Raw genomic sequence first — 110448 nt, forward strand, 5'->3', positions numbered from 1 at the left:
TGGATCGCGGCTTCTATATAGCTGTTGCACATGTTGTTGCCATCGCCGACCCAGGCCACGGTCTTGCCCTGGATCGAGCCGCGGTGTTCGAGGAACGTCTGCATGTCGGCCAGCAACTGGCAGGGGTGCAAGTCATCGGACAGACCATTGATCACCGGTACGCGCGAGTGCGCCGCAAACTCAGTCAGCGTGCTGTGGGCGAAGGTACGGATCATCACCGCATCAAGCATGCTCGACATGACGATGGCGCAGTCGCCGATCGGTTCGCCACGGCCCAGCTGGGTGTCGCGGGGCGACAGGAAGATTGCCTGGCCGCCGAGCTGGATCATGCCGGCTTCGAAAGAAATACGGGTGCGGGTCGATGACTTCTCGAAGATCATCCCCAGCACACGGTTTTTCAGGGGCTCGAACAGTACGCCGCGATTACGCAGGTCCTTGAGCTCCACGCCTCGACGGATCACGCCGAGCAACTCGTCGGGCGTGAAATCCATCAGGGAGAGAAAGTGCCTTGCGCTCATGATTGACTACCTTTTGTCACTGATCGCAGATGCTCAAAGCCTTGTTTCATGAAAAAACGGGCGAGACCTGCGGCAAAAGCCGCACGGGGCGACGAAATAGGGGAAGGCGCGATCTTATAAGGAAATGTCGCGTCTTACCAATAGGGCTACAGTTTTAGGGGATTTCAGCGAGGTCATAGCAGGTTGGCGAAGACATGTATGAAGCCGGTTTCCTGACAGCAGCCACCCATTTGTACACCGGCCTTGCGCAGCTTGGCAATCAAACCGGGGCGTTATTGAATGATTTGGCCGGCCTGTTCCTGGGCGTGAATATTTCCTAATGCCAGGGCCTGGGTTATAAATGAACCTCAGACGCAGGAGCCCCGAAATGGATTCGAAAGAGCAACAACTGATGGAACTACTGGGGCTGACAGCGCGCTCCCTGACTCACCTGACCGCCTCGGTGACGTCCATGTCATTCGAGTTGCTGCGCAGCGATGACGAGGTGACCAAGGCTGCAGGTCGACGCATGATCGATCGCATGGCCACCATCAGCAGCGGGCTCGACGAGCATTGGCGATTGATCGGAGAGTTGACGGGCGTGCCCATTGCTCACGAGCAAGTGGAAACCATCGAGGAAATCCAGTTGCTGGCGCCGCCTTCCGAGCAGCCTTGAGCTCACTGCATCGGCGGGCCTGATGCACGGCAATTCACAGGACGAACGTCGCTGGCGCAGGGGGGGATCACGCGCCATAGTTTTGTTCCCGCGGCCGAAAACGCCCGTTACGAATAAAATAGAGGCTGGCCATGACCAAGACTCTCCACCACCGTGCGTGCCATCTGTGCGAAGCCATCTGTGGCTTGACCCTTGAAACCACCGAGACCGAAGGCCAGGGCCTGGCGATCACCTCGATCAAGGGCGATCCACTGGACAGCTTCAGTCGCGGCCACATCTGCCCCAAGGCGGTAGCGCTGCAGGATATTCAGAACGATCCGGATCGCCTGCGCCAGCCCATGCGGCGGGTCGGTAGCGAGTGGCAGCCTATTGCCTGGGACGATGCCTTCGCGCTGGTGGCCGAACGTCTGGCGGGCATCCAGGAACGCCACGGTCAGAACGCGGTAGCGGTCTACCAGGGCAATCCCAGCGTGCATAACTATGGGCTGATGACCCACAGCAACTATTTTTTGGGCCTGCTGAAGACGCGCAGCCGGTTTTCGGCGACTTCGGTGGACCAACTGCCTCACCACCTGACCAGCCACCTGATGTACGGTCACGGTCTGTTGTTGCCAATACCGGACATCGATCACACCGACTTCATGTTGATCCTGGGCGGCAACCCGCTGGCCTCCAATGGCAGCATCATGACCGTGCCGGACGTGGAAAAACGCCTCAAGGCGATCCAGGCCCGTGGCGGTAAAGTGGTGGTGGTCGATCCGCGTCGCAGCGAAACGGCGGCTATTGCCGACCAGCATGTGTTCGTGCGCCCGGGTGGCGATGCCGCTTTGCTGTCTGGTGTGCTCAATACCCTGTTCAGCGAGGGCTTGACCCGTGACAGTCACCTGCCGGTGGATGGCCTGGAAGACGTGCGCCAGGCCGTCGCGACCTTCACGGCTGAAGCGATGAGCCCGCTCTGTGCTGTGCCAGCTACGCAGATTCGGCAGTTGGCCCGGGACTTCGCTGCCGCGCCTTCAGCGGTCTGTTATGGGCGGATGGGCGTCTCGACCCAGGCGTTCGGCACGCTGTGCCACTGGCTGATTCAGCTGATCAACCTGGTGACCGGCAATCTTGACCGGGTCGGTGGGGCCCTGTGTACCGAGCCTGCGGTGGACCTGGTTGCGACCACCTCGGGAGGGCATTTCAATCGCTGGCAAAGCCGGGTGTCCGGGCGTCCCGAGTACGCGGGCGAGTTGCCGGTTTCGGCTCTGGCCGAGGAAATGCTCACCGAGGGCGAAGGCCAGATTCGTGCGCTGGTCACCGTGGCGGGCAACCCGGTGCTGTCCACTCCCAACGGACGGCAACTGGAGCAGGCGCTGGACGGGTTGGAGTTCATGGTCAGCGTCGATCTGTACATCAACGAAACCACGCGCTACGCCGACCTGATCCTGCCATCCACCTCGGCCCTGGAAAACGACCATTACGACACCACGTTCAACCTGTTCGCGGTGCGCAACGTGACCCGTTTCAACCGAGCGATCCTGCCCAAGCCCGAAGGGGCGCTGCACGACTGGGAAATTTTCGTCGGTCTGGCCAAGGCTTTCGCTGCCAGAACCGGCAAGGAACTCAAACCGACCATGCCGCCGGCGCAAATGATCGATTTCGGCCTTCGTGCCGGCGCCTATGGCGACGCCTCGCCGCATAAGCTGTCCCTGGCGACCTTGTTCGACCATCCCCATGGCATCGACCTGGGCGCCCTCAAGCCCAACCTGGCGCCACGCTTGAAAACCGAAAACCAGCGAGTGCAGGCTGCACCGGCGGTCATTCTTGCCGACCTCACGCGCTTTGCCGGGTTGCAGGCACCACAGGCGGATGAGTTGCTGATGATTGGCCGACGTCATGTGCGCAGCAATAACTCCTGGATGCACAATTTCCACCGCCTGGTGAAGGGCAAGCCGCGTCATCAATTGCTGATGCACCCGGAGGATCTGAGCAGTCGCGGGTTGAGCGACGGGCAGCGGGTGAAAGTCAGTTCGCGGGTGGGTATGCTTGAAGTCGAGGTGCAGGGTAGCCTGGACATGATGAAAGGCGTGGTCAGCCTGCCCCACGGTTGGGGCCATGCCCGGCCGGGCGTGCAGATGACCATTGCCAGCGCCCAGCCCGGTTCGAGCGCCAATGACCTGACCGATGACTGTCAGCTGGATGAGTTGTCTGGCAATGCAGCGCTCAATGGGGTTCCGGTGAAGGTGGTGGCTGCGTGAATTTGTCTCTCGGGGAGACCGAGCAGCGTGCTCGGCTTTCCGTTACAATGCGCCACCGTGTCGACAACTGAAGTCGCAAAGTTTAAGCCGAGGTGCTCCGTGGATATCATCGAAACGATTAAAGACCAGATTGCCAACAACACCATCCTGCTTTACATGAAAGGCTCGCCGAATGCGCCACAGTGCGGCTTCTCGGCCAAGGCTGCTCAGGCTGTGATGGCGTGTGGCGAGAAGTTTGCCTACGTGGACATCCTGCAGAACCCGGAAATCCGCGCCAACCTGCCCAAGTACGCCAACTGGCCAACTTTCCCGCAACTGTGGGTGGCCGGTGAGCTGATCGGCGGTAGCGATATCATGACCGAGATGGCGGCCGACGGCTCTTTGCAGGCCACGATCAAGGCTGCTGCCGAAAAAGCGGCTGCGAACAAGACAGAAGCCTGATTCACGGACAAACAATGTGGGAGCGAGCCTGCTCGCGATGAGGGCGTGTCAGTCAACGTGTTGTGACTGATAGACCGCTATCGCGAGCAGGCTCGCTCCCACAAAGGTTTTGCGCTGTGGCCTGGAAATCCAGGCAATAAAAAGCCCCGCCTCTGGAAAGAGGGCGGGGCTTTTTATTGGCTTGCTTTTGGGGAAGTTACTCTTCGCCCATCTGCGATTGCAGGTAGTTCTCAAGACCCACTTTGTCGATCAGGCCCAGTTGGGTTTCCAGCCAGTCGATGTGTTCTTCCTCGGACTCGAGGATGTCTTCAAGCAGTTCGCGGCTGCCGAAGTCGCCAACGCTCTCGCAATGGGCGATGGCGACTTTCAGGTCGGCGTGGCCGGCACGCTCGATCGTCAGATCGCACTTGAGCATTTCCTGAGTGTGTTCGCCGATGTGCAGCTTGCCCAGGTCCTGGACGTTCGGTAGACCTTCGAGGAACAGGATGCGCTTGATCAGCTTGTCCGCGTGTTTCATCTCGTCGATGGACTCGTGGTACTCGTGCTTGCCCAGCTTGTTCAGGCCCCAATCCTCATACATGCGCGCATGCAGGAAGTATTGGTTGATCGCGACCAGCTCATTGGCGAGGATCTTGTTGAGATGCTGGATGACTGTAACGTCGCCTTTCATGGTGAGGGCCTGCCCTGTAATAGCTGTGTATAGGGCTGAGTTTGAGCCGCACACTGACGAGTGTCAAACCTAAGTTATTGAATAATAAATGAAAATTAATCGGAATAAGAATGTTTGTGTTCCGCGTCTAGAGGCTAAGCGCTTGATTTAAAGGCATAAAAAAACCGGACATTGAGCCCGGTTCTTCAAGAAGCTGGATTTAAGCGGCAGTAAATTCTACCGGATAGGGAATCGAGGCCTGGGCCGTTTGCATTTTGGCAAGGGTTTCGCGAACCACTTCCTTGGCCAGGCACGCACATTTGCCGCATTGGCTGGCTACGCCGGTGGCCTGGCGGACTTCGCGGTAGCTGCAGCAGCCTTCATAGATCGCTTCGCGGATTTGTCCGTCGGTGACGCCAGTGCAGAGGCAAACATACATAAGTAAGAACCGTCGCTGGTTGTGACTCAATTGAGACGGATCTTAATGTTAACGAGAATGATTGTCAAAGTGGTTTCTGAAACCCTTGGGCCAGAGCTGACGAACGGTTTTTTATCCAGGGCCAATGAGGGGGCATGCCAAGGGAAAGGATTTTTGGACTCGCCGAAAAACCGTTGAAGACAGTCCAAATTCGCGGTGTATGATGATCGGCCCTTGCAAGCGGGTTCGTGTCACAGGGCTGTCGCCTGAGGGTGGCAGGCTGGCCCGGACCTTGTTTTCACGTTATTCACCAGGAGATATCCAATGAGCGTACTCGTAGGCAAACAAGCCCCTGACTTCACCGTCCCGGCCGTGCTCGGCAACGGCGAAATCGTCGACAGCTTCACCCTGTCCTCGGCCATCAAAGGCAAATACGGCCTGGTGTTCTTCTACCCGCTGGACTTCACCTTCGTCTGCCCATCCGAGCTGATCGCGCTGGATCACCGCATGGACGACTTCAAGGCCCGCAACGTTGAAGTGGTTGCCGTTTCGATCGACTCGCACTTCACCCACAACGCCTGGCGCAACACCCCGATCAACAATGGCGGCATCGGCCAGGTGAAATACACCATGGCTGCCGACATGAAGCACGAAATCGCCAAGGCCTATGACGTTGAGTCCGAAGGCGGCGTGGCCTTCCGTGGCGCGTTCCTGATCGACGACAAGGGCGTTGTCCGTTCGCAGATCATCAACGACCTGCCACTGGGCCGTAACATGGAAGAGCTGATCCGTCTGGTCGACGCGCTGCAATTCCACGAAGAGCACGGCGAAGTGTGCCCAGCCAACTGGAAAAAAGGCGACAAGGGCATGACCGCATCCCCTGAAGGCGTTGCCGCCTACCTGGGCGAGCACAGCGACAAGCTGTAAGCGCAACAGGCACAAAAAAAACCGGCCCTCGATGGGCCGGTTTTTTATGGGGAAGGATTTATCCCAATTGTTGAAAAACACCAGAAACAGCTGTGAGAGCAAAGCTTGCTCGCGATACAGGCGCCTCGGTATCTCTGGGACACCGTGTCGTTTTCATCGCGGGCAAGCCTTGCTCCCACCGTCCTGATGCTTACTCAGCACATCAGTCGTCGAAATCCTGCCAGCCACCCATTTCTTTCCAGCGATTGACGATGCCGCAGAACAGCTCGGCCGTCTTCTCGGTGTCGTAGCGGGCCGAGTGGGCTTCACGGCCATCAAAGTCGATATCGGCTGCCTGGCAGGCCTTGGCCAACACGGTCTGGCCGTATGCCAGGCCGGCAAGCGTCGCGGTGTCGAAGCTGGAAAACGGATGGAACGGGTTGCGCTTCATGTCCAGGCGCGCCACCGCCGCATTGAGAAAGCCCAGGTCGAAGCTGCTGTTGTGGCCGACCAGGATCGCCCGTTTGCAGCCGTTGGCCTTCAAAGCCTTGCGCACGCCTCGGAAAATGTCCGTCAGGGCCGTCTCTTCACTCACCGCCATGCGCAATGGGTGATCAAGCTTGATCCCGGTGAACTCCAGGGCTGCCGCCTCGATGTTGGCGCCTTCGAACGGTTCGACGCGGAAGAAATAGGTGTGATCAGGGAACACAAAACCTTTTTCGTCCATGCCAATGGTGGTCGCAGCGATTTCCAGCAGCGCATCGGTGGCGGAGTTGAAACCGCCGGTTTCTACGTCGACCACGACCGGCAGGTAGCCCCGGAAGCGGGCTGCCATGGGGTGACGGGCAGCGCCCGAACCACCGTTGCCGTCCAGCTCGTCGTCGAAATGATCTTCACTCACACACTTTCCTCCAGCAGGCGCCAGCGCAGTTTTTCACCGGCGCGCAGCGGGATAACAGTCAGCTCGCCAAAAGGCAGGCTGGCGGGGGCGGTCCACTCGTCGCGAACCAGGGTAATACGATCGGTGTTCACCGGCAGGCCATAGAAGCGCGGGCCGTGGAGGCTGGCGAAGCCTTCGAGTTTGTCCAGCGCATTGCGCTGCTCGAACGCCTCGGCATACATCTCGATGGCGGCATAGGCGGTGTAGCAGCCAGCGCAACCGCAGGCCGCTTCCTTGGCGTGCCGGGCATGGGGCGCCGAGTCCGTGCCGAGGAAGAACTTGGCGCTGCCGCTGGTGGCAGCGTCGAGCAAGGCTTCTTGATGGGTGTTGCGCTTGAGGATCGGCAGGCAATAGAAGTGCGGACGGATCCCGCCCACCAGCATATGGTTGCGGTTGTACAGCAGGTGATGCGCGGTAATGGTCGCGCCAACGTTCGCCGGGGCTTCGTTGACGAACTGCACGGCATCACCGGTGGTGATGTGTTCGAACACCACCTTGAGCGTCGGGAAGCGTTCCACGACGCGACGCATGTGCTCATCGATGAAGATTTTTTCGCGGTCGAACACGTCGACGTCGCCACGAGTGATTTCACCGTGGATCAGCAACGGCATCCCGACTTCGGCCATGGCCTCCAGCGCCGGGAATATCTTGTCGATGCTGGTGACGCCGGAGTCCGAGTTGGTGGTGGCGCCGGCGGGGTACAGCTTGGCGGCATGGACGAAGCCGCTGGCCTTGGCCTCGCGTATTTCTTCGGGCTGCGTACGGTCGGTGAGGTAAAGCACCATCAGCGGTTCGAAACGGCTGCCGGCCGGGCGTGCGGCCAGGATTCGCTGGCGATAGCCGTCGGCCTCGATGGCGTTGCGCACTGGCGGAACCAGGTTCGGCATGATGATTGCGCGCCCGAAGGTGCGCGCGACATCGGCGACGGTATGGGTCAACACAGCACCATCGCGAAGATGAATATGCCAGTCGTCGGGACGCAGCAGGGTCAGGCGGTCGGACATTGGGGGGCTTCCAGGCGGGTCAAACTCTGGGGAATGCTACCGGAAAAGACCGATTCAGGCACCCGCTATCAAGTTCTGGCGCAAGTTACCGATAGCTCCTACAGGTGTGCCACGAATCCGTAAGGCGCCCCGGACAGGCGTCATACTCTCAACGTGTGTCGATCTTTGTATAAAAGCCATTGGAGCCGCCCGTGCGCCAGCGTTATTTAGCCTTGCTCAGTGTGTTTGCCAGCCTTCCCGCCATGGCGCTCACTTTCCAGACCCGTCTGGAGAGCATTGAGTGGACGGTCGAAGGCGACAAGTTCGAGTGCCGGCTGAGTCAGCCGGTCACCGATTTCGGCAGCGGCGAATTCGTGCGCCGGGCCGGCGAGCAGGCGATCTTCCGGCTCAAGTCCCATAACCCGATGCTCGGTGGTGGTTCGGCCATCCTGCTGGCGGCCGCCGCGCCTTGGCAGCCGGGACGGGGCGACATCAACCTGGGCTCGGTCAGGCTCGGCAGCGGCGATGTGCTCTTCAACAGCTCTCAGGTCCAGGCGGGCCGCTTGATCAGCGGGCTGATGGAAGGGCGCAGCCCAGTGGTACGGCGTAACACGGGGGACGGGCGGGTTTCGGAAGTCCGGCTGCTGCCCGTGCGCTTCAACAAGGCCTTCAGTGATTACCAGGGCTGCGTGGCAAAACTGTTGCCGAAGAATTTCGAGCAGGTGAAGCAATCCCAGATCGGCTTTCCCGGCGAAGGCGTTGAGCTCGATGCCCGGGCCAAGGCTCAGTTGCAGGTGATGATCGACTTCATCAAAGCCGACCCGACCGTCAACCATGTCGAACTCGACGGTCACTCCGACAATAGCGGCAATCGATTGACCAATCGTGAGCTGTCTCGTCGCCGTGCCCTGGCGGTCCAGGACTTCTTCAAGGCCAACGGCTTTCAAGAGTCGCAGATCACCGTGCGGTTCCACGGCGAACGTTACCCCCTGGTGCCCAACACCAGTGCCGCCAATCGCGCCAAGAACCGCCGTGTGGCCGTGCGCCTGGAGCGTGTGGCGGTGCCTGAAGCGCCGGCACCGCAGGCTACACCCGCCGCGCCCCCTGCCAAGGCTCCGACGCCGACCGCGACACCGGCCCAGCCCACTGCAGCCACCGCCGCGCGGACATCCTGACCCGTGAGGATCGTCGCGCGCTCGACATAATCTGTCGCTTCGTCGTCATAAGCTGTCGCGCCCCTGTAAATTATCCGCGCTGGACGTTAAACTTCCCGGCTTTCCGTACAACCCGTGGAGTGATGGCATGGCGGACGTAAACAAGGTCGTTCTGGCGTATTCCGGCGGCCTGGACACTTCGGTGATCCTCAAGTGGCTGCAGGACACTTATAACTGTGAAGTGGTGACCTTCACCGCTGACCTGGGGCAGGGCGAAGAAGTCGAGCCTGCACGCGCCAAGGCTCAGGCCATGGGCGTCAAAGAGATCTACATCGATGACCTGCGCGAAGAGTTCGTCCGTGACTTCGTGTTCCCGATGTTCCGCGCCAACACTGTTTACGAAGGCGAGTACCTGCTGGGTACCTCCATCGCCCGTCCGTTGATCGCCAAGCGCCTGATCGAAATCGCCAACGAAACCGGTGCCGACGCCATTTCCCACGGTGCCACCGGCAAGGGCAACGATCAGGTGCGTTTCGAACTCGGTGCCTATGCCCTCAAGCCCGGCGTGAAAGTCATCGCGCCGTGGCGCGAGTGGGACTTGCTGTCCCGTGAAAAGCTGATGGACTACGCCGAGAAGCACGCCATCCCGATCGAACGCCACGGTAAGAAGAAATCCCCGTACTCGATGGATGCCAACCTGCTGCACATCTCCTATGAAGGCGGCGTGCTGGAAGACACCTGGACCGAGCACGAAGAAGACATGTGGCGCTGGACCGTCTCCCCGGAGAAGGCTCCTGACACCCCGCAATACCTGGAGCTGACCTATCGCAACGGCGATATCGTCGCGCTGGACGGCGTGGAAATGAGCCCGGCCACCGTGCTGGCGACCCTGAACCGTATCGGTGGCGAACACGGCATCGGTCGTCTGGACATCGTCGAGAACCGTTATGTCGGCATGAAGTCCCGCGGCTGCTACGAGACCCCGGGCGGCACCATCATGCTGCGTGCTCACCGCGCGATCGAGTCGATCACCCTGGACCGCGAAGTGGCTCACCTCAAAGACGAGTTGATGCCCAAGTACGCCAGCCTGATCTACACCGGTTACTGGTGGAGTCCGGAGCGCCTGATGCTGCAACAGATGATCGATGCCTCCCAGGTCAACGTGAATGGCGTCGTGCGCCTGAAACTGTACAAGGGCAATGTCATCGTCACTGGGCGCAAGTCTGACGACTCCCTGTTCGATGCCAACATCGCGACTTTCGAAGAGGACGGCGGCGCTTACAACCAGGCCGACGCTGCTGGCTTCATCAAGCTCAACGCCCTGCGCATGCGCATCGCGGCGAACAAGGGTCGCAAGCTGTTCTGATCCTGGCTCCATGAAAACGGCCTGCCATGTGCAGGCCGTTTTTTTTGGGGGACCCTTTCCCCTGTGCTGCTCGTTCGTTGTGGCGCTGTTTTGCGCGTTTGGATCGATCGGCCTCGGCCAGGCCTTCCGGTGCCCGGGGGATAACCAAAATGAACAGTCGTCGCTGTTTTTTCTGTGGATGAACAGTGATCAGCCATCCTTTGCCCTTGGGCGCCCGGCGGGAAAACCGTGCGCGCCGACAGCTCGAATCATCCATGATTTTCATGAAGTGTTTGCTCTTGCGAAAATCCGAGGGCGAATATAACGAGCGATAGTTAAAGTTCAGGGTGATAAAAAAAAGAAATAATAGATAGAACGGAAAGCTGATCAGAAACCAAAGATAGTATTCACGGTCCTGATCGTCGAGGAAAGGCAGGGAGATGGCTGCCGAAGTCTCGGACAAAGTTGCGAATATAGCGATTAGCGTCATGGGGTTGGTGATGATTTTCGAAGGTTTGTTCATGGTGGATGCTCATAACATATTCAGGCTCGGTGATTGCATTAGGAAGGTGTGAGTAATTGATGAGTTCGCGGTTAAGGCATTGATCGTGGTGTTTCCTCATGAATAGGATTGAATAAATTTCGCTTATTCCTTATGTGAATTCAATTTTATTTAAATAAAACCTTTGTGGTTGTGTTGGTAAATAATTCAGTTACTTTTTATGAGGCGAGTGTTTTTTTGCTATTGGGGGACGGGGTGGATGCAGAAAAAAGCGCTTGTTTAGAGGGGCGCGGATCCCCTGATGCATCCATTTGCCTCTGTAAACAAATTTATGGCGCATTATTTCCAAGGGGATTTGTAGGATTTTTCTGTATCGCTTGTAGGTTGCGTCTCTCGGTGCGAGCGGTCAGGGGGGGCGGCATGCCAAGGTAGAATTGACTAGGCTATTGTGCGTGCTCTAAAAATTCGAACAGCGAAGTTGGATTTGCCCATGAATAAAGTGCTGATCGTGGATGATCATCCCGTCATTCGTCTTGCTGTACGTTTGCTAATGGAGCGTCATGGATATGAAGTTATTGCCGAAACCGATAATGGCGTCGATGCGTTGCAACTTTCCCGTGAACTTATGCCTGATATCGTTATTCTGGATATCGGCATTCCGAAACTGGATGGACTGGAGGTCATCGCACGCCTGACCGCCAACCCTTCACCTTTGAAAGTTCTGGTGCTGACTTCCCAGGCACCTGGGCATTTTTCGATGCGCTGCATGCAGACGGGGGCAGCCGGTTATGTGTGCAAGCAGCAGGACCTCACCGAGTTACTCAGTGCAATCAAGGCGGTGCTGTCGGGGTACAGTTATTTCCCCAATCAGGCGCTGCATACGGTGCGTTCGAGTCTGGGTAACGCAAGCGAGTCCGATATGGTCGATCGACTGTCCGGGCGAGAGATGATGGTCTTGCAGCAACTGGCTCGCGGAAAGACCAACAAGGAAATTGCCGATGGGATGTTCTTGAGCAACAAGACCGTCAGTACATACAAGACACGCTTGTTGTTGAAGCTCAATGCCCGCTCGCTGGTTGATCTGATCGAACTGGCGCAGCGTAACGGGTTAGTGTGAGTTTTTCCGGCCGCGCGTACTCAGTAAAAAGCCTCCATTCGGGAGGCTTTTACGTGTCAGAGGTCAAAGTCGTAATCGGCCAGTTGTTTCTGCAAGCGGCGCTCTTCCAGCAGATTATCAATCGTGCGACGTTTGCTCAGATTGGTTTTCGCTGTTTCGACGACCACAGGTTCCACATCGTCGGCCTCAACGGCGATGAAATCGTCTTCTACATCCAGTTGTTCTTTGTCAGCACTCATGGGATCGACTCCAGGCTTAAACTGCCATTGGCGCTCCTTATATCGATAAACCACGGGCGGGTAAAAAAGATTTTTTCAATCGACAAATCAATAAAAGCAATAGCGCCTCAATCGTCGGAGGTCTTGTGCTTGTATTCGCATAAGTCCTCGATCCGGCAGCTGCCACAGCGGGGCTTGCGCGCCAGGCAGACGTAACGTCCGTGAAGGATGAGCCAGTGATGGGAATCGAGTAGAAATTCCTTGGGTACGAATTTCATCAGCTTTTTCTCCACCTCCACCACGTTTTTGCCCGGCGCCAGCCCGGTGCGGTTGCTGACGCGGAAAATGTGAGTGTCGACGGCCATGGTCAGTTGGCGAAATGCGGTGTTGAGCACCACATTGGCGGTTTTGCGACCGACCCCTGGAAGCGCTTCCAGCGCTTCGCGAGTCTGTGGGACTTCGCCGTTGTGGCGCTCGATCAGCAGGCGGCATGTCTCGATCACGTTTTTTGCCTTGCTGTTGAACAGGCCGATGGTCTTGATGTACTCGGACAGCCCTTCGACGCCCAGCGCGTGAATCGCCTGCGGCGTGTTGGCCACCGGGAACAGCTTGGCCGTGGCCTTGTTGACGCCGACGTCGGTGGATTGGGCCGACAGAATTACCGCGATCAACAGTTCGAACGGCGAGCTGTAGGCCAGTTCGGTCTTCGGTTCCGGGTTGTCTTCGTGCAAGCGACGGAATATTTCCAGGCGTTTTGCGGCGTTCATGGGCGCGGCGTTTCCTCGATCGTTGAAGGGGGGCTGGCGCCCGTCCAGGCCTGGTGCGCTGCCAGCAACAGACCGAGCAGAATAAACCCGCCAGGGGCGAGCAAGGCCAGTGATATTGCGTTGCCAATCAGCTCGCGCAGGGCGCCCAAGCCGATCATCAGCAGGCCGAACACGCCTGCCAGCCTGAGATGTTCGGGCAGGCGTGAGCCGACGAAGATGTCGTCATGCTCCAGCGCCACGCAGCTCAAAGCGATCCAGCCAATGTAAAGGCTCAGCGGCTGATACATTTCCAGCATCCAGGCCTGCGCCATCAGGCCTGCGCAAGCCGTCAGGGTGGCGGCCAGCACAATGGAGGCGAGCAGTCGCTGAGGCGCTGTCAGGTGGGACCGTACCAGCCCCATGGCCAAGCCATGGCCGGCACTGATCAGTACCCAGGCCAGCCATAAGCCCAGCGCGTTTGCCAGCGAATCGCTGGCGCCGACCAAGGGCACGAGCAGCAGGCCGCGGGTCAGGAGCAATGGCTTATTCATCAATGATCACTCCGGTCAGTTGAGCCTGATGCTCGTCGAAGTAACGCAGTGCATCGTGAACAGCCTGCAGGACCGATCGGGAGGTGACGGTCGCGCCAGCCAGTTGATCGAACTGCCCCTGATCCTTTTTCAACGCCCAGCCGCTGTCGGTGGGCGCCTGGAGCGACTTACCGTTGAAGGATTGCAGCCAGGGATTTGGCCAGTCAGCGATGGCCGCACCCAGGCCGGGCGTTTCCGACTGGCGCAGGGTTTTCACGCCCAGCAACCGCCCTTGCGGGTCGATAGCGACCAGCAATTGGATGCTGCCTTCATAGCCCAGTACCTGACTGCGTAACAACACTGCGTTGGGCAGGCCGGCACGAGTCGCCAGGTATCCGCCCAGCAGCGTGCTATGGGCCAAGGTCACGGGGGCCGTTACGACAGGTTGTGCCAATGGCTGATTGTCGTATCGGTCGGTCGGCAGCACGTCGAGCAAGGTTCGGTTCGCAAGGTCTTGTTGCTGACCCTTGATGCGCCCTGCGGTGCTGAGCTGAGTCAGGTAAGTGGCCCCAATGCCGAGACCGATCAGCAAAGCCAGGATGGCAACGCCACGGTAGTTTTTCATAGGGGCTGCGACCTGTGTCGCGCCTCGGCGAAGCGCTCCAGTGCGGGCACGCCGAGGTTCATCAGCAGCACCGCAAACGCCACGCCGTCCGGGTAACCACCCCAAGTCCGGATCAAGTAAGTCAGCAGTCCCACGCCTGCGCCAAACAGCAGGCGAGCGAGGGGCGCTTTGGCGCCCGAGACCGGTTCGGTCACGATAAAAAACGCACCGAGCAGGGTCGCACCCGTGAGCAGATGAAACAACGGCGAGCCATTGGAGTCGGAGCCCGATCCGTTCCAGCACAACAAGCTGATGATGAACAGGCCGGCGAGCATGCCCACCGGCGCGTGCCAGCTGAACACCCGTTGGTGCAGCAGGAACAGTCCTCCGGCCAGAAACGCCAGGTTGACCCACTCGACGCCGCGCCCACCCCAGCGTCCGAACGCCGGGTTGGCGGCGAACAGCTCATCGATGGTCAGGCTTTTGTTGATTCGCAGGCTGTCCAAAGCCGTTGCTGCTGCCCATCCATCAGGCCCAGGGTGAACCGCGAACACCTGTTGCAGGCCGTCGGACAGGCTCATGCCGTGAAGTGCCGGCCATTGATTGAGTTGCTGGGGAAACGCGATCAGCACCAGGGCGTAGCCGAGCATCGCCGGGTTGAACGGGTTATTGCCGACGCCGCCCCACAGGTGCTTGCCGAACAGCAAGGCGCAAGCTGTGGCTGTGACGGTCAGCCACCAGGGGCAATACGCTGGCAAGGCCAGCGCCAACAGCGTGGCGCTTACCAGCGCGCTGCCATCGTTGAGTGCCGGTTTGAGCGGCCGGCGCCGTAAGCGCAGCGCCAGTGCTTCGACGGCCAGTGCGCTAAGGCCCGCCAGCAACAGGTTGAACACCACGCCCCAGCCATAAAACCACGTCAACGCCAGAATGCCGGGCAGTGTCGCCAGTAGCACCCGCAGCATCGCCTGCCGCAGCCGTTCGTCCATGGGCTCAGGGAGCGACATGAGCATCCACCTGGCGTTCGGCGTCTTTCACCGCTTGCTCCAGGGGCTCTATTTGTTCATCCGACGCCCCTGCGGCCCTGGCCTTGCTGAGTTCGGCGCGACGCATGGCCAATTGGATCTTGGCCCGTTTCAGCTCGGCACTTTGAGTGGGGGCGGGGGTTGAAACAGTGGGCTGGACCGTCCCTTCCAATTGCGTCAAGGTTTGTTGCGCCGCTTCGAACTGGCGCTGTAGCACGATCAATTGCGACTGTTGTTCGAAGGTCGGCGGGTGGCCGAATGCTTTCAAGGATTTGTTCAACTGCGCCCGGCTCATGGCCAGGTCGACCTTGGCTTTTTTCAAGGCCGCATCGGCGTTGGCGGCTTTTTGCGCCCGTACCCGCTCCAGTGCCGCTTGCACGGGGTCGACGGACTGGGTTTGGGGCTGTGAGGCGCGCTGTGTACGGGCCAGACGCTCGGCGAGACGCTGCTCCTCTTCGCGGCGCAGACGTGCGTTGCGCTGTTCGAAGCGCCGCCGGGCATGGTCGCGCTTGGCGGTGCGCGCTTGCTGCTCTTCGACGCTGAAGGCCAAGCCACCGACCACCGGCACCACGGTTGCCGTGGGCAATGGGTGCATTTCGATGCAGTCGACCGGGCAGGGCGCCACGCATAGATCGCAGCCTGTGCATTCGTCGACCAGGACGGTGTGCATCAACTTCGCCGCACCGACAATCGCGTCTACCGGGCAGGCCTGGATGCACTTGGTGCAGCCGATGCATTCGGCTTCGCGAATAAAGGCGATCTGCGCCGGGGCTGAACCACGGCTGGTATCGAGCTCAAGCACAGGCACTTTCATCAGCTCGGCCAAGGCGGCGATGGTTTCACGGCCACCGGGCGGACACTTGTTGATCGGTTCGCCCTGGGCGATGCCTTCGGCGTAGGGCTTGCACCCGGGGTGGCCGCACTTGCCGCATTGGGTCTGCGGCAGCAGGGCGTCGATACGTTGAATCAGACTCATGCTTTGACCAGCCCGCGCAATCCAAGAAATGCCACCGCCATGAGCCCTGCGCCGATCAACTGGATCGGCAGACCACGAAAGGGTCTGGGGATATCGTTATCGAAGGTGCGCTGACGCAAATCATCGAACAGGCTCAACACCAGCCAGAAACCCAGGCCGGCGCCCAGGCTCGCGGCGACGGTGAGGCCCAGGCCGTGGTCATTCCGGCTGTTGATCAGCGTGATGCCCAGTATGCCGGCATTGCCCAGCAGCAGTGGCCACAAACCATCGAACGGCAGCGTCGGCAGCCAGCGCCCCAGCCAGTGCAGCAACGGTGCAATCAGCAACACACTCAAGGACAGCCATGCCAACAGGCGCAGCGAGGTCAGATTGGCCGGAACCAGCAGCCAGCGATCGATCAGATAACCCAAGGTGCCGACCATCAGCATCAGGCATGTCGTCGCCAGGCCCAGGGCGTGGACTTGCCTTCTTCCATTGGCCGCCAGCAGCGGATTGACGCCCAGCGGCCAATGCAACACAAGGTTGTTGATCAGGGCGGCGCTGAACAGTGTAAGAACGATTTCGGTCATGGGCGTGCTGGAACGAGAACCTGTCGTTAGAGGTTAGGCATTATCCGGCACACCGTCAGGGTGGGCCAGATATGAAAATCCCACAGTCGCCTGCCGGCGACTGTGGGATCGGTACCGCGCGTGGTCGCGTTATTTGATCCGCTGACCCGGCTTGGCGCCGCTATCGGGGCTCAGCAGGTAGATTTCTTCACCGCCGGGACCTGCCGCCATCACCATGCCTTCGGAGATGCCGAAACGCATTTTGCGCGGCTTGAGGTTGGCGATCATCATCGTCAGCCGGCCTTCGAGCTTGGCCGGGTCTGGATAGGCGCTCTTGATGCCGGAGAACACGTTGCGCTGCTCATCACCGATGTCCAGCGTCAGGCGCAGTAGCTTGTCGGCGCCTTCCACGGCTTCAGCCTTGACGATCAGGGCTACGCGCAGGTCGATGGCGGCAAAGGCGTCGAAATCGATCTCCGGCGACAACGGGTCCTTGGTCAGCTCGCCATTGCCGGCCGGGGCACCGGTGTCGGTCTGGCTGGCGGCCAGGTCTTCTTTCGAGGCGTCGGTCATGGCTTGCACCTTGGTGGCGTCGATGCGAGTCATCAGCGGCTTGAACTCGTTCAGTTGATGGTTGCTCAGCAGCGTCTGGTGATCGTCCCAGGTCAGCGGTGCGACGTTCAGGAAAGCTTCGGCATCGGCGGCCAGCAACGGCAGCACCGGCTTGAGGAAGATCACCAGTTGGCGGAACAGATTGATACCCAGGGCGCAGATCGCCTGGACTTCGTCCTGCTTGCCTTCCTGTTTGTTCAGTGACCACGGCGCCTTGTCGGCGATCCAGGCATTGGCGCGGTCGGCCAGGGCCATGATCTCGCGCATCGCCCGGGCAAAGTCACGGGCCTCGTAGGCTTCGGCGATGCTCGGGGCCGCCGCCAGAAAGGCCTCGGTCAGCTCCGGCGCGGCGTTACCGGCCACCAGTACACCGGCGTTGCCTTTGTGGATGAAGCCGGCGCAACGGCTGGCGATGTTGACTACCTTGCCCACCAGGTCGGAGTTGACCTTCTGCACGAAGTCTTCAAGGTTCAGGTCCAGGTCGTCCACGCCACGGCCGAGCTTGGCCGCGTAGTAGTAGCGCAGGTATTCCGGCGACAGATGGTCCAGGTAGGTCCGGGCCTTGATGAAGGTGCCGCGGGACTTGGACATTTTCTGTCCGTTGACGGTCAGGTAGCCGTGGACGTTGATACCGGTCGGTTTACGGAAACCGGCGCCTTCGAGCATGGCGGGCCAGAACAGCGCGTGGAAGTTCACGATGTCCTTGCCGATGAAGTGATACACCTCGGCCGTGGAGTCCTTGCCCCAGAACGCGTCGAAGTCCAGCTCCGGCGTGCGGTCGCAAAGGTTCTTGAAGCTCGCCATGTAGCCGATGGGCGCGTCCAGCCATACGTAGAAATACTTGCCGGGCTCGCCGGGGATTTCGAAGCCGAAGTACGGCGCATCGCGGGAAATGTCCCACTCTTGCAGGCCGGAGTCGAGCCATTCGGCGAGCTTATTGGCCACCGCGTCGTGCAACGTGCCGCTGCGGGTCCAGGTTTGCAGCATCTCTTGGAAGTCCGGCAGCTTGAAGAAGAAGTGCTGGGAGTCCTTGAGCACTGGCGTCGCCCCGGAAATCGCCGATTTCGGGTCCTTCAGGTCGGTCGGTGCGTAGGTGGCGCCGCATTTTTCGCAGTTATCGCCGTACTGGTCCTCGGTGCCACATTTCGGGCAAGTGCCTTTGATAAAGCGGTCGGCCAGGAACATTTTCTTTTCCGGGTCGAAATACTGGGTGATCGAACGGGTCGCGATGTGCCCGGCGTCACGCAGCTTCAGGTAGATCTGGCTCGACAGCTCACGGTTTTCTTCGGCGTGAGTGGAGTGGAAGTTGTCGAAGTCCACCAGGAAATCGGCAAAGTCGGCGCTGTGTTCGGCCTGGACGTTGGCGATCAGTTGCTCCGGGGTGATGCCTTCCTTTTCCGCGCGCAGCATGATGGCCGAACCGTGGGCGTCGTCGGCGCAGACATAGATGCACTGGTTGCCGCGATGTTTCTGGAAGCGCGTCCACATATCGGTCTGGATGTATTCCAGCATATGGCCGAGGTGAATCGAACCATTGGCATAGGGCAGGGCGCTGGTGACGAGGATCTTGCGTGGCTCGGACATGGGGCTCGGCTACTTGATGAAACGGAGGTCGGCCACTATAAAGCGCTGGGAAATATATTTCACCCCACTGGCCTGTTTCCGGATGCATTGCTGGGGGCGGTATGGACACAACCTGTGGCGAGGGGATTTGTCCCCGCTGGACTGCGCAGCAGTCCAAAATAGAGCACTCTGACACACTGTAGCAGCAGGTTTTAGGGCCGCTGCGCGCCCCAACGGGGATAAATCCCCTCGCCACAAAGGTGTTCGCGCGACAGCGTGGGGCGTAGGATAGCGGCCTGTTTTTCAAGTCTTGCTATCGGAGTTGCCCATGAGCGCCGTCAATCGCGCAGCGGTGGAAGCCGTTCTTCGCCAGTACACCGACCCTTACCTGAATCAGGACCCGGTCAGCGCCGGATGCGTGCGCACCATCGACATCCAGGGCGATCGCGTCAGCGTCCAGCTGGAAATCGGCTACGCCGCCGATCTGTTCAAGAGCGGGTGGGCGCAAATGCTGCAAATGGCGATCGAGTCCATGGACGGTGTAGCCAGCGCCAAAGTCGACGTCACCAGCGTGATCGCTGCTCACAAGGCCCAGGCGCAGGTGCCGGGGCTGGCGAACGTCAAGAACGTGATCGCTGTGGCCTCGGGCAAGGGCGGCGTGGGTAAGTCCACCACCGCCGCCAACCTGGCCCTGGCCCTGGCCCGTGAAGGCGCGAAGGTCGGGATTCTCGACGCGGACATATACGGCCCGAGTCAGGGCATCATGTTCGGCGTTGCCGAGGGCACCCGGCCGCAGGTCAAGGACCAGAAATGGTTCGTTCCGATCCAGTCCCATGGCGTGGAAGTCATGTCCATGGCCTTCCTGACCGATGACAACACGCCGATGGTCTGGCGCGGGCCGATGGTTTCCGGCGCCTTGCTGCAACTGGTGACGCAGACCGCCTGGGGCGATCTGGATTACCTGGTGATCGACATGCCGCCAGGCACCGGGGATATCCAACTGACCCTGGCGCAGAAAGTCCCGGTGGCCGGTGCGGTGATCGTCACCACGCCGCAGGATCTGGCCCTGCTGGACGCCCGCAAGGGTGTGGAGATGTTCCGCAAAGTGAACATCCCGGTACTGGGTGTGGTGGAAAACATGGCCGTGCACATCTGCTCGAACTGCGGACATGCCGAGCATCTGTTCGGTGAAGGCGGCGGAGAAAAACTGGCGAGCCAGTACGGCGTCGAACTGCTGGCCTCGCTGCCGCTGTCGATGCTGATTCGCGAGCAGGCTGACGGCGGCAAACCCACGGTCATTGCCGAGCCGGACAGCCAGATCGCCATGGTCTATCAGGAACTGGCTCGCCACGTCGGCGCGCGGATCGTGCTGCAAGAGGCTGCGTCACCGGCGATGCCGAACATCACCATGAGCGACGATTGAATAAGCCGTAACACAATCCATTGTGGGAGCGAGCCTGCTCGCGATAGCGGTGTATCAGTCACATCAAAGTTGACTGACCCGGCGCCATCGCGAGCAGGCTCGCTCCCACAGTGGTTGTGTGTCGGTTTTTAGATCCGCAACCCGCCATCCATCTCCAGGATCCGACCGGTGTAATAGTCGTTCTCGAAGATGTACGCCGCCGAATGGGCGATCTCCTCGGGTTTGCCCATGCGCTTGAGCGGGATGCCAGAGGTCATTTTTTCCAGGGCTTCGGGTTTCATGCCCAGGGTCATTTCGGTTTCGATGAAGCCCGGCGCGATGCCGGCGACACGGATGCCGTAGCGTGCCAGTTCCTTGGCCCAGGTCACGGTGGCGGCCGCCACGCCGGCCTTGGCCGCCGAATAGTTGGTCTGGCCGACGTTGCCGGCGCGCGAGATCGACGAAATGTTGATGATCGCGCCGCTGTTCTTCAGCTCGACCATTTTCGCTGCCACTTCGCGGGTACACAGGAAGACACCCGTGAGGTTGACGTCAATCACCGCCTGCCACTGGGCCAGGCTCATTTTGCTCATTTCGCCGTCCTTGACCTTGAGCAGCAAGCCGTCGCGCAGGATCCCGGCGTTGTTGATCAAGCCGTGAATCGCGCCGAAGTCTTCGGCGACCCGGGCGACCATGTCGCTCACTTGCTCCTCATTGGCGACGTTGCACAGATAAGCCCGGGCCTCGACACCCTTGGCCGCGCAGGCGGCAACCGCCTGGTCGAGTTTTTCCTGATTGAGGTCCACCAGGGCGAGCTTGGCGCCTTTGCCGGCGAAATACTCGGCCATGGAGCGGCCCAGACCCTGGCAACCGCCGGTGATAATGATTACTTTGTCGGTGAGTTGCATTGGCATGTCCAGATTGCAGAGCGGTTGGAGGATGTCCTTTTACTGGCCTCTCGATCTGCGACGGCGTAGCCCGGTTGCACACGAGAACTGCCTAAAGGCGCGCTGGTACTTTGCTCCAGTCGCCTGACCGTTTCCAGACGGATTTGATCAAAGGAGTCATAAATTGAGCGTTGAAGCTGCCAAGCATGCACGAGAATTGCTGCTCAAGGAATACCGTGGAGTGCTCTCCACCCATTCCAAATCCATGCCCGGTTTCCCGTTCGGCTCCGTGGTGCCATATTGCCTGGACGACCAAGGCCGTCCACTGATCCTGATCAGCCGTATCGCCCAACACACCCACAACCTGCAAAAAGACCCCAAGTGTTCAATGCTCGTAGGTGAGCGGGGGGCCGAGGATGTGCAGGCCGTAGGGCGCCTGACTTATCTGGCCGAGGCGCGCAAGCTGGAAGACAACCTCGCCATCGACGCCGCCGCTGAGCGTTACTACCGTTATTTCCCGGAGTCGCAGAACTACCACAAGGCCCATGACTTCGATTTCTGGGTGCTCAACCCGGTGCGTCATCGTTACATCGGTGGCTTTGGGGCCATTCACTGGATCGACCAGATCACCCTGGCCAACCCCTTCGCCGGCAAGGCCGAAGCCAGCATGATCGACCACATGAATGCCGACCATGCCAAGGCCATCGCGCATTACGTCGAGCTGGCCGGTCTGCCCGCCACCGAACCTGCGCAACTGGCCGGTATCGACAGCGAAGGCATGCACTTGCGGATCGGTCAGGCCCTTTACTGGCTGGCGTTTCCAGCGCCTTGCAATACGCCGACACAAGTGCGCGAAGCCTTGGTTTATCTGGCTCACGCCGAGCAATGGCCAAAAAATGCTGAGGCTGACGCTTGAATTCACGAAAGGGCGACGTCATTTAGGGTTTGATAGCAAGGCATTCTTGCGTTGAGGAACCTTTTGATGCGCCCTTTTTTGTTGCTCTTTCTGCTGTTCCCGGTGTTGGAGCTGTTCGTATTCGTCAAGGTCAGCGGGGCGATCGGGTTTTTCCCGGCGCTGCTGCTGGTCATTCTCGGCTCGATGCTCGGCGTGTTCGTGCTGCGCATCGCCGGCCTCGCCACGGCTCTGCGTGCCCGTGAAAGCCTGAACCGTGGCGAGCTGCCTGCCCAGACCATGCTCGAAGGCCTGATGCTGGCCTTGGGTGGCGGTTTGTTGATCCTGCCTGGCTTCATCAGCGATGTGCTGGGCCTGGTCATGCTGCTGCCGTTCACCCGTCGGTTGCTGGCCAATAAAATGCGCCAGCGTGCCGAAGAACAGGCGATTCGCCAGCGAGCCTTCGCCGACGACCTTCAGCCCCGTGGCGGGCCGCCTCCACGAGAACCTGTGGGCCGCGAACCGGATGTGATCGAAGGCGAGTTCGAGCACCGCGATACCAAGTAAAACCAGCGACACGGCACCTTCGGGTGCCGTGTTCGTTTTCGGCTTCGTGAAGTAAAAAATTTTCTACCCGACCCTTGAAATCGGCTTGTACGCCCTTATGTATGGGTCACCGCAAGGTTTCCGGTGGCGACACTGGACAGACTTCCGCGGTTCGCTTGACGAACCGCATCCGGCTCCGCCGGCTTTTGTTAAACCCGCCGGGACTACACCGGCCGATGAAAACCAAAATTAGGAGAGATCGACAATGAAGCTTCGTCCTCTGCATGACCGCGTCGTCATCCGTCGCAGCGAAGAAGAGAAGAAAACCGCTGGCGGTATCGTCCTGCCAGGTTCGGCTGCTGAAAAAGCCAACCACGGTGAAGTTCTCGCTGTAGGCCCAGGCAAGGCTCTGGAAAACGGTGAAGTACGTGCGCTGGCCGTGAAAGTGGGTGACAAGGTTGTGTTCGGCCCTTACTCCGGCAGCAACACAGTGAAAGTCGACGGCGAAGACCTGCTGGTGATGAGCGAGAACGAAATCCTCGCTGTCCTGGAAGACTGATTCCCCCGCTCATTTTCCCGTTACTACAAAGTATTTAAGGAATATCGATCATGGCTGCTAAAGAAGTTAAATTCGGCGATTCCGCCCGCAAGAAAATGCTCGCCGGTGTCAACGTCCTGGCTGACGCAGTAAAAGCGACCCTGGGCCCTAAAGGCCGTAACGTGATCATCGAGAAGAGCTTCGGCGCTCCGACCATCACCAAGGACGGCGTTTCCGTAGCCAAGGAAATCGAGCTCAAAGACCGCTTTGAAAACATGGGCGCGCAACTGGTCAAAGACGTTGCCTCCCGTGCCAACGATGATGCTGGTGACGGCACCACCACCGCGACCGTACTGGCTCAATCGATCGTCAACGAAGGCCTCAAGGCTGTCGCTGCCGGCATGAACCCGATGGACCTCAAGCGCGGCATCGACAAGGCGACCATCGCCATCGTCAAAGAGCTTAAAGCCCTGTCCAAGCCATGCGCTGACACCAAGGCTATCGCTCAGGTCGGCACCATCTCGGCCAACTCCGACAACTCCATCGGCGACATCATTGCCGAAGCCATGGAAAAAGTCGGTAAAGAAGGCGTGATCACCGTTGAAGAAGGCTCGGGCCTGGAAAACGAACTGTCGGTTGTTGAAGGCATGCAGTTCGACCGTGGCTACCTGTCGCCGTACTTCGTCAACAAGCCGGACACCATGGTTGCCGAGCTTGAGAGCCCGCTGATCCTGCTGGTCGACAAGAAAATCTCCAACATCCGCGAAATGCTGCCAGTGCTGGAAGCCGTTGCCAAAGCCGGCCGCCCACTGCTGATCGTGGCGGAAGACGTTGAAGGCGAAGCCCTGGCGACTCTGGTTGTGAACAACATGCGCGGTATCGTTAAAGTCGCTGCCGTCAAGGCACCTGGCTTCGGCGACCGTCGCAAGGCCATGCTGCAGGACATCGCCGTACTGACCGGCGGTACCGTTATCTCCGAAGAGATCGGCCTGAGCCTGGAAAGCACCACCCTGGAGCACCTGGGTAACGCCAAGCGCGTAATCCTGTCCAAGGAAAACACCACCGTGATCGACGGTGCTGGCGTCGAGGCTGATATCCAGGCTCGCGTTACTCAGATCCGCGCACAAGTGGCCGACACTTCGTCCGACTACGACCGTGAAAAACTGCAAGAGCGTCTGGCCAAGCTGTCGGGCGGCGTTGCAGTGATCAAGGTTGGCGCCGGTTCCGAAGTTGAAATGAAAGAGAAGAAAGCCCGCGTTGAAGACGCCCTGCACGCAACCCGCGCAGCCGTCGAAGAAGGCGTGGTACCTGGCGGCGGCGTGGCACTGGTTCGTGCCCTGCAGGCCATCAGCGAGCTCAAAGGCGACAACGATGACCAGAACGTGGGCATCCAGTTGCTGCGTCGCGCTGTTGAAGCACCGCTGCGCCAGATCGTTGCCAACTCCGGCGACGAGCCAAGCGTTGTGGTCGACAAGGTCAAGCAGGGTTCGGGTAACTACGGTTACAACGCTGCGACCGGTGAATACGGCGACATGATCGAAATGGGTATCCTGGACCCAGCCAAAGTGACTCGTTCGGCTCTGCAAGCGGCTTCGTCGATTGCCAGCCTGATGATCACCACCGAGGCGATGATCGCTGAAATCAAGGAAGACGCTCCAGCTGGCGGCGGTATGCCAGACATGGGCGGCATGGGTGGCATGGGCGGCATGATGTAAGCCAGCCTTACCCCTTTACTGAAAAACCCCGTCTGCGAAAGCAGGCGGGGTTTTTTAATGCCTCGGGTTTACCCCGCTCATTGAATTTGCACCAATCCCTGTGGGAGCGAGCCTGCTCGCGATAGCGGTGTAACAGTCACCCTCAATGTTGCTGATCCGACGCTATCGCGAGCAGGCTCGCTCCCACATTCAGATTGGTGTTCAAGCATTGACGGGTTGGGTTGTCGCCGGTCTCTTCACTGTAGAGACCGGCCGGTACAGCACGTAGTAATAACACCCCAGGCAAATCAGCCAACAGAACACCGCTGTCCACGCATTGTGGGAAAAGAAATGCGCCCCTTGCATCATGCGGCTCACGGAGAACAGCGTTCCCAGGGAGGCAGCGAATATGAAGGCCAGGCGGGCCAGGCGAGGGCGGCGGTCGCGCAGTACGAAGAACAACGCGAACAGCGTAAACCCGGTGGCAGCGTGACCACCGGGCCAGCATCGGCCGGGTTTGTCAGTTGCCGGGCGTGGGCTCAGCAGTTCGCTGTAGGTTTGCTTGCCTCCGAACTCCTTCAGGCTCCAGGGGCATTGCACTGCCGTTACGGCTTTCATCGGCGTGACGAATGAAGTAGCCAGCGCCAGGGAGAGCACCAGGCAGCCCAGTTCGCGTTTGAACGGTTTGAGTCGGGTGAGGAAGAACGTGCAGATGAACCCGAGAATCGACAGCACAGAAAACGCGATGACCACCTGTTTGGCCCGGTCATGCAGAATGTCTTCCAGAAAAAAACTGTGCCGACCGATGAACCCGTCGACTGGGTCGTAGAACAGCCTGGCCAGATCCATGTCCAGCGTGGTCAGTTCCAGCAGCACCAGGATCACCGCGATTGCAGCGGGCAGGCCCAGGGCGACCCGGAAATTCAACGGCCTGGAGACGGGACGGGTGGTGGTGGAAACCATGGCAGTACCTTTGGTGGAGTGTTCTTGAGCAGCGCGTTGCGCGCAGTCTGGCCCGGGCAGCGTGGGCGAGGCGTGAATGCCGGGTGAAAAACTCGTCAATGTCCGGGCAATCCACGCGCGACCCTTGCGGGAGCGGGCTTGCTCGCTACGACCGCCGATACAACCCTAGCCGTGATTCACACTTGGCCTTAAGCTGCGCGGGCCACGATGACCGTCCACGTGCGCAGAGGAGATGCCCATGCGAATTCTGTTGGTTGAAGACAACCGTGACATCCTGGCCAATCTGGCCGATTACCTGGGGCTCAAAGGCTATACCGTCGATTGTGCCCAGGATGGTTTGTCGGGGTTACACCTGGCCGCGACCGAGCACTATGACCTGATCGTGCTCGACATCATGCTGCCGGGCATCGACGGCTACACCTTGTGCAAGCGCCTGCGCGAGGACGCCCGACGTGATACACCGGTGATCATGCTCACCGCCCGGGATCAACTGGACGATCGCCTGCAAGGGTTCAAGTCCGGCGCCGATGATTATCTGGTCAAACCTTTTGCCTTGTCGGAGCTGGCGGCGCGGATCGAAGCGGTCATGCGTCGGGCCCAGGGCGGCGGGCGGCGCGCTTTGCAGGTCGGTGACCTGAGTTACGACCTCGATACCCTGGAAGTCACCCGCGAAGGCAAACTGCTGAAGCTCAACCCTGTAGGCCTGAAGCTGCTGGCGGTCTTGATGCAGAAAAGCCCCCACGTGCTGCGCCGGGAAATCCTCGAAGAAGCCTTGTGGGGCGATGATTGCCCGGACAGCGACAGTCTGCGCAGCCATGTTCACCAATTACGTCAGGTGATCGACAAACCGTTCGACAAACCGCTGTTGCACACCGTGCATGGCGTGGGTTATCGCCTGGCCGAGGGCCGAGATGGAGTTTAAGCAGAGCCTTGCCCAACGGATCATCATCGCCTTTGCGCTGATGAGCGCGTTGGTCGCCGGTGCATTCGCCATGGGCATCGTGGCGACGGTTCACTTGGTGGAAGAAAGGCTGATTTCCGCCGGGCTTGGGGGGGACCTGCAACGCCTGCTGCTGATGGACAGCGTTTCGGACTGGAGTCATCGTCCGGAACCCGACCAGTTGTTCTATTTCAGTGGCGGCCCGGGTGACTTCGATTTGCCCAAGGATCTGCGTCACCTGGATCGCGGTTTCCACGAGGTCTTTCGCGCGCAATTGTCGTATCACGCCATGGTCGAGATTGTTGACGGTCGACACTACGTGCTACTGCAGGACCAGAGCGATTTCGAAGAGCGCGAACGGGTGCTGTTCGCCGTGGTGCTGGTGGGCTTCGTGCTCAGCCTGGCGCTGGCGGTGTTCCTGGGTTGGGTCCTGGCTCGCCGGGTGATGGCGCCGGTCGTGCGTCTGGCCCGGCAAGTGCGCCATCGCGACCAGCTCCTCGGGCTGGCCCCGCCGCTGGCCCCTGACTATGCCGCCGATGAAGTGGGTGAGCTGGCCGTGGCGTTCGACGCTACGCTGGGGCGACTGCGCCAGGCCCTGACGCGTGAGCGGTTGTTCACCAGCGACGTAAGCCATGAGTTACGCACGCCGTTGATGGTCCTGGCCAGCTCCTGTGAGCTGTTGCTGGAGAACCCGGCCCTGGATCAGCGCGGTCGCAAACAGGTCGAGCGGATCAGTCGGGCCAGTGAAGAAATGCGCGAGCTGGTGCAAACCTTCCTGATGCTCGCCAGGACCCAGCGCGAAGACAGCGGCATGTCGCCCCGGTTGACGCTAGGGCAGGTGGCCGAGGACCTCGTTGGGCTGTGGCGTGCGCCGATCGAAGCCAAGGGCCTGACCCTGATCTTCGAGCCGGGGCAAACCGCCGACATCCCGTATAACGCCACGTTCCTGACCGCCGTCATGGGTAACTTGCTGCGCAACGCCTTGCACTACACCGATCAGGGCTTCATTCGCCTCACGCTGTCCGCGACCGGCTTCGTGGTCGAGGACAGTGGCGTGGGCATTCCCGAAGAAAAACGCGAGGCGATGTTCGAACCGTTCGTGCGAGGTAACGAAAAGCGCGGCGAAGGGCTTGGGTTGGGGCTTTCATTGGTCCAGCGGATTTGCGAGAACCAGGGCTGGACCGTGAGCCTCAGCACCATGGAGCCCAATGGCTGTCATTTTGAGGTTGAATTGCATCCTCGTAGCTGAGCGCTCTGCTCAAGATTGCCTGTTGGAAATATCCTGAAAACCCTCGAGTGCCTGCATGATGAAGTTTTCACAAAGGGATGACTTGGCGTGCACATGTCCATCCCTAACGTGGGAGCCATTACCTCATGGAGGCTCTCGCCAATGTCCAACCCTATCAAGCTCGACTTTTCCGAAAAATATGACGAACAGCACGCTCATCAATACCTGAATAAACATCAGGCTGGCCTGAGTCGGCGTCTTTCCCACCGCCGTGATGAACAACTGGCACGCATGGCGTTGGCGTTGGCAGGTGATCCTGGCCTGGTGCTGGACTTGCCGTGTGGTGCCGGGCGTTTATGGTCTGTTCTGGCCGAAAAACCGAACCGGGTGATCATCGGTGCGGACAATTCCGAAGCCATGCTCAAGACTGCGTTGAACGCTCAACCCGCCGATGTCGTAAAACGGGTACAACCCTTGCACGCTTCTGCGTTCGACATTGCCTTGCCTGATAACGCCGTCGACAGCATTTTTTGCATGCGCCTGCTCCACCACATCGGTGAACCTGCGCATCGACTGGCGATTCTGCGGGAATTCGAACGTGTCACTCGTGATAGCGTGATCGTTTCATTGTGGGTCGATGGAAATTTCAAGGCCTGGAGACGTAAGCGTCTGGAGCACACGCGTGGGCAGAAAGGCTACCAGAATCGATTTGTGTTACCGGCCGCTACAGTCGAGGGTGAATTTCGACAGGCTGGTTTCCGCATTCAGGAACGACTGGACTTCCTGCCGCTCTATGCCATGTGGCGAGTTTATGTATTACGCAAGAGGTAACAGCATGGTTGTGGCAGTAGAGACAACAGCGGTCCCCCGCTGCGGCTTCGAACACTTCTGGAATCAGCAGGGTGAATGGGTGGAACAACCCAATGTGCGTCGTGGTGGTGAAAGCGGAGTGCAGCGGATCAACAACGGCGGCGATCTGCTCTATGCCAAGCGTCAGACAGGGCATATTTACCGTAGCTTGTTGCATCCGTTCGGCCGCCCAACCGTGTTACGTGAGCAAGATGCCCTGCTGGCATTGAGCCGACTCGACGTCAGCGTTCCAAAAGTCATCTTCTGTGGCGCACAGCGGGACCCGATTCACAAGTGGCGTGCGCTGCTGGTGACTCATGCGCTGGACGGTTTCGTGGAGTTGGATCACTGGTATGCCACAGGCGGGCGCGAGCGTCATGGCGAAGCGGGACATGACCGAATTCTCCAGGCATTGGCAGAGAACCTGGCTCGCATGCATAAGGGGCGTTGGCAGCATGGCTGCCTCTATACCAAGCATGTATTTGTGCGCGTGACTGGAGAGGGTGAGTCCGCTCGAGCCGAAGTGGCCCTGCTGGATTTGGAAAAGTCCCGTCAACGCCTGACTTCCCGGACCGCAGCGTCCCATGACATGAAGCAACTGCGACGCCATTCGTCGTTCAGCGATTCAGAATGGGAAAAACTCGTCTACTTTTACAAAGCGGCGTTTGGCAGCGCTATCAAAGGTTTATAGCGATGAAATTAGAAATTGCTAGAGGTTTGTTTCTCGTAGGAGCCCTGGCAGTTACCTCTATGGCGGTGGCGGTATGGGAGCAGCCCCGTTCGCAGATCCTCAGTGCTTCCCACCCGGACGCGCACTGCCCTTTGCCACGTGTGGCCAAGGCCAGCGAGGCGATCCGGCCGGATGACGATCTGTTGCTGTTCATGTTCAGTCTTTCCCAAGGCATGAGGCCCCAGAGTTGATGGACAGGAAGCCAAAATAAAGGCCTCGCGTATGCGAGGCCTTTATTTTTTGGATCGCAGCCTTCGACAGCACCTACAGGGCCAGTGGTCGCACGTTAGGGTTTGTCCGGCTTGGCCAGCAACGTATACACGCAGGGCAATACGAACAGTGTGAACAGCGTGCCAATCGACATCCCGGTGGCGATCACCAAGCCGATGTCGAAGCGGCTCACCGCCCCGGCCCCGGTAGCGAGGATCAATGGCACCATGCCAAATACCGTCGCCGCGGTGGTCATCAGTACGGGACGCAAGCGAATCGATGCGGCTTGCTCCACGGCCTCCCGTGGGGTTAGCCCCTGTTCCCTGCGCAGCTGGTTGGTGAACTCAACGATCAGGATCCCGTGCTTGCTGATCAGGCCGATCAGCGTCACCAGTCCTACCTGGGTGTAAATGTTCATGCTCGACCAGCCGAGGAACAGCGGAATCAAGGCGCCGCAAATCGACAGCGGTACCGTCACCAGAATCACCAGCGGGTCCCGGAAGCTTTCGAACTGGGCGGCCAACACCAGGAAGATGATCGCCAGCGCCAGGGCAAAGGTGACCCACAGCGCGCTACCTTCCTGGACGAACTGTCGCGAAGCCCCTGCGTAGTCGAAAGCGAACCCTACCGGAGCCTCTTCTTGGGCAATCTGGCGGACCGTCTCGATGGCCTCGCCCATACTCACGATGGGAAAACCCGAGATCGTCACCGCGTTGAGTTGCTGGAACTGATTCAACTGCCGTGGTCGCGCCCGATCGCTGACTTTGATCAGCGTCGACAGCGGCAGCAATTCACCCTGGGTATTTTTTACGTAGTAGTTGTTCAACCAGTCCGGATTGTCCCGGAACGGCCGTTCGACCTGGGCGATGACCTTGTAGCTGCGCCCTTCGATGGTAAAACGGTTGATCTCGGCTTCACCCAACAGGGTGGCGAGTGTGCCGCCCAGGTCTTGCATCGAGACGCCCATCTGGGCGGCCTTGGCACGATCGATGTCCACGACGACTTCGGGTTTGTCGAAAGCCAGGTCAACGTCCATGAACGCGAACTTGCCGGATTCCAGTGCGCGCTTTTTGACCCGCTCGGCAATCTGCAACAGCGTTGCGTAGTCCTTGGGCGAGTTGATGACGAACGCAAATGGCAAGCCTTCGCCGGTGCCAGGCAGGGAGGGCAGGTTGAAACCGAATATTTGCAGGCCGGGGATGTTCTCCAGCTTGGCCTGGACTTCAGGCAGGATTTCCATCTGGGTGCGGCTGCGTTCGTTCCAGGGTTTGAGCAGGAAGCCGCCGATGCCCGATTGCACGCCGTTGTATCCGTTGATCTGGAACGAGGAGTAGTACTCCGGGAACTCCTTGAAGATGGTGATGAAATGATCGGTGTAGGTGTTCAGGTAGTCGAGGTTGGTCGGCTGCGGGGCATTAGCCATCATGAAGATGATGCCCTGGTCTTCATCGGGGGCCAGCTCGGACTTGGTGAACATGATCAGCACCGGAATCAGCAGCAGCACGATCACCGCGAACACCAGCACCACAGGCCGGGTATTGAGCATGCCGTGAAGCATGCGCTGGTAGCGGTTTTTAAGACGTTCGAAAACCACGTCCAGTCTATGCGCCAGTCCCGAGGGGTTCTCTTCGTGACGCAACAGCAAGGCGCACATCATGGGCGAGAGGGTCAGTGCGACGATCCCGGAAATGACCACCGCGCCGGCGAGCGTCAGCGCGAACTCCTTGAACAGCGCCCCCGTGAGCCCCTCCAACAGACCGATCGGCGCGTACACCGCCGCCAGCGTGATGGTCATCGAGATCACCGGCATAGCGATCTCCCGGGCACCTTCAATTGCAGCGTCGAATGGGCTTTTGCCTTCCTCGATGTGCCGGTGGATGTTTTCCACCACCACGATCGCGTCGTCCACCACCAGACCAATTGCCAGCACCATGGCGAGCAGGGTCAGCAGATTCATCGAGTAGCCCATCAACTGCATGAAGAACATCACGCCAATCATCGACAGTGGGATGGTCACCACCGGGATGGCCACCGAACGCAGGGCGCCCAAGAACAGGAACACCACGACGATGACAATCAGCACCGCCTCGAAGAGGGTTTTGACCACCTCGTCGATGGAAGCCTGGATGAACAGGGTGGCGTCGTAGGCGATCTCGGCCTTGAGGTTGGCCGGCAGTTGGGCCTCCAGATCCGGCATGATCCTGCGCACTTCCTTGATCACGTCCAGCGGGTTCGCGCCGGGGGTGGCCTTGATGCCGATGTACACCGAGGGCGTGCCACCGAAGGAACTGATGGTGTCGTAGTTCTCGGCGCCCATCTCCACCCGGGCCACATCGCGCAACAGCACGCGGCTGTCGCCATCGGTCTTGAGCGGAATCGCCGCGAAGGCCTCGGCGGACTTGAGTTCGGTGTTGGCGTTGATACTGGTGACTACGTATTCGCCTTTCACCTCACCAGCGGCCGAGAGGAAGTTGTACTGGCGCACGGCATCGGTCACGTCGGCGGCGGTGAGGCCGAAACCGGCAAGCTTGACTGGATCCAGCCACAGGCGCATGGCGAAGACCTGGTTGCCGAGGATCTCCGCTTCGGCCATGCCCGGCAATGTCGCCAGCTTGGGCTGGACCACCCGTGACAGGTAGTCGGTGATCTGCGGGTTGTTCAGTTCCTTACTGAAAAAACTGATGTACATCAGTGCCGAGGCATCGGCGGCCTCGCGGCTGAGCACCGGGTCTTCAGCATCTTGGGGTAGCTGGTTTTTGACTTCGTTGGCCTTGGCCAGCAGCTCGGTAAAAAGTCGGTCGCTGTTGGAGCCGATGCGGGCGTAGACCGATATCACCGAGAAATTCTGACGGCTGACCGAGGTCATGTAGTCGATGCCCTCGGCGCTGGCCAGACTCTGTTGCATCGGCTGGGTGATATAGCCCTGGATGGTCTCGGCGTTGGCCCCGGGGTAGGCGGTGGTCACCGTGATCAGGGCGTTCTCCATCTGCGGGTACTGGCGCAGGGGCAGCTTGCTCCAGGCCTGGAAACCCAGTAGCACGATCAACAGGCTGACCACGGTGGCGAGCACCGGACGGCGGATGAACGGATCAGTAAAAGCCATGAGGGTTCCTTGATCAGTCCGCAGGGGGCGGGCTGTTCTGTTCGGTCAGGGTCTTGTCGTCGCTGATGGCGATGGGCGTGCCGTTATCCAGTTTGATCTGGCCGGCGATCACGACCTGTTCGCCGCTCTGCACGCCTTTGGAAACCAGCACGAGCCCGTCGCGTCGCTCACCGGTTTCGACGAATCGCCGTTCGGCGATGAGGATCGGCTGGCCCTTGTCATCTTTCTCGACGGTGCCGTCGTCGGCTTTCTTCTGCGTCACGACGTACATGGAGTTGCCGTAGAGGGTGTAGGTCACGGCGCTTTCCGGCACGACGATGGCGTTGGCCTTGTCCGGCAAGATCACCTGCAGGCTGGCGAACATGCCGGGCAACAGCCTGCCGTCGGGGTTGCCCAGGGTAGCGCGTACCAGCACGTTGCGAGTGCTGTCTTCGATCTTGGGGTTGATCGCGCTGATGGCGCCGACGAAGGTCTGGCCGGGATAGGCCGAGACACTGACGTTGACTGCCTGGCCGACCGCGAGCTTGGGTACCGCTTGCTCGGGGAGGTAGAAATCCACATAAAGGCTGCTCAGGTCCTGCAGGGTGGCGATCACCGTGCCGCTGGCCAGATAGTCGCCGACATCCACCTGGCGAATGCCGATGGTGCCGCTGAACGGCGCAACGATGTGTTTCTTGGCCAGCGAAGCCTTGAGCTGGTTGACTGTGGCCTGGTTCTTTTTCAACTGCGCCGCGAGCCGGTCGAATTCGCCCTTGGAGATCGCCTGGCTGCCCACCAGTTGCCGACCCCGGCCAAAATCCAGTTGCGACAGGTTAAGGTCGGCCACGGCGGTTTCCAGCAGCGCGCTTTCGACGTCACTGTCCAGTTGCACCAGTGGCTGGCCGGCCTTGACCTTTTGCCCCGACTGGAACTGCACCTTCTGCACCGTCCCGGCAATTTCCAGGCTCAGGTCTACGCCTTGCAGTGCGGTGAGGCTGCCGACGGTGGGCAGGCGGGTTTGCCAAGGCTGCTCGACAGCCGTGGCCACGGCGACGCTGACCGGCGGTTTGGGGGCAGAAAACATCTGGATCTGCTGGTAAACGGAGAAACCCTTGTAGCCGGCCAGTAGCAATACCACCAGCAGGACAACACCCAACATGATCAGCATGCGGCGTCGCAGCATGTTCCACTTCCTTGGAAATAAGCCGAGAGAAAATACAGACAGGCGGGCACATTACTCCGAGTACGCGACCGATTCAAAACGATGTTCATCGGTAATGTGTAAGGATTTTTCCTGAAGGCCCGCCGCCCGCTTGTCAGATCAAATGCAAATGGTTGTCCCAGAGCCCTGCGGGCAGATCCAGTGGTTTTGCAACCAGTTGTGCCTGCCGGCAATCGTAAAAGCGGCAACGGCCCTGACCCGATGTCACGACGAAACCGTCGGCCACCGCACCCACACCGGCGCAGTCTGGCAGAGGCGCATCCAGGCGTACTTCGCCGCTGTCCAGGTCCCAGATAAAAAAGCGGTTGCCACGGGGCGCTGTCAGGGCCACCAGGCGCAGGTCGCTGTGTACGGCAACGCTGGCGGTGTAATGACCCATGGCCTGCAATTGATGCTCGGCCACCGGGAATGCCTGGAACGGCTGGCCCGGACGCTTGATTGCCAACAGCTCGGAGGATTCGTGGGCATCGCCCATGAATTGCTGGCCGCAAACGATGGTGCCGTCGCTGGCGATGCCCATGTGGCGCACGCTGTTCATCGATTGGGCGAGGGTTTCCTTGCTCAGCAGTGTGCCATCGCGCTGCATCAGCACCAGGCTCGGCTCCATGGCATTGAGGTTCATCTCGACGCGGCTTTCGGCCTCGGTGCGGATGCCGCCGTTGGCGACCACCAGCGTTTCGCCGTCGGGCATCCACGACACTTGATGAGGGCCGATGCCGTGAGTCGACAGTTCGCCGCTGTGCACCAACCGTTCGCCTTCAAAACGGTACACGCCTAGCAGGCCGCGGCCTGGATCGGTCGTGTCGTTCTCGGTGGCGTACAGCCATTCGCCGCTTTTATGAATCACCGCGTGCCCATAGAAATGCCGGTTCGGCAACGAGGTGAGGGTCTGCAGCAGCGAACCGTCGCGCAGGTCGATCAGGTAGCTTTCGGTGCCTGGGCGACGAGCGACGAACAGCGCAATCGGTTTTGTCGGATGGTCAATGATGTCGTGGCAGCGCTGCTTGACCTGGGTGGCGAACACCCGGCTGCCGTCCAGTCGATAGCCCACGGCGTAGTGCTTGCCGTCGCTATCGTCCCGTGCCGAAAGCAGGAGCGGATGCTTGTCCTGTTGCTTGAACAGCGTCCAGCCGCCCAGGGTAACGGCGCCGAGCAGCAGGCTGCCCAGTGCCAGAGCCTGACGTCGAAACATGATCAGTCACCGTCGTTGGCATTGAAGCCCAATTGAATGCCCAGCGCCTTGGCCAATTCGCCTTCGTGCAGGCGATGGACAACGTTGAGGCTGTCGTACAGTTCGTTGAGTTGCTGGCGTCCGGCGTCGTCAGCGAGCATTTCGACCAGCGAGCGCTGGCTGTCGGCGAACAGTTTCAACGAGGTGTCGTAGGCCGCGTCGATCTTGTCGGCCAAGGGTTTCTGCTCGCTTGGCAACAGGCTGCGCAGGCCCTTGTTGTCCACGCCGACCCAGACGGTCCTGGCCGCGCTCAGACTGGCTTGCAGGCCTTGCAGCGACGACTGGCTGCGCCAGGCATCGGCCTGGAACGGTTGTGGTACGCCCTTGCTCTGGCGGCCCATCGGCGTGCCAAGTTTCTTCTTCAAGGTGTCCAGGGCAGTGACCTGGACCCGCAGCAAATCGGCGATCGCTTCGTGGGAATCAGCGTAGCGCTCGTTCGGAAACTTGCTCATCTGGGCGAGCATGCCGTCGTTGGTATTCCAGCGCGACAGGATATCTTCGGCCAATTGCTTCTGACGTTCGCCAATGGCGATCAGCAGCGGGCAGTACTTGGCTTTTTGCGCGCTGTCGGCCATGTCGATCCTGGCGTCGAACAGCAGGTACTCATAGGCGGAGAGGCCTTGGACCACAACGCTGGACTTGGCCAGACCGGCAACGTCGATCTGCGGCTGGTTATTGACCAGTTGCTCGACCTGACGGCCCACCAGGTTTTTCTTGTCCGGCCAGAACTGCACCTGCCAGGCGCGATTGCCCTCGGCCAACGGGCCGATCAGCAGTGGTTGCAACTCGGCCCAGGCTTTTTGTGCCTTGAGAAAGTCGGCGCGGGCGGTCTCCAGGTTTTCCTTGCCCTGGCAGAAGGCCAGGGCGCTGGTTGCCAGTTGCCGGTCAGCCTCGACCCAGCGGCTGTAGGTGGGCAGGATCACTTGCTTGGCGATGGCCGCTGAGGTGACCGCTTGCGGATCCTGGGGCGAGCATGCGCCGAGGACGATGGCGGCGAGGCTGGTAAACAACAGCTTGGGACGGAACATGTCGGGCTCCCGTTTTTCGGAGAATGCGATTAAAGGGAATTCAGGAACGCCAGCAACGCAGCGCGTTGCTCGGCATTGAACGCTAGAACTTGTCGCTGCGCCGCTTGCGCTTCGCCGCCATGCCATAGCACGGCTTCGAGCAGGTTGCGCGCGCGACCGTCGTGCAAGAACTGGGTGTGACCACCGACGGCTTCGGTCAGACCGATGCCCCACAGCGGTGGGGTCCGCCAGTCGCGGCCGCTGGCCTTGAATTCGCTGCGGTTGTCGGCCAGGCCTTCGCCCATGTCGTGCAACAGCAGATCGGTGTAGGGGCGAATGACCTGATTCGCCAGTTCCGGTTCGGCAGCGTTGGCGGACGTGGTGTACTTCGGGGTGTGGCACGACTGGCAGCCGGCCTGGAAAAACAGATTCTTGCCGGCCAGCACCTGAGGCGAGTTCACATCGCGACGGGCCGGTACGGCGAGGTTGCGGCTGTAGAACAGCACCAGGCGCAGAATGTTGTCGCTGACTTCCGGCTCGCCATCGGCGCCGTTGCCGTTCGGGGCGCGCTTGCAGTCGACCTGGGCCTGGGTGCAATCGTCGAAGGGGCGCAGGCTTGTCGTCAGGCCCATGTCACCGGAGAAGGCGTGGACGTTCTGCTGATTGAGGTTCGGCTGGCCGGCCTTCCAGCCGAAACGCCCCAATACGGTCTTGTGCTGGACATCGTCCCAGACCTGGTTCGGCCGGCCGACGATACCGTTGTTCTCCCGTGCCTGGGCTTGGGCATTGGCCAGGATAGCTTCATCGGGAATGGCTTCGAGCAGCCCCAGGCCGATCATCGGCGGTGCGACGCGGGCCGAAAAGCGTGTGTCGGGGTGCATCGGGCCATAGCCCAGTTGGGTGATCTGCAGTTGCGGCTTGCGCAGTTCTACGACGGTGCCGTCGTCGAAGCGCACCGGGACTGGCGTGTAATCGACCCGCACCTTGCCTTCGGGGACAACGCCGGGCACGGACATGTCCTGCAATTGCCCGCCATAGGTCGGCTCCGGCACCACCCCCAGTTGTTCAATGACCTTGGCGTAGGCCGGGGCATCGGGAATCGACAGGCGCACCAGCATCGACACCGCGCTGGCCGCGTCCGGTGCCGGCGGATGGCCGCGACCGTCCTTGACGTGACAGTTCTGGCAGGCGTTGGTATTGAACAATGGCCCCAGACCGTCCCGTGCGGTGGTGGTCGAGGGCGCGATCACCCAGGGGCTGCGGAAAAAACTGTTGCCCACGGCGAAGTCCACGCGTCGCGAAGGTGGCAGGTTGGCCGAGGGCAGGGAAAAGGCGTTCTGATCACTCTTGCGTACCGTCGCAGCGCCACCGGACCGGGCTTCGCCGGGTTCGGCCTGGGTAAAACGCGGGGCGTCATCGCAGGCACTCAGGCCCAGGGCCATGAACAGAGCGCATAAGCGAAGAGGCAACGACGGCATCGGACTTCCTGGAAGAGGAGTGAAACGAGGGCGCAAAGTCTAACAGGGCGGGGCGGTTTGAATAAGAGGGATTATCGTTTGGTTTTTGAGCATCACTTTATCCAGATTACCTGGCTGCTTTTCTAAGGCTTGGCTCCAGCGTCCAGTCGTTTTCTCCCGCCGTTCGTCGGCAATCTGCTCTGACCTGTCAATCCTGACAGTAGCCGATCTTCCTTGGCTGGAGTTTGATGGCCCAACGCCGAAAAGCCACGCTACCCTCACTCGCCAGGAAAACATGATGGATACCGAATCGTCTGTCTTGAACCATCCGTTCGAACTATTCCCTGTTTACATCCCGGGATGGAAGACGCCGGTGCTTCCGGAAGGCCTTGCGCACGGCGGCATCCCACAAAGCATTTATGACGGTCGGCCCGAGGGATTGCAATGCGTGATCTATGCATGGACCGAGCTCAAGAGCGGCTCCTGGACAATGGCGGTCCTTGATCGAGTTGACTTGTATGTCAATGGCGAGCTCTCGGGGGCAGGCTTTACCGTCCAGCCGGGAGAGGAAAGTAAGGAGTACTTTCTCCTGGACCTTCCCCAGGGAAAACTGAGAGAAGGGGTCAACAGGCTGCATTACACAATAACCCGTCTCAGCGAAAATCCCGGTATTTCCAATGATTTGAATGTGCTGTACCACTTGCGGGCCCCCGGTGAGCCGGCACCTCAGGGCCTGGATCTGGTGATCCCGCCGGATGTGCTCGGTGATGGGGTCAGCGCCGAGCGGGCGGCGCAGGGTGTGGCGTTTGGTTTTACCTATTCCTATCCGCGAGATTACGACAGCATCAGATTTTTAGTGGGCAATGTGACCGTTCCTGTTGACGGATTTGATGCCGCCAGACCGGTGACGCATACCCTGTTTACCGACACATTCAGACAGGCAGGGGACAACCCCAATACAGCGCTCCAGTTCACGGTGACTGACCAGTTGGGCAACTCCAACCGGTCGTTGATCAAGTACTTGGATATCCATTTGGACCGCGTGCTGATTGCTCCTACTCTTATCCATGTAAAAAATTCCGCCGGTGAGGAGGTTCCCGACAAAGGCGAAACAACCAGCACCACCTTGGTGCTGTCGGGTGAGGCAAGCCATGGCAAGGAGATCGAGGTCTACGATGGCAGCGGTGCTGGTGCCGTCCCCAAGGGCACAGCAACTGCCGATGCGACAACCGGCCTATGGACCAAAGAAATTACCGTCGACGTCGGCGCTCGCCGCCTGTATGCAAAGTCGCTCTACCACCCTACGAACGTCTATTCGAACGTACGTATCCTGACTGTGATACCTGAACCCCTAAGCATCGATACCAGCGACGCGATTCTCGACCAGTTAATGTTTAGAGCCGATAAGTTTCCTGAACGTCCACCAGTAGGGGCGTTCGTAGAGCGGATACCGTCGGGAGGTGTGCCTCCCTATATCTATACTTCCAGCGACCCAGAGGTGGCAGAGCTTTTTTCATCATCGCAACCACGGGTTGTATCGAAGCACTCAGGGACCGCTACGATAACCGTCCGAGATCAAATGGGTGCAAGCGTGTCTTACCAAGTCATTACTTCCAAGGTTTGGCTGCTGTTTGACTTAGGTAAAGACAATGAGTGGCAGACGTATTGGAATTGCTGGGGGGCTGCGTGGAACGCCGGGGGGACGATCCCTGACCTGGTGACTTGGGGAGCGCTTCGAACCATCCATGACGGCGACCCAGGTTTGGGGGACTTGCGTGCATGGTCTGCGGACCAGGGTCCCGGTGAAAGGACTGTGTATACAATCAACCCCACAACAGGAGTCCGAGAGCTACTGTCCCAGGATAGCGACTATGCAAGGGGATGGATGATCAAAGAGGTATGACCTTCCCTTGGCATGGATGCGACGAGACTGGCGACGCTGTTCATTTCAGGTCTGGGGCCTGTGGCAAGGGAGCTTGCTCCCGCTGGGCTGCGTAGCAGCCCTAATAAAGCAGTGAGCTCAATCCTCCTGGCCGAGTTGGCTGGTTTTGGGGGCCGCTTCGCAGCCCAACGGGGATAAATCCCCTCGCCACAGAGCCAAGTTCACTGCGCGACAGCGCAGCGTCGAAGACGCGGCGGGCACTCTCTTGCCACAAGTTAATGTTTGATTTTAGGGTTGCACCACGGCCCCCGGTACCAATGGCAGTTCCAGCGTCGCGATAAATCCGCCATCGGAATGGTTGGCCAGCACCAGCGCGCCGCCATGACGCTCGGCGGCGCGGCGGGCGATGGCCAGGCCCAGGCCATGACCTGCAGTGGTCTGGCCGGGGGCGCGGTAGAACGGTTCGCCCAACTGGCCCAGGTGTTCGGCCTCCACCCCCGGTCCGTGATCGCGCACGCTGACCATGATCCGCTCTCCTTGGCGCAGCGCGCGGACTTCGATCGGTTGACCGACCGGATTGAAGCGCTGGGCGTTGCGCAGCAGGTTATCCAGGGCCCGTTCAATCATGGTCGGCCAACCTTTGAGGGTCAGGTTCGGTTCAACGTCCAATTGCACGCTTTGTTCTGGAGAGGCCAGCTGTGTGTCTTTTTGCAGGGTAACCAGCAGATCGTTGAGGTCCACCTCTTCAGCGCTGGCGTTGTCGGCATCGACCCGGGCCAACACCAGGATTTCGCTGATCAGCGCTTCCAGACGATCACATTCGCGGGTCAGGCGCGGCCAGAGTTTTTCACGCTCCTCGGGGCTGGCTCGTTCAGCCAATGCCAGGGCAATGCGCAGCCGGGCCAGGGGCGAGCGCAGTTCGTGGGATACATCCCGCAGTAATTGGCGCTGGCTGGCGATCAGGCTTTGCAGGCGCGCGCCCATGCGATTGAAATCGGTGGCCAGCACACCAAATTCATCCCGGCGATTGGCCAGTTTGGCGAGGCTGTTTTGCTGGTAGGTGGTCTGCCCCAAATCATGCACTGCACCGCGCAGGCGGCTCAACGGACGGGTAATGGACAGGGTCACCAACAGGCTGAACAACGTCAGCACCACCAACGCGATCCCCAGCGCACTCAGAGGCCAGAGCAGGCTGCCGCGGTGCCAGGCATCCAGTTCGGGGTGGGGTATGCGGTAGATGAACAGGTAAGTGTCGCCGGTTTTGGCGCTGGTGAACTCGTCGGTCAAGCGCCGCCAGGGCAGGCGTCGGTCGTTGTTGTTCTGTCGCGCCTCGAAGGCCTGCGCCCGACGCGGGAAAGTGCCGCGTACCACCGGGTCACCGCTCTCGTTAAGCACCTGGACGTTGATGTGATACTGATGCTTGCGCTGTTGCAGGATCTGTTCGGCGGCGTCTTCGCCCTGGCTTTCGAAGGTTTGCGTCCACTCTTCGGCCAGGGTGTTGAGGCCCGGATGGCGGCTGAGGATCCAGGCGTCCTGGTTCAGCATGTGGCCCAGCAGAATCGAAAGCCCTGCAACCAGGGCGATGGCCAGCCAGAAACTGGCCAGGATGCGCCAAAACAGTGAACGCACGATCAATCCTCGAAAACAAAGAAAGCCCAACGGCGATTGGCCGTTGGGCTGGGGTGCTTCAGCGCATTATTGCGCCTTTTGCGGTTGTTGCGCTTTCCAGGCCTTGAACTCGGCCCACTCGGCCCGACGCTCGGCCTGTTTCTTCTGAATGGCGTCAAACTCTTTTTGCTGCTCTGGCTTCAACAACCCACGGATCTGAGCGTCGACTTTTTCGTGCCGGGCGGCCATTTCATCTTTCATGGCTTTCTGATCGGCTGGCGACAGTTTGGCCAGGTACTTTTCTACCAGTTCGCGGCGCTCGTGGCGCTGTTCGCCCATGATCTTGCGGATCTGCTGGCGTTGTTCGCGGCTCAGGTCCAATTGGCTGTACGGACCTTTGTCGTGCATCTGGCCGCCATGACGCGGGCCATCCATCGGGCCCATTGGTCCCATCGGGCCGGCGCCTTCAGGCATGGCCATCGCGACGGTAGGCAGGGCAGCAGCGAACATCAGAGCGATGAGGGTCTTGCGCATGGTGTATCTCCTTGTCTCGTTCCCGGTCAGTTCCGGATGAGTTCAGGTTACGCAGATCAAGGTCAGCGGCGGTCAGGGGTGGGTAAAGCTTGGGTAAAGACGTTTTGGCGCAGGCCTGACAAATCTGCAGGACCGAGCACAAAGCCCTGTGGGAGCAAGGCTTGCCCGCCATGAAGATAACGCGGTCTCTAAAGGAACCGAGGCGCCTGCATCGCGAGCGATGCTTTGCGCCCACAGCCCAGCGGCGCAGCGCTTAAAGGCTGTAGTAATAACCCCGGCTACGCAGAGCCACGATGCGTGGGCGACCGTCGGCGTGCGGGCCGATTTTCTTGCGCAGGTTGCTTACGTGCATATCGAGGCTACGGTCGTACAGGGTCAGCTTGCGTCCCAGGGCGATCTGCGCCAGTTCCTGCTTGTCCAGTGGCTCGCCCGGCTGCTTGAGCAGCGCTTCGAGCAGACGGCTTTCGGAAACAGTGAGGGTCTGCTCCTGCTCATCGATGCTGACCACGCCACGCACCGGGCTGAAGGTCAGGTCGCCCAGTTCGATCTGGCTGGACACCGCCGTCGGATGACTGCGGCGCAAGACCGCGCGCAGGCGGGCGGTCAGTTCCCGTGGATCGCAGGGTTTTGCCAGGTAATCGTCGGCCCCCAGTTCCAGGCCCAGGATGCGATCCAGCGGTTCGCCACGGGCCGAGAGCATCAGCACCGGCAGCTCCGGATGATCGTTGCGCAACTGCTTGAGCAGTTCCAGGCCGCTGCCGTCGGGCAGCATCACATCCAGCACCACCGCCGCCGGGGCGGTTTCGGCCAAGGCCTTGCGGGCGCTATGGCCATCGTGACAGGCCCGGACCAGAAAACCTTCCTGACCCAGCCAACTGCCGAGGAGCTCACACAGCTCCTGGTCATCATCAATCAGTAACAGCTCGCTCATGACTCACTCAATTTAGCCATTGCCGACGTTGTCTACGTCCACCGCTGGCAAAGATACCGCAGAGCAGGGCCAATAGCGCTACCCCGGCACCAATGACGAACCACTGCTGCTGATCGGTCAGCAGGCGTGGCAGGGGGCTGGCCTGGGCTTCCTTGAGTTGCAGCTTCAGACGCTGGTTCTCCTGGCGCAATCGACTCACCAGCGCGCTCTCGCGTTCGCTGTTGGCGTTTTGCAGTTGCTGGGTCAGTTCCTCGCGCATGCGTTCGCTGTTTTTCAAGCGTTGCTGCAATTCGGTGATCTGACTGCCTGCGCTCAAGGACAAGGGCGTCGAATGACTGCCGTCGGTGCTTTCTTCCCCATGGGCGGGAGCCCCGATCACCAACATGACCCCTAACAGGCACAGCGGACCTTTGCGCATTGCAACTCCTGAATTCCAATCGAGATTAGACAGGTTGTCGGCAGGTAAACGAGAACAATGAGCGATTGAGCGCAATGAGCCGCGAAGGCTCATCACGCATCGGGTTGTTAAGGCAGGACTTGCTTGAACGGCTTGACCACGACATTGGCGTAGACACCGGCGGCCACGAACGGATCGGCTTCGGCCCAGGCTTGCGCCGCGGCCAGGGAATCGAACTCGGCGACGATCAGGCTGCCGGAGAAACCCGCCGCGCCGGGGTCGTTGCTGTCCACCGCCGGGTGCGGGCCCGCCAGCACGATTCGGCCTTGGGCCTTGAGCTGTTGCAGACGCTCAAGGTGTTCAGGGCGGGCGGCCAGGCGTTTTTCCAGGGAATTGGCGACGTCGGTGGCAATGATTGCGTAGAGCATGTCAGTCCTCGGTTTTTGGCGTGGTGGTATCGGCATCGTGCAGATGACGGGACAGGTAGATGCCCTGGCCAATCAGGAACAGCAGCGTCATGCCCAGGCTGCCGAAGACCTTGAAGTCGACCCAGTAGCTCTGGAAGGTGAACGCGACGAACAGGTTGGCGGCGCCGCAGAACAGGAAAAAGCCGATCCAGGCGATGTTGAGCCGGGTCCAGATGACGTCCGGCAGGTTCAAGGCGTGGCCCATGATGCGCTTGATCAGCAGGCGATCGCCGACGAAGTGACTGCCGATGAACGCCAGGGCGAACAGCCAGTTGACCACCGGGGCTTTCCACTTAAGGAAAGTTTCGCTGTGGAAGGCCAGGGTCAGGCTGCCGAAGACGAGGCAGGCGATCAGGGTCAGCCACTGGCTTTTCTCCAGCTTGCGTTGGGCCACGAACAGGGCGCCATAGACCACCAGCGAACTGATGATCAGCATCGCGGTGGCGCTGTAGATACCGCCTACAGTCAAGGAGTGACCGGCAATGTCGACGGTCCGTGGGTCAAGTTTGTAGACGATGAAAAACAGCAGAAGCGGGATGAAGTCGATGAATTGTTTCACAGTGGCAGCCAGAAGCAGGATGTGGCGGCATAATAACAAACATCCTTGGCCGCGATAGGGCCAGCTGATTTGAGGTAACAAACTCTCGTGAATGTTGATTTGCACTGCCATAGCACGGCCTCCGATGGCGCCCTGGCGCCTGCGGTTCTGGTGGCGCGGGCGTTCGAGCACGGCGTGCGAGTCCTGGCCCTGACCGATCACGACACCCTCGAAGGCCTCGACGAGGCCCGTAGCGCGGCGACGACGCTGGGCATGCAACTGGTCAACGGGGTCGAGTTGTCCTGCACCTGGGGCGGCGCGACTATTCACGTGCTGGGTTACGGTTTTGATGTAAATGCGCCGTCACTGGTCCAGGCCATTGCGCAACTGCACGACGGCCGCTGGCTACGTTCCGAGGAGATCAGCCGCAAGCTTGCGCTAAAGGGCATGCCTGGTGCGCTTGAGGGCGCCCGGCAGATCCAGCAGGAACTGGGCGACAGTGGCAACGCCCCGGCCCGTCCGCACTTCGCGGACTGGATGGTGCGCGAAGGTTTCGTCAAGGACCGCGCCGAAGCGTTTCGCAAATGGCTGGGGGCCGGCAAGCTCGGGGACGTCAAGCAACACTGGCCGACCCTGGAAGAGACCGTCCAAACCCTGCGATCCGCCGGAGCCTGGGTCAGTCTGGCGCATCCGTGGCACTATGATTTCACCCGCAGCAAGCGCCGTCGCCTGGTGGCCGACTATATTCAAGCAGGGGGCCACGCCATCGAGGTGGTCAATGGCCATCAGCCTGCCGAGCAGGTCGGCAGCCTGGCGATTCTGGCCCGTGAGTTCGGCCTGCTGGTGACCGCCGGCAGTGATTTTCATGGCCCTGGAGGCTGGTCCGAGATAGGCGAATATCGCCCGTTGCCGGAAGATCTGCCACCACTATGGTGTAGATTCAAACATGATCCCGTTACCGCCACCGTCTGAACAGGTAGAACACGTGAGTCAATTTTTCCAGATTCATCCGGAAAACCCGCAAGCGCGCCTGATCAAACAGGCGGTGGAAATCATTCGGGGTGGTGGTGTGGTGGTCTATCCCACCGATTCTTCCTACGCCATCGGCTGTCAGATCGGCGACAAGAACGCTGTAGAGCGGGTAAGACGCCTGCGTCAGCTGGATGACAAGCACAACTTTGCGCTGATCTGCAGCGACCTGTCGCAGTTGGGCCTGTTCGCCAAGATCGACACCGGCACCTTCCGCCTGCTCAAAGCCCACCTCCCTGGGCCTTACACCTTTATTCTCAACGCCACCCGGGAAGTCCCGCGGCTGTTGCTGCACCCGAAAAAACGCACCATCGGCCTGCGGGTGCCCAGCCACCCCATTGCCCTGGCGTTGCTGGCCGAGCTGGGTGAACCGCTGATGAGCGTGACCTTGATCATGCCCGGCGAGACGGAGCCGATGAATGACCCTTACGAGATGCGCCAATTGCTCGAGCATCAGGTCGACCTGATCATCGACGGCGGTTTCGGCGGGATGAAGGCGTCCACGGTGATCAACCTGGCCGATGGCGAGCCGCAAGTGGTGCGTATCGGTTGCGGCGATCCAGCCCCGTTCCTGGTCGAGGCCTGAGTGTCCGCAGTGGAAACCGCCGTTGAGAGCGCCGACAGCCAGGCCGGCGCTCAGCAAGAGCTGCCGTTCGCCATGGTCTATGGCCAGGCGGTCATGGAAATGCCCCTGGACCTGTACATTCCGCCGGATGCGCTGGAGGTATTCCTTGAAGCCTTCGAAGGCCCGCTGGACCTGCTGCTGTACCTGATCCGCAAACAGAACATCAACATCCTCGACATCCCCGTGGCGGAAATCACCCGCCAGTACATGGGCTACGTCGAGTTGATGCAGTCGGTGCGCCTGGAACTGGCGGCCGAATACCTGGTGATGGCGGCCATGCTCGCCGAGATCAAGTCGCGAATGCTGCTGCCACGCTCGGCAGAGATCGAGGAGGAGGAAGACGATCCGCGCGCCGAACTGATCCGCCGCCTGCAGGAATACGAACGCTTCAAGGTGGCGGCCGAAGGCATCGATGGCTTGAGCCGGGTCGGGCGCGATGTGGTGGTGCCCAAGCTCGATGCACCCGAGGCGCGAGCACGTAAATTGCTCCCGGATGTCAGCCTAGAAGAGTTGCTGATGTCCATGGCCGAGGTGCTGCGCCGGGGCGACATGTTTGAAAGTCACCAGGTCAGCCGCGAAGCCCTGTCCACCCGCGAGCGCATGAGCGATGTGCTGGAGCGGCTCAAGGGCGGCGGCTTTGTGCCCTTCGTCGAGCTGTTCACCGCCGAGGAAGGGCGGCTGGGCGTGGTGGTGACGTTTATGGCGGTCCTGGAATTGGTCAAGGAATCCTTGGTCGAGCTGGTGCAGAATGAGCCGTTCGCAGCGATCCACGTGCGGGCACGAGCCGAATAACGAGCAAATCAATGAATCTGACTGAACCCCGCGAGCTGGCGCCGTTGCTTGAAGCTTTCCTGTTGGCCTCGGGAAAACCGCAATCGATGGAGCGCTTGTTCGAACTTTTCGAAGAAGGCGAGCGGCCCGAGCCGGCCGTGTTCAAGAAAGCCCTGGCGCTGCTGGGTAAGTCCTGCGAGGGGCGGGCGTTCGAACTCAAGGAAGTGGCTTCCGGCTACCGCCTGCAAATCCGCGAGAAGTTTTCGCCCTGGGTCGGGCGTCTGTGGGAAGAGCGTCCTCAGCGCTATTCCCGCGCCATGCTCGAAACCATGGCATTGATCGCTTATCGCCAACCGATCACTCGGGGTGAAATCGAAGATGTGCGGGGCGTGGCGGTCAACAGCCACATCGTCAAGACGCTGCTTGAGCGCGAGTGGATCCGGGTCGTCGGTTATCGCGACGTGCCGGGTAAACCGGCGATGTTTGCCACCACCAAGGCTTTTCTCGATCACTTCAACCTCAAGAACCTCGACGACCTGCCGCCGCTGGCCGAACTGCGGGAGCTGGAACCCGAGCCGATGCTGGAATTCGACGACGCCCCGGTGCCCCAAAGCTTGCAAGAGCTGGCCGACGCCAGCGCCGAGCCGGAGGAACCCAAGGAAGAAACCAGTTTCCATTCGTTGTTGCTGGAACTGGACACCATGGAGGAGGGGCTCAAGACCGATTTCGACGATCTGCTGCGTGAGGGGCCGGGGCCTGAAGGCGAAATGGATGAACCCGCGCAACCGGGCAGCGAAGTTGAACTTCAGGTCGAACCTGATCCCGAACCAGAAGAAGACATTCTTGGCGTAGCCGCGGCCCGGGAAAAACTGCTGGCCGCCGTGGCCGCGCTCGAACCACGCGAACCCGAGCCTGAGCTCAGCGATGAAGAAGCCGAAGCCCGCGCCCTGGCCGAAGCGATTGAAAACGAACGACGCCAGTTCGACGATTGATCACGGCTGACACAGCGCCGCCCCATTGTGGGAGCGAGCCTGCTCGCGATGGCGGTCTGTCAGCCAACATCATTTTTGAAGGTGAAATCGCTATCGCGAGCAGGCTCGCTCCCACATTAAGTCATGCGGTGCACCATGAGTTCCACCAAAGACCCCTGCATCAGCCTCTGCAAGTTCGACGACGACATCTGCATCGGCTGTGGCCGCAGTAAGCGCGAGATCAAGGCCTGGAAGAAACTCGACAAGGATGACAAGCGCACGGTGTTGGCCGAAGCGGCCCTGCGCCTGATCAAACTGGGCGCCACCGGTCGGCGGAAAAAGCGCTGAAGGTTCGTCGATCAGCTAGTCTCTGATGCGCAAATGCCTTAACGAGCGTATGATTCGCGACCCTTTGGCGATCCCTTCGTCATAGACCCGTTTTCAAAGTGTCAGGCCACGCCTGACCCGACCACACCGGGAGGTGCCCAGAATGAAAGACCAAGACCAGAACGACAGCCAGGAAATCGGCCCAGCAGGCGAGAAACTGCAAAAAGTCCTCGCCCGTATCGGCGTCGGCTCGCGCCGCGACGTGGAAACCTGGATCACCCAGGGCCGGATCAAGGTCAACGGCAAAGATGCCACCTTGGGCCTGCGTGTCGACATGCACGACGCCATCACCATCGATGGCAAGGTGATCAAGCGCGAAGAGGCCGCCGAAACGGTGCGCCGCGTGATCATGTACAACAAACCCGACGGCGAGATCTGCACCCGTGACGACCCGGAAGGCCGTCCGACCGTGTTCGACAAAATGCCGCGTCCGAAAGAAGGCCGCTGGATCAACATCGGTCGCCTGGACATCAACACCACCGGTTTGCTGATGTTCACCACCGACGGTGAGCTGGCCAACCGCTTGATGCACCCGTCCTACGAGATGGACCGCGAATACGCCGTGCGTGTACGTGGTGAAGTCGACGACGAAATGATCGAGCGCCTGAAGGCCGGCGTTGTGCTGGAAGATGGCCCGGCGCGTTTCACCGACATCAAGCAGGCTCCGGGCGGCGAAGGCTTCAACCATTGGTACCACTGCGTGGTGATGGAAGGCCGCAACCGTGAAGTACGGCGCCTGTGGGAATCCCAGGGGCTGGTGGTCAGCCGCCTCAAGCGCGTGCGTTTCGGTCCGGTGTTCCTCAACTCCGACCTGCCGATGGGCCGCTGGCGCGAAATGAGCCAGTACGAGGTCGACATCCTGGCCGCCGAAGTCGGCCTCAAGCCGGTAGCGATGCCGCAGATGACCGCCAAGAGCAAGGACAAGCTGGAGCGCATGCAGCGTAAATCCTCGCGTCCGATGGGCAAGACCGAGCGCGTGCGTACGCTGCGTCCTGCCGCTGATGGCCCGGCCGCAGGTCCGCGTCCGTCCCGCGAGCCGCAGATCGAAGGCGAACGCCCGGCCCGCAAGCCTGCGCCACGTCAGGACGGCGAACGCGGCCCGCGCACGCCACGTCCGGCCAACGGTCGTACCGAGCGCGGCGAAGGTCGCGGTGCTCCGGCCGGTCGTGGTACGCCGGTGGCGGATCGCCCGGCCGACACCAAGCGTCCGGCCAAACCCGCAGCGAAAAAGCGCCCGGGCATCGTCCTGGTCGACCGCGACACGCCATCGGGCAAACGTCGCGGTGCCCCAGCGGGTTCGGGGCAGCGTCCGGGGTTTGGGCGTCGTAAGCCGGAGTGAGGCAGTTGTGAGGTTCTAGCTGCAAGTCGCAAGAAAAAACGCCAACCGTTGGGTTGGCGTTTTTTTTGTCTGGCTTTAGTGATGCAGTGCTGGTGAGTCCGTCATCGCGAGCAGGCTCGCTCCCACACTGGGACGGTGTCGACCACAAATTGTCTATTCACCAAAGATCAACTGTGGGAGCGAGCCTGCTCGCGATGGGGCCAGCAGCCCCATTACCATCCCAAGGTCGCCCGCCTTTTCTTGCCGCTTGAAGCTTGCCGCTTGAAGCTGCCCCTAAAGCACAAACCGCCCATCAAACATCGGCTCGTTATCCAACGCCAACACACCGCTCTCGAAAATCAGATCCAGATGATGGCTGCCCTTGGCCCCGCCACCCAGCCCCAGGTGCAGGCCGCAATGGCGCTCCTCGAAACCGGCATTGCGGGCATAGAGGCTCTTGACCCCTTCGTTGGTGCCGATGCCCAGTTCCTCGATGCGCCGGTTGGACGGGTTGGCGTCCAGGTATTTATTGAAGTCGTGTTCCAGGCCCGGCACATCGCTGGCGATTTTCTGAATGGTGGAGTCTTCGATCCACAACTCCAGCGGCGATTGCAGTACGCCGTATTTGCGGGCGAACGGGATGGTGCTCAGGAAAGTGCCGACGAACTTCACCTGACCGTTAATGGTGTCGCTGTGGGTAGCGATTTCGCCGGGTGCCAGGTCGTAGTTGCCAACACCGTTGATGTCGGTCCATTTCTTGACGCTGTTGAGGGCCGTATCGAAATACGAACCGTGGTCATCCTGAAAACTCAACGTCGTTGCTTGGGACATGCGCCGGATCAGGTGACTGTTGAGCCCGGCGATGCGCTGAGGAATCACGCTGAAGGTGTCGTAGAAATAATCGCCGTAGTCCTTGAACAGCAGCGATTTCTTCCAGTTGTCCGCCATCACGCCTTGCAGCGCGCGAACAAAGTCCGGGCCGTCGGGGCGTGGGTTGGGCAGGGTGGAAGAGTCGTAGAAGAAAATGTACAGATCGCTGTCGGCAATCGCCTTGGACAGTCGCTCCGTGGATTCAAGGTCCAGGCGCATGGTGCTGAACCGGAAGGGTGAACCGCTGCCAGCCTGTTCGGCAATGGCCCCGGTCAGTGCTTCGTAGTCGGCGGTATGGCCGAGCAACACCTTGGCTGGCTGGATGCCGGCCAGGGCGGGATGATGTTCAAGGTAGTAAAGGAAATGTGAGATGGCTCGTTGCGTGTCCATGCTTATTCTTCCCTGACAGTGGTGTTTGGCTTCCCTGAAATCTGCAAAGTGGCGGAGCCGACCGGCCGGATCGCCTCCGCCGGGCGATGCTTACAGAGGCCACATCGCCGTGCCGAACGGAACAACGGCGTCGGCTTGCATCATTTCAACTGCGGCTTCGTGGGTCGGAGCTTCAAACCATTCGTCCAGTTGCAGTTCGGTTTCCAAGTCTTTGTCCAGTGCTTGCATAGTGAATCTCCTAGATGACTTTTACGGAAAATTGCGAAGTCGATTCCGCGATGGAGAACTGACCGGAAGCGGCTGCGCAAAACCTGCCGGCACGACGCCTTGGCAAGTCGCTGAAAACCTAGTCGAGGGTTTTTTGGAATGCAAAAAAATAATTTATTTTTTTTCGTTTGAACTTTTTATTCCATTTTTACCGAAGAAATTAGTTATTCAAAAACAGTTGGCTGTGTAGTTTTTTGCTTAGGTAGCTAGCTACCGTCAATTTGCAGTCAGCTTACAGAAAATTCCCACACGGAAAGTTTGCGTTACGGTTTGTAAAGAAATGCTGACGATTTTTGCCTATCAAATCGGTCTATACCGGCGTTTGGCTGCGCTGTAAGAAAAAGCTGCCGAGGAGGTCGGTTTGACGGGGGTTCCGACACTTCGCAGCGCTTGTTTCAAACCGGCGGGACGGGTCAGATGCGCGGCAGACCTGAAGTACGGGGTGCGCAGGTGTCTGGTCGCAGTGGGGGAGCGGTGTACAATGCGCCGCGTTTTACTGTGACCCTTCGCGTACCCACGCATTTTCAAGGTTATCCGCCTTGTTCACTCCGCCACGCCACGAGCGTGTCGGGTTCGATTTCGTCACAGATAAAAACAAATAGGTGACGCATGACCGTTGTAGAAAATACGCATTCAGGCGAGCTGAAACGCGGCCTGAAAAATCGACACATTCAACTGATCGCCCTCGGCGGCGCGATCGGTACAGGCCTGTTCCTCGGCTCGGCGGGGGTGCTGAAGTCAGCCGGCCCGTCGATGATCCTCGGTTACGCCATTTGCGGCTTCATTGCCTTCATGATCATGCGCCAGTTGGGCGAGATGATTGTCGAAGAGCCAGTGGCCGGCTCCTTCAGTCACTTTGCCCACAAGTATTGGGGCGGTTTCGCCGGCTTCCTGTCGGGCTGGAACTGCTGGATTCTCTACATCCTGGTGGGCATGTCGGAACTGACCGCGGTCGGCAAGTACATCCACTACTGGGCGCCGGACATCCCGACCTGGGCTTCGGCGGCAGCATTCTTCGTCCTGATCAACGTCATCAACCTGGCCAACGTCAAAGTCTTTGGCGAGGCCGAGTTCTGGTTCGCGATCATCAAGGTCGTGGCAATTGTCGGCATGATTGCCCTGGGCAGCTATCTGCTGGTCAGCGGTCACGGTGGCCCACAAGCTTCGGTGACCAACCTTTGGGCCCACGGTGGATTCTTCCCCAACGGCGTGAGCGGTCTGGTGATGGCGATGGCGATCATCATGTTCTCCTTCGGTGGCCTGGAAATGCTCGGCTTCACCGCTGCCGAGGCGGACAAACCGAAAACCGTGATCCCCAAGGCCATCAACCAGGTGATCTACCGCATCCTGATTTTCTACATCGGTGCCCTGGTGGTGCTGTTGTCCCTGACCCCATGGGACAGCCTGCTGAACACTCTCAATGCCTCCGGCGATGCCTACAGCGGCAGCCCGTTCGTGCAGGTGTTCTCGATGCTGGGTAGTAATACGGCGGCGCACATCCTCAACTTCGTAGTGCTGACCGCCGCGCTGTCGGTGTACAACAGCGGCACCTACTGCAACAGCCGCATGCTGCTGGGCATGGCCGAACAGGGCGATGCGCCCAAGGCCCTGGCCAAGATCGACAAGCGTGGCGTGCCGGTGCGTTCGATCCTGGCTTCTGCTGCGGTCACGCTGGTGGCGGTGCTGCTTAACTACCTGATCCCGCAGCATGCGCTGGAGTTGTTGATGTCGCTGGTGGTCGCGACCCTGGTGATCAACTGGGCGATGATCAGCTATTCGCACTTCAAGTTCCGTCAGCACATGAACCAGACCCGCCAGACACCGCTGTTCAAGGCGCTGTGGTATCCGTACGGCAACTATGTCTGCCTGGCGTTCGTGGTGTTCATTCTTGGGGTAATGCTGCTGATTCCCGGCATCCAGATATCGGTCTACGCGATTCCGGTGTGGGTGGTGTTCATGTGGGTGTGCTACCTGATCAAGAACAAGCGCAGTGCCCGGCAGGACATGGCTGTGGCCGCTGCCGCCAAGTAAGCGTCCTTGAAATACAACAAACCCGGCACTTGGCCGGGTTTGTTGTATTCAGACTCATGCTGATCCCTGTGGGAGCGAGCCTGCTCGCGATGGCGCCAGCACATTCAGCATTGATGCAAGCTGACCCACCGCTATCGCGAGCAGGCTCGCTCCCACAAGGGTTGGTCGCTGTCTTGGGGATTCGCGGTATTCTGTGGGTCCTGATACCGGACTTCTTTTTCCATGCTGGCAATTTCCAACACTGTGCACATCCCGGACGCCGAGATCGAACTGACGGCCATCCGAGCCCAAGGCGCCGGCGGGCAGAACGTCAACAAGGTGTCCAGCGCCGTGCACTTGCGCTTCGACATTGCGGCCTCGTCCTTGCCCGATTTCTACAAGGAGCGGTTGCTGGCGCTGCGCGACAGTCGCATCACCAGCGACGGCGTGTTGATCATCAAGGCCCAGCAATACCGCACCCAGGAACAGAACCGGGCCGATGCCCTGGAACGCCTGACCGAACTGATCCTTAACGCCACCAAGGTCGAAAAGAAGCGCCGTCCGACCAAACCGACCCTGGGCTCGAAGAAACGTCGCCTGGAATCCAAGACCAAGCGCGGTTCGATCAAAGCCGGGCGCGGCAAGGTGGACTTCTAGTTTTTCTCCCGCTCCTGGCGATACTTCGGCGCCTGGCGGTACAGGTAGAGACTCAGCAACAACCCGCCCAAGGCCGCCAGCGCGGCGAACAAAAAGATCGAAGCAAAACCGAAACCTGCGGCAATCGCACCGGCCAACGGCCCGGTAATCCCCAGGGACAAGTCAATAAACAACGAATAGGCGCCCACCGCCGCGCCACGGCTGGAGGCGGGTACCAGGTTGACCGCTTCCACCCCCAGCGCCGGGAACACCAGGGAAAAACCGAAGCCGCTCAATGCCGCGCCGGCCAAGGCCCAATGCGCATCCGGCGCCAGCCAGAGCAACAACAAACCGAGGGTTTCCACCGACAGGCAGGCAATCGCCACCCGGAAGCCGCCCAGGCGGTTGATCAAATTACCGAACAGCAAGCGCGCGCCGATGAAGCTGGCGCCGAACAGGCTCAGGCACAGCACTGCGTTGTCCCACTGCTGCGTGGCGTAATACAGGGTGATGAACGTGGCGATGGTGCCAAAACCGATGGAGCCCAGGGCCAGGCCGCAGCCATGGGGCAGGACGCGTCCGAGAACATGCATGAAAGGCAGCCGTTCGCCAGTGACAATGGGCGCCGCCGTTTTCGGCCAGGCCAGCGCCAGCCCCAGCAACGCCAGCAAAATAATGCTGACGCCCATGCTCCACAGCCCCAGGGATTTCACCAGCCACACCCCCAACGGCGCGCCAATCGCCAGCGCGCCGTAGCTGGCGATACCGTTCCAGGAAATCACCTTGGCGGTATTCGCCGCGCCGACCCGGCCGATGCCCCAGCCAATCGATCCCGAGCCTACCAGGCTTTCGGCGCTGCCCAGCACCAGGCGGCCGATCAGCAGGCTGATCAGGCTCAGCGTCGGTAGGTTTGACGTCCAGGCAGACGCCAGCATGAACACACCGCTCAGCCCGCAACCGGCGAGGCCGAACATGACCGCGCGCTTGCTCCCCAGGTTGTCGATGATCCGTCCGGCATAAGGACGACTGAGGAGGGTGGCCAGGTACTGGACGCTGATTACCAACCCGGCGATCACCGCGCCAAAACCCAGTTCGCCGTGGACGAACCCGGGCAACACGGCGAGGGGAATGCCGATATTCAGGTAGCCAATGAAAGTGAACAGAACGATGGAAACGACTTGCAGCGTGACCGCCAAGGGGCGCTGGGTATCTGGCATGGGTAAAGAGTCCACGGAGCAGCAGGATAGATAGGCTGCTTATGATAGCGGTGCCTGCGACCGTGAAGCGTGGAAAAGTAAAACTATTTGCCGGATGGCGCTGGGGTGTCGTCTTGTCCAGCCACCAGGTGCGTGGTGACCAATGCAGCGAGGGCGTTTTCTTCAGTGCCAAATCGTGCCAGCAGGGCGGCTTGTTTCTCTGGGGAAAGGCGCGTCCAGATATCGACCATCTTTTCGGCGGTGCCGATCAGGACGCTGGCTTGGGCTTCGCTGAAGGTAGGGTCATCGGTCATGGGGGGCTCAGGATTCAGGCAGTGTGGAAAGCGCATCTTAGCGCTTTCCACACGGTCTGGTCGTGCGGGTGAATCAGTCTTCGCTGTCGGCCTGGCGGCGTTCAGTGGCTTCTTTGGGCTCGGGTTGCTGGGCGTCTGGTTGCCCCCCGGCTTGTAGCGTGGTCGTCTGCTCAGTTTCGTGCAGGCTAGGGAAGGGGAGATTAGGAATCTCGTGCATATCGCGCTCCTCGCAAAGTCTGTTGGTAGATCTGGTAGATCCGCGCTTTTACAAAGCTTGGGCAGGATACAGCAGAAGAAATGACAAAAAGACTTTTAAGTTCCGTTGCGGCGACAAAAGGGCTTGTCTGGACAGGACATGTCCAATCATCAAACGCCTGCTACCGGTCGTCGCGAAGGCTCAAGAATGCGCACGGCGGGTCGATGGCTTGTACATATCCCGCATTCGGTTGCGACACTGCAAACCACGAACATGGAGGTCGGGACGTGTCGTCCGTGAGCTTGGCTCTTTCTTCTTTTCAAGAGATTTCCCTCCATGTTTCTACAAAAATCCCTGAGAGCGCAGATTCTCGCCTTGCTCAGTGGCAGCCTGCTGGCGATGTTGCTGATTGCCCTGGCGTCTTTCCATTTCCTCTCCAACGGCGTCCAGAACTATCGCAACCTGATCGATGGCCCGTTGCGTGCGTCGCAGTTGATCGATGAGGCCAACCTGCAATTCAAGGTGCAGGTCCAGGAATGGAAAAACGTTCTGCTGCGCGGCAAGCAGCCGGCGGACCTAGCTAAATACTGGAAGCAGTTCGAAGATCGCCAGCATGATGTCCAGGGTATTCTTGGCCAGTTGATCGCCCTTGAAGGGGTTGCGACACCCATCAAGACTCGGATCGAGGGTCTGCGAGACGAACACCGTCAATTGGGTGCGGCCTACCAGAAGGGCCGTGATGCGTTTGTGACGGCGGGCGGCGATGCGGCGGCGGGTGATGCGGCGGTCAAAGGTGTGGACCGCGCGGCCAGCGAGCAAATGAGTGCGCTGGTGGTGGAGTTGCGCAAACTTGCCGGCGAACAATCGGCGCAGATCAGTGCCGGTGCCGATCGCACGATTATGCTGGGCACCGTGATCATGCTGGTTTCCGGCCTGCTGATCGGGCTGTTCAGCCTGTGGCTGGTCAATCGCAACCTGGTGCAGCCGATCCGCAACCTGATCGAATACGTGACCCAACTGAGTCGCGGCCGTTTCGCCGAGCGGGTAGTCAGCAACCGGCAGGACGAATTGGGTGACCTGGCGCTGGCCGCCAATACCCTGCGCGACTTTCTCGCCGAAACCTTCTCGCGTCTGCAGCGCAGTGCCACGGAACTGGACAGTGCCAGCGGCGAGCTTAATGCCATCGCCAGCCTGATGAGCCAAGGCACCAGCGAGCAATTCGAACGCACCGACCAGGTGGCGACGGCGATGAACGAAATGTCCGCCACCGCCCAGGAAGTCGCTCGCCATGCCGCCGACGCGGCACAGGCCGCCGATGACGCCGATCACTCGGCGCAGCAGGGCGAGAAGGTCATGCAAGGGACCATTCATACCATCACCCGCATGCGCGGTGAAATCGCCAACACGGCCACAGTCATCCGCCAGTTGGAAACCGATAGCGGGCGCATTGGCAAGGTGCTGGAAGTGATCCGCGGTATCGCCGAGCAGACCAATCTGTTGGCCCTCAACGCTGCCATCGAAGCGGCCCGGGCTGGCGAGGCTGGACGCGGTTTCGCGGTGGTTGCCGATGAGGTGCGCAGTCTGGCCCAGCGCACCGCCTCGTCCATCATCGAGATCAACCAGATTATCCAGACCGTGCAAACCGGTGCGGTGGACGCAGCCCAGGCCATCGAGAGCGGTCAGTCGCGCAGTGAAGAAAGTGTGGAGCAGGTGACTCAGGCCGGTGTGATGCTCGAACGCATTACCCAGGCCGTGGAAGCGATTCGCGACATGAATCGTCAGATCGCCACTGCCGCAGAAGAGCAGACCTCGGTGGCTGAAGACATCTCGCGCAACCTGACCGAAATCACCTGCATCGCCAGCACTAACCTGGACAATGTACAGCGCACCGAAGCCGCGAGTCGGAACCTGCACGGTTTGTCAGGGCAGTTGAATGAAGTGACGGCGCGGTTGAGTGCCTGACGGTCGACGGTCGTTAGCGGTAGTTGTCGATAGATGCAAAAAAGCCGCGCAACCCTGAGGTTGCGCGGCTCATTTTAGTGACCAATTAACGGTCTTGCTTGTCGCTCAGGACTTTGCCGGTAGTTGCGTCAAAGTCTACATCCCACTCTGTGCCATCGGCCATTCTCAGTTCAACTTCATATTCATAACCGTTGAAGTGGTTATCCAGGTCGGTGTCGGTGATGGTTGCGCCTGGGTGCAACTTCAGGGCTGCTTGGTTCATCTCTTCCAGCGGCTTGATTTTTCCGCTCTTGACCAACTCAGGAATCTGGTCGACTCGAACATCAGCCTGGGCCAGGCCGGCGGTGAGGGTCAGGGCTGCGGCGGTGAACAGGGCAGTCAAAGTTTTCATGTGTTCTTTCCTTGCTGTGATTAAGGGGTGTGTCGTTTAAGTGGGTTCAGATTAACTGTGGCAACTTAATTCACCCTTAATTCAGTAACCGTTGTTCTCCAGCACCTGCGCCACGCTGCCTGTTTCGGGACGCTTCAAGTATTTGAGCAGTTCGCTGGCGCGGTTGGTAAAGATGCCATCCACTCCGGCCTCCAGCACTTTTCTGAAGTCCACCGCTTCATCAACCGTATAAACGTGCACCAACAAACCCTGGTCATGGGTGTATTGGTTCATCCACGGCTGCACCAGATCCGAATAACTCTGGCTGCCGCCTTGAGTCAACGCGGCGGACGGCCCGGTGCCGATAGCGCCTTGTGCCTTGGCGAATTGAACCCATTGTTCAAACTCGGCGTTGTCCTTGGGCTGCTGTTTGGCGTAATAGGCCGCCTTGTCCGTTTCGCCGGACTCGGCAAACGTCACCTTCGACTTGGCCTCGATGTAGCCATCGCCCACCCACAACAGCAGGACTTTTGGCACGTTCGGCATTTCTTTTTGCAGCAGTTCGAGGCTGCTCTTTTCGAAGGTTTGCAACACCACCTTGCCTTTGCCCTGACCTACACCGGTGGCGCGTTTGGCGAGCTTGGAGCCCGACGGGCTCAACCAGCCGCGGTCATGCAGTTTATCCTTCAAGTCGCGCTCGATGCCGGGGAACAGCTTCGGCTCCTTGGTTTCGATGTACAGCCCCGGTTTGTGCAGCGGGTTGCCTTCGGCGATGTTGATGACTTCGTCGAGGGTGAGGATTTTCAGGCCCACGAACGACGGGCGGGCGCGGTCCGGGTAGGCGGTGTTGAACCAACTGCCGGCATCGAGGGTTTTGAGTTCCGCCATGGTGAATTCGTTGGCGGTGCTGTCCTTGCGCTCGGGGAATTTGGTCGCGACATCGGTGGTGCGCAGCAGGCTGTCGTCGTGCAGCACGAACAGTACGCCGTCCTTGCTGCGTTGCAGGTCCAGTTCCAAGTAGTCGGCGCCCAGGTCGCGGGCCAGTTTGTAGGCCGCGGCGGTGGTTTCCGGCGCGTCAAACGAGGCGCCGCGGTGGGCGATCACCGCTGGGTGAGGAATGCCCTGAAGGGCCGCGAGGGACTTGGGGGGCGCGGCTTCGCCGGCCTGTGTCTGGCCGAAGCCAAGCAGCAGGCTCAGCATCAGGGCACTACGGGTGAAGGTGACAGGCATGCTCGAGATCCTTTCGTGGGTTTCGCAAAGACCTATCTTTTAACAACTGAACGTTCCTGGCGCTATCGCTATACCGACATAAAAATGCGCAAAGCAGATTTTTCCCACGCTTTTTCAGGCTGCTTTGCAGTACGCTTGGCCGCACCAGTTTCCCCGGCAGAGGGAAACCCGAAGACAGCATCCACTTGCCCTGCGTGTAAACCATCGATCAGACGTCCTGCGGGACGCATCCATGAGGTTTACCATGCGCACCACTTCGACATTCATCTGCCAGGCCGCCGACCAGCTCAAGGGTTTTGTCGGCCTGAACCGCAAAACCGGCCAGTACATCGTGCGCTTCAGCGAAGATGCCTTTGGCATGGACGTGGCCGACGACGGCATCATCCCCACCTGCGAATTTGTCTGGACTCCGGTGGCAGACGGCACCATGGCCCTGAGTCGCCAGCGCATCCAGTTGCTGCTGGACCAGAACATCGACGACCGGATCAACCTCACCGAACCGTTGCGGGTTTACATGGCCCGTAGCGACCTGCCGGAGATTGTTGCAGTGCGTCAGTTGGTGGAAGGCTAAAGCCACGCCGACTATGAATGGGCTGAAAAAAAACTGTGGGAGAAAGGCTTGCCCGCGATGGCGGCGGCACATTCAGCACTGATGCAAGCTGACCCAGCGCTATCGCGAGCAGGCTCGCTCCCACAAGGGATTTGCGGTGCGCACCGAATCGGTTAGCCCTGAAAAACCACTGTGGGAGAAAGGCTTGCCCGCGATGGCGGCGGCACATTCAGCACTGATGCAAGCTGACCCAGCGCTATCGCGAGCAGGCTCGCTCCCACAAGGGATTTGCGGTGGACACCGAATCGGTTAGCCCTGAAAAACCACTGTGGGAGCAAGGCTTGCCCGCGATGGCGGCGGCACATTCAGCATGGATGCAAGCTGACCCAGCGCTTTCGCGAGCAAGCCCGCTTCCACGAGGGATTTGAAGTGAACACCGAATCGGTTAGCCCTGAAAAACCACTGTGGGAGCAAGGCTTGCCCGCGATGGCGGCGGCACATTCAACACTGATGCAAGCTGATCTGCCGCAATCGCGAGCAGGCTCGCTCCCACAAGGGGTCTGAGGTGGACACCGAATCGGTTAACCCTGAAAAACCACTGTGGGAGCAAGGCTTGCCCGCGATGGCGGCAGCACATTCAACACTGATGCAAGCTGATCTGCCGCAATCGCGAGCAGGCTCGCTCCCACAAGGGATTTGCGGTGAACACCGAATTGGATAGCCCTGAAAAAACACTGTGGGAGCAAGGCTTGCCCGCGATGGCGGCGGCACATTCAGCATGGATGCAAGCTGACCCAGCGCTTTCGCGAGCAAGCCCGCTTCCACAAGGGATTTGAGGTGGACACCGAATCGGGTAGCCCTGAAAAACTAATGTGGGAGCGAGCCTGCTCGCGATGACGGCGGCACATTCAGCATGGATGCAAGCTGGCCCAGCGCTTTCGCGAGCAGGTTTTGTAGGCTGGCATCAGGTTTGGCGCTGGAAGGCATAGTCCCGTTCGACCTTGCACACCCGCGTGTGGCAATGGGCGTACCAGGTCGAGCGACCGCGTTCGCGGATTGCGCGGTGTTCGGGGTGCTGTTTCCAGGCCAGGATCGCCGCTTCGCTGCTCCAGTAGGACACGGTGATGCCCAAGCCGTCTGCGCCACGGGCCGACTCGACGCCGAGGAAGCCCGGCTGCTCTTGAACCAGAGTCAGCATGCGCTCAGCGGCTTGGGCGTAACCCTGGTCCCCCTCAGTGCGCAGGGAGGTGAAAATCACCGCGTAATACGGGGCGCTCATGATGCTGTCCTCCGGCAAGCCTCGACAAACGCACTGACCAGCGGCGGCACACGTCCTTCCAACGCTGCGCGCTCAGGCTGGAACAGGGTCGCGACAAAAAAAGGATGATCAGCCAGCTCCACGGCCCGTAAATCGCCAGCCGAATCCCGGGCCACGGCGTGCAAGCGGTCACTCAGCAAGTCCCGCTCAAACTGTGGATTGACCCCAAAGCTGCACCGATATCCTTCGAAAACCTTAAGGCGACCATAGGCCTTGGCAATCAACGAATCGGCGTCAAGCTCAAGACAGTCGATGGTTTCGATCAGCGCACAGCTTAACGGCGTCAGCAGTGCCCGTTCAGCCTCGGGAGCTGTTTCGCCATGGGCTGCGTCGGCCCAGCCCTTCACATTGCGCGCGTATTCCAGCACGGTATGCTGAAAACCGCCGCAGGTGCCGAGGAAAGGGCGACGCTGTTCGCGGGCAAAACGAATGGCTTGCAGCGCGCCATTTTCGTTTCGGTAAGGGCTGCCGGGCACGCACCAGACCCCGTCGAAACCATTCAGGACGGCGCTGTCGGTGATGAGGTCGGTGCCCAGCCATTGAAATCCAATGTGATGACCGGTTTGCTTGCTGGCCAGTTCGAGTGCGATGGGGATGGCCCGATGGGCCGTTATTTGAGGGTCATAGTCGCCGACCAGGGCGATGTGCAAAGAACGCTGGTTTTCCATGAGAGGCTCGCCGCTTGTTGATTCCTGGTCGCCACTATAGATTGGCGTTCACGCAATCAATATTGGCATTTGCCCAAGTGATCAATGCATCGACGCACTATCGTCTGGACTATCCCGATCTGTCCCTGATCCTGGCGCTGGTCCGTGGCGGTTCGCTGGCCCGAGCCGCGCGCTTGCTGCACGTGGATGTGTCCACGGTCTTCCGCTCGGTACGGCGGCTGGAGGCCGCCCTGGGCCAACCCTTGTTCGAAAAAAGCCGTGCAGGGTATTTGCCCACGAGCCTGGCCCAGGCGCTGGCTGAGCAGGCCGAGCGCGCCGAACAAGCGTTGGAGGCGGCGCGTATCGGGGTGGAGCAGGGCGGTGAGGTCGTCAGCGGCACGGTGCGCCTGACCTGCACTGACTCGGTCCTGCAAGCATTGTTGCTGCCGGCCCTGGCGCGGTTCATGCCTGCTTACCCGGCGCTGTTCCTTGAGCTGAGCACCTCGAACGACTTTGCCAACCTGAGCCGCCGCGACGCCGACATCGCCTTGCGACTGACCCGTACGCCGCCGGAACATCTGGTCGGGCGGCATCTGGGTAATGTGGTTTATCGGGTATGTGCCGACACCCGCTATCTGCGTTCGGTAAATACGGATGATCTGGCCGCCATGACCTGGATCGCGCCGGATGACTTTCTCCCCGATCACCCCACTGTGGCTTGGCGCCGTCAGCATCTTCCTGGCGTGGTGCCGGCCTATCGCTGCAACAGCATGCTTTCGGTCACCGAGTTGGTTCGAGCCGGGCTGGGCGTGGCGGCGTTGCCGGACTTTCTGATCGGCGAAAACAAGGGCCTTACCCCCATTGGCGAACCGCTGGTGGGGTATGACACGGCCCTTTGGCTGCTGACCCGGCCCGACTGTCGCGCCTTGCGCTCAGTGGTGACATTGTTCGATGAACTCAGGTGCAATCTGCGCTTGCACTGACTTTTGTCCAACAGGGCGTTGATGGCTCAATCGAGGAGGATCTCCCGGCGGTATAGTGACTTGAGCCCCAGCCTCAGGCAGAGAACATCATGATGACAGAATCGTCGCAGCCCACTTCCACAGCACCTGTTGATCACTTGCGTTTTCATCGTCCCCACGCGCATTTGGGGCCGACCTTTGGTAATGACCGCTTTGCGCTACGCGCGGAGGCATTCGCGCGTTTTTTCGGGACACCCATGTTCCTGGGGGCGCAGACCTTGATCGTGTTGATCTGGATAAGCCTGAACATGTTGGGTGTGGTTCATTTCGATGCTTACCCGTTCATCTTGCTGAATCTGGCGTTCAGCCTACAGTCGGCCTACGCCGCCCCGCTGATCCTGCTGGCGCAGACACGCCAGGCCGCGCGGGACAAGGCCCAAGCCGAAGCGGATGCTCAACATCGCGAAGCACTGGCCATTGCCAACAGTGAGCGCCAGGCCCAGGCAGCACAGAACACGGCGCAATTGCTCGAGTTGTTGGAGCAGAACACCCGCCTGACGGAAATGACCAAGGCATTGACCGAGCGCATCGACTGCCTGACTACCGAGATGCACGAGAAATTCGTGAGCAAGCCATCGATGCCGTAATCCGTTTCTGCGGTGGTAGCGACACTCAGACCTGATAGCGGGCCAGGAACATGTCGAGGGCCGATTCAACCACCTGAGTCTGTTCATCCTGGGTCAGGCACGGCTGGCCCATGGAAATTTGAGGCCAGAAGGCGAACGTCTTGATCAGCCCGTGCATCTGTTGCGCCGCAAACGCCGGCTCCACGGCTTTCAACCGACCGTCGGCCTGGGCCTGGCGAATCCACACGGTCAAACCTTCTTCGCGCTGACCCATGCGCGCAACCATATCCTGGGCTCGCTCGGGCGAATGAATCGTCGCGGCAATGGCGATGCGCGCCAGATCGAGAAAATTATCGTCTGCCAGCATGTGCAATTTGGCTTGCAGCAGCTTTCGAAGCTGCTCACGCAGGGGCTGCTCCGGGCTGTAGGCCATGTCCTGTTCGGCGGTAATGCTGTTCCACAATCGATTCAGAATTTCCGCAAACAACTCCTCTTTGCTGGGGAAGTGGTTATACACCGTGCGCTTTGACACACCCGCCGTCGCCGCGATCTTGTCCATGCTGGTGATCTCGAAACCGCTGCTACGGAATTCGGCAATCGCGGCCTGGAGGATGGATTCGCGTTTTCGCTCGGTGAGGCGCTGCGGCGGTACGGTCATGGTTAATCATCATCTGGAGAAGGGAAGTTACACTTGGCAGTTTACTTGCTCTCGGGATTGCTGCAATCTACAAACTACACCGAGTAGTGTAGTTTTCAATCAGGCGGCTGAGCGTGCATGCAACGGCCATTAGCGTCCCACAACGGCGAAGCGCAATTGCGACGACGTTCTTGGAGTTTTCGCATCATGACCATTTTTTCTTCGACTGACAGCCCTGCGGTGCTTCCTTCATCCCAGCAGGAGCAAGGAAAGTACCGTAACCACGCCCCTACACCGCGCCAAGGGCTCGGCCAGATGCTACGCATCATGTGGAACATGATCTTCCACAAACCGCGCAACACCCGTCCTGCGGGCACCATCGAGGTACAACCGCTGACGCGCGCCGACCTGCTGGCCGCGCCGAACAACAGTGTTTTCCGCCTCGGTCATTCCACGGTGCTGCTCAAACTGCGAGACAAGTTCTGGCTGACCGACCCGGTTTTTTCCGAGCGCGCTTCCCCCCTGCAATGGGCTGGCCCCAAGCGCTTCCATCAGCCGCCCATCAGCCTGGAACAGCTGCCGCCAATTGAAGCGGTGATTCTTTCCCATGATCACTACGACCATCTCGATCATCAGGCCATCCTCCAACTTGCCGCCAAGACACGGCATTTCCTGGCCCCTCTCGGGGTAGGCGACACCCTGATCAAATGGGGCATCGACGCCAGCAAGGTGCGTCAGCTGGACTGGTGGCAGAGCACCGAAGTGGACGGCATTGAATTCATCGCCACACCCTCCCAGCACTTTTCCGGTCGCGGGCTGTTCGACGGCAACAGCACGTTATGGGCTTCGTGGGTGATGATCGATGGCGCCACCCGAATCTTCTTCAGCGGCGACACGGGCTATTTCGACGGGTTCAAACGCATCGGCCAGCAATACGGCCCATTCGACCTGACGCTGATGGAAACCGGCGCCTACAACGTCGAATGGCCGCACATCCACATGCAACCGGAGCAAACCCTCCAGGCGCATATCGACCTCAAGGGCCGCTGGTTGCTGCCGATCCACAACGGCACGTTCGATTTGTCGATGCATGCCTGGTACGAACCCTTCGATCGCATCCTGGCCCTGGCCTGGGAGCGCAACGTCTGCATTGCCACCCCGCAAATGGGTGAAGCTTTCAGCCTCGCGCAACCGCAACGTGGCCGCGCCTGGTGGCTGGACGTGGAACCCTCGGCTTATCAAGACCAGCCCGATATGGCCTGACCCTCGACGCATCGATCATTCGATCATTGCGTAGTCTGGCCGCCCCATCGGATCCGGCGTGGCGCCTTTGATATTCATGCCGCGCCCAGGCGCAAAGCCCGGGAAGAACACCAGGCCTTCGGCTTCCAGCCGAAAGGCCAGGGCCAGGCGGGTGACATCAAGTAGCTCGCCCCCCGCTTCGAAGCGCCGGATGGCCTGGGTCGAGACTCCAGACTGCCGTGACAATTCCTCGACACTCCAGCCCAGCATGGCTCGAGCCTGCGCGCTGTGGGCAGGGGTGAATTGATAGACAGCGATGCGTTCCAGGGTGGTTTTGATTGCGAGCGAGGCCATGGGAGTTCTCCAAAGCTGTGGATTCAAAAAATACTGTGTTTTTGTACAGTTGCTTTGAATCCTGATCAATCTCATTTTTTTGATCAATGACCGGTGGTCTTTTCCAGCCAGGCACTCGGTGCGTGACCCAGCACCCGGCGAAACATGGTGGAGAACGCTGCGGGGCTGTCGTAGCCCATATCCAGGGCAATACGGGTTACCGAATCGCCTACGACCAATCGAGACAGCGCCGACATCACACAGGCCTGTTGTCGCCATTGGCTGAAACTCAACCCGGTTTCCCGGCTGAACAGCCGATTGAACGAGCGCAGGCTGATAGGCAACTGCGCCACCCATTGCACAGGTGAGACGTGGGCGTTGGGGCGTTTCAGAAACTCCTGGCACAGGCCGAGCAGGCGTGGGTCCTTGGGCAGTGGCAGGTGCAACGGCAAATGAGTGCTGCGCAACAGTTCGTGCAGCAACAGATTGATCAGCGCGCCGTCGCGTCCGGCCTCGTCGTATTCCGGCGCAAGCTCCACGGCTTCCAGCAGCAACTGGCGCATCAGGGGCGACACGCTGATGACTTGGCAACGGGCGTCCATGGCCGTCACCGCGGCCGGTTCGATGTACACGCTGCGCGTGCTGACCCCCAGCATCAGCACCTCATGGGCAACCCCGGGCGGGATCCATACCGCCCGTTGCGGCGGCACCACCCAATTACCGTCTTCGGTGCGGACGTGCATCACACCAGTGGCGCCATACAGCAACTGCGCCCGGCGATGATGGTGCGAGGGCAGTAAATGTCCGTGGGGGTAGTCGGTGCCAATGGCGACGACAGCCCTGGGGATCGCATCCAATAAATCGATCGAAGTGTTGCGCATCGAGGGGCTACTCATCATTGGCGTAAACGCAAACATTATTGGCCTGTTTTCTAGAGCGGGCCAAGCTTCGCTTATCTAACGTGGGGCGCCTCCCATTTCACGGATTCGCCTCGATGTTCTATGTATTGCTTGCGTGCTTCGGCTGCCTGAGTGGCGTAACGGCGGTGTTGTTCGGCTTTGGCGGCGGTTTCGTCGTGGTGCCTTTGATGTATCGCATGCTGATGGCCCATCACTCGGGTGACGCCATCGGTGAATCGGCCATGCACATTGCCGTCGCCACCTCGACCTGCGTCATGATCGTCAACGCCCTGGTCGCCACCGGAAAACACCAGCGTGCCGGTCAACTGATTCGTCATTACCTGTGGCCGTTCGGCGGTTTCATTGCGCTGGGGGCGGTCTTCGGCGCAGCGGCCGCCACTTGGCTCAATGGCGAGATTATCCGCTACGCCTTCATGGCTTACCTGGGCCTGACCATCCTGGACTGCCTGCTGCGGCGAGGTTTTCTGACACGCCCCAGCGATGCCGTCCTACGCCCTTTGGCGCCAATGGAGACCGCATTGGGCGGTACAACCATCGGAATCATCGCCACAATGCTGGGCGTCGGCGGCAGCGTCATGACCGTGCCACTGCTGCGCCGTTGTGGCCTGAGCATGTCCCAGGCCACGTCGATGGCCAATCCACTGAGCGTGCCCGTCGCGTTGGCCGGCACCGTCACCTACATGGCCTTGGCCAGCTTCACCGGGACAGACTTCGGCCCGTGGTTTGTCGGTTACGTAGACTTGCTGGCCTTTGTTGTGCTCACACTCGGCGCGCTACTGGGCATCCGTCTGGCAACACCATGGATCGGGCGGATACCGGATCGGCTGCATGCGCGGGTGTATGTAGGGTTGTTGATGTTTGTGATGGTTGGGATGTGGCTGGGGTAGGGTAGCTATTGACCAGCCAACCCCGGTGCTTCCCGAATAATGAAGTGATCCAGGTTCTCGATATTGGCGCTGAACACCCCGAACGTCTGCTCGGAGTTTTTCTTGCTCGGCACCTGTTTCAGCTCCGGCGTCACGCCATAAAAGAAGCAATACAACGGCGCGTCACTCTCGATGGCGTGCTTGATCTCTTCCAGAAACGCTTTGCGCTTGCGGTAGTTGTCGATCAGCTTCTTGCTCAGGTAAACGTTGACCGAGTAAGGCTTCTTCTTCGCCTCGCCCGGTTGCTTGAACCAGACCTTTGCTTCGAAGTCGATGCGAAAGCTCTGGGTGTAATCCTTGATCTCCTTGATCTTGCCCCAGTAAATCAACCCCTTGTTGTCCAGCAGGTATTCGATCTTCTTGAAGAACGATCCATAGGGCGCCGTGTGCTCGCCAATTTTCAGCGGCATGCGCTTGAGCAGTTCCCTGTCCGCGAAGTTCGACACAAAACACTCCACCGGATGGGCGAAGACGCTGGTCTTGTCCGGCGCTGAATCACGGCTCGGGTGCTCGACATGACTGGCGGCTGAAGGCTCTCGCTCATCGCGCAGAACGTCCGCCACCACCGTCGGGCTGGATGGCTTGCGCACATACTCACGCCGAGTCAGCAATAATTCCGACGGAAAATGCTCCTCCGGACCGTCATCCGTTTCCCCGCCCTCCGTCTCCAGGCCTGATGCCGGAGTCTTCAGGCTGACATAAGGACAACCCTCGATATGCCGCGTGCTGGGGATGTTCTTGAAGTGCGGCGTGCGCACGTAATTCACGTTCTTGGCGTTGAACGTCCCCAACACATTCGCCGCATCAAACGCCACCCGACAGGCATCGTTGGGGCACTGGAACTGTTCCTTCGCGGAATCGAATGCCACTGTCTCGTCGAAATTCAAATCGCGCACGTCATAGATCGACAGCTTGTCGTCGAGGCTGAGGCAGTAGGCGAGGTCGAATTTCATCGGGGCTCGGGTCCAGGAGGGGGAAATGTATTAATAGCGAAGGGCAGGGCCGGTTGCACTCAAAGTTTCAGCACACCACCAAAAACTGTGGGAGCGAGCCTGCTCGCGATGCCCAAAATCCCCCGGCCATCAAGCCTGCCGATAACCTGTGACCTGACACCAACCCGTGGCGAGGGAGCTTGCTCCCGCTGGCTGCGTAGCAGCCCCAATTCCATATCACCAACAAAAAACCGCCGCCTGAACAACGGACAACGGACGACGGCTTCTGATGGAATCTCAAAACCCTCGCAAAATCCGAGAAGCTTTCCGCCACCAATGCGCAACGATTCTGAGTTTTTCGTAGGGCAAAGGTTGCTTGGCTGCCCTGAAGTTAAACGCGATATCGGCTCTTATAGAAAACAAAAAACCCCGTTTTCACGGGGTTTTTATTTAAGCGTGCAGCCTAAGATTTTTCTTTCGAATCAATCCCAGCTAAGCGCCCCACCCGTTTGATACTCAATCACCCGAGTCTCAAAGAAGTTCTTCTCTTTCTTCAAGTCCATGATCTCGCTCATCCAAGGGAACGGGTTCGTCGTCCCTGGATACTCTTCCTTCAGACCAATCTGCGACAGGCGACGGTTAGCGATGAACTTGAGGTAGTCCTCCATCATCGCCGCGTTCATTCCCAATACCCCACGAGGCATGGTGTCGCGCGCGTATTCGATCTCCAACTGAGTCCCTTGCAGGATCATCTGGGTCGCTTCTTCCTTCATCTCGGCATCCCACAAGTGCGGGTTTTCGATTTTGATCTGGTTGATCACGTCGATGCCGAAGTTCAGGTGCATGGATTCGTCGCGCAGGATGTATTGGAACTGCTCGGCGACGCCGGTCATTTTGTTGCGGCGGCCCATGGAGAGGATCTGGGTGAAGCCGCAGTAGAAGAAGATGCCTTCCAGAACGCAGTAGTAGGCGATCAGGTTGCGCAGCAATTCCTTGTCGGTGTCCGGGGTGCCGGTTTCGAACTTCGGATCGGAGATCGAACGGGTGTATTTCAGGCCCCAGGCGGCTTTTTTCGCGACCGATGGGATCTCGTGGTACATGTTGAAGATTTCGCCTTCATCCATGGCCAGCGATTCGATGCAGTACTGGTAGGCGTGGGTGTGGATCGCCTCTTCGAACGCCTGGCGCAGGATGTACTGGCGGCATTCGGGGTTGGTGATCAGGCGGTACACGGCCAGGACCAGGTTGTTGGCAACCAGGGAGTCGGCGGTGGAGAAGAAGCCCAGGTTGCGCATCACGATACGGCGCTCGTCGTCGGTCAGGCCTTCCGGGGTTTTCCAGAGGGCGATGTCGGCGGTCATGTTGACTTCTTGCGGCATCCAGTGGTTTGCGCAGCCGTCCAGGTACTTCTGCCAGGCCCAGTCGTATTTGAATGGCACGAGCTGGTTGAGGTCGGCGCGGCAGTTGATCATGCGCTTTTCATCGACGGCGACACGGGCGGAGGCGCCTTCGAGCTCGGCGAGGCCTTCGGCGACGTCGAGTTTGTCGAGGGCGGCCTTGGCGCGAATGATCGCGGCCGAGTCGCTGGCCGTCACGGCCCGGGCTTCGAGGGCGGCGGCACCGCCGGCGCTGTCGAGGCGGTCCATGTTGGCTTCAGAAGCGTGGCCGGCGTTGGCGCCTTTTACAGCGACTTCGCCGTCTTCTTTGTCGAATTCGTCCCAGCTCAGCATGACGTGTTGTCTCCTGCGTGAGGGCCAGATGCCCGTTGAAGGCCTACTGGCCGCGGTGGATCTTGGAAAATCGTTTGTTGCAGCAGCTGACGCAGGCAATAAACAGAAAAATGTACGGGTCGTTCTGAAGCGGCTGTGAGCGCGAGGAGGCAATGGGCCTCTGCGTGGGCTTCAGGCTGGTTTGACTCCCTGTAAGGGAATATTGCAGGCCCGTTTAAGGCGGCATTATAAGGACTTTTTTGCCTACGTGCTGCGGCGAAATAGCCCACGGAGGAGGTCGCGGGCGGTATATCCGCGTGGGAGCAAGGGTTTACAAGGCTTTGGCCGCTGAAGATTTTTTTTGCATGGGTCGGGTGACGGTATTTTTTGATCAAAAAACGAGCGTTTTTTGAGGTTTTGCACTACATGTTGTGTTTGCAAGGGCTTTTTGATGGTTACAGACACAACCAAGCCCGATCAAAATCGGGCTATGGAAAATGCCATTTATGATCAACCGATATGTGCCGAACCGGTGTGGTCGTAGCCATCTTCAGCGACAGTAGCGGAGCCGGTGCGGTCGTATCCATCCTCGGCAACGGTGGCCGAGCCGGTGCGGTCGTAACCGTCTTCAGCGACAGCAGAGCCGGTGCGGTCATAACCGTCGGCGGCAAAGGTCTGGGCGGCCAGGACGGACAGGGTCAGGGCGAGGATCAGTTTGGTTTTCATGGAGGTTGCTCCTGGTTCGTTTAAGTTGATCAGCCGTTGGAGCAGCCGGTGCCCATGACGCTGTAGCGCAGGATGTGGCGCTGGCCTTTGGAGTCGTCGTATTCCATCTTGGCCGGGACCACTTCGCAGACGTTCGGGATGTCGCTCATGGAGATGACTTTGGCGATGTCCAGGTGGGTGGAGTAGGTGTACTCCTCAATGGCTGGTTTTTGCTGTGCAACGTCGGTCGGGGCCTCATCTGCCATCGCGGTGACGCTAAGGCCAGCGAGGACCAGAACCCATAAAGCTTTCATCTGTTTCACCTTTTTTGAGGTCGAGTGGGGTCACGCAACCTTTTTGGGGCTGCGTGTGGAACAGGTTTTGGGAGTTGGATTAACGGCCTTCGTGGGGGCTGTGTTGCGTTAATCATGTTTGCCGGTTGGCGAGGTGGATTTTAGGGGGTGGGGTTAATCGCAAAAAGACCGGGTTTTGATAAACACTGTTGGTTGATCTGGTAATAATCGTTGCAGAGTCCGGTGGCTGTCTGTGCCATCGATGTTGGATGTGCCGCCGCTATCGCGAGCAGGCTGAACTGGTCAAGTAATTCTGGACACCAGTTAAGGTTTCACGCCGCCAGTTTCTCCATGGCTACCGGCGACCGGTAGTCGTTGTAGCTATGGAGCCTGACGTTGTTGTATCGCATCACATAACGTTGCACATCCACGCGGGCTTCATGCTCCGAGCTGTAGCCATCGTCTGGCACCCACTCTGATTTCAGGCTCCCAAAGAAACGCTCCATCGGGGCGTTGTCCCAGCACTCACCTTTACGACTCATGCTGTGCAGGAGTCCATGCTTGCGCATCTCATTCCTGAATCAATATGAAGCAGGGCCAGACGCGCTGAACGCCTGACCCTGCGGTTGTTGCAGTACCACGAATCACCCTTCAGGTTTTGCGATAGCTGAACAACGGATGACGTGAACGGCCCACCGGCCTGACGAAGAACCTGACATAAAAATCGGCTTCAGAAGCCGCGGCATTTTTCAGGATCGTCAGGCGCGACTCTCATCGTGGCGCGGGGCATGCCCTGGATCGACGCCGGATAGATTTAAGCAAGCCAACCACTTCACCCATTAATCAGTATTGCAAAAATGGGGGTGACCATAGATTTTTATGGCGCGAGTGCAGTGTCTTTTTCCTTGGACTAACGTCGAAGCATTGTCTTGAAAGGCTTGTGCCGGCCCTGTGGACTGAGCAAGGTCAATCGCAAGCTGCTCCATGTTCTTCGTCAGATAAGGAATTACATGTCATTCATCCAAGCCAATCTGATCCATCTTCTGGCCGCGGTCTGGTTCGTCGTCTGCTGGGGCGGCTACACCCGTTATGCGTCGTTGAAAGCTCGCGATACGGCCTGTCTGGCCAGCGTCATGCACTTGTATCGCGAAGACTGGATGCGCCGCATGTTGCTGCGCGAAAACCGTATCGCCGACGCCAGCGTGATCGGCAACCTGGAGCGCAACGCGTCCTTCTTCGCCTCCAGCACGCTGATCATCCTGGCGGGCATCCTGACGGTGCTTGGGGCGTCCGATCGTGCGGTGTCGTTGTTGGCCGACTTGCCGATGGTGCAGCAGGCGTCCCAAGGCATGTCCGAGGCCAAGTTGCTGTGCCTGGCGCTGGTGTTTGTGTATGCCTTCTTCACCTTCAGCTGGTGCATGCGCCAATACAACTTCGCAGCGGTTCTGGTGGGGTCGGCGCCGATGATCGGTGAGCGACATGTAACGGCGCAGGAGCGCAAGGCCTTCGCGCTCAGGGCGGCGCGGGTGATCTCCATGGCGGCTAACCAGTTCAATTTTGGCCTGCGCGCTTATTATTTCGGCATGACCATGTTGGCGTGGTTCGTCAGCCCCTGGTTGTTCATGTTGATGAGTGCAGGCGTGGTGTTGGTGCTGTACCGCCGGGAGTTTCACTCCGACGTGCTGCAGGTCATGGTTTACACCCCCACCGAGGCGCCATTGCCTGATGTAGGCAAGGACCCGGCCTGACAGAACGGTTACTACCAAATCGCAGACAAAAGAAAACCCGCGCTAGGCGGGTTTCTTTATATGCCCAAACCGTATTAGTTGGTTGCCGGTGCGGTGGCGGGCGCTGTTGCAGGTGCTTGTTCCTGTGTAGCAGCTTCGTTCGATTCGGCCTGATCTTTGGCGGCTTCGGCGTTTTCTTTCGCTGCGTCGTTCACTTTATCCTGTGCTTCGCTCATTTTTTCCTGAGCTTGCTCAGCGTGTTCGTTGGCATCTTGAGCTTTGTCCTCGGATTTTTTATCGCAGGCAGCGAGACCGAGGGAGGCGGCCAACATCAAGGCAATAGCTAAAGTCTTACGCATGGGGTGTTTCTCCTTATGGAAATAACTACTGGCCTTTTGAACGCCCCCCCTTGGATTAAGTTCCTCTTTTGCTACAGATATATAACTTTGTATGGGAACGGAACTTTACAGGCATGCTTGTTACCGCGACTGCTCATTAATAAAGGCGTTAAATCCAATGGCGCAAGACCCCGTTTTTGAGCGTGCGACACGCTTTCTGTCCGCACTGCGACATTGTCAGGTGCTGGGCTTGAAGTTGCACAGTGCCAGTCCCGAGGGGCTGACTGTGATCCTGCCTTACAGCCCCCAGATCGTCGGCAACCCCCTTACGGGCATCATCCATGGTGGCGCGTTGACGTCGTTGATGGACACGGCGTGTGGCATGTCGACGTTGTGTGTGTTGCCGCAGTTCGAGGTCTGTCCGACTTTGGACCTGCGCATCGACTACATGCACGCCGCTGAACCGAACAAGGATGTCTATGGCTTTGCCCAATGCTATCGGGTCACTCAGGACGTGATCTTCAGCCGTGGATTTGCCTATCAGGACGACCCCGAACAACCCATCGCCCATGTGGTGGGCACCTTCATGCGCCTGGGCCAGCACGCCAAGGGAATCAAAAGGGGTGGCCCGCTGGCTGCCGTAGACAAACCATGAGCGATATCACTCAGGAACAACTGCGCCAAGCCTGCGAGCGGGGCGACTACGCGCTGCTGCTGGCCTCGATTCCTTATGCGCGGTTGATCGGCGTGGAATGCTCGCGTCAGGGCGAGGAGCTGCTGTTTCGCCTGCCGGCCAACAAGGACAACATTGGTAACCCTTTATTGCCGGCCATTCACGGCGGCGTCATCGCCGGTTTCATGGAGTTGTCGGCCGCGGTGTATCTGTTGATTGCCACCCGTGCGACGGGCGTGCCGAAAATCATCGATTTCTCCCTGGATTACCTGCGCGCCGGGCAGTTTCGCGACACTTTCGCCAGATGTCAGGTCTGGCGGCAGGGGCGCCGGGTAGCCAATGTTGCGATCACCGCCTGGCAGGATCTCGAGGCCGAACCCATTGCCACCGCCCGGGCGCATTTCAAGATTCAGGAGTCTTCAAAAGCGCATAGCCCTTGAAATCATCAGCGTTGCCCCCACCTTGAGGACATCCCGCCGCCAATCTCAGCGAGGCGGACACCACCATCCACTTGGAGTTTGATGACCATGAGCGTGGAAACTCAAAAGGAAACCCTGGGCTTCCAGACCGAGGTGAAGCAACTGCTGCACCTGATGATTCACTCGCTGTATTCGAATAAGGAAATTTTCCTTCGCGAGCTGATTTCGAACGCCTCTGACGCTGTCGACAAATTACGTTTCGAAGCCCTGTCCAAGCCAGAGTTGCTGGAAGGCGGCGCCGAACTGAAAATCCGCGTGAGCTTCGACAAGGACGCCAAGACCGTCACCCTCGAAGACAACGGCATCGGCATGAGCCGCGAAGAGGTGATCACTCACCTGGGCACCATCGCCAAGTCCGGCACCGCCGATTTCATGAAGAACCTCTCCGGCGACCAGAAAAAAGACTCCCACCTCATCGGCCAGTTCGGTGTCGGTTTCTATTCCGCGTTCATCGTCGCTGATCAGGTCGAAGTGTTCAGCCGCCGTGCCGGCCTCGCTGCGAGCGAAGGTGTGCATTGGTCGTCCAAGGGCGAGGGCGAGTTTGAAGTCGCCACCGTCGACAAGGCTGATCGCGGTACCCGCATTGTGCTGCACCTCAAGTCCGGTGAAGACGAGTTCGCCGATGGCTGGCGCCTGCGCAACATCATCAAGAAGTACTCCGACCATATCGCGTTGCCGATCGAGCTGCCGAAGGAAGTCGCCGCTGCCGAAGGCGAAGAAAAGCCCGAAGTGGAATGGGAAACCGTCAACCGCGCCAGTGCCCTGTGGACCCGTCCGCGCACTGAGGTGAAGGACGAGGAATACCAGGAGTTCTACAAGCACGTTGCACATGATTACGAGAACCCGCTGAGCTGGAGCCACAACAAGGTCGAAGGCAAGCTGGAGTACAACTCACTGTTGTACGTGCCGGCCCGTGCGCCGTTCGACCTGTACCAGCGCGAAGCACCACGCGGCTTGAAGCTTTACGTGCAGCGTGTATTCGTGATGGACCAGGCCGAATCGTTCCTGCCGTTGTACCTGCGTTTCATCAAGGGCGTGGTCGATTCCAATGACCTGTCCCTTAACGTTTCGCGGGAAATCCTGCAGAAAGACCCGATCATTGACTCCATGAAGTCGGCGCTGACCAAGCGTGTTCTGGACATGCTGGAAAAACTGGCGAAAAACGAGCCCGAGCAGTACAAGAGCTTCTGGAAGAACTTCGGCCAGGTGATGAAGGAAGGCCCTGCCGAGGACTTCGCGAACAAAGAAAAAATCGCTGGCCTGCTGCGCTTTGCTTCGACCCAGGGTGATGATGGCGAACAGATCGTTGGCCTGGCCGATTACCTGGCCCGCGCCAAGGAAGGTCAGGACAAGATCTACTACCTGACCGGTGAAACTTATGCACAGGTCAAGAACAGTCCGCACCTGGAAGTCTTCCGCAAGAAAGGCATCGAAGTGCTGCTGCTGACCGACCGCATCGACGAATGGCTGATGAGCTACCTCAGCGAGTTCGACGGCAAGAGCTTTGTCGACGTGGCCCGTGGTGATCTGGACCTGGGTAACCTGGACTCGGAAGAAGACAAGAAAGCCGCCGAAGAAGTCGCCAAGAGCAAGGAAGGCCTGGTTGAGCGGATCAAGACTGCCCTGGGCGATGCCGTCAGCGAAGTGCGGGTTTCTCACCGCCTGACGGACTCCCCGGCGATCCTGGCCATCGGTGAACAGGACCTGGGCCTGCAGATGCGGCAGATCCTTGAAGCCAGCGGCCAGAAAGTCCCGGACTCCAAGCCGATCTTCGAATTCAACCCGGCTCACCCGCTGGTGGATAAGCTCGACAACGAGCAGAGCGAAGAGCGCTTCGGCGACCTGTCGCACATCCTGTTCGATCAGGCCGCCCTGGCGGCGGGTGACAGCCTGAAGGACCCGGCGGCCTATGTGCGCCGCCTGAACAAGTTGTTGGTTGAACTGTCAGCTTAATCAAGTGCAGGAAAAACCCGCTTCGGCGGGTTTTTTCATTTCTGGTGTTCCGTTTCAAGAGGAGTCCGTCATGAGTCAGGTTACGGTTAGTTCGCTGGAGTATCAGATCGATGGTCGAACCTATGAGGGCCGCCTGGCCTTCGACGTTAGCCAGCAGGGCTCGCGCCCGGGTTTGCTGATGGCGCCCAATTGGATGGGCGTAGGGGCGGGGGCCGAGGAAATCGCCAGGTCGGTGGCGGCCAACGGCTATGTTGTGTTGATCGCCGATCTTTACGGCCAGGACGTGCGCCCGACCAATGCCGATGAAGCCGGGGCTGCGATGATGCCGCTCAAGAATGATCGTGCCTTGTTGCGCAAGCGCATGCAGGCGGCATTCGAGCAACTGCAAAGTCAGGGTGAGGCGCAGGTCGATGCGTCGAGACTTGCTACGTTCGGTTTCTGCTTTGGCGGCTGCTGCTCCCTGGAGCTAGCACGCACAGGCGCACCGTTGAAGGCCGCTATTTCGTTCCATGGCACCCTGGACACACCCAATCCGGCGGATGCGCAGAACATCAAGGGGGCGGTGCTGGTCATGCATGGCGCCTCGGACCCATTGGTGCCCAAGGAGCAACTGCCGGCTTTCGAAGACGAAATGAACGCAGCCGGGGTGGATTGGCAACTGCTGAGCTACGGTGGTGCGGTGCATTCGTTCACCGATCCACAGGCCAATGTCCCGGGCAAGATGATGTACGACGCCAAGGTTGCCGCACGGGCGTTCCGGTCGATGCATAATTTGCTGGATGAAGTGCTCAGGGGCTGAGATCGGGCCTGGTGCTGAATAGGCTGTCGCCTGCCAGACTGCTATCGCGAGCAGGCTCGCTCCCACATTTGACCGAGGTGTTCGCGCCATTTGCGAATGGCAACGATCCAGTGTGGGAGCGAGCCTGCTCGCGATGGCGGCCTGTCAGACACCGCTGAATTCAGGGCAATTCGATCCGCTCACTTTCCCCCGGCACGGTCGGCCAGTCCCCGGCCGCCCAACGCCGGCGGGCTTCGTCTATTCGCGCCGGATCGCTGGAGACGAAATTCCAGTTGATCCGACGTGGCCCATCCAGCGGCGCGCCGCCGAACAGCACCGCATGGCAGTCGCTGTCGGCGAACAGTGTCATTTGTTCCCCGGCCGGGAGCACCACCAACGAGTGGGGCTCCAGCGGTTCACCGTCCAGCTGCGCCTCGCCGCTGAGCACATACAGTGCCCGCTCTTCATGCTCGGTGGGAATCAGCAGGGTCGTTGCGGTTTGCAGGTTCAGTTCGGCGTACAGGGTCGGGGACAGCGTCGGCACCGGTGATTCCAGGCAAAAACCCGACCCGGCGATCATCCGGATCTTTACCCCCAGGTTATCGCTGACCGGCAGGGTGTGCGCCGGATGATGGCTGTAGTGTCCAGGCCCCTGTTCGTGGGATTGGGGCGAGGCCAACCAGACTTGCAAGCCGTGCATGACGAAGTCGCTGCCCAGCAGTGATTCGGGCGTGCGCTCGACATGGGCGATGGCGCTGCCCGCGGTCATCCAGCTGACGTCCCCGGCGTCCACCACTTGATCGGAGCCAAGGCTGTCCTTGTGCTGGAGCTGCCCTTCGAACAGATAGGTGAGGGTCGACAACCCGATATGGGGATGCTGACGAATGTTCATGCCTTGACCGGCCTTGTAGGAGGTTTGCAGCATGTGGTCGAAAAAAACGAACGGTCCGACGCTGCGACACTTGGCGGACGGCAGCGGGCGAAGAATCGGCTGGCCTTCCACATCTTCTGCGCGTGGGCGAATGGTCAGGGGCGTGATCATGATGTCTTCCAGGTTGAGCAACGGATGGGCAAAGCATAACCCGCCGTGGCAACTGACGGCACATGCGCCGTGAACCCGGACGCGACGGTCGGGGTCTATCCTGTTCATAACTTTCTGGAGTCCGCCCGTGCCCATGACCCGTCTGATCTTCGCCTGGCTGCTGGCCGTTTCGAGCAGTGGCGTCATGGCCCGCGAATATGCCTACAGCGATGCACACCTGCATTACGTCGATTTCTTTCAGGAAACCGCCGGCATGCCCGAGTTACTGAAGGCGATGGCCGACAATCGCATCGAGCATGTGATGATTTCAGGCATACCGGTGGCCAAGAAATGGCATGAGGATGAGCCCAAGCGCCCGCGTTACTACGCCGGTGACGATGCGGACGCCTATTGGTACAGCGCCACCGATGTAATTGTCGCGGCGGCGGTGAGCAAGTTGACCGCTGAACAACGCCAGCACTTTCATCCTTTTTTGTCCGGTTTCAACCCCAACGACAAAAACTCCGCCATGCACATCCAGCGCATGCTCGATCTGTATCCGGGTTTGTGGCAAGGCATTGGTGAGGTGTTCACCCGCCATGACGACCTGACGGCACTGACGTCGGGGGACACCCCGCGGGCCAACAACGAGGCCATGACGCGGATCTATCACCTGGCGGCGGAGAACGATCTGCCGGTGCTGCTGCACTCCAACATCACCTCCAAGCGTGAGAAAAACGCGCTGTATTTGCCGGAAATTGAAGAGCCGTTGCGCAACCATCCCCACACGCGGTTCATTTGGGCCCATGCCGGCACCAGCATGGAGATCCATCGTCACCAGACGCGGCTGGATTTTCTGTTGCCGACACTGACCCGGATGCTGGAGACCTATCCGAACCTGTACATCGACCTGTCCTGGAGCGTGCTCACGCCTTACCTGCTGGACGAGGCGGGCAAACCCCGCGAGGCGTGGCTCAAGCTGGTGGAGCGCTTCCCGGAGCGTTTTATGTTGGGGTCGGATGTAGTGGGGCGTTTCGACAATGTCGGTAAGGAATTACGCAGCTTCGATCCGTTCCTGGATGCGTTGCCGGAAGAGGTGGCGAAGAACGTAGCTCGGGATAATTTCCTGGCGGTGTTGTGTGGGAGCAAGGCTTGCCCGCGATGAAGGTATTGCAATTTCGCAATTGAGGGCGCCTGCAGCGCGAGCAAGCTTTGCTCCCACAGAAGCTCTCAGTGCACAAGGTGACCATCGCCTTGTCATCAGCCTGTCACCGCCGCGTCATACCCTCGCGCTCATCACAATCAAGGAGCGCACTATGCACCTCACCCGTTCAAGCGCACTGGTCGCGCTGTTGTCGGTCTGCGGCCTGGCCCAGGCGGAAGTCCGTGTCGAAGGCCCGGTGGAGTACGGTATCTTCGAAGGGCCCCAAGCCGAACTGCAATCAGGGGAGCGGGTTCTGCGCCGCAGCAACGAGCAGATCCGGCAGACTGAAAGTGTACCGGCCAAGCTGGGCACCAAGTTCGGTCTGCGCTACCGCTTGGCGGACAAGGTGGCTGACGACCAGCCATTGACCTTGTTGTATTTCACCCCAGGCATTCGCACCCCCGATGGCGTGCGCCACGATAAATTCGAAGTCACCCAGAAACTGGTGCCCGGTGCACCGCAGGATGTGATGGCCTACGAGTTCACCGAAAGCCACGAAGTGGTGCCGGGGGAGTGGCGGTTCATGGTGTTCCAGGGCGATCGATTGCTGGCGCAGCAACGGTTTGTCGTGCGCTGAATCTGTGAGAGCGAGCCTGCTCGCGATAGCAATCTGTCAGCCAACATAGATGTTGAATGTCAGGGCCTCATCGCGAGCAGGCTCGCTCCCACAAGGGAATTATCCACAGGGAATGTGGTGTGCAGAGCAGACAAAAAAAACGCCCCGAACCAGTCGGGGCGTTTTTGTGTGTGGCGTTGCGGCGGGGCTTACTTGCCCTGCCAGCGCTTCAATACCAGGGTGGCGTTGGTGCCGCCGAAGCCGAAGCTGTTGCTCATCACGGTGTCGATCTTGGCGTCTTCGCGAGTCTTGGTCAGGATCGGCAGGTCGGCCACTTCCGGGTCCAGTTCGTCGATGTTGGCCGAGCCGGCGATGAAGTTGCCTTCCATCATCAACATGCAGTAGATCGCTTCGTGAACGCCCGCGGCGCCCAGGGAGTGACCCGACAGGCTCTTGGTGGAGCTGATGGCCGGGGCGTTGGCACCGAACACTTCGCGCACGCCTTTCATTTCCGCAACGTCACCGACCGGGGTCGAAGTGCCGTGGGTGTTCAGGTAGTCGATGGGCGTGTCGACGGTGGACATGGCCATCTGCATGCAGCGGATGGCGCCTTCGCCGCTTGGGGCGACCATGTCATAGCCATCGGAAGTGGCGCCGTAGCCGACGATTTCCGCGTAGATTTTCGCGCCACGGGCCAGAGCGTGTTCCAGCTCCTCGACCACCACCATGCCGCCGCCGCCAGCGATGACGAAGCCGTCACGGTCGGCATCGTAGGCGCGGGAAGCTTTTTCCGGGGTGTCGTTGCGCTTGCTGGACAGGGCGCCCATGGCGTCGAACAGGAACGACTGGCTCCAGTGTTCTTCTTCACCACCGCCGGCGAACACGACGTCCTGCTTGCCCATCTGGATTTGCTCCATGGCGTTGCCGATGCAGTGCGCACTGGTGGCGCAGGCAGAGGCGATGGAGTAGTTCAGGCCCTTGATCTTGAACGGCGTGGCCAGGCAGGCGGAAACGGTGCTGCTCATGGTCCGAGTGACGCGGTACGGGCCGACGCGCTTGACGCCTTTTTCGCGCAGGATGTCCAGCGCTTCCATCTGGTTCAAGGTCGAGGCACCACCGGAACCGGCGATCAGGCCGGTGCGCGGGTTGGACACCTGCTCTTCGGTCAGGCCGGAGTCAGCGATGGCGTCCTTCATGGCCAGGTAGGCGTAAGCCGCCGCATGGCCGACGAAACGGTAGATCTTGCGATCGATCAGCTCTTCGAGGGGAAGGTCAATGGAGCCGGAAACCTGGCTACGCAGACCCATTTCGGCATATTCCGGATTGAACCGGATGCCAGGGCGACTTGCACGCAGGTTAGCGGAGACGGTCTCTTTGTCATTGCCCAGGCACGAAACGATGCCCAGACCAGTGATAACGACGCGGCGCATGCGGATAACCCTTAGAAGTTGTCAGTGGAGGTGAAAACGCCGACCCGAAGGCCTTCGGCGGTGTAGATCTCGCGACCATCCACAGCCACTGAACCATCGGCAATGGCCATGTTCAGCTTGCCCTTGAGGACGCGTTTGATATGAATGTTATAGGTAATCTTCTTCGCGCTCGGCAGAACCTGACCGAAGAACTTCACTTCGCCCGAACCCAGGGCGCGACCGCGGCCCGGCAGGCCTTGCCAACCGAGGAAGAAACCGACCAATTGCCACATGGCATCCAGGCCCAGGCAGCCCGGCATCACCGGATCACCTTCGAAGTGGCAGGCGAAAAACCACAGGTCAGGAGTGATGTCCAGCTCGGCGACCAATTCACCTTTGCCGTACTTGCCACCCTCTTCGCTGATATGGGTGATGCGATCCACCATCAGCATGTTCGGGGCGGGCAGTTGCGCGTTACCTGGGCCGAACAGCTCACCGCGACTGCAGCGCAGCAGGTCTTCCCGAGTAAAGGCGTTTTGTTTGGTCATGCGAGCTCCTCAATAGTCCCATGCGGCAGGGTGGGGCAAATCTTCCCGGCCGATCGAAGCGTTCATGCCTCGAATCGACAGCCTACTCATAGACTATTGCGTTGTAGTGAAAGTCACAGCACACGGGAAATGAATGTACACCTGTGCACTGAAATTTTTATTCAAGCCCCAATCGGGACTTGTTCGGGTGGTTAAGACTGCCGCACTTTCGCCTTTCACGCCAGTCGCAGATGGTCGAAACGCCTGCACTAACGCACCCAGCGCTGCAGAATTTGCTGCAGGTCAGCTCTTTTGAACGGTTTGGCCAGGTAATCGTTCATGCCCGCCGCGAGACAGGCTTCGCGATCGCCCTGTAGCGCATTGGCCGTCAGAGCGATGATGGGCACCTCGCCGCAGCCAGGTAACTGGCGGATCTGTCGCGTGGCTTCGTAGCCATCGATGATGGGCAACCGGCAATCCATCAGAATCGCCTCGAAAATCAGACTTTCGGCACTGCGGATGGCTTGGGCGCCGTCGGCGGCGATGCTGACGGTGAAGCCCAGGCTGCGCAGCATGGCTTCGATCACGGTCTGGTTCACCGGATTGTCTTCTACCAGCAGCACGTTGCGGCCCTCGCCATGACCGCTGCCGATGCCGTCGGGGAGCTTTGGCGCCAGGGCTATCGGTGCCTTTTTCGACAGGGCCAGAGGGATCTCCAGGGTAAACACCGACCCCTGGCCTTCTTCGCTCTGGGCGCGCAATGTGCCCCCCATGCGCTCAGCCAGGGTGCGGGCAATCGGCAGCCCCAGGCCGGTGCCACCGTAGCGCCGGGAAATCGAACTGTCGGCTTGCTGGAAGGCATCGAACATGCGCTCCAGGCTTTCGGTCGCGATCCCGATGCCACTGTCGCGCACCGTGCAGGTAAACCACAGGAGTTCGTGATCCAGTGCCTGCCACTGGCATTGCACGGTGACGCGGCCTTGTTCGGTGAATTTCAGGGCATTGCCGATCAGGTTGACCAGGATCTGCCGGATCCGCGTCGGGTCGCCTTGCACCTGCAAGGGCTGCATGTCATCAGGGATCAGCAGGTCCAGGCCCAGCTTGCGTTGCGCGGCGCTGTGCTGGAACGACTGGGCGCAACTGGCGACCAGCTCCGCCAGATTGAACGGGATGTGTTCCAGCTCCAGGGCCGAGCGTTCGATGCGCGAGAAGTCGAGGATGTCGTTGATGACTTTCAGCAGGTGCTCGGTGGATTCGCTGGCCAGCGCCGTGTACTCGAATTGCTCCTCCGTCATTTCGGTGGTTTCCAGCAGTTGCAGCATGCCCAGTACACCGTTCATGGGGGTGCGCAGTTCATGGCTCATCATCGCCAGGAATTCGGACTTGGCGCTGTTGGCCTTCTCCGCTTCTTCCCGGGTTTTGATCAGTTGCGCCATGGCCTGGTGCTGTTCACGGCTGGCTTGCTCGAGACCGTCGGCCAGATTGTTGATATGCCGCGACAAGGCCCCCAGTTCGGCATCGTCGACGATGGGCAGCGGCGTGCCGTAGTCGCCTTGCTGGATCGCCATGACTGCGTTGCCGATGTCGCGGATCGGCCGGGACAGGTTGGACGCCAGGCGACGCGCCACCAGGAAGGTGAACAGCAGGGCGAACAGCGCCAGGATCGCGGCCTTGAGGAGGATTTCCTGCTGCCGCTGGCTGAAGGCGTCACTGGACATGCCGACGATCACCCGGCCCAGGTAATCCTCATCGGGCGCCTCGATGGTCATGCTGTTGCCTTGCAGGAAATCATTGTTCAAGGCAATGCGCTGCAGGCGAACCGGCGCCTGGAAAACTTCGATCTGCTGGGAATGCTTGCGGCCTTGCGCGGGCTGCTCGACATACACCACAACCCGGTCCGTGCTGTCTTGAACCTCCAGAAAACGCACATGAGGCGTGGCCAGGGTGGCGGTGAGCAGATTTTCCAGCACCTCGTTATTGCCCGATATCACCCCATATTCCGTGGCCGGGGCCAGCTGGTTGGCGATCAACTGCCCGGTATGGTTGAGTTCCTGGCGCAGGTCCTGGATTCGCACGAAGGTAAAGAAGCTGATCAACAGCACCGTCAGCAGCAAGGCCGGGCCGAGGGCGATAAGCTGGGTGCGGGTATTGATGTCCCAGCGGCGACGCAAGGTCATGGGCGTTGTTCTCCTTCGGCCAGCTGTGCAGCGACGGATTCGGCGTCAATCGGCTCGATCCCCAGTGAGCGGGCGACCTGCTGGTTGCTCAGGACTTTGAAGCGGGCCGGATACAGGGTGCGGGGCCAGGTGGCGGCGGGGCGGTCCAGCAAATCGTCGAGAATTGCCAGCCAGTCCTCCTGGTCGCTGTAGGTGCTGGCCAGGCTGCCGGCCTTGACGAAAGCGGCGTTGGGCCCGATCAGCGCACGTTGCCGGGCGTAGCTGCTGAGCAACAGATTCTTTACCGTCTTGGGGTTGTACAGATCGGGGTCGTCGAGCCCCAGCAGCACATCGCTGCGGCCCAACAGCTTTTGCAGAGGGCGACTGTCACTGGTGTCGTCCCAGCGTTCACTCACGATCTCCAGCCCCAACGGCGTCGCTGCCTGGCGGATTTCCTTGAGCAGGAACTCGCTGTGCCCGTCGAACAGCACGCCGACCCTGCGCATTTGCGGAAGGATCGCGCTAATCAGGCGCAATTGCCGCGTCAGCGGCGGATCGCTCCACAACAAGCTCAGGTGATCGGGTGTTGTCTCGCCCAGGCGATCCCTGGCTTGTTGGCGGCTGATTCGCAGTACCAGGGTGGCGGGCCCGTGGGTTTCCTGCAGGCGCCAGTCAAGGCTGGGCAGGTCAAGCAAGATCAGGCGGACATTGCGGGGCAGTTTGCCGGGCGCCGGCAGGCTGGCCAGCGGAGTAAACCTGACGTTATCCTCGGGGCGCAGGGCCTTCAGGGCCTGGGTGAATGACTGAGCGCCAGGGCTGTTATGGGCACCGGTCAATAGAATGTCGGCGGCGCGGGCCTCGATCGTTGCCAGCCAGCCTGCAAACACCAGGCACAGCGCCAGCGGCAGGCGGCCACGAAAGGGCGTCTTGCGCGATTGACCCCGGAACATCTAGAACGACAACTCCGCAGTGAAATACAGGACGTGACGGGAGTCGTAGTGGTTGTCGACAAACGTAGTGGGCTGGTTGTCGAGACGCTGCTGCAGGATGCCCGCCAGTTCCAGGTTGGCCTTGCCCAAAGAAATGCGTTTGGCCAGGCGGGTGTCGACTCGTTCAAAGCGATAGCCGTTAAGGTCGTCGGCGCCATAATAGAACACCGCACTGTTCCAGCCTCGGCCCCAGTCCCGCAGCCAGCCGGCCGAACCGCTATTGCGGGCGGTCGGCTGTTCGTCGAGAGCATTGCTGGCCAGCGCATCGACGTAGGCATAGGTCAGGCGCAGGCGGTCGGCGCTGGTGATGCGCCAGTCGAACTGGGTTTCGGCCCCGGAAAACTGTGATTCATTGGTGTTGCTGGCAATGTACTGATTGTTGCGCAGGGGTTCGCTGATCATGCCGGTGATTTCGTCATGGAACAGCTTCACATCGACGCTCAGCCCCAGGTTCATGAAATAACCGTTGTAGCCCAGTTCCCGGGAGCGCATGTGCTCCTGGTCCAGGTTTCCCGGCCCTCGGGTCTGGACAAAATAACGGGCACTGCTCTGGCCGAAGGCGGTGGGCTTGAGGTTGGTGACCTGATAACTCCAATTGACATTGTTCTCGAACATGTCCGGCGAGCGCACCGCCTCGGAGTACACCGCCCGCAGGCCATGGCGTGGCGTGATCAGGTAGTTGACCGCCACCCGCGGCGTCAGCGAACTGCCGGTCAGGTGGGTGTCTTCGAACATTGCACCGCCCTGTACCAGCCAATGCTCGCTGGCCCGCCACTCCAGTTGGCCGAACAGGCGCCAGGTGGTGTCGTCCAGCGTGCCGTTGAAGTACGTCTCGGAGTCGGCCCGGTCGTAGCGATAGTTTGCCCCGGTGACCAGTCGCAGGCTGTCGGACAGGCTCAGGGTGTCCTGGATTTCCAGGTCGTAGCGCGACTCACGGGCGCTCTGGTCGATATCGCCGCACAGGGTTTGCGAGGCACCATTGCGCCATTGATCGAGCACCTGATTGGCCAGCGCCTGTTCCTGCGGGGTGCCGGGCGGCGCACCGGTGCCGGTGAAGCTGGGAATATTGCGCGCCAGCTTCTCGGCGTAGTTAGGGTTGAGCAACCACAGATCGGTCAACTGCGGGCTGAAGGAGACCTCTGCATCGCAGGCGCGCCAGGTCTGCTGGCGATCCCAGTGCTGGAGCGAGCCTTGCACATAAAGGCTGTGGTTGGGGTTCAGGTCCAGGTTCCAGCGCAGCGAACCGGCGTAGTCCTTGGCGACGACATCGGAGTTATCCCCGGCGGCCGTAATCCCGGCGAACACTGGACGGTAGGTATAAGGCCGCTGATTGGTCCCGTCCTTGGCGTTCAGTTGCCAGTCGATGCTCTGCTGTTCGTTCAGGGTCTGGCTGACGGACAGGTTGAAACGGTTCAAGCGTCGACTGTCGCGGTAATCGGCGCCGGTGCGGTTGCTGTCAAAGCCGTCGTCTTCCTGGCCGGACAGTGACAGCCGCAGGTCACCGCCTGCCCAACCGCTGCCCTGGCTGGCGTACCAGTCGCTGATGCCACGCTGGCCCCGGGTGATTTTCAGGCGAGTGCCGTGGCTGTCGGCCGGAGCGCGGGTGATGATATTGACCACCGCCATCAGTGCATTGGCGCCGTAGCTGACGGTGTTGGGGCCGCGGAAAACTTCGATCCGCTCGATGTCTTCCATGGCCACTGGAATATCGCTCCAGTCCACCGTGGCCAGGCCGGCGCGATACACCGAACGGCCATCGATCAGCACCTGCATGCGCCGCGCTTCGGTGGCGTTGGTGCCGTGGTAGTTCACGGCGGCCTGGTTGCCGCTGATATTGCCGACCATCATGCCCGGCACCAGGCGCAGCAGTTCGCTGATGTCCCGGGCGCCACTGGCCTTGATCAATTCGCTGTCCAGCACGGTCATGCTGCCGGGGACCGCCGCCGGCGATTGCTTCAGGCGCGTGGCCGTCAACACCTGGGGCAGGGGCTGGCTGTCGACGAACAAGTCGTCGGCCAGCACTGGCGGGCTGATGAACAGCGCCAATACGAGTGACGAACCTGAACGGGAAGGGCCAACGAACACGGCACAGCCTTTGATTAGGGAAAGGACGGCCGGCATGTTAACCGAGGTGAGCGACTTTTCCATTCACGTTGACAGCATTTTCCTAGGAATTGATGGTCAGCTTCCTACAACTGCTGGTAATTGTAGTCGGGGCTGGTCGCGGTGTGGCCGCTCCGTATAATGCCGGGCATTGCCACTTGGTATGGATGAACGGATTGCATATGACTGAACAGCGCCCGATTGCGGTCCTGGGGGGCGGGAGTTTCGGTACCGCCGTGGCCAATCTGCTGGCCGAGAACGGCCACCCGGTGCGCCAATGGATGCGTGACCCGGAGCAGGCCGAGGCCATCCGGATCAATCGCGAGAACCCGCGTTACCTCAAGGGCATCAAGATCCGCCCTGAAGTTGAACCGGTGACTGATTTGCAGGCCACTTTGCAGGACTGTGACCTGTTTTTCGTCGCCTTGCCGTCCAGCGCCCTGCGTTCGGTCCTGGCACCCCATGCCGAATGCTTGAGCGGCAAATTGCTGGTGAGCCTGACCAAGGGGATCGAAGCCCAGACCTTCAAGCTGATGAGCGAAATTCTCGAAGAAATCGCCCCAAAGGCTCGAATCGGCGTGATTTCCGGGCCGAATCTGGCGCGCGAGATCGCCGAGCATGCGCTGACCGCCACCGTGGTCGCCAGTGAAGACGAGGAGCTGTGCCAGCGGGTTCAGGCCGTGCTGCACGGGCGCACCTTCAGGGTCTACGCCAGTGCCGACCGTTTCGGTGTAGAACTGGGTGGGGCGCTGAAGAACGTCTATGCAATCATCGCCGGCATGGCGGTGGCGTTGGGCATGGGAGAGAACACCAAGAGCATGCTGATCACCCGGGCACTGGCGGAAATGACCCGTTTTGCCGTCAGCCAGGGCGCCAACCCGATGACCTTCCTGGGGTTGGCCGGGGTCGGCGATTTGATTGTCACCTGTTCCTCGCCCAAGAGCCGCAACTACCAGGTCGGCTTCGCGCTCGGTCAGGGGTTGAGCCTGGACGAGGCTGTGTCGCGCCTGGGTGAAGTGGCCGAAGGGGTGAATACGCTCAAGGTGCTCAAGGCCAAGTCTCAGGAGTCCGGGGTCTACATGCCATTGGTCGCGGGGTTGCATGCGATTCTGTTCGAAGGGCGCACGCTGGAGCAGGTGATCGAACTGTTGATGCGTGGCGAGCCCAAGACCGACGTCGATTTTATTTCCACCAGTGGCTTCAACTGAGCCTCTATTGATCAGAAACGGGAGCGAACCATGAGCGATCCAAAAGAGCAGGCCCGATACGAGTCCATCCTGCTGCGTGTGTTGTGGATGGTGATTTACCTGCTGGTCTGGCAGGTGGCGCAGTTCATCCTGGGCGCGGTGGTATTGGTGCAACTGATCTACCGGCTGATCTATGGCGCGCCCAGTGCCAGCCTGATGAACTTTGGTGACAGCCTGAGCCAGTTCCTGGCGCAGATCGGCCGTTTCGGCACCTTCCACAGCGACCAGAAACCCTGGCCATTCGCTGACTGGCCCACCCCGCGCACGCCGGAAGGTGAAGCGCCTCACGTGGTGGCGCCGGCTCCGCATCCGGTCCGGGACGAGGAGCCCAAGCTATGAAATTGTGGGTATTGCGTCATGGGGAAGCCGAGCCATATGGTGCCCGTCCCGACCCTGAGCGGGCGCTGACCGCTCACGGTCGCGAAGAAGCACTGCGCAGTGCCGCCGCGCTGATCGGCCAGCCGCTGAGCGCCATTTATGCCAGCCCGTACCTGCGCGCCCAACAGACCGCCCAACTGGTGCGCGAAGCCTTGGGCTTCGCGCCTGAGTTGATCACTGTTGATTGGCTCACGCCGGAAACCCGCCCGCAAAAAGTCCTGGAACAGCTGGTTGATCAGGGCGACGTGCTGCTGGTCAGCCATAACCCGCTGGTGGGCAGCCTGCTGGGCTTTCTGCAACACGGTCACCTGCAACAACCCGAACAGGTTAAAACGGCTGGCCTGGCCGAGCTGGAGGGTGACCTGCCGCTGGCCGGGGCGATGCAGCTCAAGGGCATTCAGCATCCCTGAGAGGTCTCTGGTCGCAGGGTTGAGCACAACAAAAAACATAAAGGAAGGACAACGATGAGTCTGTGGCGCACCACCCCCAACATCGAGCAACTGAACGCCGCCGGTAAAAACACCATCAGCGAAGTGCTGGACATTCGTTTCGAATCTTTCGACGACGAGTCCCTGACCGCCAGCATGGTGGTCGATCACCGCACCCACCAGCCATTCGGCCTGTTGCATGGCGGTGCATCGGTGGTGCTGGCTGAAACGGTCGGGTCCATGGCGGCCTATCTGTGCGTGGACACCAGCAAGTTCTATTGCGTGGGCCTGGAGATCAATGCCAACCACTTGCGCGCTGTGCGCAGCGGTCGGGTGACGGCCACGGCCCGGATGGTCCATCTGGGCCGCACCACCCAGGTCTGGGATATCCGCCTGACCAACGACGAAGGCAAAGTCAACTGCGTGTCGCGCCTGACCATGGCCGTGGTGCCGCTGGGTGAACAGCCGCCGGCGCGTTGACGCTCTAGCTGGACGCAATCCTGCGGTGAGGGATCTTCTGTGGGAGTAAGGCTTGCCCACGATGGTGTCGACGCGCAACACCTGATCCACCCCAGCGCCTGCATCGCGGGCAAGCCTTGCTCCCACACGTCTCCTTCGCCACATGGGGCAGTGCTTACAGCTAGATAGCCCCATAGCCCAAGCCCGACTGTCATCATTGCTGTCAGTTACGGTCATTGCCGCGCCACCGGGATGTGCGGACAATCGGTTCCAGTTTCCCCATGGATCCACTGTCATGTCGCAACAGGTGTTTTTCGCCCACGCCAATGGTTTTCCCTCGGCCACTTACGGCAAGCTGTTCGCCGCGCTGGCGCCGCAGTACGAGGTCGCGCATCTGGAATTGCACGGCCATGACCCGCGTTTTCCGGCAGACGATAACTGGCACAACCTGGTGGACGAGCTCATTCATCACCTGGAACAACAACCTGAACCGGTGTGGGGCGTCGGCCATTCCCTGGGTGGCGTTCTGCATCTGCATGCCGCATTGCGCTGTCCACAGTTATATCGTGGCGTGGTAATGCTCGATTCGCCGGTGCTGACCCGCGCCGATCAGTGGGTGATCCTGGCCGCCAAGCGCCTGGGGTTCATCGATCGTCTGACTCCAGCGGGACGGACGTTGGGCCGGCGTGAAGAGTTCGCTGACCTGGAGTCGGCCCGGCAGTATTTTTCCGCCAAGACGCTGTTCCGCGGGTTTGACCCGGAATGCTTCGACGCCTACCTGCAACATGGCTTGCAGCAAGTCGGCGACCGCTTGCGGCTGCGCTTCGATCCGGCCACGGAGATCAGCATTTACCGCGGCGTGCCGCACACCAGTCCCGGCCGGGCCCGTATGCTCAAAGTGCCGCTGGCGGTGGTGCGCGGTCGGCAGAGTCGCGTGGTGATGCGCCATCACACCCGTTCGGTGGGTCGAATGCCCCATGGTGAATCCCTGAGCATGCCCGGCGGCCACATGTTTCCCCTGGAACGTCCGCAGGACACGGCCAGGTTGCTCAAGGATCTCTTTCAGCGCTGGGAAGGGCGCAGCTTATGAGTGGGGTTGAAGAAGTCCGTCTGAGCCTGCCCCACATTGAACTGGCGGCCCACCTGTTCGGGCCGGAGGATGGCCGGCCGGTCATCGCCTTGCACGGTTGGCTGGACAATGCGAACAGCTTCGCCCGGCTGGCTCCACGGCTTGAGGGCCTGCGGGTCATTGCACTGGACATGGCCGGTCACGGTCACTCCGGGCATCGCCCACCCGGTGCTGGCTATGCCCTGTGGGACTATGCCCATGATGTGCTGCAAGTCGCCGAACAACTGGGCCTGGCGCGTTTCGCCCTGCTGGGGCATTCCATGGGCGCCATCGTCTCGCTGGTGCTCGCCGGAGCCTTGCCCGACCGGGTCACGCACCTGGGGCTGATCGACGGGGTGATCCCTCCCACGGACAAAGGCGACAACGCCGCCGAGCGCATGGGCATGGCCCTGCAGGCGCAGCTGGATTTGCAACAAAAACGAAAACCGGTCTACAAAACCCTCGACCGGGCCATTGAGGCCCGCATGAAAGGCCTGGTGGCGGTCAGTCGCGAAGCCGCCGAATTGCTGGCCCAGCGCGGCCTGATGCCGGTGCCGGGAGGGTACACCTGGCGCACCGACAATCGCCTGACCTTGCCATCGCCGCTTCGCCTGACCGATGAGCAGGCCATGGCCTTCGTGGCGCGGGTCGCTTGCCCCGCGCATCTGGTGGTGGCTGCTGACGGCATGCTTGCCCGACACCCCGAGTTGCTGGAGCGTCTACCCTTCAGTCATGAACGGTTGCCCGGCGGTCATCATTTGCACCTGAACGACGAGGCTGGCGCCGCGCTTGTAGCAGACTGTTTCAATCGGTTCTTCACCGTTTCTTGACTTGCGCCTGGCAACTGTCGAGGCTGGGCGGGTTGAAAAAGGGAGACAACCATGACAGATCTCTGTTTAGCGGCCTCGCAGTGCATCGATGACACCGGCCTCACCCCAGAGACCCAGGCCATGCCGATCCGATGAAATTATCCATTCATTCACTCGCCTTGCTTACGCTGGCCTGCTTCAGCCCGGCATCGTTTGCCGCCGATGTTCCCGGCAGCCGGGACCTGGAGCGGGTGCCCCGCATGCCCGACGCGCAAATTGTCGATTACCGGCAAACCACTGACCTGGAGCGGATTTATCCCCTGGGTTCGATCCGCAAGATCAGCGGCCAGTTGCGCTTCGATGGGCAGGTCGATGCCCGTGGCAACACCACGTCGGTGACTTACGAACTGCCGCCGGAACACTCCGCCATCCAGGCCTTTACCGCTGCCCGCGAAGCCTTGCAGAAGCAGGACGCGCAACTGTTGTTCTGGTGCCAGGCTCGTGATTGCGGCGAAAGCAGCCTGTGGGCCAACGAAGTGTTCGGCAATGCCAAGCTCTATGGTGCCGATAACGGTCAGTCTTATCTGCTGCTGCGCCTGGCGCCGCCCGCGGATAACACACTGATTGCGCTGTATGGCATTACTCGCGGCAATCGTAAGGCTTACCTGCATGTCGAGCAGTTCGAGGCAAACGCCTCGCTGGGGAACCTGCTGCCCACATCGGCCACGCTGTTGCGCCAGCTCAAGGACACCGGCGTGCTGGACTTGCCGCGTCTGGTCGGCGAACCGGACGAAACCTGGTTGCGCCTGCTATCCCGGGCGCTGAACCTGGACACGGGTCTTCGAGTCACTGTCGCCGGACCCCAGGCCGAGGCCTGGCGGCAAGCATTGATCGATCAGGGTGTCCGGGCGGCGCGAATGGAGGCCGCCAGGGGCGATGCGGCGGGCCTGCATCTTGAGCTGCTGCGTTAAGCTGTTTCGGGTGACGTGCTTCACGCCGTCAGCCCGGCCCTGTTTTTTTTTCGAGACCTGACATGCTCAATAACGATCGGCTGTTGGTGCAGATCCTGCTCCTGGTGTTGTTCGGTGCAAGCTTCTGGGTGATGGCTCCGTTCTGGTCGGCGCTGTTCTGGGGCGCGGTGCTGGCGTTTGCCAGTTGGCCGCTGATGCGCCTGTTGACCCGCTGGGTCAATGGTCGTGAGTCGCTGGCGGCGGCTTTGCTGACCGTAGGCTGGATGGTGCTGGTGGCGGTGCCGCTGGTGTGGCTGGGCTTCAACCTGGCTGATCATGTACGCGACGCCACGGCATTTATCAAGAACGTGCAGGTCGATGGCCTGCCTGATCCCCCGGTATGGCTGGCGGGCTTACCGCTGGTGGGGGGGCGGTTGGTGGGCATCTGGAACAGCATCGATCAGCAAGGTGCAGCCATGATGGTGTCCGTCAGGCCGTACCTGGGTCAGGTCGGCAACTGGCTGCTGGCTCGCAGTGCCCAAATCGGCGGTGGCATTCTCGAACTGACCCTGAGCATTGTGTTTGTGTTCTTTTTCTACCGTGACGGCCCGCGTCTGGCGGTGTTCGTGCACGGGTTGCTGGAGCGTCTGATCGGCGACCGTGCCGGTTACTACATCGAACTGGTGGCCGGTACGGTGCAGCGTGTGGTCAACGGCGTGATCGGCACCGCGGCGGCCCAGGCGGTGCTGGCGCTGATTGGTTTCCTGATCGCTGGCGTACCGGGGGCATTGGTGCTGGGCATCGTCACCTTCCTGCTCAGCCTGATTCCCATGGGGCCGCCCCTGGTCTGGATCCCCGCCACGGCGTGGCTGGTGTGGAAGGGCGAATACGGGATGGCGGTGTTCCTGGGGATCTGGGGCACCTTCATCATCAGCGGTGTGGACAACGTGCTCAAACCCTACCTGATCAGCCGTGGCGGAAACCTGCCGTTGGTGATCGTATTGCTGGGGGTGTTCGGTGGCTTGATTGCCTTCGGCTTCATCGGACTGTTCATTGGCCCGACCCTGCTGGCGGTGGCCTACAGCTTGCTGACGGACTGGAGCAAGAGCCAGGCGCGATAACCTCACTCCTGAGACCAGCACCAACCTTTTTGTAGTGAGGGGATAGATCCCCTCGCCACCAATGGGCTTCGATCCAGCAGGCAAGCCTGGCTCTGAAAAACCAGGCTTGCCGGTCAATCACGTCGCCACGTTCAGGTATTTCCCCACGGGGGCGACATCATCCAGCGAGTATTGTCGACTGAGGTTGGCGATCATCCTGTTCAGCGCTTCACTGACATTGGTCTGGTCGGTGGAGCTGTCGCTGGTGCGGTTGGCCTGTACCGCGCTGGTCAGTTCGCTGGTGTCGGTGTTGCTCTGACCATCGGCGTCGAGCTGGCTGAACAACGCCTCACTGGAGGCCTGTTGTGGCGGTGGCGGGGGGAGGCTGGCGGCGAGTTCGTCGAGGCTGACGGTACCGTCTTCATTCTCGTCCAGGGCCGAGAACAGTTCCTGGCTGTCGGCAGTGCTGCCGGCGCTCGCCAGACCATTGCTCAGCTCCTCGCTACTTACCTCGCCATCACCGTCGGCGTCCAGGGCGCTGAGCAGCGCATCGGCCAGTTCGGTCGTCGGCGCCTGGTCCCGTGGCGGCGGAGGCGGTGGCGCCATCGCGGCTATCTCATCACTGCTCAGGTCGCCGCTACTGTCGCTGTCCAGGTCGCTGAAATTGTCGCTCAGGCTGACCAGGATGCCGTCGTCACTCTTCTGCGACAGGGCCGTGCTCAATTCTTCCTGATCGACCGAGCCGTCGGCGTTGCTGTCGAGTTTGCTGAGCAGCTCCTTTTGAAACTGCTGGCTGCGGGCACTGCTGGTCGCGGTACTGCTGGTGCTGGTATAGGGCGAGTAACTGCTGACGCTACCGATCATGGGCGCTCTCCTTGGGCTGGAATGCCGGTGGGTGCACCGGCTTATGCAGCGTCGGCGGGGCAGTTGTCGTGGGTGTGTGGAGTTTGTACCGGCGGGTGTACAAACTCAGTCCCCGACGCGGCTCCCACATGGGATTGAGGTGGTTTCAGGCGCGGGGCAAACGGATCACCGCCGTCAATCCGCCCCCTGGCGTTTCTTCCAGGCTCAATTGCCCGCCCAAGCGTTCGGCGGCTTCCCTGGCGATGGTCATGCCCAGGCCGACACCGCCGGAGTTGCGGTTGCGTGAGCCTTCCAGGCGATAGAAGGGCTCGAACACTGCTTCGCGTTTATCCGCCGCAATCCCGGGGCCGTGGTCAATCACCCGAATCACTACCTGGTCGCGCTGGTCTTGCAGCGTAATCAACGCATGGCCGGCGTAGCGCAAGGCATTGTCCATGAGGTTGTTGATACACGAGCGCAACGCCATCGGCTGCACCTGTAACGGCGCGCAACCACCGCTGGCTTGCACGTCGGCACCCTGGTCCTGGGCGTTTTCGCTCAACGATTCCACTAACGCCTGCACGTCCATCCATTGCAGCGCTTCGCTGGTGCGTTGCTCGTGCAGGTAGGTGAGGGTGGCGTCGAGCATGCCAATCATATCGTTCAGGTCCTGACGCATCTGGCCCTGCAGCTTGATGTCATCGATCTGTTCCAGGCGCAGCTTGAGTCGTGAAAGCGGAGTGCGCAGGTCATGGGATACCGCACCGAGCATGCGCGAACGCTGCTGCACCTGCTCGCGAATTCGCTGTTGCATGAGGTTGAACGTATGGGCAGCCTGGCGGGCCTCCCGAGGGCCGGTTTCTTCCAACGGTGGGCTGTCGAGGTTTTCGCTCAGGCGTTCGGCGGCATCGCTCAGGCGTTGGATAGGCCGGGTCAGCAGTTTGGCGCCGTACCAGGCGGCGACGATCAGGCACACAAACTGAAACGTCAGCGGTACTACCGGCCCACCGAACCATGGGCGCGCAGGGCGGTTGGGTGGAGGACCCGTGGGCCCAGGGTGCTGGCCTTGTCGGGAAAATTCGGGGGGTGGCCCCAAAGGCGGTTTGTCGTATTGAGAAAACCAGGCAAAGGCCAACAGGTGCGCCAGGACGATCGCCAGTAACAGGACGCCAAACAGGCGGCCGAACAAGGTGTCGAGGCGCAAGCGCATCAGCCGATGTCCCGGGCGTCGAACAGGTAGCCTTCGCCGCGCACGGTCTTGATCAGTTGCGGCGCCTTGGGGTCGTCACCCAGCTTTTGGCGCAGGCGCGACACCAGCAGATCGATGCTGCGGTCGAACGCCTCGATGGAGCGCCCACGGGCGGCGTCCAGCAACTGTTCGCGGCTCAGTACCCGGCGCGGTCGTTCGATGAATACCCACAACAGCCGGAACTCGGCGTTGGACAGCGGCACCACCAGCCCGTCGGCGGAGATCAACTGGCGCAGTACGCTGTTGAGTCGCCAGTTATCGAAGCGAATATTGGCCCGTTGCTCGGTGCGGTCGTCGCGTACCCGGCGCAGGATCGTCTGGATCCGCGCCACCAGTTCCCTGGGTTCGAACGGCTTGGCCATGTAATCGTCGGCGCCCAGTTCCAGGCCGATGATGCGGTCGGTGGGCTCGCACCGGGCGGTGAGCATCAGGATCGGGATGTCCGATTCGGCGCGCAGCCAGCGACACAATTGCAGGCCGTCTTCGCCCGGCAGCATCAGGTCGAGCACAACCACGTCGAAATGCTCGGCCTGCATCGCCCGGCGCATGGCCGCGCCATCGTTCACGCCGCTGGCGCGTATGTTGAAACGGGCCAGGTAGTCGATCAGCAGCTCGCGGATCGGCACATCGTCATCGACGATCAACGCCCGGGTACTCCAGCGCTTGTCATCGTCGGGCGCTTTTTGATCGTCAGAATTTGCAACAGGGGTGTTCTGCATGGATGCATCATCTGCCAGATAGGCTGCCAACCGCAAAGAAGGCGGCGAGGTTGAGGCTTCAGCATAGGCTTCGTGCCGCTAGGCGTGAAGCGCTGAAAGGACGGGGGTGCGGCGCCAGACGGTAGCGTGCCGGCGTGTTGTGCGCGTGTCATGAGTGTATCGACTTCGACACAAAGGCCGGCATCGTCCATGCTGTCCGGGCGCGATGAGGATTTACCGATCATCGGGTCCCGCACGGGCGCTGGTTCCGCTACAATGCGCGCCGATTTCGACTTGCCTGAGAGCCCACTCATGTCCGCCTGCCAGACGCCCATCATCGTTGCCTTGGATTTCCCTACCCGTGACGCCGCCCTGAAGCTGGCCGACCAGTTGGACCCCAAGCTGTGCCGGGTCAAAGTCGGCAAGGAGCTGTTCACCAGTTGCGCTTCGGAAATTGTCGGGACCCTGCGTGACAAGGGTTTTGAAGTATTCTTGGATTTGAAATTCCACGATATTCCCAATACCACCGCCATGGCCGTCAAGGCGGCCGCCGAAATGGGGGTGTGGATGGTCAACGTGCATTGCTCCGGCGGCCTGCGCATGATGGCGGCCTGCCGTGAAGTGCTGGATCAGCGCAGCGGGCCGAAGCCGTTGCTGATCGGCGTGACCGTGCTGACCAGCATGGAGCGCGAGGACTTGGCCGGTATCGGCCTGGATATCGAGCCTCAGGAACAGGTGCTGCGCCTGGCGGCGCTGGCGCAGAAGGCTGGCCTGGACGGTCTGGTCTGCTCGGCCTTGGAGGCCAGCGCCCTGAAAGCGGCGCACCCGTCGCTGCAACTGGTGACGCCGGGGATTCGCCCGGCGGGCAGCGCCCAGGACGATCAACGCCGCATCCTGACCCCGCGTCAGGCACTGGATGCCGGTTCCGACTACCTGGTGATCGGCCGACCGATCAGCCAGGCGGCTGATCCGGCCAAGGCACTGGCGGCGGTAGTCGCCGAACTGGCCTGATCAGACCTGAAGATCCCTTGTGGGAGCGGGCTTGCTCGCGAAAGCGGTGTGTCAGTTGGCAAAAATGGCCCCTGACAATCCGCCTTCGCGAGCAAGCCCGCTCCCACAGGTGTTTTTGTGACTAGACCTTCAATACCAACTTCCCGAAATTCTCCCCACTGAACAATTTGGTCAGCGTCTCGGGGAATGTCTCCAGTCCTTCAACGATGTCTTCCTTGCTCTTGAGCTGCCCCTTGGCCATCCAGCCGGCCATTTCCTGTCCGGCGGCGGCGAACTGAGAGGCGTAGTCCATGACCACGAAGCCTTCCATGCGCGCCCGGTTGACCAGCAGCGACAGGTAGTTGGCCGGGCCTTTCACCGCTTCTTTGTTGTTGTACTGGCTGATGGCACCGCAGATCACTACGCGGGCCTTGAGGTTCAAGCGGCTGAGCACCGCATCGAGGATGTCGCCGCCGACGTTATCGAAGTACACATCCACGCCTTTGGGGCATTCGCGCTTGAGACCGGCATGGACGTCTTCATTCTTGTAGTCGATGGCGCCATCGAAGCCCAGTTCATCGATCAGGAATTTGCATTTGTCGGCCCCGCCGGCGATGCCCACCACGCGGCAACCTTTGATCTTGGCGATCTGCCCGGCGATGCTGCCCACCGCACCGGCGGCGCCCGAGAGCACTACTGTCTCGCCGGCCTTGGGCGCGCCCACGTCCAACAGGGCGAAATAGGCGGTCATGCCGGTCATGCCCAATGCTGACAAGTAGCGCGGTAATGGCGCCAGTTTCGGATCGACCTTGTAGAAACCTCGCGGCTCGCCGAGGAAATAATCCTGCACACCCAGCGCACCGTTGACGTAGTCACCGACCGCGAAGGCCGGGTTGTTCGAGGCGACTACCTGGCCTACGCCCAAGGCGCGCATCACTTCTCCAATGCCTACCGGCGGGATGTAAGACTTGCCTTCGTTCATCCAGCCGCGCATGGCCGGATCCAGGGACAGATATTCGTTCTTCACCAGAATCTGGCCGGCTGCCGGCTCGCCGACCGGTACTTGCTGATAGGTGAAAGTCTCGCGGGTCGCAGCGCCTACCGGGCGTTTGGCGAGCAGGAACTGGCGATTGGTCTGGGCAGTCATGGCTGGCACTCAAGATGAATGAAGCCTTGTTGATAGACCTTCGAAGCGTTTGTCGCAAGGTTTGCTGATGCAGCGAATGCAGTTTGATCGAGCCCAGTGATAATGGCGCCGGGGCTGTTATCACTGGCACCCATGAATACTCAAACGGCAATTGGATAGTGCTGCCGCATCGTCCGGACCTGTGACTAGACTGGCGTCATCTCCCGCACTCTTCGAGGATTTGACAATGAGCATGACGTTTTCCGGACAGGTCGCCGTGGTCACGGGCGCAGCCGCGGGCATTGGCCGTGCGACCGCCCAGGCATTTGCGGCAGAGGGCCTGAAAGTGGTGGCGGCCGACCTGGACGTGGCGGGCGGCGAAGGCACAGTGCAGTCGATTCGCGAGGCGGGCGGTGAAGCGCTGTTCGTGCGCTGCGACGTAACGCTGGAAAGCGACGTGCAGAACCTGATGAGCGAAGTAATCAATGCCTATGGCCGGCTTGATTACGCCTTCAATAACGCCGGGATCGAAATCGAAAAGGGCAAGCTGGCCGACGGCACCCTCGATGAGTTCGACGCCATCATGGGCGTCAATGTGAAGGGCGTCTGGCTGTGCATGAAGTATCAATTGCCTTTGCTGCTGGCCCAAGGGGGCGGTGCCATCGTCAATACCGCCTCGGTGGCGGGTCTGGGGGCGGCGCCGAAGATGAGCATTTATGCAGCGTCCAAGCACGCGGTGATCGGCCTGACCAAATCGGCGGCGATTGAATACGCCAAGAAGAAAATCCGCGTGAACGCGGTTTGCCCGGCGGTAATCGACACCGACATGTTCCGTCGTGCCTATGAAGCGGATCCGAAAAAAGGTGAGTTCGCCAACGCCATGCACCCGGTAGGACGCATCGGCAAGGTCGAGGAGATCGCCAGCGCGGTGCTGTATTTGTGCAGCGATGGCGCTGCATTCACCACCGGTCATTCATTGGCGGTGGACGGCGGCGTCACGGCTTTCTGAAGAACGTTGTATTTAGCGTGTAGGACTAGGCCCGCACTCGTTGTGGGCTTTTTCTTTGGGGGTTAAAAATGCCCCGTGTCAGCCCCTGAATGTGTTTCAAAGGGTGAGAATCGACCGTTTTGGCGACGTTGTCGTACATCGTCCAGAGACGGCCTGTGCTTAACTGTTTCCAGAGATAAAACAGTTGCTTAGGAGCTTGGTTACTCATGGAGTTGAGAATCGACCGGCAGGCCCTGGTGCCTGTCGTGCAGCAAATTGTCGACGCGCTGGCCGGCTGGATTCGACAGGATGCGGTGCAACCGGGAACCCGACTGCCCTCCATTCGCCAATTGGCCCGGGAGAATTTGCTCAGTCAGTCCAGTGTCAACGAGGCGTGTGAACGCCTGGTGGCCCAAGGGGTGTTGGCGGCGCGCCATGGTTCGGGTTTTTTTGTCGCGCCGCCTCCGTCGTCCAGCTACGAGCCCTCCGACAAAGACTGGCTGGAAGACACGCAGATCACCCAGGAAAGCGTGCCCCATAGTTCGCAGTGGGAACTGACGCTGGGCTGTGGCGGGCTGCCCGAGAGTTGGCGCGAAAGCGATGATCTGGGCTACGCGATCCGTCAGGTCACCCGCACCGATATGGCAGGGCTGTTCAGTTACAGTACGCCGATGGGGCTGCCCGCTCTGCGGGAGCAACTGTCCAGGCGCCTGAAACAATTCAATATCCACGCCGATAAAAACCTGATCCTGACCACCACGGGCGCGACCCACGGTCTGGACCTGATTGTGCGCACACTGCTTGAGCCTGGATGCTGCGTTGTGGTGGAGAGTCCGGGGTATTCGAAGCTGTTCGACCTGCTCAGGTTTCATGGCATCGACATGATCGAACTGCCCAGGACTCCGCGCGGCCCGGACGTCGATGCACTCCAATGTCTCTTGGCGACGCATCGGCCCAGCGCTCTGTTCGTCAACAGCGCCTGCCACAACCCGACCGGCAGCAGCCTGGCCCCGGTCGTGGCCCAGCAACTGCTGCAACTGGCGAAAAAGCACGCCATGTTGGTGGTCGAAGACGATGTCTATGCCGACTTCCAGAACTCAACCCGGACCCGACTGGCAGCGCTGGATACCGACGTGGTGTACGTGGGCAGCTTCTCGAAAACCCTGAGCAGCTCATTGCGAGTCGGTTTCGTCGTGGCCGGATCGTCTGTCATCGCACGCTTGAGGGACGTCAAGGGCATTACCAGCATGGGCAGTTCACGCTTCTGTGAGTCAGTGCTGGCCAATCTTCTGGCCAGCGGCGCCTATCGCAAACTGGTCCAGCGTCAGCGCCAGCGTTTGAGTGCCGACATGGCAGCGGTGTTGCAGGTGCTGGAGGATGCGGATTGGGAAGTCTTTGGCCGGCCGGCCGGCGGGCTGTTCATTTGGGCGCGTCCACCGTTATGCGACTACGCTGCATTGCAGCGCTTGGCCAAGCGGTTCGGTGTGGTGCTTTCTTCTCGTACAGCGTTCAGCCCGTCGGGTGCTGTCAGCGACTGGCTGCGGATCAACGTGGCCCACGCCTGCGATTCGAGGGCCCAGGCATTCTTCCGCGCGGCGGCTCTGGATCGACCTCAATTGTCCTGAAAACGACGGCGCTGTAGCTTTTTGCCATTATTCCGACGCCAGCATCTTGTGTTACAGGGCATCTCGTTGCGAATCTGCAATCAACACACACTGGCAGAGGACTGGGCGCAATGATTTCGGCCGTGCAAAGACGTTTTGCCAACCTGGGTATGGCAAAGAAACTGGGCCTGGGGTTTGTCCTGGTGCTGCTGCTTACCGCCGTGGTGGCGGCCATCGGTGTCTGGTCCCTGCAGACCATCAGCTATCGTTTCGATGGCCTGAAACAGATGTCATCCCTCAATAGCGGCTTGCTCAAGGTCCGCCTGCTTGAGCAGGAATACGCCTTGCGCTCGGACCCGAAAACGGTCGATGCCTTGCGGCTGGGCGTGGACGGACTGATTGCCCAGGCCAACGAGCTCAAGGCGCAATCGGCGGCCAACGTGCCGGTGATGAACGACGTGGAGCAAGCCTTGGCGGCTTATCGCAAGGCGTTCGACGAATTCGTCGAGTTGAGCCAGAGCAAGGATCTGGCACTGGAAATGGCCAGTTGGTCAGTGTCCAGCGTTGCCAATAACCTGGATGTGCTGCAAGCGGGCCTGGCAGATGATGGCGCTTATACCCTGAAAGAGTCCGAAGGCAAGGAGGGCGGCGAGTTCATCGAGCAAGCCAATCAGGTCAGCGAAGTGTCACGGTTGATGTTGCAGGCCATGAACGAAGCGCGGGTACGCCTGGATCAAAGCCGCAAAGGTTCTGAAGAGGGCGGGCAGGGCACTATCGAACAGGCCGAGCAAGCCATGAAGCAGGCCGAGGTGCTCAAGACCGCCGTCAAGGACCCGGGATACCAGACCGTGCTTAACGAAGTGGCCGGGCATATCGCTGGTTTCAACGAAAAACTCGCTGAATACACCGGCCTGCTGGCCCAGGAGAAAATCGTCTACCAGCAACTGCACGAGCGTGCCTCCCAGGTAGTGGAGCGGGTTGACCAGGCTTACACCGCCGAGGATGGTGCCATGCAGACGGAACTGAAGAAGAATTCGCTGCTGATCATCGGCTCGTCGGCCCTGGCGCTGCTGGTGGGACTGATTGCGGCCTGGGTCATTACCCGGTTGATCGTCGGGCCGTTGCGCAGCGTCATCCGTGTTGCACAGCAGATTGCCTCGGGCGACTTGAGTGCAACGGTGCAGGTGACGCGCCAGGATGAGATCGGTCAACTGATGCTCGCCATGCAACAGATGGGGGCGGGCCTGAGCAGTATCGTCAGCGGTTTGCAGGCCGGTATCGAACAGTTGGCCAACTCCGCCCAATCGCTGTCGGCCGTGACCGAGCAGACCAACCTGGAGGTCAGCAGCCAGAAGGAGGAGACCGAACAGGTCGCCACGGCCATGAACCAGATGACCGCCACCGTGCACGACGTGGCGCGCAATGCCGAAGAGGCGGCCCAAGCGGCCCAGACCGCCGACGATAAGGTTGAAAGCGGTCAGCAGGTGGTGCGTCAGAGCATGGTGCGCATTGAACAATTGGCCGACTCGGCCACTTCAGCCAGCAGCAGTATCGAAAGCCTCAGCGCTGAGATCCAGAACATTGGCACGGTGTTGAGCGTGATCAAGAGCGTGGCTGAGCAGACCAACTTGCTGGCGCTCAATGCGGCCATCGAAGCGGCCAGGGCCGGTGAGCAGGGCAGGGGCTTTGCGGTGGTGGCCGATGAAGTGCGGGCCTTGGCCAAGCGCACGCAACAGTCCACCGAGGAAATCGAACGCCTGGTGAGCGCCTTGCGCTCAGCAGCCCAGACCTCCGTGCAGCAGATCCAGAGCAGTGGCGAGCTGGTGAAGATGGCGGTCAGTGATGCCCTGCAAACCGAAAGCGCCCTGGGGAGCATTGCGGCGGCGGTGTCGCTGATCCAGCAGATGAACCAGCAGATCGCGGCGGCGGCCGAGCAACAGAGTTCGGTGGCTGAAGAGATCAACCGCAGTGTCACCAGCATCCGCGCCAGTGCCGATCAATCTTCCCTGGCGATGCAGGGCAATGCCGCGTCGAGCATTGAGCTGGCGCAGCTAGGGGTTGAGCTCAAGGGGATGGTGGGGCATTTCAGGCTGTGAGCTGTCGACGGACCCTGTGTAGCGAGGGGATAAATCACCTCGCTACACAGGAGTCAGGCTTGAGAGCCTAACCCGAATATCAGTCGTAAACCTTCTTCTTCTTCCACTCGTCGTTTACTTCGGCGTCCTTCAGCCCTTCGGTCAACTGGTTGACTTCGCCTTCGACCGGCTGGGTGCTGGCCAGAACCATGGCATTGGCGCGGGCCAGGAGTTTTTCCAGGTAGTCCAGTTGTTCGGCATAGACCTGCGGTTCCTGTTGCTTGCGCAGGTACTGCACACCCCGTTCGAACGCCAGGCGGGCCTGCCCCGGTTGTTCTTGCTGCAAGGCGTGTTGGCCGAGATTATTGAAGAACTCGATGTGCAACAGCACCAGGATGTGTCGCACTTCGCGGATCCAGCGCTTGGCTTCGTTGGGCGGCAGGAAACCATCCTGGGCGGCGCGGGTAATCTGACCATGAAGGGCCTCGAGCAGAAACCGCACATCCTTGGCCTTGGCTTCGGTCTGGATCGGTGCCGGTGGGTTGTTCACCGGAATCGATTCACCCTGTGCGGCCAGCGCATTCAGTTCGTCCAGGCGCGCCTTGACCGCCGTATTGGTTTTCTCCAGGTTCAGCAGGCGCTGACAGACGTTGATCTCAAGACGCGTGATCAACAGCTTCAGGGCCGGGGTCATCAATTGTCCGGGAAAGGTCTCGGTGAGCTCGCCACAACGACGTAAACGGTCGTTGAGTTCAATCTTGGTACGGGCCTTTTCCAGCTTGTTGTTTTCCACCACATGGTTCATGTAGCCAATGGCGATCAACAGTGCGATCCCGGCTACGACGAGCAGGGTGATCATGAGTGGTGTCACCGGTAAGACCTCTTTATTGGGGTTCGCATATCAAGAGTGTAGTGGCTTGGCTTTTAAGCGCATAGGCCTGTGCGATGCGATTAGACAGGCGTGGCACTGCGTATGGAAGTACGGCGAATATGGATGCACATTGCCACTATTTGTCGGACACGACTATAACGTCTTGGCGGATGACAGAATATAGGCGCCAGAGACCGGACGGGCAAAATGTGCGAACAGCCCCTAAACCGGGCGAAGTCATTGATTTAAATAAATTTATATCTGGGGGTTGACGACCCAGCAATCCATCCATAGAATGCGCGCCACTTACAGCGTAAAGCACTTAGCCAAACGCGATAAGCAGTGAATGTTGTACGTGTGTCCCCTTCGTCTAGTGGCCTAGGACACCGCCCTTTCACGGCGGTAACAGGGGTTCGAGTCCCCTAGGGGACGCCAATGCGGGAATAGCTCAGTTGGTAGAGCACGACCTTGCCAAGGTCGGGGTCGCGAGTTCGAGTCTCGTTTCCCGCTCCAATTTTAAACAGCGTTGCCTTCGGGCAGGGCTGAGTGAAACCAGAACCGATATCTTCGGGTACGGATCTGGGCACTGGAACACACACCATGTGTTCCGGGCAGCGTGTCCCCTTCGTCTAGTGGCCTAGGACACCGCCCTTTCACGGCGGTAACAGGGGTTCGAGTCCCCTAGGGGACGCCATTTGCGGGAATAGCTCAGTTGGTAGAGCACGACCTTGCCAAGGTCGGGGTCGCGAGTTCGAGTCTCGTTTCCCGCTCCAAATTCAAAAAAACGCCGCTCATTGAGCGGCGTTTTTTTTCGTCCGTGAAAAAGCGTGCTTCAATCTTCGAGGCTCTCCACCAGGCTCTCAAGTGCGTCTGCGCGCTCGTTTTCCGGCAGATCGGGAGCGGGAATCATTGTTCGCATCTGCCGCGCCAGGCGGTATTCACTGGGTGTGCAGTTGGCGTACTGCTTGAAGGCGCGGGCGAAGTAGGAGGGATCCTTGAACCCGGCCTCATAGCCGATGCTGGTGATAGGCATCTGGCTATTGTCGAGCAGTTCCTTGGCAAAGCTCATGCGTTTGTTCAGCACGTAATCGGTGAAGCCAAGCCCGTTGGCTTCCTTGAACACACGGCTGAAGCGAAACGTGGTCATACCGCATCGCTTGGCCAGGTCCCGCTGATCGATGCTGTCGCGAAAATGTTGGTCGATGTACAGCATGATATGGCTCAGGGCCTGGTGTTTCTGGTGCCCCGAGGTCAGGCGGATGCTGTCTGGCAGGGTTGGCGCGTGGTCGATCAACGAAGTCTTGCGCGGGCCACAGGTGTGGCGGCGTAACTCGCATAATTGCACCAGGGCAGTCAGGTAGCGCTTCCTCTCTGTGGCTGACAGGGGCAGTACCATGTATTCCCACACACTCGAGCGCATGGCCCAGACGGCCAGTTCTTCGGAGTGCTGCACGGTGAACATGGTGATGGGAGTGGCAGGGACGGTGCGTTTGATCTCCAGCAACCGCCTCAGGCCCGGCGTATCCGGGCGATCGAAATGGATGCAGATCATGTCCGCCTGTTCCCCGCCGGGCAGCAGGGCATCTTTTGCCTGGGTGCAGTCGCAAGTGTCCTCGAACTGGCTGACAAGTTCCGGGGTGGACCGATCGTGAGTCAGATCGAACCACAACAGCTTTGGCTTTCTAGTCAGATTCGACGGCATGTGCTTACCACTCAGCGTTGCGACTGCCCTTAAGCTAGCAGTATTGCCAATGTGCCATCACTTCGCCGAATAATTTTTTATAAAAAGCCGGTTTTTTAAGCGCCGTATGCTCAGAGCGGCAGAGCGCGAATCGTTGCGAGTTGCAATCGCAAGGCATGCCTAGCTCCCCCCGCAAAATAATCCTAGCGATGTGCAAAATCCTCCTAACGGCTATCCCCACCCGCTGACTAGGGTTGCATCAGGCAGTTGCAAATGTACTGCCTCTGAAAACAACCCTGATGAGGTGCGCAAAATGACTCTTCAAACAATCAAGGCTTCGGTGCTGAAGTTCGCCAAAGATGAAGACGGCCTGACCATTGTGGAATACGCCGTGGCCGGTGGGTTGATTACGGTGTTGGTGGCCGCCGCCTTCGTTCTTCTGGGCGGTGCCGTGAATACCAAGATCCGCGCGCTGTGCCAGGCCGTCAACGGCAACGTTGCCTGCTGATAGCGATAACTGCGCGGGGACACGGCAGCTTTCAAGGAAGCCTCGCTTGCGACTCTTTTGCTGTGAGTACAACGAATCACTAAATGGACTTGGCGTTGTCCCCGACAACTCAGTTCATGGCGTTACAACCTTTATTCAAAGGTGAGGTGAAAAAAATGACTCTGCACACAATAAGAACTTCGATCAGCCGGTTCGCCAAAGATGAAGATGGCCTGACCATTGTTGAATACGCCGTCGCGGGAGGTTTGATCACGGTGTTGGTGGCGGCAGCCTTCGTTCTTCTGGGCGGCGCGGTGGACACCAAGATCCGTGCGCTGTGCCAGGCCGTCAACGGCAACGTGGCCTGCTAACGATAACTGCAACAGGGAGACGCGCCATGTCCATGGAATTGCTGGTGTCGACGGTGCTGCTGCTAGGACTGCTGGGTGTGGCGGTGGTGAGCGATTTGCTTCGCCACCGCATCCCCAACACGCTGGTCCTGTTGGGCCTGGCCTTGGGTTTGGCCGGTCAGACTTATACAGGCGGGATCAGCGGAACGGGCGACAGCCTGCTGGGCATGCTGGTCTGTTTTGCGCTGTTTTTGCCCATGTATGCGGTGGGTGGCATGGCCGCCGGAGACGTCAAGTTGATGGCCATGGTGGGCAGTTTCCTGCCGGTTCATTACGCATTGTGGGCTGCGCTGTTCAGCCTGATTGCTGGTGGCGTGTGCGGTTTTCTGATCGTGCTGGCCCGCGGTCAGTTGCTCCAGACCCTCCAGCGTTACTGGCTGATTGTGCGGGCCCAGGCTTACCTGGCACCTACCGCGGATGAAGTGGCCGGCAAACCTTTTCCTTATTCGATCGCGATCCTGATCGGCACCTTGAACAGCGTCTACTGGCAGCTGATTGCCGATGGCTGGGGAGTCTAGTCATGCACGTCATCAACGATAGTGATGCCTACCCCAGTGAACGGGAAGCGGTGCAACGCCTGGCACCTCAGCCATGCACGATTCAAGACACCGGCCTGAGCGACAGTTTTCTCGGCGAGCTGGTCTGCAAGCATCTGCACGACGCCGGTGTGTTGGACCTGCCGCGGCTGGTGGAACGCCTGGCGCTGACCGGCGCGGTACTGGAAGAAGTCCTGGCGTTCCTGCGCAAGGACGGTCGTGTCGAAGTGCTCGGCCAGCTCGGGCAAACAAGTGTGCAGGCCTTGCGTTACGGCCTGACCGAACGTGGCCGCAGTGCCGCCCGCGATGCCCTGTCTCGCAGTGGCTATATCGGTGCGGCACCTTTTCCGGTGAGTAGCTATCGGTCCCTGATCAAGATCCAGACCATTCACCATGGGCGTATTACCGCCACCGACATGCAACGGGCCCTGGCCGGCATGGTGCTGTCGCAAGGCATGCTCGATCAGTTGGGTGTGGCACTGAATTCAGGGCGGGCGATCATGATTTACGGCCCGGCGGGCACGGGTAAGACCTATGTCAGCAGTCGTCTTATCCGGCTGTTCGCCGAGGCCATCTGGGTGCCCCATGCCATCGTCATCAATGAGTCGGTGATCGAGATCTATGACCCGCAAGTGCATCAGCGCCTGGATGACAAGAGTCAATCGAACAATCTGATGCTTAATGAAGGCATCGACCGTCGGCTGCTGTGCTGCAAACGCCCGATTGTCATCACGGGCGGCGAGTTGAACATGGAGCAGCTGGACGTTCGCTATGACCCCTTTACTCGCCAATACCAGGCCGCGTTGCAGCTCAAGGCCAGCAACGGCCTGTTCATCATCGATGACATGGGACGCCAGCGCATGGCCCCGGCCGAATTGCTCAACCGCTGGATCGTGCCGATGGAAGAAAAGCGCGACTTCATCAACCTGGGCGGCGGTCGCCATTGCGAATTGCCGTTCGATCTGGTCCTGGTGTTTTCCACCAACCTCAACCCCCTGGAACTGGCTGACGAGGCCTTTCTGCGCCGCATTGGCTACAAGGTGCAGTTCGGTTACCTCAAGCCCGAAGAATACGAGCGCATCTGGCGCCAGGAGTGCGAACGTCTGGGCATTCCCCATGACCCGCTGCTGGTGCGCTATGTGCTGCAGCAGCTTTATGCCGGCGAGGGCATGCCGCTGGTGCCTTGCCATCCCCGTGACCTGTTGAACATGGCGCTCGACCGCCAGCGTTACCTGGGCGGTTCCGGGCCCCTGTTGCCGCAAGAGCTGGAATGGGCCTGGCACAACTACTTCGTTCAGCTCGACTTCCTTTGAATCGGAGATACCGACATGAGCTCTCGTACGCTTTCGCTGATTGGCGTTTCCCTGGTAATGGGCCTGGGTGCCGCATGGATGGCTGACTCCTGGCTGAGCGCACGACTTAACGCCAAACCCGATGACCACTTGCGAAGTGTGGTGGTCGCCACCGTACCAATTCCCTTCGGGCAGATGGTCGAGGCCCAACAGGTCACGACCGTGCGCATGCCCATGGATACGATCCCGGACGATGCCTTTGACTCCAGCGAACAGGCCGTGGGCAAGATCGCAACGTTCGACATTCTGCGCGGTGACATCGTGCGGGGCGCGCGTCTGAGTGAGCACCTGGGTGGCAGCACCCTGGCGTCCCTGATCGATCCTGACAAACGCGCCATATCGGTACGGGTCGATGATGTGGTCGGTGTGGGTGGGTTCCTGTTGCCGGGGAACCGGGTCGACGTGCTGGCAACCAAGACCACCAGCGCCGGCAGTAACAACGCCGTGTCCCGGACCATTCTTGAAAACCTGCGGGTGCTGGCGGTGGATCAGACGGCGGGCACCGACAAGACCCAGCCGGTGGTGGTAAGGGCCGTGACGCTGGAAATGTCGGCCACTGAAGCGGAGGCCCTGGTGACTGCGCAGACCGAAGGCAAGTTGCAACTGGCCTTGCGTAACCCGCTGAACCTGGAGAAAAAAACCGTGGTCGTGGCGCCCCCTCCGGCTCCGGTGATGGCGGTGGCGACTGCTGCGGTGCCAAAGCCCGTAGTGCAGCGCAGCCCCAAAGCGCAGGCCAGCGGGATCACGGTGATCCGTGGAGTTGAAAGCAGCGTCGTCAACGTTCACTGAAACGCGTAGAAAAATGCCTGGTCCCTTCGGCCATGGCGATGCCGATCCTCACGTGTCGGCAAACGAGGGCTCGATCATGAATCCCAGTATCCGGCAGCCTGTCACTGCGGCGCCTCGGCGCCAGGAAGGAGCAGTGAGTGTATTGATGGTGATCGCGTTAATGGCGATTTCCATGATGGCGGCATTGGCCCTGGATGGCGGACACATGCTGCTGAACAAGACCCGTCTGCAAAATGCCGTGGATGCCGCGGCCCTGAGCGGCGCCAAGACCCTGAGCCAGGTGACGGGAGGGCTCAACATGGCCAGCACGACTCGGGCCGCTGCCCTGGACACGCTGACACGCAATGCCGACGCTGCGGGCAACGCTGAACTGGCAACCGCTGTCGCCGGCAACCCGGCTGCGTTCGCCGCAGTGGAGTTGGCCAGCAGCGTTTATGGCCCGTTCTCCTATCCCGGGCCGGCGGATGCCAAATACGTGCGAGTGTCGGTGTCCAGCTATCGGTTGAGCGGTTTTTTCTGGAGTTTCGTTCAAACGATGGGCAGTGCCGGCCTGGGCAACAAGGCCGTGGCGGCGATCGCCACCGCAGGCCCCAGCCCGACGGCTCCGTGTGATCTGGCGCCCTTGATGGTCTGCGGCGACACCAGCCAATACGACCCGGCTGCCGGAAATTTCTGGAGTTACCGCTTTGGCGACCTGACGGTGCTGAAGACGGCCGCGGGCAACACGTCGCCCATTGGCCCGGGCAATTTCCAACTGCTCGATTTCGGCTCCGGCGGCAGTGCTGTGCGCGAAGACTTGGCGGGCGGCGGTTCGGTCTGCCGCAGTGTCGGGGACAACGTCCAGACCGCACCGGGCAACAAAGCCGGCCCGACTTCCCAGGGCTTGAACACGCGATTCGGTATCTATAACGGTCCGGTCAGTTCTTCGGACTATCCACCCGACCTGGTCACCACTTCGAGCAACCCGGCGATGACCTATAACGATTCGCTCTCCCAGGCGCAATACAAAGGACAGCCCATTACTTCGAGCAACGGCGATCTCTCGGCCGGCGGCGAGGCAATACTGGACTACAACGACTGGCGAACAGCAGTTGCCGCCTGTGTGGCCGGAGCTGGCAATGGCTGTGAGAGCAACGGGGTTTTCGAACGGCGGATGCTCAAGATCGTGATCGGTGACTGCACCGGCAAACTGAGCGGTTCTACCTCGATTCCCGTCCTGGGTTTTGGCTGCTATTTCGTCGTGCAACCGGTGAATGGCGGAGGTTCGGACTCCATCATCTTTGGCCAGTTCGTCCAGGAATGCGAAGGCGATAATGTGCCCGGCCCCACGCCGGTCAGCGATACCGGGCCGCAGGTCATTCAGCTCTACAAAACCTATCTCAACGGCAGCGGCACTCCGAGCACCGACTCGTAGGAGGCGTCATGAGACTTGCCCATTTCAAACCCGCGCAGGCCCAGCAAGGCGTGGCGCTGGTGGAATTCACCCTGGTGCTGCCGTTGTTGCTGCTGCTGTTGCTGGCTTTTGGCGAGTTCGGCCGCATGCTCTTCCAATACAACGTGCTGCTACAGGCCAGCCGTGATGCCAATCGATTCGTCGCCAGCCAGGCCTGGAATACCACCCTGGGCACCATTGCCCTGAACAACACGCTGCAGACCCAGACGAAAAACGTCGCGGTGTATGGCACCCCGAGCCAGGCCGGCACCGCTGTGGTGGCCGGGTTGACCACGGCTAACGTGGAGGTCGCGGCGGTGGGGGCTGACCATGTGCGTGTCACCATCACCTACACCTTTTGCCCGGTGATTGGAGCGGGCAATTGCGGCGGAACAATTCCCGGTTTTTTCGGCAGTGCCATTGCGCTGGGTATCCCACTGGTCGCGACCACCGTCATGAGGGCGTTGTGATGAACAACAAGCACATGCAAGGCACCTATATCGTGGAGTTCGCCTTCGTTGGCCTGCTGGTGTTCATCCTGCTGTTTGGCGTGGTGGAGATGGGCCGGCTGTATTTCACCGCCAATGCCTTGGATGAGGCCGCGCGGCGCGGCGCGCGTCTGGCGGCGGTGTGCAACATCAACGATCCGGTGGTGTTGCGC

General features: G+C 60.0%; 117 protein-coding genes, 4 tRNA genes and 1 pseudogene (2 of these 122 running past the window's edge). 65 read left to right on the forward strand and 57 right to left on the reverse strand.

All coding sequences use genetic code 11. The annotated features are described in order from the left end of the window. Nucleotides 1-518, reverse strand: partial view of an ornithine carbamoyltransferase gene (gene argF, locus CRX69_RS10450; protein WP_047227024.1) — the 5' portion only. The gene continues 403 nt to the left of window position 1, outside the view; 518 of the gene's 921 nt are visible here — the first part of the coding sequence; its start codon is at nucleotides 516-518; its stop codon lies beyond the left edge, outside the window. 194 nt (nucleotides 519-712) lie between these two features. Between argF and CRX69_RS28065 the strand changes: the two genes are divergently transcribed. From CRX69_RS28065 to grxD, 4 genes are all read left to right on the forward strand, one after another. Continuing rightward, nucleotides 713-838: a hypothetical protein gene (locus tag CRX69_RS28065; protein ID WP_257220644.1), complete on the forward strand. Its 126-nt coding sequence runs from the start codon at nucleotides 713-715 to the stop codon at nucleotides 836-838. Nucleotides 839-885: 47 nt separating this feature from the next. Then, nucleotides 886-1173, forward strand: a complete 288-nt coding sequence (locus CRX69_RS10455; protein ID WP_047227023.1) for a hypothetical protein — start codon at nucleotides 886-888, stop codon at nucleotides 1171-1173. Nucleotides 1174-1304: 131 nt separating this feature from the next. Further along, nucleotides 1305-3413: a molybdopterin oxidoreductase family protein gene (locus CRX69_RS10460; RefSeq protein WP_076383710.1), complete on the forward strand. Its 2109-nt coding sequence runs from the start codon at nucleotides 1305-1307 to the stop codon at nucleotides 3411-3413. Between the two features lie 99 nt (nucleotides 3414-3512). Beyond that, nucleotides 3513-3854: a Grx4 family monothiol glutaredoxin gene (gene grxD, locus CRX69_RS10465; protein ID WP_047227021.1), complete on the forward strand. Its 342-nt coding sequence runs from the start codon at nucleotides 3513-3515 to the stop codon at nucleotides 3852-3854. A 196-nt stretch (nucleotides 3855-4050) separates the two neighbouring features. On the opposite strand, the gene bfr is transcribed toward grxD, so the two are convergent. Then, a complete protein-coding gene (bfr, locus tag CRX69_RS10470) occupies nucleotides 4051-4524 on the reverse strand; it encodes a bacterioferritin (RefSeq protein ID WP_047227020.1) in 474 nt (157 codons plus the stop codon). A gap of 199 nt (nucleotides 4525-4723) precedes the next feature. After that, a complete protein-coding gene (locus tag CRX69_RS10475; protein ID WP_047227019.1) occupies nucleotides 4724-4942 on the reverse strand; it encodes a bacterioferritin-associated ferredoxin in 219 nt (72 codons plus the stop codon). 303 nt (nucleotides 4943-5245) lie between these two features. Between CRX69_RS10475 and CRX69_RS10480 the strand changes: the two genes are divergently transcribed. Next, complete coding sequence (locus CRX69_RS10480; protein WP_003204949.1) at nucleotides 5246-5848, forward strand: peroxiredoxin; 603 nt, start codon at nucleotides 5246-5248, stop codon at nucleotides 5846-5848. Between the two features lie 202 nt (nucleotides 5849-6050). Here the strand turns inward: CRX69_RS10480 and rnt are convergent, their stop codons facing one another. Both rnt and pyrC read right to left on the reverse strand, forming a co-directional pair. Then, nucleotides 6051-6728: a ribonuclease T gene (gene rnt / locus CRX69_RS10485; RefSeq protein WP_047227017.1), complete on the reverse strand. Its 678-nt coding sequence runs from the start codon at nucleotides 6726-6728 to the stop codon at nucleotides 6051-6053. Beyond that, a complete protein-coding gene (gene pyrC, locus CRX69_RS10490; protein ID WP_107321985.1) occupies nucleotides 6725-7771 on the reverse strand; it encodes a dihydroorotase in 1047 nt (348 codons plus the stop codon). Before pyrC ends, rnt begins: the two co-directional genes overlap by 4 nt. Nucleotides 7772-7962: 191 nt before the next feature. Here pyrC and CRX69_RS10495 point away from each other — a divergent pair, with 191 nt between their 5' ends. Continuing rightward, nucleotides 7963-8925, forward strand: coding sequence for a flagellar protein MotY (locus CRX69_RS10495; RefSeq protein ID WP_047227015.1), 963 nt, complete (start codon nucleotides 7963-7965; stop codon nucleotides 8923-8925). 127 nt (nucleotides 8926-9052) lie between these two features. Next, nucleotides 9053-10270: an argininosuccinate synthase gene (locus tag CRX69_RS10500; protein WP_024779511.1), complete on the forward strand. Its 1218-nt coding sequence runs from the start codon at nucleotides 9053-9055 to the stop codon at nucleotides 10268-10270. On the opposite strand, the gene CRX69_RS27860 is transcribed toward CRX69_RS10500, so the two are convergent. Further along, nucleotides 10218-10772 (reverse strand): hypothetical protein, encoded by a 555-nt coding sequence (locus CRX69_RS27860; RefSeq protein ID WP_240539595.1) that lies wholly within the window; start codon nucleotides 10770-10772, stop codon nucleotides 10218-10220. The genes CRX69_RS10500 and CRX69_RS27860 overlap by 53 nt on opposite strands. A 469-nt stretch (nucleotides 10773-11241) precedes the next feature. Here CRX69_RS27860 and CRX69_RS10510 point away from each other — a divergent pair, with 469 nt between their 5' ends. Then, entirely contained in the window at nucleotides 11242-11868 is a 627-nt protein-coding gene (locus CRX69_RS10510; protein ID WP_047227014.1) for a response regulator transcription factor, read from the forward strand. Between the two features lie 56 nt (nucleotides 11869-11924). Here the strand turns inward: CRX69_RS10510 and CRX69_RS10515 are convergent, their stop codons facing one another. From CRX69_RS10515 to metG, 8 genes are all read right to left on the reverse strand, one after another. Beyond that, nucleotides 11925-12107 (reverse strand): PA3496 family putative envelope integrity protein, encoded by a 183-nt coding sequence (locus tag CRX69_RS10515; protein WP_047227013.1) that lies wholly within the window; start codon nucleotides 12105-12107, stop codon nucleotides 11925-11927. A gap of 107 nt (nucleotides 12108-12214) precedes the next feature. Continuing rightward, nucleotides 12215-12853, reverse strand: a complete 639-nt coding sequence (gene nth / locus CRX69_RS10520) for an endonuclease III (protein ID WP_047227012.1) — start codon at nucleotides 12851-12853, stop codon at nucleotides 12215-12217. Beyond that, nucleotides 12850-13383 (reverse strand): Rnf-Nqr domain containing protein, encoded by a 534-nt coding sequence (locus tag CRX69_RS10525; protein ID WP_107321986.1) that lies wholly within the window; start codon nucleotides 13381-13383, stop codon nucleotides 12850-12852. Before CRX69_RS10525 ends, nth begins: the two co-directional genes overlap by 4 nt. Beyond that, complete coding sequence (locus tag CRX69_RS10530; RefSeq protein WP_047227010.1) at nucleotides 13376-13987, reverse strand: RnfABCDGE type electron transport complex subunit G; 612 nt, start codon at nucleotides 13985-13987, stop codon at nucleotides 13376-13378. Before CRX69_RS10530 ends, CRX69_RS10525 begins: the two co-directional genes overlap by 8 nt. Next, complete coding sequence (locus CRX69_RS10535) at nucleotides 13984-14970, reverse strand: RnfABCDGE type electron transport complex subunit D (RefSeq protein ID WP_076386568.1); 987 nt, start codon at nucleotides 14968-14970, stop codon at nucleotides 13984-13986. Before CRX69_RS10535 ends, CRX69_RS10530 begins: the two co-directional genes overlap by 4 nt. Continuing rightward, nucleotides 14957-15964: an electron transport complex subunit RsxB gene (gene rsxB / locus CRX69_RS10540; RefSeq protein WP_107321987.1), complete on the reverse strand. Its 1008-nt coding sequence runs from the start codon at nucleotides 15962-15964 to the stop codon at nucleotides 14957-14959. The genes CRX69_RS10535 and rsxB overlap by 14 nt, the downstream gene beginning before the upstream one ends. Further along, nucleotides 15961-16533, reverse strand: coding sequence for an Rnf-Nqr domain containing protein (locus CRX69_RS10545; RefSeq protein WP_076383713.1), 573 nt, complete (start codon nucleotides 16531-16533; stop codon nucleotides 15961-15963). The genes rsxB and CRX69_RS10545 overlap by 4 nt, the downstream gene beginning before the upstream one ends. 129 nt (nucleotides 16534-16662) lie before the next feature. Further along, nucleotides 16663-18708 (reverse strand): methionine--tRNA ligase, encoded by a 2046-nt coding sequence (gene metG / locus CRX69_RS10550; protein WP_047227006.1) that lies wholly within the window; start codon nucleotides 18706-18708, stop codon nucleotides 16663-16665. A 307-nt stretch (nucleotides 18709-19015) separates the two neighbouring features. Between metG and apbC the strand changes: the two genes are divergently transcribed. Then, nucleotides 19016-20110 (forward strand): iron-sulfur cluster carrier protein ApbC, encoded by a 1095-nt coding sequence (gene apbC, locus CRX69_RS10560; protein ID WP_107321989.1) that lies wholly within the window; start codon nucleotides 19016-19018, stop codon nucleotides 20108-20110. A gap of 128 nt (nucleotides 20111-20238) precedes the next feature. Here the strand turns inward: apbC and CRX69_RS10565 are convergent, their stop codons facing one another. Then, a complete protein-coding gene (locus CRX69_RS10565) occupies nucleotides 20239-20997 on the reverse strand; it encodes an SDR family oxidoreductase (RefSeq protein ID WP_107321990.1) in 759 nt (252 codons plus the stop codon). A gap of 163 nt (nucleotides 20998-21160) precedes the next feature. Between CRX69_RS10565 and CRX69_RS10570 the strand changes: the two genes are divergently transcribed. The 4 genes from CRX69_RS10570 (at nucleotide 21161) to groL (ending at nucleotide 24667) form a co-directional block, all read left to right on the forward strand. Further along, nucleotides 21161-21892 carry a HugZ family pyridoxamine 5'-phosphate oxidase gene (locus CRX69_RS10570; protein WP_076383714.1) on the forward strand — a complete coding sequence of 244 codons (732 nt, stop codon included), beginning with the start codon at nucleotides 21161-21163 and terminating at the stop codon, nucleotides 21890-21892. A gap of 66 nt (nucleotides 21893-21958) precedes the next feature. Then, on the forward strand, nucleotides 21959-22435 hold the full coding sequence (locus CRX69_RS10575; protein WP_047227002.1) for an FxsA family protein: 477 nt from the start codon (nucleotides 21959-21961) through the stop codon (nucleotides 22433-22435). A 244-nt stretch (nucleotides 22436-22679) separates the two neighbouring features. Beyond that, nucleotides 22680-22973: a co-chaperone GroES gene (locus CRX69_RS10580; protein ID WP_047227001.1), complete on the forward strand. Its 294-nt coding sequence runs from the start codon at nucleotides 22680-22682 to the stop codon at nucleotides 22971-22973. A gap of 50 nt (nucleotides 22974-23023) precedes the next feature. Next, nucleotides 23024-24667: a chaperonin GroEL gene (gene groL, locus CRX69_RS10585; RefSeq protein WP_047227000.1), complete on the forward strand. Its 1644-nt coding sequence runs from the start codon at nucleotides 23024-23026 to the stop codon at nucleotides 24665-24667. 201 nt (nucleotides 24668-24868) lie between these two features. Here groL and CRX69_RS10590 read toward each other — a convergent pair whose 3' ends face one another. Next, nucleotides 24869-25609, reverse strand: coding sequence for a phosphatase PAP2 family protein (locus CRX69_RS10590; protein WP_107321991.1), 741 nt, complete (start codon nucleotides 25607-25609; stop codon nucleotides 24869-24871). Nucleotides 25610-25847: 238 nt separating this feature from the next. Here CRX69_RS10590 and colR point away from each other — a divergent pair, with 238 nt between their 5' ends. The 5 genes from colR (at nucleotide 25848) to CRX69_RS10615 (ending at nucleotide 29547) form a co-directional block, all read left to right on the forward strand. Further along, complete coding sequence (colR, locus tag CRX69_RS10595) at nucleotides 25848-26531, forward strand: two-component system response regulator ColR (RefSeq protein WP_047226998.1); 684 nt, start codon at nucleotides 25848-25850, stop codon at nucleotides 26529-26531. Next, nucleotides 26521-27798 carry a sensor histidine kinase gene (locus CRX69_RS10600; protein WP_107321992.1) on the forward strand — a complete coding sequence of 426 codons (1278 nt, stop codon included), beginning with the start codon at nucleotides 26521-26523 and terminating at the stop codon, nucleotides 27796-27798. Before colR ends, CRX69_RS10600 begins: the two co-directional genes overlap by 11 nt. Nucleotides 27799-27939: 141 nt before the next feature. After that, nucleotides 27940-28608 carry a class I SAM-dependent methyltransferase gene (locus CRX69_RS10605; protein ID WP_076383716.1) on the forward strand — a complete coding sequence of 223 codons (669 nt, stop codon included), beginning with the start codon at nucleotides 27940-27942 and terminating at the stop codon, nucleotides 28606-28608. A 4-nt stretch (nucleotides 28609-28612) separates the two neighbouring features. Beyond that, nucleotides 28613-29317 carry a lipopolysaccharide kinase InaA family protein gene (locus tag CRX69_RS10610; RefSeq protein WP_047226995.1) on the forward strand — a complete coding sequence of 235 codons (705 nt, stop codon included), beginning with the start codon at nucleotides 28613-28615 and terminating at the stop codon, nucleotides 29315-29317. A 2-nt stretch (nucleotides 29318-29319) separates the two neighbouring features. Continuing rightward, a complete protein-coding gene (locus tag CRX69_RS10615) occupies nucleotides 29320-29547 on the forward strand; it encodes a hypothetical protein (RefSeq protein WP_076383717.1) in 228 nt (75 codons plus the stop codon). A gap of 95 nt (nucleotides 29548-29642) precedes the next feature. Here the strand turns inward: CRX69_RS10615 and CRX69_RS10620 are convergent, their stop codons facing one another. The 5 genes from CRX69_RS10620 to CRX69_RS10640 form a co-directional block, all read right to left on the reverse strand. Then, a complete protein-coding gene (locus tag CRX69_RS10620) occupies nucleotides 29643-32669 on the reverse strand; it encodes a multidrug efflux RND transporter permease subunit (protein WP_047226993.1) in 3027 nt (1008 codons plus the stop codon). A 13-nt stretch (nucleotides 32670-32682) separates the two neighbouring features. Continuing rightward, nucleotides 32683-33831, reverse strand: coding sequence for an efflux RND transporter periplasmic adaptor subunit (locus CRX69_RS10625; protein ID WP_047226992.1), 1149 nt, complete (start codon nucleotides 33829-33831; stop codon nucleotides 32683-32685). Nucleotides 33832-33964: 133 nt separating this feature from the next. Continuing rightward, on the reverse strand, nucleotides 33965-35062 hold the full coding sequence (locus tag CRX69_RS10630) for a DUF1513 domain-containing protein (protein ID WP_047226991.1): 1098 nt from the start codon (nucleotides 35060-35062) through the stop codon (nucleotides 33965-33967). A 2-nt stretch (nucleotides 35063-35064) separates the two neighbouring features. Next, nucleotides 35065-36129, reverse strand: coding sequence for an imelysin family protein (locus tag CRX69_RS10635; protein WP_047226990.1), 1065 nt, complete (start codon nucleotides 36127-36129; stop codon nucleotides 35065-35067). A 29-nt stretch (nucleotides 36130-36158) separates the two neighbouring features. Beyond that, nucleotides 36159-37586, reverse strand: a complete 1428-nt coding sequence (locus CRX69_RS10640; protein ID WP_047226989.1) for a di-heme oxidoreductase family protein — start codon at nucleotides 37584-37586, stop codon at nucleotides 36159-36161. Nucleotides 37587-37863: 277 nt separating this feature from the next. On the opposite strand from CRX69_RS10640, the gene CRX69_RS10645 reads away from it, so the two are divergent. Next, nucleotides 37864-39468 (forward strand): hypothetical protein, encoded by a 1605-nt coding sequence (locus CRX69_RS10645; RefSeq protein ID WP_107321993.1) that lies wholly within the window; start codon nucleotides 37864-37866, stop codon nucleotides 39466-39468. A gap of 267 nt (nucleotides 39469-39735) precedes the next feature. On the opposite strand, the gene CRX69_RS10650 is transcribed toward CRX69_RS10645, so the two are convergent. The 6 genes from CRX69_RS10650 to CRX69_RS10675 form a co-directional block, all read right to left on the reverse strand. After that, nucleotides 39736-41076 (reverse strand): sensor histidine kinase, encoded by a 1341-nt coding sequence (locus CRX69_RS10650; protein ID WP_047226987.1) that lies wholly within the window; start codon nucleotides 41074-41076, stop codon nucleotides 39736-39738. 66 nt (nucleotides 41077-41142) lie between these two features. Further along, nucleotides 41143-41589 carry a Spy/CpxP family protein refolding chaperone gene (locus CRX69_RS10655; protein WP_047226986.1) on the reverse strand — a complete coding sequence of 149 codons (447 nt, stop codon included), beginning with the start codon at nucleotides 41587-41589 and terminating at the stop codon, nucleotides 41143-41145. A gap of 253 nt (nucleotides 41590-41842) precedes the next feature. Further along, on the reverse strand, nucleotides 41843-42520 hold the full coding sequence (locus CRX69_RS10660) for a response regulator transcription factor (RefSeq protein ID WP_047226985.1): 678 nt from the start codon (nucleotides 42518-42520) through the stop codon (nucleotides 41843-41845). A 7-nt stretch (nucleotides 42521-42527) separates the two neighbouring features. Continuing rightward, the gene (locus CRX69_RS10665) at nucleotides 42528-42938 is read right to left on the reverse strand and encodes an SH3 domain-containing protein (protein ID WP_047226984.1); all 411 of its coding nucleotides are present in this window, start codon (nucleotides 42936-42938) and stop codon (nucleotides 42528-42530) included. Between the two features lie 107 nt (nucleotides 42939-43045). Further along, nucleotides 43046-43345 (reverse strand): YciI family protein, encoded by a 300-nt coding sequence (locus tag CRX69_RS10670; RefSeq protein WP_107321994.1) that lies wholly within the window; start codon nucleotides 43343-43345, stop codon nucleotides 43046-43048. A gap of 1 nt (nucleotide 43346) precedes the next feature. Next, the gene (locus tag CRX69_RS10675; RefSeq protein WP_047227122.1) at nucleotides 43347-43943 is read right to left on the reverse strand and encodes a septation protein A; all 597 of its coding nucleotides are present in this window, start codon (nucleotides 43941-43943) and stop codon (nucleotides 43347-43349) included. Nucleotides 43944-44030: 87 nt separating this feature from the next. Between CRX69_RS10675 and CRX69_RS10680 the strand changes: the two genes are divergently transcribed. The 6 genes from CRX69_RS10680 to rluB all read left to right on the forward strand — a co-directional run bounded on the left by CRX69_RS10680 (nucleotide 44031) and on the right by rluB (nucleotide 49044). Further along, nucleotides 44031-44894, forward strand: a complete 864-nt coding sequence (locus CRX69_RS10680; RefSeq protein WP_047226982.1) for a PHP domain-containing protein — start codon at nucleotides 44031-44033, stop codon at nucleotides 44892-44894. Between the two features lie 13 nt (nucleotides 44895-44907). Next, nucleotides 44908-45537 carry an L-threonylcarbamoyladenylate synthase gene (locus CRX69_RS10685; RefSeq protein ID WP_047226981.1) on the forward strand — a complete coding sequence of 210 codons (630 nt, stop codon included), beginning with the start codon at nucleotides 44908-44910 and terminating at the stop codon, nucleotides 45535-45537. A gap of 132 nt (nucleotides 45538-45669) precedes the next feature. Beyond that, on the forward strand, nucleotides 45670-46368 hold the full coding sequence (locus tag CRX69_RS10690; RefSeq protein WP_160893268.1) for a segregation and condensation protein A: 699 nt from the start codon (nucleotides 45670-45672) through the stop codon (nucleotides 46366-46368). Nucleotides 46369-46379: 11 nt separating this feature from the next. Next, nucleotides 46380-47339, forward strand: coding sequence for an SMC-Scp complex subunit ScpB (gene scpB / locus CRX69_RS10695; RefSeq protein WP_107321995.1), 960 nt, complete (start codon nucleotides 46380-46382; stop codon nucleotides 47337-47339). A gap of 135 nt (nucleotides 47340-47474) precedes the next feature. Next, on the forward strand, nucleotides 47475-47666 hold the full coding sequence (locus CRX69_RS10700) for a DUF1289 domain-containing protein (protein ID WP_047226978.1): 192 nt from the start codon (nucleotides 47475-47477) through the stop codon (nucleotides 47664-47666). A 142-nt stretch (nucleotides 47667-47808) separates the two neighbouring features. Further along, nucleotides 47809-49044 (forward strand): 23S rRNA pseudouridine(2605) synthase RluB, encoded by a 1236-nt coding sequence (rluB, locus tag CRX69_RS10705; RefSeq protein ID WP_047226977.1) that lies wholly within the window; start codon nucleotides 47809-47811, stop codon nucleotides 49042-49044. Nucleotides 49045-49317: 273 nt separating this feature from the next. Here rluB and CRX69_RS10710 read toward each other — a convergent pair whose 3' ends face one another. Next, a complete protein-coding gene (locus CRX69_RS10710) occupies nucleotides 49318-50283 on the reverse strand; it encodes a M29 family metallopeptidase (RefSeq protein ID WP_107321996.1) in 966 nt (321 codons plus the stop codon). A gap of 90 nt (nucleotides 50284-50373) precedes the next feature. Further along, a complete protein-coding gene (locus CRX69_RS27665) occupies nucleotides 50374-50511 on the reverse strand; it encodes a hypothetical protein (RefSeq protein ID WP_003178782.1) in 138 nt (45 codons plus the stop codon). 648 nt (nucleotides 50512-51159) lie between these two features. Here CRX69_RS27665 and CRX69_RS10715 point away from each other — a divergent pair. Together CRX69_RS10715 and arfB are read left to right on the forward strand one after the other, a co-directional pair. After that, nucleotides 51160-52581, forward strand: a complete 1422-nt coding sequence (locus CRX69_RS10715) for an amino acid permease (protein WP_047226975.1) — start codon at nucleotides 51160-51162, stop codon at nucleotides 52579-52581. Between the two features lie 222 nt (nucleotides 52582-52803). Further along, nucleotides 52804-53217 carry an alternative ribosome rescue aminoacyl-tRNA hydrolase ArfB gene (arfB, locus tag CRX69_RS10720; protein ID WP_047226974.1) on the forward strand — a complete coding sequence of 138 codons (414 nt, stop codon included), beginning with the start codon at nucleotides 52804-52806 and terminating at the stop codon, nucleotides 53215-53217. On the opposite strand, the gene CRX69_RS10725 is transcribed toward arfB, so the two are convergent. The 3 genes from CRX69_RS10725 to CRX69_RS27670 all read right to left on the reverse strand — a co-directional run bounded on the left by CRX69_RS10725 (nucleotide 53214) and on the right by CRX69_RS27670 (nucleotide 54923). Next, entirely contained in the window at nucleotides 53214-54413 is a 1200-nt protein-coding gene (locus tag CRX69_RS10725; protein WP_047226973.1) for an MFS transporter, read from the reverse strand. The two genes, arfB and CRX69_RS10725, sit on opposite strands and share 4 nt — an antisense overlap. Nucleotides 54414-54496: 83 nt before the next feature. Next, complete coding sequence (locus CRX69_RS10730) at nucleotides 54497-54742, reverse strand: hypothetical protein (RefSeq protein WP_076383727.1); 246 nt, start codon at nucleotides 54740-54742, stop codon at nucleotides 54497-54499. A gap of 37 nt (nucleotides 54743-54779) precedes the next feature. Beyond that, nucleotides 54780-54923 (reverse strand): hypothetical protein, encoded by a 144-nt coding sequence (locus CRX69_RS27670; RefSeq protein WP_172833788.1) that lies wholly within the window; start codon nucleotides 54921-54923, stop codon nucleotides 54780-54782. A gap of 315 nt (nucleotides 54924-55238) precedes the next feature. Here CRX69_RS27670 and CRX69_RS10735 point away from each other — a divergent pair, with 315 nt between their 5' ends. Continuing rightward, nucleotides 55239-56864, forward strand: a complete 1626-nt coding sequence (locus tag CRX69_RS10735; protein ID WP_076383728.1) for a methyl-accepting chemotaxis protein — start codon at nucleotides 55239-55241, stop codon at nucleotides 56862-56864. An 85-nt stretch (nucleotides 56865-56949) separates the two neighbouring features. On the opposite strand, the gene CRX69_RS10740 is transcribed toward CRX69_RS10735, so the two are convergent. Both CRX69_RS10740 and CRX69_RS10745 read right to left on the reverse strand, forming a co-directional pair. Continuing rightward, a complete protein-coding gene (locus CRX69_RS10740) occupies nucleotides 56950-57255 on the reverse strand; it encodes a PepSY domain-containing protein (protein WP_047226970.1) in 306 nt (101 codons plus the stop codon). An 81-nt stretch (nucleotides 57256-57336) separates the two neighbouring features. Then, nucleotides 57337-58464, reverse strand: a complete 1128-nt coding sequence (locus CRX69_RS10745; RefSeq protein WP_047226969.1) for a glycerophosphodiester phosphodiesterase — start codon at nucleotides 58462-58464, stop codon at nucleotides 57337-57339. A gap of 244 nt (nucleotides 58465-58708) precedes the next feature. On the opposite strand from CRX69_RS10745, the gene CRX69_RS10750 reads away from it, so the two are divergent. Next, nucleotides 58709-59035 carry a DUF2025 family protein gene (locus CRX69_RS10750; protein WP_076383729.1) on the forward strand — a complete coding sequence of 109 codons (327 nt, stop codon included), beginning with the start codon at nucleotides 58709-58711 and terminating at the stop codon, nucleotides 59033-59035. Between the two features lie 943 nt (nucleotides 59036-59978). Here CRX69_RS10750 and CRX69_RS10755 read toward each other — a convergent pair. Next, complete coding sequence (locus CRX69_RS10755; RefSeq protein ID WP_076383730.1) at nucleotides 59979-60293, reverse strand: antibiotic biosynthesis monooxygenase family protein; 315 nt, start codon at nucleotides 60291-60293, stop codon at nucleotides 59979-59981. Next, nucleotides 60290-61000: a CTP synthase C-terminal region-related (seleno)protein gene (locus tag CRX69_RS10760; RefSeq protein WP_076383731.1), complete on the reverse strand. Its 711-nt coding sequence runs from the start codon at nucleotides 60998-61000 to the stop codon at nucleotides 60290-60292. Before CRX69_RS10760 ends, CRX69_RS10755 begins: the two co-directional genes overlap by 4 nt. A 14-nt stretch (nucleotides 61001-61014) precedes the next feature. Here CRX69_RS10760 and CRX69_RS10765 point away from each other — a divergent pair, with 14 nt between their 5' ends. Together CRX69_RS10765 and CRX69_RS10770 are read left to right on the forward strand one after the other, a co-directional pair. Further along, nucleotides 61015-61962 (forward strand): LysR family transcriptional regulator, encoded by a 948-nt coding sequence (locus tag CRX69_RS10765; RefSeq protein ID WP_076383732.1) that lies wholly within the window; start codon nucleotides 61015-61017, stop codon nucleotides 61960-61962. A gap of 92 nt (nucleotides 61963-62054) precedes the next feature. After that, on the forward strand, nucleotides 62055-62588 hold the full coding sequence (locus tag CRX69_RS10770) for a DUF1003 domain-containing protein (protein WP_047228806.1): 534 nt from the start codon (nucleotides 62055-62057) through the stop codon (nucleotides 62586-62588). 25 nt (nucleotides 62589-62613) lie between these two features. Here the strand turns inward: CRX69_RS10770 and CRX69_RS10775 are convergent, their stop codons facing one another. After that, entirely contained in the window at nucleotides 62614-63225 is a 612-nt protein-coding gene (locus tag CRX69_RS10775) for a TetR/AcrR family transcriptional regulator (RefSeq protein ID WP_047228799.1), read from the reverse strand. A 186-nt stretch (nucleotides 63226-63411) separates the two neighbouring features. On the opposite strand from CRX69_RS10775, the gene CRX69_RS10780 reads away from it, so the two are divergent. Continuing rightward, the gene (locus tag CRX69_RS10780) at nucleotides 63412-64467 is read left to right on the forward strand and encodes an MBL fold metallo-hydrolase (RefSeq protein ID WP_047228798.1); all 1056 of its coding nucleotides are present in this window, start codon (nucleotides 63412-63414) and stop codon (nucleotides 64465-64467) included. A gap of 15 nt (nucleotides 64468-64482) precedes the next feature. Here the strand turns inward: CRX69_RS10780 and CRX69_RS10785 are convergent, their stop codons facing one another. Next, a complete protein-coding gene (locus CRX69_RS10785) occupies nucleotides 64483-64800 on the reverse strand; it encodes a helix-turn-helix domain-containing protein (protein WP_047228797.1) in 318 nt (105 codons plus the stop codon). An 83-nt stretch (nucleotides 64801-64883) separates the two neighbouring features. Further along, complete coding sequence (locus tag CRX69_RS10790; protein ID WP_107321997.1) at nucleotides 64884-65660, reverse strand: AraC family transcriptional regulator; 777 nt, start codon at nucleotides 65658-65660, stop codon at nucleotides 64884-64886. A 113-nt stretch (nucleotides 65661-65773) separates the two neighbouring features. Between CRX69_RS10790 and CRX69_RS10795 the strand changes: the two genes are divergently transcribed. Continuing rightward, nucleotides 65774-66586: a sulfite exporter TauE/SafE family protein gene (locus CRX69_RS10795; RefSeq protein WP_107321998.1), complete on the forward strand. Its 813-nt coding sequence runs from the start codon at nucleotides 65774-65776 to the stop codon at nucleotides 66584-66586. Between the two features lie 5 nt (nucleotides 66587-66591). Here the strand turns inward: CRX69_RS10795 and CRX69_RS10800 are convergent, their stop codons facing one another. From CRX69_RS10800 to CRX69_RS10820, 5 genes are all read right to left on the reverse strand, one after another. Next, nucleotides 66592-67578, reverse strand: coding sequence for a hypothetical protein (locus CRX69_RS10800; RefSeq protein WP_107321999.1), 987 nt, complete (start codon nucleotides 67576-67578; stop codon nucleotides 66592-66594). A gap of 461 nt (nucleotides 67579-68039) precedes the next feature. Beyond that, a complete protein-coding gene (locus CRX69_RS10805) occupies nucleotides 68040-69287 on the reverse strand; it encodes a ribonucleotide-diphosphate reductase subunit beta (RefSeq protein ID WP_025215114.1) in 1248 nt (415 codons plus the stop codon). Between the two features lie 489 nt (nucleotides 69288-69776). Further along, nucleotides 69777-69992 (reverse strand): hypothetical protein, encoded by a 216-nt coding sequence (locus CRX69_RS10810; protein ID WP_047228793.1) that lies wholly within the window; start codon nucleotides 69990-69992, stop codon nucleotides 69777-69779. A gap of 29 nt (nucleotides 69993-70021) precedes the next feature. After that, nucleotides 70022-70285, reverse strand: a complete 264-nt coding sequence (locus CRX69_RS10815) for a DUF2790 domain-containing protein (RefSeq protein WP_047228792.1) — start codon at nucleotides 70283-70285, stop codon at nucleotides 70022-70024. A gap of 311 nt (nucleotides 70286-70596) precedes the next feature. Further along, complete coding sequence (locus CRX69_RS10820; RefSeq protein ID WP_420821188.1) at nucleotides 70597-70833, reverse strand: integrase core domain-containing protein; 237 nt, start codon at nucleotides 70831-70833, stop codon at nucleotides 70597-70599. Nucleotides 70834-71274: 441 nt separating this feature from the next. Here CRX69_RS10820 and CRX69_RS10825 point away from each other — a divergent pair, with 441 nt between their 5' ends. Further along, nucleotides 71275-72012 (forward strand): DUF599 domain-containing protein, encoded by a 738-nt coding sequence (locus CRX69_RS10825; protein WP_047230329.1) that lies wholly within the window; start codon nucleotides 71275-71277, stop codon nucleotides 72010-72012. A gap of 74 nt (nucleotides 72013-72086) precedes the next feature. Here the strand turns inward: CRX69_RS10825 and CRX69_RS10830 are convergent, their stop codons facing one another. Then, nucleotides 72087-72350 carry a hypothetical protein gene (locus CRX69_RS10830; protein ID WP_047230330.1) on the reverse strand — a complete coding sequence of 88 codons (264 nt, stop codon included), beginning with the start codon at nucleotides 72348-72350 and terminating at the stop codon, nucleotides 72087-72089. A 157-nt stretch (nucleotides 72351-72507) separates the two neighbouring features. Here CRX69_RS10830 and CRX69_RS10835 point away from each other — a divergent pair, with 157 nt between their 5' ends. From CRX69_RS10835 to CRX69_RS10850, 4 genes are all read left to right on the forward strand, one after another. Continuing rightward, entirely contained in the window at nucleotides 72508-72984 is a 477-nt protein-coding gene (locus CRX69_RS10835; protein WP_047230331.1) for a PaaI family thioesterase, read from the forward strand. Then, complete coding sequence (locus CRX69_RS10840; protein ID WP_107322000.1) at nucleotides 72981-73442, forward strand: PaaI family thioesterase; 462 nt, start codon at nucleotides 72981-72983, stop codon at nucleotides 73440-73442. The genes CRX69_RS10835 and CRX69_RS10840 overlap by 4 nt, the downstream gene beginning before the upstream one ends. Nucleotides 73443-73529: 87 nt before the next feature. Further along, entirely contained in the window at nucleotides 73530-75434 is a 1905-nt protein-coding gene (gene htpG / locus CRX69_RS10845; protein ID WP_047230356.1) for a molecular chaperone HtpG, read from the forward strand. A 70-nt stretch (nucleotides 75435-75504) separates the two neighbouring features. Further along, entirely contained in the window at nucleotides 75505-76233 is a 729-nt protein-coding gene (locus tag CRX69_RS10850) for a dienelactone hydrolase family protein (RefSeq protein WP_047230333.1), read from the forward strand. A 160-nt stretch (nucleotides 76234-76393) separates the two neighbouring features. Here the strand turns inward: CRX69_RS10850 and CRX69_RS10855 are convergent, their stop codons facing one another. Beyond that, a complete protein-coding gene (locus tag CRX69_RS10855) occupies nucleotides 76394-77254 on the reverse strand; it encodes a pirin family protein (protein ID WP_047230334.1) in 861 nt (286 codons plus the stop codon). 133 nt (nucleotides 77255-77387) lie between these two features. Here CRX69_RS10855 and CRX69_RS10860 point away from each other — a divergent pair, with 133 nt between their 5' ends. Together CRX69_RS10860 and CRX69_RS10865 are read left to right on the forward strand one after the other, a co-directional pair. Then, nucleotides 77388-78398, forward strand: coding sequence for an amidohydrolase family protein (locus CRX69_RS10860; RefSeq protein WP_177513937.1), 1011 nt, complete (start codon nucleotides 77388-77390; stop codon nucleotides 78396-78398). 151 nt (nucleotides 78399-78549) lie between these two features. Continuing rightward, nucleotides 78550-79014: a DUF3859 domain-containing protein gene (locus CRX69_RS10865; RefSeq protein WP_047230336.1), complete on the forward strand. Its 465-nt coding sequence runs from the start codon at nucleotides 78550-78552 to the stop codon at nucleotides 79012-79014. Nucleotides 79015-79202: 188 nt separating this feature from the next. On the opposite strand, the gene fabB is transcribed toward CRX69_RS10865, so the two are convergent. The 5 genes from fabB to CRX69_RS10890 form a co-directional block, all read right to left on the reverse strand. Then, complete coding sequence (gene fabB, locus CRX69_RS10870; RefSeq protein ID WP_047230337.1) at nucleotides 79203-80423, reverse strand: beta-ketoacyl-ACP synthase I; 1221 nt, start codon at nucleotides 80421-80423, stop codon at nucleotides 79203-79205. Nucleotides 80424-80434: 11 nt separating this feature from the next. Beyond that, entirely contained in the window at nucleotides 80435-80950 is a 516-nt protein-coding gene (gene fabA, locus CRX69_RS10875) for a 3-hydroxyacyl-[acyl-carrier-protein] dehydratase FabA (RefSeq protein WP_047230338.1), read from the reverse strand. Nucleotides 80951-81198: 248 nt separating this feature from the next. Further along, on the reverse strand, nucleotides 81199-83106 hold the full coding sequence (locus tag CRX69_RS10880; protein ID WP_076383815.1) for an ATP-binding protein: 1908 nt from the start codon (nucleotides 83104-83106) through the stop codon (nucleotides 81199-81201). Beyond that, complete coding sequence (locus tag CRX69_RS10885; RefSeq protein WP_047230340.1) at nucleotides 83103-84035, reverse strand: ABC transporter substrate-binding protein; 933 nt, start codon at nucleotides 84033-84035, stop codon at nucleotides 83103-83105. The genes CRX69_RS10880 and CRX69_RS10885 overlap by 4 nt, the downstream gene beginning before the upstream one ends. Next, nucleotides 84036-86159: a TonB-dependent receptor domain-containing protein gene (locus CRX69_RS10890; protein WP_107323253.1), complete on the reverse strand. Its 2124-nt coding sequence runs from the start codon at nucleotides 86157-86159 to the stop codon at nucleotides 84036-84038. It abuts the gene before it with no gap. 200 nt (nucleotides 86160-86359) lie between these two features. On the opposite strand from CRX69_RS10890, the gene CRX69_RS10895 reads away from it, so the two are divergent. From CRX69_RS10895 to CRX69_RS10930, 8 genes are all read left to right on the forward strand, one after another. After that, nucleotides 86360-87385 carry an NAD(P)H-dependent glycerol-3-phosphate dehydrogenase gene (locus CRX69_RS10895; protein WP_107322002.1) on the forward strand — a complete coding sequence of 342 codons (1026 nt, stop codon included), beginning with the start codon at nucleotides 86360-86362 and terminating at the stop codon, nucleotides 87383-87385. Between the two features lie 30 nt (nucleotides 87386-87415). Then, on the forward strand, nucleotides 87416-87763 hold the full coding sequence (locus CRX69_RS10900) for a DUF4389 domain-containing protein (protein WP_047230342.1): 348 nt from the start codon (nucleotides 87416-87418) through the stop codon (nucleotides 87761-87763). Beyond that, entirely contained in the window at nucleotides 87760-88212 is a 453-nt protein-coding gene (gene sixA / locus CRX69_RS10905) for a phosphohistidine phosphatase SixA (RefSeq protein WP_047230343.1), read from the forward strand. The genes CRX69_RS10900 and sixA overlap by 4 nt, the downstream gene beginning before the upstream one ends. 54 nt (nucleotides 88213-88266) lie before the next feature. Continuing rightward, nucleotides 88267-88710, forward strand: coding sequence for a hotdog fold thioesterase (locus tag CRX69_RS10910; protein WP_047230344.1), 444 nt, complete (start codon nucleotides 88267-88269; stop codon nucleotides 88708-88710). A 274-nt stretch (nucleotides 88711-88984) separates the two neighbouring features. Next, nucleotides 88985-89779, forward strand: a complete 795-nt coding sequence (locus CRX69_RS10915; protein ID WP_047230345.1) for an alpha/beta fold hydrolase — start codon at nucleotides 88985-88987, stop codon at nucleotides 89777-89779. Beyond that, nucleotides 89776-90627 (forward strand): alpha/beta hydrolase, encoded by an 852-nt coding sequence (locus tag CRX69_RS10920; RefSeq protein ID WP_047230346.1) that lies wholly within the window; start codon nucleotides 89776-89778, stop codon nucleotides 90625-90627. Before CRX69_RS10915 ends, CRX69_RS10920 begins: the two co-directional genes overlap by 4 nt. A 143-nt stretch (nucleotides 90628-90770) precedes the next feature. Continuing rightward, the gene (locus CRX69_RS10925; RefSeq protein WP_047230358.1) at nucleotides 90771-91577 is read left to right on the forward strand and encodes a DUF4892 domain-containing protein; all 807 of its coding nucleotides are present in this window, start codon (nucleotides 90771-90773) and stop codon (nucleotides 91575-91577) included. A gap of 62 nt (nucleotides 91578-91639) precedes the next feature. Then, nucleotides 91640-92677: an AI-2E family transporter gene (locus tag CRX69_RS10930; protein WP_047230347.1), complete on the forward strand. Its 1038-nt coding sequence runs from the start codon at nucleotides 91640-91642 to the stop codon at nucleotides 92675-92677. A gap of 117 nt (nucleotides 92678-92794) precedes the next feature. On the opposite strand, the gene xopAW is transcribed toward CRX69_RS10930, so the two are convergent. From xopAW to CRX69_RS10945, 3 genes are all read right to left on the reverse strand, one after another. Then, the gene (gene xopAW / locus CRX69_RS10935; protein ID WP_047230348.1) at nucleotides 92795-93520 is read right to left on the reverse strand and encodes an EF-hand domain-containing protein; all 726 of its coding nucleotides are present in this window, start codon (nucleotides 93518-93520) and stop codon (nucleotides 92795-92797) included. Between the two features lie 145 nt (nucleotides 93521-93665). Next, nucleotides 93666-94709 carry a sensor histidine kinase gene (locus CRX69_RS10940; protein WP_047230349.1) on the reverse strand — a complete coding sequence of 348 codons (1044 nt, stop codon included), beginning with the start codon at nucleotides 94707-94709 and terminating at the stop codon, nucleotides 93666-93668. Continuing rightward, on the reverse strand, nucleotides 94709-95467 hold the full coding sequence (locus CRX69_RS10945) for a response regulator (RefSeq protein ID WP_047230350.1): 759 nt from the start codon (nucleotides 95465-95467) through the stop codon (nucleotides 94709-94711). The genes CRX69_RS10940 and CRX69_RS10945 overlap by 1 nt, the downstream gene beginning before the upstream one ends. A gap of 291 nt (nucleotides 95468-95758) precedes the next feature. Here CRX69_RS10945 and pyrF point away from each other — a divergent pair, with 291 nt between their 5' ends. Continuing rightward, a complete protein-coding gene (gene pyrF / locus CRX69_RS10950) occupies nucleotides 95759-96457 on the forward strand; it encodes an orotidine-5'-phosphate decarboxylase (protein WP_160893102.1) in 699 nt (232 codons plus the stop codon). Nucleotides 96458-96578: 121 nt separating this feature from the next. Here pyrF and CRX69_RS10960 read toward each other — a convergent pair whose 3' ends face one another. After that, nucleotides 96579-97583: an NADP-dependent oxidoreductase gene (locus CRX69_RS10960; protein ID WP_047230351.1), complete on the reverse strand. Its 1005-nt coding sequence runs from the start codon at nucleotides 97581-97583 to the stop codon at nucleotides 96579-96581. Between the two features lie 226 nt (nucleotides 97584-97809). On the opposite strand from CRX69_RS10960, the gene CRX69_RS10965 reads away from it, so the two are divergent. The 4 genes and pseudogenes from CRX69_RS10965 to CRX69_RS28220 all read left to right on the forward strand — a co-directional run bounded on the left by CRX69_RS10965 (nucleotide 97810) and on the right by CRX69_RS28220 (nucleotide 102250). Beyond that, on the forward strand, nucleotides 97810-98571 hold the full coding sequence (locus tag CRX69_RS10965; RefSeq protein ID WP_047230352.1) for an SDR family oxidoreductase: 762 nt from the start codon (nucleotides 97810-97812) through the stop codon (nucleotides 98569-98571). A 206-nt stretch (nucleotides 98572-98777) separates the two neighbouring features. Continuing rightward, nucleotides 98778-100175 carry an aminotransferase-like domain-containing protein gene (locus tag CRX69_RS10970; protein ID WP_076383818.1) on the forward strand — a complete coding sequence of 466 codons (1398 nt, stop codon included), beginning with the start codon at nucleotides 98778-98780 and terminating at the stop codon, nucleotides 100173-100175. Nucleotides 100176-101164: 989 nt separating this feature from the next. Then, nucleotides 101165-101389 (forward strand): annotated as a pseudogene (locus CRX69_RS28215) (HAMP domain-containing protein); the annotation flags it as partial. Beyond that, the gene (locus tag CRX69_RS28220; RefSeq protein WP_371264151.1) at nucleotides 101387-102250 is read left to right on the forward strand and encodes a methyl-accepting chemotaxis protein; all 864 of its coding nucleotides are present in this window, start codon (nucleotides 101387-101389) and stop codon (nucleotides 102248-102250) included. The pseudogene CRX69_RS28215 and the gene CRX69_RS28220, both read left to right, overlap by 3 nt. A gap of 79 nt (nucleotides 102251-102329) precedes the next feature. Here the strand turns inward: CRX69_RS28220 and CRX69_RS10980 are convergent, their stop codons facing one another. After that, complete coding sequence (locus tag CRX69_RS10980; RefSeq protein WP_076383820.1) at nucleotides 102330-103088, reverse strand: hypothetical protein; 759 nt, start codon at nucleotides 103086-103088, stop codon at nucleotides 102330-102332. 371 nt (nucleotides 103089-103459) lie between these two features. Here CRX69_RS10980 and CRX69_RS10985 point away from each other — a divergent pair. The 4 genes from CRX69_RS10985 (at nucleotide 103460) to CRX69_RS11000 (ending at nucleotide 103873) form a co-directional block, all read left to right on the forward strand. Further along, nucleotides 103460-103535: transfer RNA gene (locus tag CRX69_RS10985), tRNA-Glu, on the forward strand. Nucleotides 103536-103537: 2 nt separating this feature from the next. Beyond that, nucleotides 103538-103613, forward strand: a tRNA-Gly gene (locus CRX69_RS10990). A 105-nt stretch (nucleotides 103614-103718) separates the two neighbouring features. Continuing rightward, a tRNA-Glu gene (locus CRX69_RS10995) sits at nucleotides 103719-103794 on the forward strand. A gap of 3 nt (nucleotides 103795-103797) precedes the next feature. Then, nucleotides 103798-103873 (forward strand) — tRNA-Gly (locus tag CRX69_RS11000). Between the two features lie 59 nt (nucleotides 103874-103932). On the opposite strand, the gene CRX69_RS11005 is transcribed toward CRX69_RS11000, so the two are convergent. Further along, the gene (locus CRX69_RS11005) at nucleotides 103933-104802 is read right to left on the reverse strand and encodes a response regulator transcription factor (protein ID WP_047228158.1); all 870 of its coding nucleotides are present in this window, start codon (nucleotides 104800-104802) and stop codon (nucleotides 103933-103935) included. Nucleotides 104803-105094: 292 nt separating this feature from the next. Here CRX69_RS11005 and CRX69_RS11010 point away from each other — a divergent pair, with 292 nt between their 5' ends. From CRX69_RS11010 to CRX69_RS11045, 8 genes are all read left to right on the forward strand, one after another. Beyond that, nucleotides 105095-105289 (forward strand): Flp family type IVb pilin, encoded by a 195-nt coding sequence (locus CRX69_RS11010; protein WP_008070254.1) that lies wholly within the window; start codon nucleotides 105095-105097, stop codon nucleotides 105287-105289. 155 nt (nucleotides 105290-105444) lie between these two features. Continuing rightward, a complete protein-coding gene (locus CRX69_RS11015) occupies nucleotides 105445-105639 on the forward strand; it encodes a Flp family type IVb pilin (RefSeq protein WP_047228300.1) in 195 nt (64 codons plus the stop codon). Nucleotides 105640-105665: 26 nt separating this feature from the next. Next, complete coding sequence (locus CRX69_RS11020) at nucleotides 105666-106196, forward strand: A24 family peptidase (RefSeq protein WP_047228159.1); 531 nt, start codon at nucleotides 105666-105668, stop codon at nucleotides 106194-106196. Nucleotides 106197-106198: 2 nt separating this feature from the next. Then, entirely contained in the window at nucleotides 106199-107527 is a 1329-nt protein-coding gene (locus CRX69_RS11025; protein ID WP_107322004.1) for a P-loop NTPase family protein, read from the forward strand. 15 nt (nucleotides 107528-107542) lie between these two features. Then, on the forward strand, nucleotides 107543-108355 hold the full coding sequence (gene cpaB / locus CRX69_RS11030) for a Flp pilus assembly protein CpaB (protein WP_047228161.1): 813 nt from the start codon (nucleotides 107543-107545) through the stop codon (nucleotides 108353-108355). Nucleotides 108356-108431: 76 nt separating this feature from the next. Next, the gene (locus CRX69_RS11035) at nucleotides 108432-109769 is read left to right on the forward strand and encodes a TadE/TadG family type IV pilus assembly protein (protein WP_371516650.1); all 1338 of its coding nucleotides are present in this window, start codon (nucleotides 108432-108434) and stop codon (nucleotides 109767-109769) included. An 8-nt stretch (nucleotides 109770-109777) separates the two neighbouring features. Next, nucleotides 109778-110257: a TadE/TadG family type IV pilus assembly protein gene (locus CRX69_RS11040; protein ID WP_047228162.1), complete on the forward strand. Its 480-nt coding sequence runs from the start codon at nucleotides 109778-109780 to the stop codon at nucleotides 110255-110257. Then, nucleotides 110257-110448: the 5' end (the start) of a TadE family protein gene (locus CRX69_RS11045; protein ID WP_107322005.1), read on the forward strand. It continues 303 nt past the right edge of the window; 192 of the gene's 495 nt are visible here — the first part of the coding sequence; the start codon lies at nucleotides 110257-110259; its stop codon lies off the right edge, out of view. Before CRX69_RS11040 ends, CRX69_RS11045 begins: the two co-directional genes overlap by 1 nt.

It is taken from the genome of Pseudomonas rhizophila (assembly GCF_003033885.1).
Classification (GTDB): domain Bacteria; phylum Pseudomonadota; class Gammaproteobacteria; order Pseudomonadales; family Pseudomonadaceae; genus Aquipseudomonas; species Aquipseudomonas rhizophila.

Bases quoted from the DNA above. Each gene is read 5' to 3' on its own strand.
- CRX69_RS28065 (WP_257220644.1), top strand. From the start codon at position 713: ATGTATGAAGCCGGTTTCCTGACAGCAGCCACCCATTTGTACACCGGC.
- CRX69_RS10455 (WP_047227023.1), top strand. From the start codon at position 886: ATGGATTCGAAAGAGCAACAACTGATGGAACTACTGGGGCTGACAGCG.
- CRX69_RS10460 (WP_076383710.1), top strand. From the start codon at position 1,305: ATGACCAAGACTCTCCACCACCGTGCGTGCCATCTGTGCGAAGCCATC.
- bfr (WP_047227020.1), bottom strand. From the start codon at position 4,524: ATGAAAGGCGACGTTACAGTCATCCAGCATCTCAACAAGATCCTCGCC.
- CRX69_RS10475 (WP_047227019.1), bottom strand. From the start codon at position 4,942: ATGTATGTTTGCCTCTGCACTGGCGTCACCGACGGACAAATCCGCGAA.
- CRX69_RS10480 (WP_003204949.1), top strand. From the start codon at position 5,246: ATGAGCGTACTCGTAGGCAAACAAGCCCCTGACTTCACCGTCCCGGCC.
- pyrC (WP_107321985.1), bottom strand. From the start codon at position 7,771: ATGTCCGACCGCCTGACCCTGCTGCGTCCCGACGACTGGCATATTCAT.
- CRX69_RS10500 (WP_024779511.1), top strand. From the start codon at position 9,053: ATGGCGGACGTAAACAAGGTCGTTCTGGCGTATTCCGGCGGCCTGGAC.
- CRX69_RS27860 (WP_240539595.1), bottom strand. From the start codon at position 10,772: ATGAACAAACCTTCGAAAATCATCACCAACCCCATGACGCTAATCGCT.
- CRX69_RS10510 (WP_047227014.1), top strand. From the start codon at position 11,242: ATGAATAAAGTGCTGATCGTGGATGATCATCCCGTCATTCGTCTTGCT.
- CRX69_RS10515 (WP_047227013.1), bottom strand. From the start codon at position 12,107: ATGAGTGCTGACAAAGAACAACTGGATGTAGAAGACGATTTCATCGCC.
- nth (WP_047227012.1), bottom strand. From the start codon at position 12,853: ATGAACGCCGCAAAACGCCTGGAAATATTCCGTCGCTTGCACGAAGAC.
- CRX69_RS10525 (WP_107321986.1), bottom strand. From the start codon at position 13,383: ATGAATAAGCCATTGCTCCTGACCCGCGGCCTGCTGCTCGTGCCCTTG.
- CRX69_RS10530 (WP_047227010.1), bottom strand. From the start codon at position 13,987: ATGAAAAACTACCGTGGCGTTGCCATCCTGGCTTTGCTGATCGGTCTC.
- CRX69_RS10535 (WP_076386568.1), bottom strand. From the start codon at position 14,970: ATGTCGCTCCCTGAGCCCATGGACGAACGGCTGCGGCAGGCGATGCTG.
- rsxB (WP_107321987.1), bottom strand. From the start codon at position 15,964: ATGAGTCTGATTCAACGTATCGACGCCCTGCTGCCGCAGACCCAATGC.
- CRX69_RS10545 (WP_076383713.1), bottom strand. From the start codon at position 16,533: ATGACCGAAATCGTTCTTACACTGTTCAGCGCCGCCCTGATCAACAAC.
- metG (WP_047227006.1), bottom strand. From the start codon at position 18,708: ATGTCCGAGCCACGCAAGATCCTCGTCACCAGCGCCCTGCCCTATGCC.
- apbC (WP_107321989.1), top strand. From the start codon at position 19,016: ATGAGCGCCGTCAATCGCGCAGCGGTGGAAGCCGTTCTTCGCCAGTAC.
- CRX69_RS10565 (WP_107321990.1), bottom strand. From the start codon at position 20,997: ATGCAACTCACCGACAAAGTAATCATTATCACCGGCGGTTGCCAGGGT.
- CRX69_RS10575 (WP_047227002.1), top strand. From the start codon at position 21,959: ATGCGCCCTTTTTTGTTGCTCTTTCTGCTGTTCCCGGTGTTGGAGCTG.
- CRX69_RS10580 (WP_047227001.1), top strand. From the start codon at position 22,680: ATGAAGCTTCGTCCTCTGCATGACCGCGTCGTCATCCGTCGCAGCGAA.
- groL (WP_047227000.1), top strand. From the start codon at position 23,024: ATGGCTGCTAAAGAAGTTAAATTCGGCGATTCCGCCCGCAAGAAAATG.
- CRX69_RS10590 (WP_107321991.1), bottom strand. From the start codon at position 25,609: ATGGTTTCCACCACCACCCGTCCCGTCTCCAGGCCGTTGAATTTCCGG.
- colR (WP_047226998.1), top strand. From the start codon at position 25,848: ATGCGAATTCTGTTGGTTGAAGACAACCGTGACATCCTGGCCAATCTG.
- CRX69_RS10600 (WP_107321992.1), top strand. From the start codon at position 26,521: ATGGAGTTTAAGCAGAGCCTTGCCCAACGGATCATCATCGCCTTTGCG.
- CRX69_RS10605 (WP_076383716.1), top strand. From the start codon at position 27,940: ATGTCCAACCCTATCAAGCTCGACTTTTCCGAAAAATATGACGAACAG.
- CRX69_RS10610 (WP_047226995.1), top strand. From the start codon at position 28,613: ATGGTTGTGGCAGTAGAGACAACAGCGGTCCCCCGCTGCGGCTTCGAA.
- CRX69_RS10615 (WP_076383717.1), top strand. From the start codon at position 29,320: ATGAAATTAGAAATTGCTAGAGGTTTGTTTCTCGTAGGAGCCCTGGCA.
- CRX69_RS10620 (WP_047226993.1), bottom strand. From the start codon at position 32,669: ATGGCTTTTACTGATCCGTTCATCCGCCGTCCGGTGCTCGCCACCGTG.
- CRX69_RS10625 (WP_047226992.1), bottom strand. From the start codon at position 33,831: ATGCTGCGACGCCGCATGCTGATCATGTTGGGTGTTGTCCTGCTGGTG.
- CRX69_RS10630 (WP_047226991.1), bottom strand. From the start codon at position 35,062: ATGTTTCGACGTCAGGCTCTGGCACTGGGCAGCCTGCTGCTCGGCGCC.
- CRX69_RS10635 (WP_047226990.1), bottom strand. From the start codon at position 36,129: ATGTTCCGTCCCAAGCTGTTGTTTACCAGCCTCGCCGCCATCGTCCTC.
- CRX69_RS10640 (WP_047226989.1), bottom strand. From the start codon at position 37,586: ATGCCGTCGTTGCCTCTTCGCTTATGCGCTCTGTTCATGGCCCTGGGC.
- CRX69_RS10645 (WP_107321993.1), top strand. From the start codon at position 37,864: ATGGATACCGAATCGTCTGTCTTGAACCATCCGTTCGAACTATTCCCT.
- CRX69_RS10655 (WP_047226986.1), bottom strand. From the start codon at position 41,589: ATGCGCAAGACCCTCATCGCTCTGATGTTCGCTGCTGCCCTGCCTACC.
- CRX69_RS10660 (WP_047226985.1), bottom strand. From the start codon at position 42,520: ATGAGCGAGCTGTTACTGATTGATGATGACCAGGAGCTGTGTGAGCTC.
- CRX69_RS10665 (WP_047226984.1), bottom strand. From the start codon at position 42,938: ATGCGCAAAGGTCCGCTGTGCCTGTTAGGGGTCATGTTGGTGATCGGG.
- CRX69_RS10670 (WP_107321994.1), bottom strand. From the start codon at position 43,345: ATGCTCTACGCAATCATTGCCACCGACGTCGCCAATTCCCTGGAAAAA.
- scpB (WP_107321995.1), top strand. From the start codon at position 46,380: ATGAATCTGACTGAACCCCGCGAGCTGGCGCCGTTGCTTGAAGCTTTC.
- CRX69_RS10700 (WP_047226978.1), top strand. From the start codon at position 47,475: ATGAGTTCCACCAAAGACCCCTGCATCAGCCTCTGCAAGTTCGACGAC.
- rluB (WP_047226977.1), top strand. From the start codon at position 47,809: ATGAAAGACCAAGACCAGAACGACAGCCAGGAAATCGGCCCAGCAGGC.
- CRX69_RS10710 (WP_107321996.1), bottom strand. From the start codon at position 50,283: ATGGACACGCAACGAGCCATCTCACATTTCCTTTACTACCTTGAACAT.
- CRX69_RS27665 (WP_003178782.1), bottom strand. From the start codon at position 50,511: ATGCAAGCACTGGACAAAGACTTGGAAACCGAACTGCAACTGGACGAA.
- CRX69_RS10715 (WP_047226975.1), top strand. From the start codon at position 51,160: ATGACCGTTGTAGAAAATACGCATTCAGGCGAGCTGAAACGCGGCCTG.
- arfB (WP_047226974.1), top strand. From the start codon at position 52,804: ATGCTGGCAATTTCCAACACTGTGCACATCCCGGACGCCGAGATCGAA.
- CRX69_RS10725 (WP_047226973.1), bottom strand. From the start codon at position 54,413: ATGCCAGATACCCAGCGCCCCTTGGCGGTCACGCTGCAAGTCGTTTCC.
- CRX69_RS10730 (WP_076383727.1), bottom strand. From the start codon at position 54,742: ATGCGCTTTCCACACTGCCTGAATCCTGAGCCCCCCATGACCGATGAC.
- CRX69_RS27670 (WP_172833788.1), bottom strand. From the start codon at position 54,923: ATGCACGAGATTCCTAATCTCCCCTTCCCTAGCCTGCACGAAACTGAG.
- CRX69_RS10735 (WP_076383728.1), top strand. From the start codon at position 55,239: ATGTTTCTACAAAAATCCCTGAGAGCGCAGATTCTCGCCTTGCTCAGT.
- CRX69_RS10740 (WP_047226970.1), bottom strand. From the start codon at position 57,255: ATGAAAACTTTGACTGCCCTGTTCACCGCCGCAGCCCTGACCCTCACC.
- CRX69_RS10745 (WP_047226969.1), bottom strand. From the start codon at position 58,464: ATGCCTGTCACCTTCACCCGTAGTGCCCTGATGCTGAGCCTGCTGCTT.
- CRX69_RS10750 (WP_076383729.1), top strand. From the start codon at position 58,709: ATGCGCACCACTTCGACATTCATCTGCCAGGCCGCCGACCAGCTCAAG.
- CRX69_RS10755 (WP_076383730.1), bottom strand. From the start codon at position 60,293: ATGAGCGCCCCGTATTACGCGGTGATTTTCACCTCCCTGCGCACTGAG.
- CRX69_RS10760 (WP_076383731.1), bottom strand. From the start codon at position 61,000: ATGGAAAACCAGCGTTCTTTGCACATCGCCCTGGTCGGCGACTATGAC.
- CRX69_RS10770 (WP_047228806.1), top strand. From the start codon at position 62,055: ATGACAGAATCGTCGCAGCCCACTTCCACAGCACCTGTTGATCACTTG.
- CRX69_RS10775 (WP_047228799.1), bottom strand. From the start codon at position 63,225: ATGACCGTACCGCCGCAGCGCCTCACCGAGCGAAAACGCGAATCCATC.
- CRX69_RS10780 (WP_047228798.1), top strand. From the start codon at position 63,412: ATGACCATTTTTTCTTCGACTGACAGCCCTGCGGTGCTTCCTTCATCC.
- CRX69_RS10785 (WP_047228797.1), bottom strand. From the start codon at position 64,800: ATGGCCTCGCTCGCAATCAAAACCACCCTGGAACGCATCGCTGTCTAT.
- CRX69_RS10790 (WP_107321997.1), bottom strand. From the start codon at position 65,660: ATGCGCAACACTTCGATCGATTTATTGGATGCGATCCCCAGGGCTGTC.
- CRX69_RS10795 (WP_107321998.1), top strand. From the start codon at position 65,774: ATGTTCTATGTATTGCTTGCGTGCTTCGGCTGCCTGAGTGGCGTAACG.
- CRX69_RS10800 (WP_107321999.1), bottom strand. From the start codon at position 67,578: ATGAAATTCGACCTCGCCTACTGCCTCAGCCTCGACGACAAGCTGTCG.
- CRX69_RS10805 (WP_025215114.1), bottom strand. From the start codon at position 69,287: ATGCTGAGCTGGGACGAATTCGACAAAGAAGACGGCGAAGTCGCTGTA.
- CRX69_RS10810 (WP_047228793.1), bottom strand. From the start codon at position 69,992: ATGAAAACCAAACTGATCCTCGCCCTGACCCTGTCCGTCCTGGCCGCC.
- CRX69_RS10815 (WP_047228792.1), bottom strand. From the start codon at position 70,285: ATGAAAGCTTTATGGGTTCTGGTCCTCGCTGGCCTTAGCGTCACCGCG.
- CRX69_RS10820 (WP_420821188.1), bottom strand. From the start codon at position 70,833: ATGCGCAAGCATGGACTCCTGCACAGCATGAGTCGTAAAGGTGAGTGC.
- CRX69_RS10825 (WP_047230329.1), top strand. From the start codon at position 71,275: ATGTCATTCATCCAAGCCAATCTGATCCATCTTCTGGCCGCGGTCTGG.
- CRX69_RS10830 (WP_047230330.1), bottom strand. From the start codon at position 72,350: ATGCGTAAGACTTTAGCTATTGCCTTGATGTTGGCCGCCTCCCTCGGT.
- CRX69_RS10835 (WP_047230331.1), top strand. From the start codon at position 72,508: ATGGCGCAAGACCCCGTTTTTGAGCGTGCGACACGCTTTCTGTCCGCA.
- CRX69_RS10840 (WP_107322000.1), top strand. From the start codon at position 72,981: ATGAGCGATATCACTCAGGAACAACTGCGCCAAGCCTGCGAGCGGGGC.
- htpG (WP_047230356.1), top strand. From the start codon at position 73,530: ATGAGCGTGGAAACTCAAAAGGAAACCCTGGGCTTCCAGACCGAGGTG.
- CRX69_RS10850 (WP_047230333.1), top strand. From the start codon at position 75,505: ATGAGTCAGGTTACGGTTAGTTCGCTGGAGTATCAGATCGATGGTCGA.
- CRX69_RS10855 (WP_047230334.1), bottom strand. From the start codon at position 77,254: ATGATCACGCCCCTGACCATTCGCCCACGCGCAGAAGATGTGGAAGGC.
- CRX69_RS10860 (WP_177513937.1), top strand. From the start codon at position 77,388: ATGACCCGTCTGATCTTCGCCTGGCTGCTGGCCGTTTCGAGCAGTGGC.
- CRX69_RS10865 (WP_047230336.1), top strand. From the start codon at position 78,550: ATGCACCTCACCCGTTCAAGCGCACTGGTCGCGCTGTTGTCGGTCTGC.
- fabB (WP_047230337.1), bottom strand. From the start codon at position 80,423: ATGCGCCGCGTCGTTATCACTGGTCTGGGCATCGTTTCGTGCCTGGGC.
- fabA (WP_047230338.1), bottom strand. From the start codon at position 80,950: ATGACCAAACAAAACGCCTTTACTCGGGAAGACCTGCTGCGCTGCAGT.
- CRX69_RS10880 (WP_076383815.1), bottom strand. From the start codon at position 83,106: ATGACCTTGCGTCGCCGCTGGGACATCAATACCCGCACCCAGCTTATC.
- CRX69_RS10885 (WP_047230340.1), bottom strand. From the start codon at position 84,035: ATGTTCCGGGGTCAATCGCGCAAGACGCCCTTTCGTGGCCGCCTGCCG.
- CRX69_RS10895 (WP_107322002.1), top strand. From the start codon at position 86,360: ATGACTGAACAGCGCCCGATTGCGGTCCTGGGGGGCGGGAGTTTCGGT.
- CRX69_RS10900 (WP_047230342.1), top strand. From the start codon at position 87,416: ATGAGCGATCCAAAAGAGCAGGCCCGATACGAGTCCATCCTGCTGCGT.
- sixA (WP_047230343.1), top strand. From the start codon at position 87,760: ATGAAATTGTGGGTATTGCGTCATGGGGAAGCCGAGCCATATGGTGCC.
- CRX69_RS10910 (WP_047230344.1), top strand. From the start codon at position 88,267: ATGAGTCTGTGGCGCACCACCCCCAACATCGAGCAACTGAACGCCGCC.
- CRX69_RS10915 (WP_047230345.1), top strand. From the start codon at position 88,985: ATGTCGCAACAGGTGTTTTTCGCCCACGCCAATGGTTTTCCCTCGGCC.
- CRX69_RS10920 (WP_047230346.1), top strand. From the start codon at position 89,776: ATGAGTGGGGTTGAAGAAGTCCGTCTGAGCCTGCCCCACATTGAACTG.
- CRX69_RS10930 (WP_047230347.1), top strand. From the start codon at position 91,640: ATGCTCAATAACGATCGGCTGTTGGTGCAGATCCTGCTCCTGGTGTTG.
- xopAW (WP_047230348.1), bottom strand. From the start codon at position 93,520: ATGATCGGTAGCGTCAGCAGTTACTCGCCCTATACCAGCACCAGCAGT.
- CRX69_RS10940 (WP_047230349.1), bottom strand. From the start codon at position 94,709: ATGCGCTTGCGCCTCGACACCTTGTTCGGCCGCCTGTTTGGCGTCCTG.
- CRX69_RS10945 (WP_047230350.1), bottom strand. From the start codon at position 95,467: ATGCAGAACACCCCTGTTGCAAATTCTGACGATCAAAAAGCGCCCGAC.
- pyrF (WP_160893102.1), top strand. From the start codon at position 95,759: ATGTCCGCCTGCCAGACGCCCATCATCGTTGCCTTGGATTTCCCTACC.
- CRX69_RS10960 (WP_047230351.1), bottom strand. From the start codon at position 97,583: ATGACTGCCCAGACCAATCGCCAGTTCCTGCTCGCCAAACGCCCGGTA.
- CRX69_RS10965 (WP_047230352.1), top strand. From the start codon at position 97,810: ATGAGCATGACGTTTTCCGGACAGGTCGCCGTGGTCACGGGCGCAGCC.
- CRX69_RS10970 (WP_076383818.1), top strand. From the start codon at position 98,778: ATGGAGTTGAGAATCGACCGGCAGGCCCTGGTGCCTGTCGTGCAGCAA.
- CRX69_RS28220 (WP_371264151.1), top strand. From the start codon at position 101,387: ATGGGGGCGGGCCTGAGCAGTATCGTCAGCGGTTTGCAGGCCGGTATC.
- CRX69_RS10980 (WP_076383820.1), bottom strand. From the start codon at position 103,088: ATGATCACCCTGCTCGTCGTAGCCGGGATCGCACTGTTGATCGCCATT.
- CRX69_RS11005 (WP_047228158.1), bottom strand. From the start codon at position 104,802: ATGCCGTCGAATCTGACTAGAAAGCCAAAGCTGTTGTGGTTCGATCTG.
- CRX69_RS11010 (WP_008070254.1), top strand. From the start codon at position 105,095: ATGACTCTTCAAACAATCAAGGCTTCGGTGCTGAAGTTCGCCAAAGAT.
- CRX69_RS11015 (WP_047228300.1), top strand. From the start codon at position 105,445: ATGACTCTGCACACAATAAGAACTTCGATCAGCCGGTTCGCCAAAGAT.
- CRX69_RS11020 (WP_047228159.1), top strand. From the start codon at position 105,666: ATGTCCATGGAATTGCTGGTGTCGACGGTGCTGCTGCTAGGACTGCTG.
- CRX69_RS11025 (WP_107322004.1), top strand. From the start codon at position 106,199: ATGCACGTCATCAACGATAGTGATGCCTACCCCAGTGAACGGGAAGCG.
- cpaB (WP_047228161.1), top strand. From the start codon at position 107,543: ATGAGCTCTCGTACGCTTTCGCTGATTGGCGTTTCCCTGGTAATGGGC.
- CRX69_RS11035 (WP_371516650.1), top strand. From the start codon at position 108,432: ATGAATCCCAGTATCCGGCAGCCTGTCACTGCGGCGCCTCGGCGCCAG.
- CRX69_RS11040 (WP_047228162.1), top strand. From the start codon at position 109,778: ATGAGACTTGCCCATTTCAAACCCGCGCAGGCCCAGCAAGGCGTGGCG.